Here is a 111,391-nt window from a genome sequence, read left to right on the forward strand (position 1 = left end):
ACGGCCTGCGCCGGTTCGCCGGCCTCCGCCGCCGCGGCCGGCGCGGCGGCGGGACCGGGGAGGGGCGGGCCTGTCGGCGGTGGAGCCGACGGGAGGGCGGGCGGAGGGACCGCCGGGAGGGCCGGCGGAAGGTCCGGCGGGTCCAGCGGCGCCGGGGGCGACGCCGGCGCCGCGTCCGGCAGACCCGGGACGGCCGCGACAGCCGCCGACCCGTGTCCGGTGCGGACCAGGAGTGTTCTGCGGGACTTCACCGCAACGTTTCGAGTACCCAAGAGAATCGTTTCGCCTCCGGCCGGCCTGCGCCACCACCTGGCTTGTCTCTGCTGACGCCTAGGCAGCGTGGCACGCCCGAACTGCTCATCCGACAAGTCGCGCGAATCCCGGACACCCGCCCCCCGGACGCGCTACTCTCGCTCGATCTACGGGCACCCTGGGTGGCGCGACCACCACCCAGGGCAACCCTTCCCTGCTCAGAGCTGCCGCAGCAGCACCCCCGGCTGCTCGACGCAGTCGGCGACGAACCGCAGGAATCCACCCGCCGTCCCGCCGTCGCAGACCCGGTGGTCGAAGGTGAACGACAGCTGGGTCACCTCGCGCACCGCCAACTCCCCCTGGTGGACCCAGGGTTTGGCGACGATCCGGCCGACGCCGAGCATCGCCGCCTCCGGGTGGTTGAGGATCGGGGTGGAGCCGTCCACCCCGAAGACCCCGTAGTTGTTCAACGTGAACGTGCCGCCGGACAGTTCGGCCGGGGCCGCCGTCCCGGCCCGCGCCGAATCCGTCAACCTGCCCAGCTCGGAGCCGAGTTGCTCGGTCGTGAGCCGCTGGGCATCCCGCACCACGGGCACGACCAGCCCGCGGTCGCCCTGCGCGGCGAAGCCCAGGTGCACGGCCTGGTGCCGGATGATGCCCGAACCGTCCTCGGTCACGCTGGAGTTGAGCTCGGGGAAGCGCTCCAGCGCGACCGTGCAGATCCGGGCGAGCAGCGCCAGCACGCTCACCTTCGGCCCCGGCGTGGCGTTCAACTGCCGCCTCAGTGCCATCAGTTCGGTCGCATCGGCATCCACCCAGCAGGTCGCCGCGGGAATCTCCCGGTGGCTGCGGCTGAGTTTCTCGGCCACCGCCTTCCGCAGACCGCGCAGCGGGACGACCCCTTCACCGGACGCCGGCGACACCACCGGAGCCGCCGACCGGCCGGCCGCCGGGAGCACCGCCGGAGCCGCCACCTTCGCCGCGACCGCCCGTTCGACGTCCGCACGCATGATCAGACCGTCCGGCCCACTGCCGCCGACCGTCGACAGGTCGACGCCCTGCTCCCGGGCCAGCCGCCGCACCAGCGGCGAGATGACCGGCGGCACTCCGGGGCCCGCCGTCACGACCGCCACCGGCGCGAGCACCGGCACCACCGCCGACGCCGCCACCGGCACGGGCACGGGCACCGGCACGGCCTGAGCAACCGGGCCGGCCACGGGCCCGACCGGCGGGCCGCCCCCGCCGACCCGGCGCCGCCGGCCGGCCCGCGCCGGCTCCGCGACCCCGTACCCGACCAGCGGCCGCTCCACCTCGGCGGCGAGCTCCGCCCCGGCCGCCGCCGGTACCGCCGCGAGCGGCCGTACGCCCTCGCCCGGCGACACCGCGACCGTGACCAGCGGCGCGCCGACCGCCACCTCCTCGCCCGGCTCGCCGAACAGCGAGGTGACCACCCCGCCGTACGGGCAGGGCACCTCGACCACCGCCTTCGCGGTCTCCACCTCCACCACCGGCTGGTCGACCGCGATCACCTCTCCGACCTCGACCAGCCAGCGCACCACCTCCGCCCCGGTGAGTCCCTCACCGAGGTCGGGCAGGGTGAACTCCCGTACGACGGGCATCATCCTCAGTCCTCCCACTGCAGCCGGGCGACCGCGTCCAGGATCCGGTCCACCCCGGGCAGGTGGTGGTGCTCCAGCATCGGCGGCGGGTACGGGACGTCGAAGCCGGTGACCCGCAGCACCGGTGCGGCCAGGTGGTGGAAGCAGCGCTCGGTGACCCGGGCGGCGATCTCCGCGCCCGTCCCGCCGAAGCCGCCGGCCTCGTGCACCACCACGGCCCGGCCGATCGAGCGCACCACCCGGCAGACCGTCTCGTCGTCGAACGGCACCAGGGTGCGCAGGTCGAGCACCGCGAGGTCCCGGCCCTCGGACCTCGCCACCTCGGCCGCCTCCAGGCAGACCGGCAGCGAGGGCCCGTAGGTGATCAGCACGGCGGAGGTCCCGGTGCGCCGCAGGACGGCCCGCCCGAGCGGCTCGACCGGAGCGGCCGGGTCGAACCCGTCCTTCCCCCAGTACATCCGCTTGGGTTCCAGGAAGACCACCGGGTCGTCCGACGCGATCGACGCCCGCAGCAGCCCGTACGCGTCGGCCACGGTCGCCGGGGTGACCACGTGCAGCCCCGGGGTCGCGGCGTAGTACGCCTCGGAGGCGTCGCTGTGGTGCTCGACGCCTCCGATGCCGCCGCCGAACGGGATCCGGACGGTGATCGGCAGCGGCAGGCGGCCGGCGGTGCGGTTGCGCATCTTGGCGACGTGCGAGAACAGCTGCTCCAGCGCCGGGTAGGCGAAGGCGTCGAACTGCATCTCGACCACCGGGCGCAGCCCGTACATGGCCATGCCGACGGCGGTGCCGAGGATGCCCGCCTCGGCCAGCGGGGTGTCCAGGCACCGGTCCCGGCCGAACTCGGCGGCCAGCCCGTCGGTGATCCGGAAGACGCCGCCGAGCGCGCCGACGTCCTCGCCGAGCACGTGGACGGCCGGGTCCTCGCGCATGGCGTCGCGCAGCGCGGAGTTGAGCGCCTGCGCCATGCTCGCGGTGCGGACGCCGGTGGTGCGGTCGGGGACACCGGCGGGTCGCCGCGCCGCGGCGCCGCCCAGGGTGGGGGTGGACGACAGGTGGGAGGTCATCAGTGCTGCACCTCGGCCTCGGCGGCCAGCTCCTCGGCCAGCTGCGCCGCCTGCTCGCGCAGTTGCGGGGTCGGCTCGGCGTAGACGTGGGTGAACAGGGACATCGGGTCCAGTTCCGGGTCGGTGTGGAACTCGGCGCGCATCCGGGCCGCCAGCGTCTCCGCCTCCTCGGCCGCCTGCTGCACCAGGGCGTCGTCCAGCACCCCGAGCTCCCGCAGGGAGCGCTCCATCAGCAGGATCGGGTCGTGCTCCCGCCAGGCGGCGACCTCGGCCTCGTTCCGGTACCGGGTGGCGTCGTCGGCGTTGGTGTGCGCCTCGACCCGGTAGGTGAGCGCCTCGACCAGGGTCGGTCCGCCGCCGGTGCGGGCCCGCTCGACCGCCTCGGAGAGCACGCCGTACACGGCCGGTGCGTCGTTGCCGTCGACCAGCCGGCCGGGCATCCCGTAGCCGACGGCCTTGTGGGCCAGGCTCGGGGCGGCGGACTGGGCGCTGAGCGGCACGGAGATCGCGTAGCCGTTGTTCTGGACCAGGAAGACCACCGGGGCCTGCAGCACGGCGGCGAAGTTGAGCGCCTCGTGGAAGTCGCCCTCGCTGGTGCCGCCGTCGCCGAGCAGCGCCAGCGCGACCACCGGGTCGCCGCTCAGCCGTGCGGCGTGCGCCAGCCCGACGGCGTGCGGGGCCTGGGTGGCGAGCGGCGTGCAGAGCGGTGCGGTGCGGCCGGCCCGCGGGTCGTAGCCGGTGTGGGCGTTGCCGCGCAGCAGGGTGAGCGCCTCCAGCGGATCGATGCCGCGGGAGACCACCGCGAGGGTGTCCCGGTAGCTGGGGAACAGCCAGTCCTGCTCGCCGAGCGCCAGCGCGGCGGCGACCTGGCAGGCCTCCTGGCCGGTGGAGGCCGGGTAGACGGCCAGCCGGCCCTGTTTGGTGAGGGTGGTGGCCTGCTGGTTGTAGCGGCGGCCGACCACCAGGCGGCGGTACAGCTCGCGGAGCAGCGCGGGGTCGTGCTTCTCCAGCGCGGGCGTTCCGAGCACGCGGACGGGAGAGGGGTCCGGGAGGAGCGGGGCCGGGTCGGTGCGGGGGGCGGTGGCCCCGGGCAGCCAGCCGGGCAACGCCGTGTGGTGTCTGTGGTCGAGAACGGTCATCTCGGGGCACCTCCAGGGGTGGCGGGGGCTCCCTACCGATTGTTCGGTCGTCTGTTCATCTTGACCAGAAGCGTGACAAGGTGGTGGACAATCGGCCCGGGTGGCGGTCGACTGGTGGCAGTGCGTCCAATCATTGAGGGTGGGGGGTCATGTCGGCTGAACAGACGTCCAGACTCGACCGGGTCGACCGGGCGATCCTGCGGCTGCTGCAGCAGGACGGTCGCGCCTCGATCCGCTCGGTGGCCGAGCGGGTGCACGTGTCCCGGGCCAATGCGTACGCCCGGATCTCCAGGATGGTCGAGGACGGCGTCATTCGCGGCTTCACGGCCCGCGTCGACCACGAACGCGCAGGTCAGGGCGCGTCCGCGTACATCACCCTGAAAATCGTGCAGAACTCCTGGCGCACGGTCCGCGAGCAGCTGCTGGCGCTTCCGGGGGTCGCGCACATCGCCCTGGTCGGCGGCGACTTCGACGTGCTGCTGCTGGTCCACACCGACGACAACCACGCCCTGCGGGAGCTGGTGCTCAACCGCATCCAGTCCATCCCGCAGGTGCTCGGCACCCGCACCATGCTGGTCTTCGAGGAGACCGACCAGGTACCGCCGCTCTGACCGGCGCCCCCGGCCACGGGCGGGGAGGTGCCCCCGGCCCCCGGGCCGGAGGTGCCGTACGGCTCAGCCGCGGGCGCGCAGGCCGTCGAAGGCCAGGTGGACGACCACGTCCGCGACCCCGTCGGCTCCCTTGAGGCCGGGCCGGTACCACTCCACGATCGAGTTGATCATGCCGAACAGCAGCCGGGTGGCCAGCCGCGGCTCGACGTCCGCCCGCAGCGCGCCGTCCGCGACGGCGGCCCTCAGCAGCTCGGCCACCTGGTGGTCGAACTCCCGGCGACGCTCCAGCGCCCACTGCTCGGTGGCCGTGTTGCCGCGCACCCGGAGCAGCAGGGTGACGTACGGCAGCTCCTCCAGCAGCACCTCGGCGGTCCGCCGCACCACGTGCTCCAGGCGCTCGACCGCCGGCCCCTCCACCGCGGCCGGCTCCGCCAGGATCGCGGACAGCCCGTCCAGCGCCCGCCCGACCGCCAGCCGGAGCAGCTCCTCCTTGCCCCGCACGTGGTGGTAGATCGACGACTTGGAGATGCCGGCCGCACGCGACAGATCCTCCATCGACGTGCCGTCGTAGCCGCGCTCGTTGAAGACGTCGACGGTCACCGCGAGCAGGGACTCCACGGTGTAGGCGGTGCGCGTGGTGTGATCGGCCATCCCCCGAGTATCCCCGCCCGGCCCGTCCCGGGTGCGCCCGGGTGGCCTGGTCCACACCAAAGGACAGGACCACGCCCTAGACTCGGCGGACGATCCGTCCACGGCCGAGCAGGGTGGGGTCCAGTCTGATGAGCGCAATACCGGCGGTCGCCTCCGATGTGCCTGAGCAGCGCAGCGACGAGTCGGTGACCGAGCCCGGCACCGACTGGCGCGAGCGCGCCCGCGAGCTGGTCCTCCGCTTCGGCCCGGCCGTCTGGTGCTACGCCGTCCTGAAGCTGGTCGGCTTCACCGTCTTCATGAAGCTGCTCTCCTTCTCCGGGGACTACCTGGAGAAGCACGCCCGGTTCGGCGGGGGCGCCAACCCCTGGGACGTGCTGGCCAGCTGGGACGGCTGGTGGTACCAGCAGGTCGCCCAGTTCGGCTACCACCCGGCGCTGGTGGCCGTCCCGAACGGCACGCCGGGGTTCACCGTCGAGCAGAACTCGGCCGCGTTCTTCCCGCTCTACCCGGGGCTGATGCGGCTGATCTCGGACGGCACCGGCCTCGGCCTGTACGGCGCCGGGATGCTGGTCTCGGTGGTGGCGTCACTGTTCGCGGCGGCCGGCATCTACGCGGTGGTCGACAAGCTCGCCGGGCCGCGGGCCGGTGTGATCGCGGCCGGGCTCTGGGCGATCGCCCCGGGCTCGGGCGCCGAGTGGGCGCTCTACTCGGACTCCCTGTTCATCGCGCTGGCCGCCTGGTCCTGCTACTGCGTGATGACCAAGCAGTGGATCGCCGCCGGCGTGCTCACCCTGATCGCCGGCCTCAACCGGCCGACCTCGGCGGCACTGATCGGCGCGGTCGGCCTGGCCGCGCTGGTCGAGCTGTACCGGCGGGACAGCGGCGTGCTGCGCCCGCTGGCCGCGATGCTGCTGGCCCCGATCGGGCTGCTCGGCTACGTCGGCTGGGTCGGCTGGCGGATGGGCGACTGGGGCGGCTACTTCACGCTCCAGCGGGACGCCTGGCTGCACTACTTCGACTGGGGCCAGGGCACCTGGAACGCCGTCCGCGGGGTGCTGCTCGGCCGCAACGACTACCCGTTCGCCTACCACACGGCCGACATGCTGGCGACGCTGATCGTGCTCTCGCTGCCCGCGCTGATCGTGCTGCTGGTGCGGCTCCGCCCGCCGCTGGTGCTGACCGCGTACACCCTGGCCACCATCGTCTCGGTGCTCGGCAGCCTGGGCATCTTCGGCAACACCTCGCGCTACCTGCTGCCGGCCTTCCCGCTGCTCATCGCGTTCGCCGTGGCGATGCGGAAGCTGAGCTGGCCGGTGCTGGCCGGGCTGCTCGGTACCGGCGCGATCGCCTCCGGCTGGTACGGCGGGTACGTGATCTTCGAGCTGGGCATCCCGTAGGCCGGCCCGCAGCACCCGGGCGGTCCCCGACCGTCCGACCTCCGGCCGAGAGGGCGCGTCCGCTCCGGACGCGCCCCCTCGCGTTTCCGCACCCGGTTCCGCCCACCCCCTTGAGCCGACCGATCGTTCGGTTACTCTGTGACGTGTCCCGTCCTCCCCTCTGAGGAGCGCACACGATGTCCGCAGCGGTCACCCACCCCGTCGTCACCGAGCTCGTCGAACGCCACCAGGCCACCCTGGACGCCGCACTCGCCGCCGCCGCGAAGCGCGACTACTGGTCGCCCTACCCCGAGTTCCCGAAGGCCTACGGCGAGAGCGCCGCCGCGGACGGCAAGGCCGCCTTCGAGGCGCTGCTCAACCGGCCGTTCGAGCTGCCCGGCCACCCCGCCGACGGCGACCTGGTCGGCGGCGAGGCCTCCCCGTACGGCGTCGAGCTGGGCATCGGCTACCCGCACGCCGAGCCCGACGCGCTGATCGCCGCACTGAGCGCGGCCCGCCCGGCCTGGGCCGCCGCCGGCCCGCGCGCCCGGGCCGCCGTCTGCCTGGAGATCCTGGCCCGGATCAACGCCCGCTCGCACGAGTTCGCCAACGCCGTGATGCACACCACCGGCCAGGCGTACGCCATGGCCTTCCAGGCCGGCGGCCCGCACGCCCAGGACCGCGGTCTGGAGGCGGTCGCCTACGCGTACGCCGAGCAGACCCGGCTGCCGGAGAGCGCCGGCTGGACCAAGCCGCAGGGCAAGCGCGACCCGCTGGTGATGACCAAGGAGTTCACCGTCGTCCCGCGCGGTCTGGCGCTGCTGATCGGCTGCAACACCTTCCCCACCTGGAACGGCTACCCCGGCCTCTTCGCCTCCCTCGCCACCGGCAACCCGGTGCTGGTCAAGCCGCACCCGCGCGCCGTCCTCCCGCTGGCCCTGACCGTCAGGACCGCCCGCGAGGTCCTCACCGAGGCCGGCTTCGACGCCGGTCTGGTCTGCCTGGCCGTCGAGCACGAGGGCGGCACGATCGCCCAGACGCTCGCCGTCCGCCCCGAGATCAAGCTGATCGACTACACCGGCTCCACGGCCTTCGGCGACTGGCTGGAGGAGCACGCCCGGCAGGCCGAGGTCTACACGGAGAAGGCCGGCGTGAACACCGTGGTCGTCGACTCCACCGACGACTACAAGGGGATGCTGGGCAACCTGGCGTTCTCCCTCTCGCTCTACAGCGGCCAGATGTGCACCACCCCGCAGAACCTGCTGATCCCCCGGACCGGCATCGGGACCGACCAGGGGGCCAAGTCCTACGACGAGGTGGTCGCCGACCTCGCCGCCGCCATCGAGGGCCTGCTCTCCGACGACGCCCGCGCCGCCGCCGTCCTCGGCGCCGTGGTCAACCCCGCCGTGCTCCGGCGCACGGTGGCCGCGGCCGGCGGCGAGTACGGCGAGCTCGCACTCGCCCCGCGCGTGGTCGAGTCGCCGGAGTTCCCCGGCGCCACCGTCCGCACCCCGGCGCTGGTCAAGCTCGACGCCGACAAGCCGGACGACCGGACGGTCTTCCGCACCGAGTGCTTCGGCCCGGTCTCGTTCGCCGTCGCCGTCGAGAACACCGCCGCCGCCGTCGAGTTGCTCCGCGACACGGTCCGCACCCAGGGCGCGATGACCGCGGCCGGCTACACCACCTCGCCCGAGGTCGAGGCCGCCCTGGTCGAGGCCGCGCTCGACTCCGGCGTCTCGCTCTCGCTCAACCTCACCGGCGGTGTGTACGCCAACCAGACCGCCGCCTTCTCCGACCTGCACGGCACCGGCGCCAACCCGGCCGCCAACTCCGCCTACTGCGACGGCGCGTTCGTCGCCAAGCGGTTCCGCACGGTGGAGATCCGCCGCCACAGCTGACCGCGACCTCGCCCGCCACCGGCCCGCTCCGGTCCCGACGTTCGGGGCGGAGCGGGCCGGTACCGACGTGGGCCGGGCCCGGGCGCGGTGGGCGCCGCCCCCGGGCCCCTGACGTCTCCGGGGCCCGGAGAATTCACAGCTCCGCCCCGGGACCGCGATGATGGAGGTCGGAAGCGCGCCGAACGCGGCGTCCAACCTCTGTCCGATCACCGGGAGCTGACACATGACCGAGAAGCAGACCGTCACCGACGTCCTGATCGTCGGCGCCGGACCGACCGGCCTGCTGTTGGCCGGGGACCTCGCCACCGCCGGGATCAAGGTCACCGTGCTGGAGAGGCGCAGCACCGAGTCCAACCTCACCCGGGCGTTCGCCGTGCACGCCCGGACCCTCGAACTCCTCGACGCCCGCGGCCTCGCCGACGACCTCATCGCCACGGGCCGTCCGCTCACCTCGCTGAAGATCTTCAACAAGTTCCGGGTCGACCTCGGCGAACTCCCCAGCCGCTTCCCGTTCGTCCTGATCACCCCGCAGTACCGGACCGAACAGCTGCTGCACGACCGGGCGGTCAAGGCCGGCGCGACCGTCCTGCGCGGGGCCGAGGTGGTCGGCCTGCGCCAGGACGCCGAGGGCGTGACCGTCGAGACGCTGGAGAACGGCGCCGTCACCACCCACCGGGCCCGCTACGCGGTCGGCGCCGACGGCGTCCACTCCACCGTCCGCGACCTGCTCGGCATCCCCTTCCCCGGCGAGTCCGTGGTCAACTCCGTCCTGCTGGCGGACGTCCGGCTGGAACGCGAGCCCGACGAGGCGGTCACCGTCGGCGCGAACGAGCACGGCTTCGCCTTCCTGGTGCCGTTCGGCGACGGCTGGTACCGGATCATCGCCTGGGACCGCACCGAGGAGCACCCCGACGGCACCCCGCCGTCACTCGACCGGATCGCCGCCGTCGCCCTCGGCGCGTTCGGCGAGGACTACGGCCTGCACGACGCCCGCTGGAGCTCCACCTTCCACAGCGACGAACGGCAGGTCCCCAACTACCGCTCCGGGCGGGTCTTCCTCGCCGGTGACGCGGCCCACTGCCACTCGCCGGCCGGCGGCCAGGGCATGAACACCGGGATCCAGGACGCCGCCAACCTCTCCTGGAAGCTCGCCGCCGCCGTCCGGGGCCAGGCCACCGACGCGCTGCTCGACACCTACCAGACCGAGCGGCACCCGGTCGGCAAGGCGGTGCTGCGCACGTCCGGTGCGCTGATCAGGCTCGCCCTCGCCCAGTCCGCCGCCACCCGGGCCCTGCGCGGCGCGCTGGCCTCGCTCGCCGACCACCTCGACGTGGTCGCGGAGCGCGGCGCCCGCACCGTCTCCGGCATCGGCATCGCCTACCCGGCGCCCAAGGACGCCCACCCGCTGGTCGGCAAGCGCGTCCCGGACCTGCGCCTGACCGGTCTCGAACCGCCGCGCGAGGGTGGTCCGGCCGCCCCGGACCGGCTCTACGAGGCGCTCCGGGCGGGGAAGTTCGTGCTGGTCAGCAACGACGAGCTGTCCGTCGCCGAGCCGTGGGCGGACCGGGTCATCACCGCCGCCCCGGCCGACCCGCACGGCAAGCTGCGCGACACCGTCCTGCTGATCCGACCGGACGGCTACACCGCCTGGGCCTCCGTCGACCCGGGCCTCGGCGAGCTCCGCGCCGCCCTCACCGACTGGCTCGGCACCCCGGCCGGCTGACCCGGCCCGGAGGCGGGCGCCGGGTCGGCCGGCACCCGCCTCCGCCGTCCGGCCCCGCCCTTGTTCCGCCCCTGTCCCGCACTGCCGCGGACGGGCACTGCCGCGGACGGGCGGCGCCTTCGCCTACTGGTGCACCTTCTCGTAGTGCCGCGCCGCCTTCGCCCGGTTCCCGCACACCGCCATCCGGCACCAGCGCCGCCGGCCGTTCTGCGAGGTGTCGAAGAAGTGCAGGATGCACGCCTCGTGGGCGCACTTCTTGACCCGCTGCGGCCCCTGGCCGAGCAGCACCAGGAAGTCGTCGACCGCGAGCCAGGCCGCCAGCCACTCCGGCGCGTCCACCTCGACCCGGTCCCGCGCCCCCGTCGCCGAGGCCTCCCGCCGGACCCGGCCGTGCCGCAGCACCGCGTCCAGTCCGGCCAGGGCCACCGGCCCCACGGCGCCGCCCCCGTCCAGGTCCCGGACCGCCGCCGCCAGCGCCTCCCGCGCCTCCCGGACGGCCGCCAGCCCGGCCCCGTCGGCCGCACAACGCCCGGCCAGCCCGGCCGAGGAGAGCCAGATCGCGTAGCCGTCCGGTTCGCCGAGCAGGTCGTTGACCGGGGTCCCGGCCCACCGGGTGTTCAGCAGGTCGAGCGCCAGCGGCTCACCGAGCAGCGGTCGCGGGTCCCGCGGGTCTGCTGTCCGCTCCGTCATCGGCACTCCCTCGCTCTCGCCCGGTCCACGAGTCTACGTCGGGGCGGTCCGTCGGGGCGGTCCGTCGGGGCAGTCCGTCGGGGCCCGCCCTCGCCGCTCCGCCGGGACCCGTTCCCGTGCCCCGGACCGGCCCCGACCGAACGGACCGGAAGGTCTGTTTCCGCTCCGTTCCGCGATCGTCAACCCTCCGCTCGCCCGCTCGTGACCACTGTCATACGCAGGACTGATGACGTAGCCTCTCGACCGTGCATAGGGTTCCCCACAGCTCGGCGAGGCCGTTGACGGCGCACTCCCGCGCCGATCCGGCTCTGCCGCACCCGCTCGGTGGGGAGAGTAACCGCATGGCCTCACAGAACCCCCAGGACGCACGGCTGAGACAGGTCGGGCCACGCCCCGACGTGCCCGCCGCCGTGCCCCCTCAGCCTGCCCTCCAACCGCCCGCCACCGCGTCCGCCGGACGCCCGAGCCCGACCGGCGGTTTCGCCGACACCCTGCACCTCGCGATCGAGGCCAGCGGCCTCAGCCTCGACCGGATCCGGGCGGCCCTCGCCCAACGCGGCGTCAGGGTCAGCGTCACGACGCTCAGTTACTGGCGGCGCGGTCGCAGCCAGCCCGAGCGGGCCAGCTCGCTGCGCGCGGTGCACCTGCTGGAGGAACTGCTCGGCCTCCCGCACTCCACGCTCTCCTCGCTGCTCGGCCCGCCCCGCCCGCGCGGGCGCTGGGCCGCCAACGCCAACGCCAGCCACCTGCGGCTGGAGGACGTCTGGCCGGGGGAGCAGGAGATCGCCGACGTCTTCGCCGAACTGGACGCGCCGCCGGCCGGCGAGCTGGAGCGGCTGTCGATCCACGACTCGTACTACGTGGACGCCGACCGGCGCGGCAACCTGCTGAGGATGCGGCAGGTGGTCCGGGCGACGGTGGCCGGCGTGACCCGCTGCCTGGTCGTGCACAAGGCCGACGAGGAGGCCACCGGCTGTCCGGAGATCACCGGGGTCCGGCACGGCCGGCTCGGCCGGGTCCGGCGACGCCCCGACGCCGGCCTGATCGTCGGCGAGCTGATGCTGGACCGGCCGCTGGGGCTCGGCGACAGCACCGTCTTCGAGTACGAGGTGGAGATCCCGTCCGGCGGCGCCGAGACGCTGGAGTACAGCCGCCGCTTCGCCACCCCGGTGCGCGAGTACGTGCTCCAGGTGCACTTCGACCCGACGCGGGTCCCGGCCCACTGCGAGCGGTACGACCGCGACCCCGGGGCGGACGTCGACCGCCGCCGCGAGCAGCTCTGGATCGGCGCGTCGGCCAGCGCCCACGTGCTCGCCCCCGACCAGCAGCCGGGCCACATCGGCATCCGCTGGGAGTGGGAGTAGCCCCTCCGCCGCCCGGCGCCGGCTCTCCGCTCCACCCCTTCCCACCCCTGTCATGAACGAGCCACGCCCCTCCCGCCTAACCCTTTCATGCAGCAGTAACGGTTGACGATCCCCTACCTAACCACTACCGTCGTCAGTAACGGTTAGCCAGTCGCGCCCTCCGGGGCGCTCTGACCACGGGAGTGACCAGGCATGTCCGGCACCATCAGCAGCACCCTGCAGACCGGCCACGTGGGTCTGAACGTCACCGACCTCGACCGCTCGACCGCCTTCTACCGGCGGCTGCTCGGCCTGGAGCTGCTCAAGGAGGGCACCGGCCCCGAGCAGCGCTTCGCCTTCCTCGGCCGCGACGGCCGCCCGGTGCTCACCCTCTGGCAGCAGAGCGCGGGCACCTTCGCCACCGCCGCCCCCGGCCTGCACCACCTCTCCTTCCAGGTCGACTCGCTGGACGAGGTCCGTGCCGCCGAGGCGCTGCTGCGCGAACTGGGCGCCTCCTTCGCCTACGACGGCGTCGTCCCGCACGGCGAGGGCGCGGCCTCCGGAGGGATCTTCTTCACCGACCCGGACGGCATCCGGCTGGAGATCTACACCCCCCAGGGCGTCGACGGGACCGGCGCCGAGGCTCCCGCCGGGTCCGCCCCGACCTGCGGCTTCTTCTAGGACTCGACCGAACGGGCACCGGGAGGCACACCATGACCACGGACACGCCCTACCACCCCGGCGAACGGGCCGCCCAGGCACGGGCCGGCCGGCTGGACCGGGCCGACCACTCCGGACGCGCCGTGGGCAGCACCGTCCCGGCCGTGGCCGCCCGGTTCCTGACCGAGCGGCGGATGCTGGTGGTCGGCGCCGCCGACGCCGACGGCCGCCTCTGGGCCACCCAGCTCAGCGGCGCCCCGGGGTTCCTCCGGGCCGCCGACGAGCGGACCCTGACGGTGGCCGCCCGGCCGTCCGGAGACGACCCGCTGGCGGGTGCCCTGGCCGGCCCGGCCGAGGTCGGCACCGTCGCACTGGACCCGGCCGCCCGGCGCCGGATGCGGCTGAACGGCCGCTCCGTGCCGGACGGCCGGGGCGGCCTGGTGATCACCGCCGACCAGGTCTACGCCAACTGCCCGAAGTACATCCAGCGCCGCAGCCCGGTGGACCGCCCGGAGGCCGGCGCCCCTCGCAGGGTGGCCGGCGGCCCCGCCCTCAGCACCGCCCAGCAGCTGACGGCGGCCACCGCGGACACCTTCTTCGTCGCCACCGCCGGACCGGACGGCCGGGTCGACGCCTCGCACCGGGGCGGCAACCCGGGCTTCCTCAGGGTGCTCGGACCGGACCGGCTGCGCTGGCCCGACTACGCGGGCAACAGCATGTTCATGACCCTGGGCAACCTGGAGCTCGACCCGCGCGCCGGACTGCTGATCCCGGACTGGGAGACCGGCGGGGCGCTGCTGGTCACCGGCGAGGCGCGGACCGACTGGTCCGACCCCGCCGGGGCCGGTCTGCCGGGTGCCGAGCGGGTGATCGACCTGACCGTCACCGACGTCCTCGAACTGGCCGACGCCACCCCGCTGACCTGGACCGATCCCGAGTACTCACCGGCGAACCCGCGATCTGCGGGCTGACCCGCCGACGGCTGACCTCCCGCCAGGTCGGCACCGTCACTACCGCCTCCCGCGCACCCGCGCCACGCCCGGGCCGCCGAACGGTCGTCACCCGACCGGCGCAGTCCACCGCGCCGACCAGGTGCCCGATTTGGGACTTTGGTCCCGATAACACGCGCTGTCGCCCTGGGAAGGACCGTCCTGTCACGCCGTCAGCGGTGACCAGTCCGACCAGGAGAAAGAGGCGGAGCATGACCCTCACCGACCGACCGATCCCGTTGCTGGAGTTCGACGAGATCGAGCCCGACGCGGACTGCATATGCGGGGGCTGCAGCGCCCGCCGCCGCGCCCGACTGCACGCCGCACCGGTGCACGAGGGCGGCCACGCCGCAGCCCGCAGCGTCCGCCGCCGGGCCGCCGTGCTGATGGCCGCCGTCGGGACGGCCCTCGGCGGCGGCGCGGCCGGCGCCGCCGCGGCACCGGCCCCGACGCCCACCCCCGGCGGCTCCGCCACCGCCCAGCCGAAGACCCCGCAGGGCGAGGTCAGCGGCCTCTACGGCGACTCCCCGTCCGCCCGCGGGCTCTCCGCCCCGCGCGCCGCCCAGCCGGTCACCCGGGCGCAGATCATCGAACGGGCGCAGCGCTGGGTCGACCAGAAGGTCCCGTACAGCATGAGCCGGTACTGGTCGGACGGCTACCGCCAGGACTGCTCCGGCTTCGTCTCGATGGCCTGGGGCCTGGGCAGCAGCCAGACCACCTGGACGCTGCCGAACGTCGCCGAGCGGATCGCCAAGGCGGACCTCCAGCCGGGCGACGTCCTGATCTACAACAACCCCGCCAATCCGCAGGCCGGCTCGCACGTGACGGTCTTCGGCGGCTGGACCGACTCCACCCGCACCCGCTACCTGGCGTACGAGCAGACCTCGCCGGGCACCACCAAGCGGTCCACGCCGTACGCCTACTGGAACAACTCCGGCTCGTACGTCCCGTACCGCTACAAGGCGCTCTCCCCCGGCGGCGACGGCGGCGGAACGAACGGCGGAACGAGCGGCGGCGGCAGCAGCGACGGCTCCTCCTCGACCGCCTTCCCGGGTGCCGACAAGTTCGGCCCCGGCGCGGACAACGCGTACGTCACCAGGCTCGGCCAGATGCTGGTGCAGCGCGGCGGCGCCCGGTTCTACGGCACGGGCCCCGGGCCGCGCTGGAGCGAGTCGGACCGGCGGGCCACCGAGGCCTTCCAGCTCGCCCAGGGCTGGCGCGGCGCCGAGGCCGACGGCATCCCCGGCAAGGACACCTGGGACTACCTGGTCAACGCCAAGGGCCGGAACATCGACGGCGGCGCCCCGCTCCCGCCGCCGCCGGTCGGCCCCGGCACCGGCGCCGGAGCGCCGCCCTTCCCCGGTCGGGCCGCGTTCGGGCCGGGCGCCGCCAACGACAACGTCCGGCGGCTCGGCGAGCAACTGGTCCGCAAGGGATTCGGCCGCCACTACACGCAGGGCCCGGGCCCGCGCTGGACGGAGTCCGACCGGCGAAACGTCCAGGCCTTCCAGGAGTCCCTGGGCTGGCGCGGCGCCGAGGCCGACGGCTACCCCGGCCCGGACACCTGGAAGCGGCTCTTCTCCTAGGGACCGCCCGACCGGGGACCGCCCCGGGAGCCGTCCGACCGGGAGCCGTCCGACCGGGGGCCGACCGGCCCCCGGGGGGCCCGGCTCACACCGCGCGTCCGTCCGGCAGGGGAACACCGGGCGGGCGCCCCGACATCCAGTGGAAGAGCCCCATCGCCACGCTGGTCGCCAGGTTGAAGCTGGAGACCCCGGGCCGCATCGGCACCGCGACCAGCCGGTCGGCCCGCGCCTTCAGCCCCGCCGAGACACCGTGCCGCTCGGTGCCGAAGGCGAGCACCGCGTCGTCCGGGAAGGCCGTCTCCCGGATGTCCGCACCCTCCGGGTCCAGCACGTACAGCGGGCCCGCGGGCAGGTCCGGGAGCGTCAGCCGCTCGACGGCGGTGGCGAAGTGCAGGCCCGCGCTGCCCCGGAGCACGCCCGGGTGCCAGGGGTCGAGGTCCCCGGTGGTCACCACCCCGGCCGCGCCGAAGCCGGCCGCCAGCCGGATCACCGCGCCGACGTTGCCCAGGTTGCGCGGGTCCTCCAGCAGCACGACCGGTGCCGTCCGCGGCCGGCGGTCCAGCGCGGCGCGGTTCGCCTCGACGGTCGGCCGGGCGGCCAGCGCGATCACGCCGGTCGGGTGGAGCCGGGGCGCGAGCCCCCGCAGCGTCTTCTCCGGCAGCTCGGCGGCCAGCCCGTCCAGCGCGGGGGAGACGTCCGGGGCCAGCTCGGCGGCGAGGGCCAGCAGCGCGGCCCGGTCGGCGGTCAGCACCTGCCGGACGGCGCCCCCGAACCGCAGTGCGTGCTTCAACGGGTGGAACCCGTCCAGCAGCACCGTTCCCGGTTCCTCGGCGCCGGCCCGCCAGGCGCGCAGCAGTTCTTCGTCGTTCACGCCGCTCACTCTGCCGGACCGGGCTCGCCCGGTCGTCCCGCGGCGGCGATCACCTGGTCGAAGGTGAGCGGCCCACCGGCCTCCGCACCGGCCTCCGCACCGGCCTTCCCACCGGACTCCTCCGCGGACTCCTCGACGGCCGCGCCCGGCCGCAGCCCGGCCAGCGCCAGGTCCAGGTGCCGGTGGACCAGCGCGCCCCCGGCGTCGAGCACGGCCAGACCGCCCGGCAGCGGCCGGGAGACCCGGACGCAGAGCAGCACCAGGTCACCCATCCCGATATCCGTGCGCAGCTGCCCCGCCTCCTGGGCCGCGCGCAGCAGCTCCTCGACCGCCGCGACCGCGCCGGTCCGGGCGGCGACCAGCTCCTCGTCCACGACCAGGCGTTCCAGCAGCACCACGATCGCCGCCCCCATCCGCAGGTCGGCGGCGGCGTGCACGAAGCGGCGCAGCGCGCGGTACGGGTCGGCCTCGGCCTCGCGGGCCCGGTCGGCCGCCTCGGCGAGCCGGGTGAGCAGATCGGTGACCAGGGCCCTGACCAGTGCCTCCCGGTCGGGGAAGCGCCGGTAGAGCGTCCCCGGGCCGACGCCGGCCCGGCGCACGACCGCGTCCAGCGGAGCGTCCGGGCCCCGTTCCAGGAAGACCTCGCAGGCGGCCTCCAGGATCCTGCGCCGACTGCGTTCCGCGTCCGCTCTCATCACCAGCCCCTTAACCGGAGAGATTCTCTCCCCCTATGCTACCGTCCTGACAGGCGGAGAAAATCTCTCCGCTTAAGCGGGGCACCCTTCCGAGGAGCGACGCCATGACGACCACCTCATCGCCGGCCATCCACACCGACATCGACGGCACCGGGCACGACCGCGCGGCCGTCCTCGCCTGGGAGCTGGACCGCGCCCGGGCCGCTCTGCGGCTGCTCAAGCAGCGCCTCGGCGACGACCGCACCCGCGAACTGCTCGCCCCCGACACCGCCGCGGCCGACGCCGCGATGGCCGGCTGGCTGCACGCCTCCGGCGGGCGGTGGCGCGCGGCCGTCACCGAACTGACCGCCACCGGCATCGACGCCGCGACCTTCCTCGCCTGGTGGCAGGGCCGGCTGCACGCCCCCGACCGGGCCGCCCTGCTGGCCGCCAACCCCGAGCACTACCTCGCCGACTCGGCCGACGGGACGGTCGAGATCATCGAGACGGTCGGCGACGGACCGCTCCGCTTCGTCCTCCGCTTCCGCCCCACCCCGGCGACCCCGGCGTACCCGGTCCGGATCGGCGGCACCGGCCACCTGGCGGACGGCTCCGAGGTGCTGCGGGTGATGCACGAGTTCGCCGACTCCCCGCAGGGCCTGCGGATCCGGCTCACCGTGGAGTTCCCGGCCGCGGCCCCGACCGGGTTGTCGACCGGCCACCAGTGGCACTTCGCCTGCGAGTTCGCCAACTGGCTGGAGGCCGCCGCGGCGGCCTGACCGGCGGGTCCACCCCCCGGACCTCGTCGGACCAGGGCCGGGCCCGCCTAGCGACCCGACGGCTCCGGTTCGCGCTGCGCGGTCGCGGTCGCCGTCCCGCCGCCGCGCAGCGCCCGCTCCAGGTCCTTCAGCGCCTGGAGCAGCAACCTGGTCCCGGTCCGCAGCACGTCCCGCTGCACCTCGCCGGGCGACCCGGCGAGCCGCTGCTCCAGCCGCTCCTGTGCCTCCCGGACGGCGTCGAACTCCACCGGCTGCCCGGTCAGCAGGGCGCCCGCCGCCAGCGCCGTGGCCAGCTGCAGCTCCTCCGCGAACTCCGCCGCCCCCGGCACCGGATCGGCGTCGGCCGCGGGCAGGTGCGCCTCCAGCAGCACCGCGACCCGCCCGAGGTGGCCGACCGCCGCCCGGGCCCGGTCCAGCTGGCGACGGCTCACCCCGGGCAGTCCGGAGGCGTGCCGCCCCGGCTCGGCGTCGGCCCGCTGCATCGCCTGGAGCAGCTCGGAGCGCGCCTCCCGGGAGTCCAGCAGTGCCGCGCGGACGGCCCGTCCGCGCGGCGCCGCCGGACGCTCGTAGACCGCGATCACCTCGGCCGCGTACCGTCCGGCGGCGGCCAGCCACTCGGCCAGCCGCTCACCGAGCCGGGCGGTCTGCCAGGTCGGGAAGAGCGCGTAGACCAGCAGGGCGACCGACCCGCCGAGCAGGGTCAGCCCGACCCGCTCGACGGCCGTCGTCAGCGGGTTCCCGGCCTGCAGCCCGAGCAGGAACACCACGTACGAGGAGATGCAGACCGTGATGACCGCGTAGCCGGTGCGCAGGGTGAGGTAGGCGCCGCCGATGCTGAGCACCGCGAGGACGGCCAGCACCCACTCGCCGGGGCGCGCGAGCTGCACCACCAGCGTGGAGACGGCCACCCCGACCATGGTCCCGGCCAGCCGGGCGACCCCCCGGCTGTAGGTCTGCGCGAAGTCCGGCCGCATCACCATCGCGGCCGTCATCGGCGCCCAGTAGCCGTGTTCGAAGCCGACCAGCCGGGCCAGCAGGTAGGCGACGGTCACCACCCCGGCCAGCCGGACGGCGTGCTGGAAGACCGCCGAGCGCGGCTGGAACTGCCGCCGCACCGCGCGCAGCGCCGTGGGCAGCATCCGGACCAGCGGCGGCTTGCGCAGCGCCCCGCCGGCCTGCACCACGGGGGTGTCGATGGTGTCCTCGGCGCCCCGGTCCAGCGTGTCGGAGGCCTTGCGGAGCAGCCCGGCCAGTCGGCGGGCGGAGCGCCGGGCGGCGCCGCGCAGTTCCGGCCCCTCGGTCCGGGCGGCGAGGGTGAGCGCGGGCGCCGAACGCGGGAGCTGGAGCGGGTCCCCGGTGCGGATCGCCCGGGCCAGCGCGTCCATCGCCTCGGCGGCGGCGGCCAGCACCTCGCGGGCCCGGTCGCGCTCCGGCCCCTCCTCGGGGGCGCCGACCTTGGGGTCGGCGATCGCCGCCAGGGTCGGCCGGACCCGTTCGGCGATCCCGCGCAGGCCGCGCAGTTCGGGCGGCCGGTTCCGGTCCTGCCAGGGGGTGAGCGCGGCGGCGTGCCGGGCGGTCATGAACGGTTCCGGGTCGACGTGCGCGGTCGGGTCCTGGCGCAGCCGGCGGGCGTAGTCGGCGAGTTCGGCGTAGGTGTCGGCGAGCGCCTCCCGCTGGACGGTCCAGCTGCCGATCGGCCAGACGGTGATGACCAGCGCCTGGGCGACGCCGCCCAGCGCGCAGACCAGCCCGTGTCCGAGCGCGGTGAGCGGGCTGACCGGCAGCTGGACCACGATCAGCATCACCGAGACGGTGTTGGCGGCGACCACCCCGGCGGTCGGCCCGATCGCCCAGGCCAGTCCGGCGCCGAAGGCCCAGACCGCCAGCAGCACCGGGAACGCCCCGGGCACCCCGGCCGCCAGGTAGCCGAGGAAGGTGCTGACGCCGAGTCCGATCCCGGCGGCGACGGCGAGCGTGGCCCGGGGCCGGAAGCTGCGCTGGAAGGTGGCGGTCCCGGCGATGAACGCGCCCATCGCGGCCGAGGTGGCCAGCTCCGGCCCGCCCAGGGCCAGGGTGGGGAAGAGCACCGCCGCCACCGCGACCGCGCCGCGCAGCGCCCGCTTGGGGTCGGTGAGCGCCCGGTCGACGGTCAGTCCGGTCCGCGCGGTGTCTCGAAGGGCGGCGAACCAGGACATAGCGGTCAGCTTAGGGGAGTGGCGCCCTTCTCCCCGCCAGGGACCCGGCCCACGCGGCGGACCGTCCGGCCCACCCGTCGACCGGCCCACCGCAACGCCGCCGTCGGCAGGAAGACCGCGTCCGCCGCGATCATCGCCAGCGAGAACACCGGGAGCCCGAGCAGCACCGCGATCCCCACGTGCTCGGCCATCATCACCACCAGCAGCGTGTTCTTGACCCGCCGGCTGACCAGCGTGAACGGGAACGCGACCTGGAGCAGGACCGTCCCGTAGGTGATCAGGAAGACCGGCAGCAGCGCCGACCCGACCAGCCCGGACAGCCCCGGCCACGGCGTGAAGTAGTCCAGGTGGAGCGGGTAGTAGAGCGCGGTGCCGTCCTGCCAGCGCGAGCCCTGCACCTTGTACCAGCCCGCGGTGGCGTAGATCAGCACCACCTCGACGGCGATCACCAGCATCGCGCAGTTGTGCACCATGGTCGCCAGCGCGTCCAGCACCGCCCGCGTCTCGCCGTCCGGCGCCAGCCGCCCGGCCAGCCACCAGAGCCCGGCCACCGCCCAGAGCGCCCAGAACACCGGCCCCCATCCGACGTACGGGAACGTCGCGGTCGTCCAGGCCAGGCTCTCCCCGGAGAAGCCGCCCAGCCCGCAGACCAGCAGGACGGCGCCGAGCACCGCCCAGAGCGCCACCCCGGTCCGCCCGGACCCCGCCCGCCGGGCGTCCAGCGACCAGACCTCCGCGCAGCGGGTGAAGACCAGGTAGACCGCCATCAGGTGGACGACGTTGTCGCCCCCGTCGCCGAGGAAGACGTTGCGGTTCTGCAGCGAGAGCACGGTGACCAGGAACAGCACCGTGCTCGCCCTGGTCCGCCAGCCCAGCAGCACCGCCAGCGCGGCCAGCACCGCCAGGTGGTAGACCAGCTCGAACCAGAGCCGCCCGCCGAACCAGGGCAGCACCGTCAGCGCCCCGTTGTCGGCCAGCAGCCGCTCCGCCAGCTCCGTTGACCAGGGCGAGGTGTCGCCGTACAGCAGCCGCCGGTTGGGCCACTCGCGGAGCAGGTACACCATCCAGACCAGCCCGAAGCCGATCCGCACCGTCGCCGCCTGGTACGGCCCGAGCACCCGTCCGGTGAACACCGCGAACGCCCGGGCCGCGAGCCGGACCGGCCCCGGCGGGCGCGCCGCGGGTTCGGCCTCCGGCGGCGAACCGGGCTGGCGGGGGATCCCGTCGAGCAGCCGCTCCCCGGCCTCGGCCGGAGTGACCTCGTTCACCCGAGCCCCCGGACGTCCTCGTCGCCCACCGGCCACCAGGGCAGCTCCCGGACCTTCGGCGCGGGCGGCGGCGCCTCGTCGCTCCACTCCGGCGGCGGGACGGTCGTCGTGGTCACCCGCAGTTCGACCTCCAGCACCGGCCGCCCGTCGACGCTCCGGCCGATCCGCTGCAGCACGATCCGCTTCAGGTACTCCTCGGCCAGCCGGCCGCGCGGATTGACGAGCGACTCGTCCTGGGCGTTGTGCGAGCCGTCGTAGAAGTCCCAGGCGCGGCGGAGCATGTTCTGGTCGGCGTGGCTGGGCGCCGGGTTGCCCCGGATCGCCGCGAGGTCCCGGGCGGTCAGCCCGACCCAGTCGTGGGTCCGGACGCCGCCGTCCTCCGCCGCCGTCCGCGCCCGGGCGTCCACGGTGACGTTCTGCTGCAACGGGTTGGGGGCGAACAGCTTCCAGTTCTGTTCGAACTCCGGGTAGACCAGGCCGTCGACCTGGTCCCGGTACCGCTGGGACAGCGAGTTGGCCGGTGCCACGTGCAGGAAGACCGCGCCGAGGAAGAGCCCGGTGGCGGCGGTCAGCACCACGGCGGCCGTCCCGAGCACGGCCCGCGCGGGCGCCGACCAGGCCCGGTGGACGGGCGGCGGGTCCGTGCTCTCGGCGCTCTCGGCCATGAACTCCCCCGGGGAAGGGTGGGGCCGGCACCGCGCCGGCCCGGTCGCGCGCCCATCCTGCCCTACTCCCCCGAACGGCGGGCCCGTCCGGACCACCGGAATCCGCGGGGGACCCCCGGGTCGCCCGCTACAGGACGAAGGCCTGCTGCCCGCCGCTGCTCACCATCGGACGGCCCGCGCCGTCCCAGGCGTACATGCCGCCGTCGACGTTCACCGCGTCCCGGCCGTTCTGCACCAGGTACTGGACGACCTGCGCGGAGCGCCCGCCGACCCGGCAGAGCACGTACAGCTTCCCGTCCGGAAGCTCACCGATCCGCGCCACGACCTCGCCGATCGGGATGTGCAGCGCACCGTCCACGTGCCCGGCGTCCCACTCGTCCTGCTCACGGACATCCAGCAGGGCGGCGTCGGCGGGGACGCCGGCGGCGTCGATGGTGGGGATCTGCGCGAACATCGTCTGGTTCTCCTGGGCGTCGGGATCGGCTCCGCCATTGTCCCCCACCGTCGCCGGGGCGCCGAGCAGCCGCTCCAGCTCGGCCTGCTGGGCGGCGGCCTTGGCCAGCAGCTGCTCGGCCAGCTCCTCCAGCAGCCGGTCCGGATCCTGCGGGGCGAGCGCCAGCAGCTCTCCCATCGCGGTCCGCTCCAGCCGCACCTGCTCGGCGGCGAGCCCGCCGATCCGGCCGGTCAGCCACTCCAGGCGGAGGCGCAGCCAGCCGAGCCGGTCGGGGGAGTCGACGGCCGGAGCCGCCTCGGGGGCGGTGGACCACTCGGCGGCCAGCGTCTCCAGCGCACCGGTGTCACCGAACGCGTACGCCTCGTTGACCCGGATCAGGAAGGCGGCCCGGAGCTCCTGCTCGGCCGGGTCGGTGGTGAGGTCCGGGTGGGCCCGGCGGACCAGCTCCCGGTAGACCCGCTGGGCGTCCCGACCGGGCCGGACCCGGGCCGGTGCGGCCGGCGGCGGCGGGGCGTCCTCCTGTTCCCGCACGGTGTCGAACAGCGCGTCCAGGTCGGGGAGTTCGTCCACCCTCCGGCGCGCCTCGGCGGCCTGCCTGAGGTCCTCCGGAAGACCGGTGCGGGCGGCCAGGGCCTCGGCGACCAGCGCGTCCAGCTCGTCCAGCCGGGCGTACAGCGGACCGAGCAGCTGGTGGTGGATCAGCGCGAAGTTGTCGATCTCGACCCGCAGGGTCTGCACGTCGACGTCCATGGTCAGCCAGGCGAGTTCGGCGGCGGCGACCCGCTCCTCCAGCTCCTGCTGCTCCGGATCCGTCCAGCGGACGGGGCTCTGCGCGGTCACTTCTCGCCTCTGTCTCGTCCTGGGTGGTTCCGTCCCGTCCTGCGACCCTACCCCCCGCGTGCGGTGCACCGGCGGGGTGGACGGGGAGTGCGGACCGGCGCACGCCACGTGACACGCAACTGATACCGAGGAATCTCCCCGTTTCGCTATCGAGTCCCGGCCCGTCCGTGCTTCGCTGGTATCCGCACAGCATGCCTTCCTCCGGAGAATCGGCCGTCTCCAGGCGTGGCGGCCAGGCGGGAGCAGACCCAATCCATGGTGGACGAGCCCAACTCCACATCGCGTCCGGCGGGTACCGAAACGGGGCCCGGAACCGCACCGGGTGACCAGCCGTCAGGGGTGGTCGCCCTGGTGCGGCTCGCCCTCGTGCTGGTCGACCGGAGCGGCCGGATCACCCAGTGGAGCCGGGCGGCCGAGGAACTGTTCGGACACCGCGCGGAGGTCGTCCACGACCGCCCCGCCACCGGCCTGCTGCCCGCCGCCGAACCGCGCAGCGTCCCCGCTCCGGCCGGGGCCGGGATCCCGCCGGCCCGCCGCCGGGACGCCTTCGACACCCTCGCCGAGCTGACCGCCACCGGGACCGCCTGGGCCGGGCAGCTGCCCGTGGTCGACCGCGAGGGGCGGCTGCGCGACGTGCTCTGGTGGGCCTACCCCGTGGACGGGCCCGTCGGCGGACTGCTGGCGCTGGCCGCCGACGCCCGCCCGCTGCGCTCGGCCGGCCCCCGGCTGGCGCTCGGCGAGCGGCTGCTGCCGTTCGCCGCCGCCCCCGGCGCCCGCGGCGGCTTCCACCGGATCTCCGCCGCGCTGACCGCCCCCGGCCGGCCCGTCCCCGCACCCTTCGCCGCGCTGCTGCCCGGTTCGGCCGAGCGCCGCGGGCCGCTGCTGGTCGCGCTGTCCCGGGGCGGCCTGCCGGCCCTGCGGCCCGACCCGACCAGCGTGCTGCCGGTCCGGCCCGCCGACCCGGCGGCCGGCACCGCCCACGCCGCCGCCGGGATCGGTCGGCGCTATCCGACCGCGCAACAGCGGGCCACCCGGCTCGGCCCGCCGCCGCAGCCCGAGCAGCCCGCACCCGGCCGCCGCCCGGCCGGCCCGCTGCCCGGCCAGCGCGAGGCCGCCCCGACCACCGCCGCCCCGACCACCGCCGGCGCCACCGCCGCCTCGCAGGCCGGAGCGGGCCAGACCGCCACCTCCCAGACCGGAGCGCCCCAGGCCGGCACCGCCGCGCCCGCCGCACCGGCCACCGTCCCGGCCCCGCCGAGAGGAACCACCGCCATCGAGCAGACCGCTGTCGGGTCGTCCGCCGTCGAGTCGTCCGCCCCCGGGCGCCGGCTCCACCCGGGCGAGCCCACCGCACCACCCACCGCACCCGTCCCGGTCCCCGGAGCCGTACCCGTGACCACCCCCGCGGCCCCGACCGGCCGGTTCGGCGCGTTCCTCACCAACGGCCAGGCGGGCGAGCAGCTGGCCCTGCTCAACGAGGTCGGCGGCAAGGTCGGTACCACCCTCGACCTCGGCTTCACCGCCCACGAGCTCTGCCAGGTCCTCGTCCCCCGGGTCGCCGACTTCGCCTGCGTCGACCTGGTCGACGGCCTGATCTCCGACTCCGAGCTGCCGGCCGCCCGCCCCGACGACGACACGATGCTCCGCCGGGTCGCCCTGGCCTGCAACGAGTCCGTCGGCGAGTGGGACCACGTGCTCGCCGAGGGCGCGCTGGTGGCCATGCCCCGCCGCACGCCGCCCGGCATGGCCCTCCAGCTCAACCAGCCGGTCCTGGTCCCGGTGGTCACCCGGGACGTCGCGGTCGACTACGCCGCCGCGCTCGGCGGCCCCAGGCTCGCCTCCGTGGTCTCCGGCCGCTCCATGCTGGTGGTGCCGCTCTCCGCCCGGGGCACCGTGCTCGGCATCCTCAAGCTGCTCCGGCTGCCCGACCGCGACCCCTTCGACGAGGGCGACGCCGCCACCCTCAAGGAGCTGGCCGCCCGGGCCGCGCTCTCGCTGGACAACGCCCGGCTGCACCGGGCCGAGTCGCGGGTCGCCACCACCCTGCAGCGGTCGATGATCCCGACCCGCCCGCCGCAGATCCCCGGCGTCCAGATCGCCCACCGCTACCTGCCCGGCGACTCCCGCGCCGAGGTCGGCGGCGACTGGTTCGACGCGATCCAGCTGCCCGGCAGCCGGGTCGCCCTGGTGGTCGGCGACGTGATGGGCCACGGCCTGCACTCGGCCGCCGCGATGGGCCGCTTCCGCACCGCGATGCAGACCCTGGCCGCCCTCGACCTGCCGCCCGGACAGCTCCTGCGCCACCTGGACAACCTGGCCCACAAGCTCGGCGACGACCATCTCGCCACCTGCCTGTACGCGGTCTACGACCCCATCAACCGGACCTGCGAGCTGGCCAGCGCCGGCCACGTCCCGCCGGTCCTGGTCCACCCGGACGGCACCGGCGAGCTGCTGGAGATCCCGGCCGGCGCCCCGATCGGCGTCGGCGGCGTGCCGTTCGTCGCCAAGACCATCGACGTCTCGGACGGGTCGATGCTGGTGCTGTGCACCGACGGCCTGGTCGAGGTCCGGGGCGGCGACATAGGGGCCGGGCTGGCCGCGCTCTGCGGCAACCTGATCGACCCCCGGCAGAGCCCCGAGCAGGCGTGCGACGTGGTGCTGGACCGGCTCCACTCGGACGACCGGAAGGACGACGTCGCCCTGTTGGTCGCCCGGTTCGACGGGGTGGCCCCGAGCGAGGTCGCCACCTGGGACCTCACCGTCGACCAGCGCGAGGTCCGCCGGGCCCGCGCCCTGGTCCGCGAGCAGCTGGCCGGCTGGCACCTGGGGGCGCTCAGCGACACCACCGAACTCCTGGTCAGCGAGCTGGTGACCAACGCCGTCCGGGTGGCCCGGGACCGCGTCCAGCTCCAGCTGATCCGGGTGGACAAGCTGCTGGTCGAGGTCAGCGACGACAACCACAACCTGCCCTCGCTGGAGCCCGCCGAACAGCTCGGCGAGACCGGCCGCGGACTGACCCTGGTCACCAAGCTCGCCGAACGCTGGGGCACCGCCCGCAAGGCGGTCGGCAAGGTCGTCTGGTTCGAACTGCCCCTGCCCCCGCCGCCGCACTAGCGTCGCCCGGACCGCTCGGCACGGTGCCCCCCGGTCGCGGGCACCGTGCCCGTCCGTCCGCCGGCCCGTGCCCGTCCGGACCCGGTGCCCGGGTCCGGGCTACGGCACGGCCCGGACCGGCGCCCGGCGCCTGGCCTCGTTGGCGACCTCGATCGAGGCCGCCGCGGCCACCACGGCCGCCGCCCCGACCCCGGCCAGCACCCGCGGCCAGAAGTCCCCGAACACCTCCACCGAGACGGCGATCAGCAGCGCCGCTATCACCGCGACCACGTGCTCCAGACCGGCCAGGTTCGGCAGCACGACCGCCTCCCCGACCATCAGTGCCACCACCAGACCGGCGGTGAACCAGGCCCGGCTGCGGAAGGCGATGCAGATCGCCAGCGCCACCACGGCCGCCGACGGACCGGTGTCCCGCACGTGCGCGACCCACTTCGGGAAGCCGAAGACGTGCTCCGGTCCGATCGCCACCCCGACCCGGGCGAACAGCGTCCCGGCCAGGGTGCAGGTGTAGGCCACCACCAGGGTCAGCCGCCGGCCGAGCACGATCTCGGCGATGCCGAAGACGAGGAAGACCTGGGCCAGCGCCCCCCAGACCGGCAGGTCCAGGGCCGGCACGTACAGCGACAGCGGAGTGCGCAGCAGCGAGACCTCCAGCGGCAGCGCGGCCTTCACCACCCCGATCTGGGTGACGAACCGCTCCCCGCCCGGCAGGTGCTGGACGATGCTGAACAGCAGGATCAGGCAGGTCGCCGCGGTGGCCAGCGGGACGGCTGCGAACTTCTTCCGCACCACCCGTTCCCGGACGATCCCGAACAGCGTTCCCCACTCGGCGACAGCGGCCTCTCTGGCAATTGCCACCGGCCCCTTTCGCACGCCCCCCGCGTGGGCCATCTGATTCACTACCGTCTCCATATCCCCGAAGCCGGGAACGTTTCCCCGGCTACCCCCACATTAGAAGCCGGTTAAGGAATCCACATCGGCATCAATGTGGACCGAGGTCATCCTCAGGGGGGAGAGCTCACCCCGAAATCCCCCCATCCGGACGTCCGGCTCCCTCCGCCCCCCGGCGGAGGGACTACCCCTTCCCGTCCTTCGCCGCCACCGGCACCCGGGGCTCCGCGACGGCGGTTCCCGTGTGTCGACGACGGAACAGGGCGGGCAGACTCGGCGCGGTGATGAAGCCCTCGGCCCGGGCACTGGCGATGCCGATCCGCGGAATCTCGCTGCTCTTCTCGAACAGCAGATAACGCGGCTCCCAGATCGGCCGGTACTTGGCGTTCGCGCGGTACAGGGATTCGATCTGCCACCAGCGCGAGAAGAAGCCCAGAACGGAGCGCCAGAGCCGCAGCACCGGACCGGCGCCGAGCTTCGAACCGCGCTCGAAAACGGAACGGAACATCGCGAAGTTCAGCGAGACCCGGGCCAGATTCACCTCGCCCGCGCGCTGCAGGAGTTCGATCACCATGAACTCCATCAGACCGTTCTCGGTGTCCCGGGCCCGCCGCATCAGGTCCAGCGAGAGCCCGTCCGCACCCCACGGCACGAAGCTCAGCAGCGCCTTCAGCTCACCGTCGCCGTCGTGGCACTCCAGCATCACGCAGCGGCCGTCGCCCGGGTCGCCCAGCCGGCCCAGCGCCATCGAGAAACCGCGCTCGGTCGCGCCGTCCCGCCACTGGTCGGCCTTGGCGACCAGCTCGGCCATCTCCGACTCGGGGATCTCCTCGTGCCGGCGGATCCGCACCGTGTACCCGGCCCGCTTGACCCGGTTGTAGGCCTGCCGCACCACCCGCATCGCCCGGCCGTCGAGCGAGAACTCGTCCAGCTCGACGATCGCCTCGTCGCCCAGCTCCAGCGCGTCGAGGCCGTGCCGGGCATAGATCACGCCGGCCTCCTCGGAGGCGCCCATCACGGCGGGCGCCCAGGCGTGCTCACGGGCCTCGGACAGCCAGGCGTCGATCGCCCCCGGCCAGGCCTCGGGGTCGCCGATCGGGTCGCCGGAGGCCAGCGAGACACCACCGACCACCCGGTAGGTGACCGCCGCCTTGCCGCTCGGCGAGAACACCACGGCCTTGTCCCGGCGGAGTGCGAAGTAGCCCAGCGAGTCCCGGTCGCCCTGCCGGTCCAGCAGCCCGCGCAGGCGCTCCTCGTCCTCGGCGGTCAGCAGCTCCTTGTTGCGGGGGCTGCGGAAGGCGACGTAGAGCACCAGCAGGAAGAGCAGCGCGCCCATCGCGTTGATGACCGCGTTCACCCAGGTCGGGGCGTCGATCACGGAACGCAGGTGCTCGGACGGCGTGACGGTGACCATCCGGCCGACCGAGTAGCGGAACGTGTCCCAGAAGCCGGCGCCGTCGAGGTCGTTGGTCAGGGCGACCAGCGCGGCCCCGACCACCCCGCCGAAGCCCAGGCCGGCCACGAAGGTGGCCGCCGCCGTCTTCGGGTTGGAGCGGTCCCCCTTGGAGGTGAACTCCTTCCGGCCGATCACCAGGGCCAGCACGAACAGGCAGGTCAGCACGGTGGAGACGTAGTTCAGCGGGTGCTCGTTGAAGCCCTCGCCGGGCAGCGACATGGCGGCCAGGTAGAGCAGTGCGAACACGCCGGCGAGCGCGATGTTGAAGATCCACGCGGCCCGCTTGCGCCGCCGCATCGCGATCGCGAGGAAGGCCGACAGCACCGCGCTGCTCAGGCCCGCCGTCATCAGGTACGGGGTGAAGTACTCACCCTCGTTGTGCGTCTCGACCTGGTCCCGGAAGGGCACCAGCAGCACGGTGACCAGGTTCAGCAGGGCGAGCAGCCGCAGGTACCAGACGGTCGCCGCGGCGGCCCGGGGGCGCCAGCGCTCCAGGAGGCCGGGCCGGGACCCGGCGGAGGACGTGGACGGCTCCGGCTTCAGAGTGGACGACACAGCTCAATTCCAAACGATCAGATGGTGGGGCGCATCCGCACACGGCCCGAGGTCGGGCACTCCGTACAGGCCCGACGACCCGACCGACCGCTCGCCTCGGCCGGCAGACCGATGGAGCGGCAGCCAACTCCATGGTTCCCCACCCCGGGAGAGAATCGCGTGAACCAGGTAGGCGATTCACACCCCCGCCGAACGGCGGGGGTTCACGACCGGCCGAACCGCGGTCCCGCCCGCTCAGGCCCTACCCTCGAATCCAGTCATGCGGACCGGCCCGGCCCCGTCCGCCGAACCGAGGAGGGACCCATCACCACCACCCGCGTGCTGATCGTGGACGACGAGATCCTGGTGAGGTCCGGACTCGGGCTGATCGTCGGGTCCGCCGCCGACCTGGAGGTGGTCGGCGACTGCTCCGGCGGACAGGCCGAGGAGTACGTCCGCCGGCTGCGCCCGCACGTGGTGCTGCTCGACATCCGGATGCCCGACATGGACGGCATCTCGGTGCTCCGCCGGGTGCGCGCGCTGCCCGACCCGCCGGCCGTGGCGATGCTCACCACCTTCGACACCGACGAGTACATCGGCACCGCGCTGCGGGCCGGCGCGTCCGGCTTCCTGCTCAAGGACACCGCCCCGGAGCAGCTGGTGCACGCCGTCCGGGTGCTCGCGGCCGGTGGCAACATCCTCTCCCCGACCGTGACCCGGACGGTGATCGGCGGCTACGTCGACGGCGGCGGCCCGGACGCCGAGGCGGCGACCCTGGCCCGCACCCTGACCGGCCGCGAGCTGGACGTGCTGGCGCTCCTCGGCGAGGGCCTGTCCAACGCCGAGATCGCCGACCGGCTCTTCCTCGGTACCGGCACCGTGAAGGACCACATCAGCGCGATCCTCGGCAAGCTCAGCGCCGCCAACCGGGTCCAGGCCGCCGTCATCGCCCACCGGGCCGGGCTGGTGCGGCCCAGGCCGAGCGACGGGGCATGAGCGACCTCTCCCCCGGCAGACGGCTCCCGGCGGGGTTCACCGCCCCCTGGCTGATGCTCCTGCTGCCGGCGCTCTACTCCCTGGTCGACGCCGCCCTGGTGGCCCGGGGCGCCCCGCTCTGGCAGACCCTGCTCTCCGTGCTGGCCGCCGTCGCGCTGCTCTGGCGGCGGCGCTTCCCGGTCACCGTCCTGCTGCTGGTCATGCCCGGCAGCTACCTCGACGACATCTGGCTCGCCCCGATCACGGCCGTCTACACGGTGGCGGCCGAGCGCCCCAGCCCCCGGGTGGTGGTGCCCTGCGCCACCCTGTTCGCCCTGGTCGAGTTCTTCCACTGGCCGGTCTACGAGCAGACCTTCGCCCTCAGCCGGGACACCGCGCTGTACGCGATCCAGTCCGTGATGCTGGCGGCCGGACCGGCCGCCACCGGCCTGCTCTCGCGGACCAGGCGCGAGCTCGCGGCCCGGCTGGACGAGCTGACCCGGGGCCAGGCGCGGGAGAGCCGGCTGCTCGCCGAGCGGGTGCTGAGCGACGAGCGCGGCCGGCTGGCCCGGGAGATGCACGACGTCGTCTCGCACCAGGTCAGCCTGATCAGCATCCAGGCCGGCGCGCTCCAGGTCTCGACCCCCGACCCGGCCGCGGTGACCACGGCCCGCACCATCCGGGAGCTCTCCGTCCGGACCCTGGAGGAACTGCGCCAGATGGTCGGGGTGCTGCGGGCCGGCGGCCCGCGGATGGACACCCCGCTGGCTCCGCAGCCCCGCCTGGCCGACCTCCCCCGGCTGATCGAGGAGAGCGGGCTCGCCGCCGACGCCGAGCTGACCCCCGGCGACCGCCCCTGGCCCGAGGCGGTCGAGCGGGCCGCCTACCGCACCGTCCAGGAGGCGCTCACCAACATCACCAAGTACGCCCCGGAGGCCGCGGTGCACGTACGGGTCAAGGCCCGGGGACGCAGGCTGCGGGTGGAGGTCCGCAACGAGGCCCCGCCGGTCCCGCCCGTCCAGACGCTGCCGGGCGGCGGCCACGGCCTGGTCGGCCTGCGCGAGCGCGCCCAGCTGCTCGGCGGCTCGCTCGCCGCCGGACCCACCACGGACGGCGGTTTCGAGGTCCGGGCCGAGCTCCCGGCCAGCCGGAACTGACCCCCGGAACTGACCCCGGGACGCGCCTCGGAACGGGCCTCCTCCGGCTCCCTCCGGAGGCGGGGGCACCCCCGGAGAACGAGAAAACCCCGCAGGTCCGAAGACCTGCGGGGTTTCACTGTGCGCGAGGGGGGAGTTGAACCCCCACGCCCTTTCGGGCACTGGAACCTGAATCCAGCGCGTCTGCCTATTCCGCCACCCGCGCATGGGTGTCTGTCGTGGTTGCCGGCCGATCAGCCGAGCTGCTCGGTACCATGTGGCCCTTGCGTCTCTTCGATCCGGCCCCCTTGCGGGTGCCCCTTCCGACGTGGAAAACAGTAGCACGACCAGCGGGTCACCTCCGAATCCGTTCCCCGCAGAGGCCGGGCGCATCCGAACGGATGCCCGGCGAACAGGCGGACGAGGGATGGCGGGCCCGTCGAACGGGTAGCCCTGGCATGCTGCCGCCCGAATGCGTCACCCTGTGTGTCCGAGCCCACCCCCGGGCACCACGTGGTCCGGGAACCGTACGGATGGCCCCGGCGTGGATACGATCAGTACGGAAGTACCGCAAGTAGGCGCGACCGGCTCCCCGGAATCCGGTCGGCAGGCAGGCGAACGAACCCTGGAAGGGGGTGCCCCATGGGAGTGCTGAAGAAGTTCGAGCAGCGACTCGAGGGTCTCGTCAACGGCACCTTCGCCAAGGTGTTCAAGTCCGAGGTCCAGCCCGTGGAGATCGCCGGAGCGCTGCAGCGCGAGTGCGACAACAACGCGAGCATCTGGAACCGCGAGCGCACCGTCGTGCCCAACGACTTCATCGTCGAGCTGAGCCCGCACGACTTCGAGCGGCTGAGCCCCTACTCCGGGCAGCTGGGCACCGAGCTGTCCGGCATGGTCCGCGAGTACGCCGAGGCCCAGCGGTACAGCTTCATGGGCCCGCTCCAGGTGAACCTGGAGAAGGCGGACGACCTCGACACCGGCCTGTACCGGGTGCGCAGCCGCACCCTGGCGGCCGAGGAGTCCCCGCCGCCCCCGCAACAGCAGCAACAGGCGCCCGCGCAGCCCACCCAGCCCGGCTACGGGCGGCCGCCGGCCGCCCCGGCTCCCGGCGCACCGTGGCAGCAGCAGCAGGGCACCGCCCCGTACAGCCCGCCCCCGCCGCCCGCCGCTCCCCCCGCCGCGCCCCCCGGTGCCCCCGGCGGCGGCAACGTGCGCCCGTTCCCGGGCGCCGGCCACGGCACGTCGGTGCGCCGCTGGATCGAGGTGAACGGCGCCCGGCACCAGATCACCGGGAACGCGTGCGTGCTCGGCCGCTCGACCGAGGCCGACGTGCGCATCGACGACCCCGGAGTCTCCCGCAAGCACGCCGAGATCCGGCCCGGTACCCCCTCGATGGTGCTCGACCTGGGTTCCACCAACGGCATCGTGGTGGACGGACAGCACACCCAGCGCGCTACGCTCCGCGACGGCTCTCGAATCGTCGTGGGCTCCACCACCATCGTCTACCGACAGGTCGAAGGGTAGTGTCCGATTTGTTCGCGCGCTTCGCTCACTCACGGGCGGGCCGGCCATGTCAGAACTGACCCTCACGGTCATGCGGCTCGGCTTCCTCGCCGTCCTGTGGCTGTTCGTCATCGTGGCGGTCCAGGTGATCCGCAGCGACCTGTTCGGGACGAGGGTGAACCCCCGTGCGTCCCGCCGGGGCGCCGCCGCGGCCGCGGCCGGCACCGCGACCCCGGCGCCGGGACGCGGGGCGCAGGCCCAGCCCTCCGGCGGTCCGCAGACCCAGGGCGGCGGGCGCCGTCGCGGCGCACCCACCCAGCTCGTCGTGGTCCAGGGCTCGCTGGCCGGGACCACCGTCGCGCTCCAGGGCCAGACCATCACCCTGGGCCGGGCTCATGACTCCACCATCGTGCTGGACGACGACTACGCGTCCTCCCGGCATGCCAGGATCTATCCCGACCAGACTGGGCAGTGGACGGTCGAGGATCTAGGCTCCACCAACGGCACCTATCTGGACCGTCAGCGCCTGACCGCGCCGACCCCGCTCCAGCCTGGCATGCCGATCCGTATCGGCAGGACCGTCATCGAACTGCGGAAGTAGTAGCGCATGAGGGACAGCATCCCGTCCATGACCCAGAGGGGGGCACAGGTCGCATGACCCTGGTGCTGCGCTTCGCCGCCGGCTCCCACAAGGGACTGATCCGGGAGGGGAACGAGGACTCCGGCTATGCCGGCCCGCGGCTGCTGGCCGTGGCCGACGGCATGGGCGGTGCGGCGGCCGGTGAGGTCGCGTCCTCCGAAGTGCTCGGCTCGATCGTCCGGCTGGACGAGGACGTGCCGGGCGCCGATCTGCTGACCCTCCTCGGCGATGCGGTCCAGGGCGCCAACGACCGGCTTCGCCAGATGGTCGAGGAGGACCCGCAGCTCGAAGGCATGGGCTGCACCCTCACCGCGATGCTCTGGACCGGCCAGCGGATGGGCCTCGTCCACGTCGGCGACTCCCGCGCCTACCTGCTGCGCGACGGCGCACTGGTGCAGATCACCCAGGACCACACCTGGGTGCAGCGGCTGGTCGACGAGGGCCGGATCACCCCGGAGGAGGCCGAGACCCACCCGCAGCGCTCACTGCTGATGCGGGCGCTGGACGGCCGCGGCCAGGTCGAGCCCGACCTCTCGATCCGCGAGGTCCGGGCCGGCGACCGCTACCTGATCTGCTCCGACGGCCTCTCCGGCCCGGTCAGCCACCAGACCCTCCAGGACACCCTCGGCAGCTACTACTCGCCCGAGCAGACCGTGCAGGAGCTGATCCAGCTCGCCCTGCGCGGCGGCGGTCCGGACAACATCACCTGCATCGTCGCGGACGTCCTCGACGTCGGCGCCACGGACACCCTGAGCGGCCAGTTCAGCGACGTCCCCGTGGTGGTCGGCGCGGTCGCCGAGACCCCGCCGTCCTCGGCCGCCGCCGACCGGTCGATCCGCGACACCCCGGCCGGCCGTGCCGCCGGGCTCGGCCGCGGCCCGCAGGGCGCGTTCGGCCCGGCCGCGGGCTACGACCCCGGCCACCCGGGCGACGGCCAGGGCGGCTTCGGCCCGGCCGAGGGCTACCCCGAGGGGTACCCGGAGGGCTACGCCGGCGAACCCGCGGCGTACGGCGCCGAGGACTTCGACGAGGAGCCCCGCCCGAAGCGGAAGAACCGGGCGCTGGCGTTCTCGCTGGTCGGCCTGGTCACGCTGGGCCTGCTCGGCGCGGGCGGCTTCTTCGGCTACCAGTGGACCCAGAGCCAGTACTACGTCGGCGCCGACGGCGACCACGTCGCGGTCTACCAGGGCGTCCACCAGAGCCTGGCCGGACTGAACCTCTCCTCGGTGCACACCCCGTACAAGGACATCGAACTCAAGTTCCTGCCGCAGGACCAGCGCACCCACGTCGCCAACACCATCTCGGCGAGCAGTCTCGGCGACGCCGGCGACAAGGTGAAGAAGCTGGGCGAGCAGGCCGCGCTCTGCCGCAAGGTCGCCGACGCCCGGACCGCCGCGGCCAACACCGTCCCCGGGACGGTACCCGCGCTCCCCGGGACGGCCCCGACCGTCCCCGCCTCGGCGGCCGGCGGACCCGCCGGGACGACGCTGCAGGCCGGGTTCGTGACCGCCACCGCGCCGCCCAGCCCGTCCACCACCCGGGCCCCGGCGGCGGGCGTGCCCTCGCCCACCCCGACCCAGAGCTCTCCGGCCCCCGCCACGCCGTCCGCGGCCGCGCCCAGCCAGAGCGCCGCCGCACCGGCCGCACCGCAGAACGACCTGCCCGGCCTGAGCGACGAGGAGCGGCAGCGGGCCGACTCCTGCCCGAAGCCGTGACGGCCGCGACCCGACATAGGCCCGCCCCGCGCGGGCCCGCCGGCCGGCAGGGAGCGGCCACCACGTGAGCGAGCAGACCACCGAGAGGCGTTCCCGGGCGAACGCCCCCGCCGGTCCCCGGGTGTCCCCCGGGCCCGGGGCCGGGGGAGAGGCGGGAGCATGAGCACCTTCGACCTGAGCAACGACGCGAACAACCGGTCCGACGGACGCCGGGCCGGCGGTGTCCCCGCCGACCGCGCGTCCTCGCGGCGCCGCGGCAACACCACCATCTCGCCGCAGGGCACGCCGAACCGCCGCAACACCGAGCTGGCCCTGCTGGCCTTCGCGGTGCTGCTGCCGGTCCTGGCCTACGCCAACGTGGGCCTGGCGATGGACGACGCGCTGCCCACCGGCATGCTCGGCTACGGCCTCGGCATGGGGGCCCTCGCGCTGATCGCGCACCTGCTGATGCGGAAGTTCGCCCCCTACGCGGACCCGCTGATGCTGCCCATCGCCACCCTGCTCAACGGGCTCGGCGTGGTGATGATCTGGCGGCTCGACAAGGCCGGACCGCTGCTGCACAAGAACTTCGCGGCGGCCCCCAACCAGCTGATGTGGTCGGGGCTCGGGGTCGCGTTCTTCATCGTGGTGATGGTCTTCCTGAAGGACCACCGGGTCCTCCAGCGCTACACCTACATCTCGATGGTGGTGGCCCTGGTGCTGCTCGCCGCGCCGGCCTTCTTCCCGGCGCGCCAGGAGGACTTCGGGGCCAAGATCTGGATCCGGATGGGCGCCTTCTCGATCCAGCCCGGCGAGTTCGCCAAGATCATCCTGACCGTCTTCTTCGCCGGCTACCTGATGGTCAAGCGGGACGCCCTGGCCCTGGCCAGCCGCCGCTTCATGGGCCTCTACCTGCCGCGCGGCCGCGACCTCGGTCCGATCATCGTGATCTGGCTCCTCAGCCTGCTGATCCTGATCTTCGAGAACGACCTCGGCTCGTCCTTCCTGTACTTCGGCCTCTTCGTGGTGATGCTCTACGTCGCCACCGAACGGACCAGCTGGATCATCTTCGGCCTCCTGATGTCGGTCAGCGGCGCGGTCCTGGTGGCCTCCACCACCAGCCACGTGAAGACCCGCATCGACGCCTGGCTCGACCCGATGGCCGCCTTCTCGCCGAACCACCCGCCCGGCGCCACCGAGCAGATCGGCCAGTCGCTGATGGCGCTCGGCTCGGGCGGGGTGACCGGCTCCGGCCTCGGGCAGGGTCGGTCCTGGCTGATCGACTTCGCCGCCAAGAGCGACTTCATCCTCGGCTCCTTCGGCGAGGAGCTGGGCCTCACCGGCATGATGGCGATCTTCATGCTCTACGCCCTGCTGATCCAGCGCGGCCTGCGCACCGCCGTCGCCACCCGCGACCCGTTCGGCAAGCTCTTCGCCGTCGGCCTCTCCTCGGCCATGGCGCTCCAGGTCTTCGTGGTGGCCGGCGGCGTCACCGGGCTGATCCCGCTGACCGGTATGACCATGCCGTTCCTCGCCCAGGGCGGGTCCTCGGTGGTCGCCAACTGGGCCCTGGTCGCGATCCTGCTGAAGATCAGCGACAGCGCCCGCCGCCCGGGCGTGGAACCCGCTCCCGCCAGCGAGCTCCAGGGGGGAGCAGCCTCGTGAACAAGCCGATCCGCCGGGTCTCGATCTTCTGTCTCGTCCTGATCCTGGCCCTCATGGTGCGCACCAACTGGGTGCAGGGCGTCCAGGCCGACGCCTGGGCCACCAACAAGAACAACAAGCGCCAGGTCTACGACCGGTACGCCCACCCGCGCGGCAACATCATCGTCGACGGCCAGCCGGTCACCCAGTCCGCCTTCGTCAACGGCCTGCGCTACAAGTACAAGCGGTCCTGGGTCGACGGCCCGATGTACGCGCCGGTCACCGGCTACTCCTCGCAGGCCTTCGGGGCCAGCCAGCTGGAGCAGCTGGAGGACGGCGTGCTCTCCGGCAACGACGACCGGCTCTTCTTCCGCAACACCCTGGACATGCTGACCGGGGAGCCGAAGAAGGGCGGTGACGTCGTCACCACCATCAACGCCAAGGCGCAGAAGGCCGCCTTCGAGGGGCTCGGCAACAAGAAGGGCGCGGTCGTCGCGCTCGACCCGCGCACGGGCGCGATCCTGGCCCTGGTCTCCACGCCGTCGTACGACCCCGGTGTCTTCGCCGGCAACGAGTCCGCCGACTCCAAGGCGTGGACGGACCTCAACGCCGACCCGAACAAGCCGATGCTCAACCGGGCGCTGCGCGAGACCTACCCGCCGGGCTCGACCTTCAAGCTGGTCACCGCGGCGGCGGCGTTCGAGAACGGCCTCTACCAGAACATCGACGACGCCACCAAGACGCCGAACCCGTACGTCCTGCCCGGCACCAAGACCGAGCTGAAGAACGAGTCCGACAAGGAGCAGTGCGAGAACGCCACGCTCAAGTCCGGCATGGACCAGTCCTGCAACACGGTCTACGGCAAGATCGGCGCGGACCTGGGCAAGGACAAGATGCGGGCGCAGGCCGAGAAGTTCGGCTTCAACAGCACCGTGGACACCCCCGTCCGTTCCGAGAAGAGCGTCTTCCCGACCGACTCGACCCCGGACGGCACCGCGCTCGACTCCATCGGCCAGCACGACACCCGGGCCACGCCCCTGCAGATCGCCATGGTGACGGCGGCGATCGCCAACAACGGCTCGCTGATGCAGCCCTACCTGGTCGACCAGGAGCGCTCGGCCTCGCTGACCACCATCTCCAAGCACACCGAGAAGCAGTTCTCGCAGCCGATCAGCCCGGCCACCGCGCAGAAGCTGCAGGAGATGATGGTCTCGGTGGTCGAGAACGGCACCGGCAGGAACGCCCGGATCCCCGACCTGACGGTCGGCGGCAAGACCGGCACCGCCCAGCACGGCGAGGACAACGCGGGTCTGCCGTTCGCCTGGTTCACCTCCTACGCCAAGGCGGCCGACGGCCGCTCGGTCGCGGTCGCGGTGGTGGTCGAGGACGGCTCCAACAACCGTGACGGCATCAGCGGCGGCCGGCTGGCCGCGCCGATCGCCAAGTCGGTGATGCAGGCGACGCTCGGGAAGTAGCCGGCCGGTCCGGCCGGTCGTGCCCGGCCGACCGGGTCCGCTGGGCCCGCCTGATCCACCGCTTCCGCCCGTTCCGGGAGGCCCCCGGGGCGGGCGCGGACGGCTTCCGCGGGTGAGTGAAATGTCACGATCGGCACCCCTGTCCGGGTACCGGTCTGATATCGGCCTGCGGTCGACTCGGGTCCGGCGCGGTGCGACCGGTAGCGTATCCGCAGCAGCGGGTGTACCCGTTGCCGCCCGCGAGACGCCGCACGGTCCTGAACGCAGAACCACCCGGGGCCCGGGCGGCGTCACAGGGAGCGTGCGGGGACACCTACGTCAGAACCTCACCGGCGGGTGAGGGAGAGGGTCGGAACTATGGAAGAGCCTCGTCGCCTAGGCGGCAGGTACGAGCTCGGCGGCGTCCTGGGACGCGGCGGCATGGCCGAGGTGTACCTCGGCCATGACACCCGGCTCGGCCGCTCCGTCGCAGTGAAGACGCTCCGGGCCGACATGGCCCGGGATCCGTCGTTCCAGGCCCGCTTCCGTCGTGAGGCACAGTCCGCGGCGTCACTCAACCACCCCGCCATCGTCGCCGTCTACGACACCGGCGAGGACTACATCGACGGGATCTCCATCCCGTACATCGTGATGGAGTACGTCGAGGGGTCCACGCTGCGGGAGCTGCTGCACTCCGGGCGCCGGCTGCTGCCGGAGCGCGCGCTGGAGATGACCATCGGCATCCTGCAGGCCCTGGAGTACTCGCACCGGGCCGGCATCGTGCACCGCGACATCAAGCCCGCCAACGTCATGCTGACCCGGCAGGGCAACGTCAAGGTCATGGACTTCGGCATCGCCCGCGCGATGGGCGACGCCGGCATGACGATGACGCAGACCTCGGCCGTCATCGGCACCGCCCAGTACCTCTCCCCGGAGCAGGCCAAGGGCGAGCAGGTGGACGCCAGGTCCGACCTCTACTCCACCGGCTGCCTGCTCTACGAGCTGCTGACCGTCCGCCCGCCGTTCGTCGGCGACTCCCCCGTGGCGGTCGCCTACCAGCACGTCCGGGAGGAGGCTCAGCCGCCGTCCGTCTTCGACCCCGAGGTCCGCCCCGAGGTCGACGCGATCGTGCTCAAGGCGCTCGCCAAGGACCGCGACTACCGCTACCAGAGCGCCGACGAGATGCGCGACGACATCGAGCGCTTCCTCGACGGCCTGCCGGTGGCCGCCGCCCAGCAGGCCGCCGCCTACGGCATGGGCGCCGCCGGGTACGGCTACGACCAGAACGGCTACCCGCAGCACGACCCGTACGGCCAGACCAACATGCTGCCGCAGCACGCCGCCGGCGGGCCGACCACGGTGCTGCCGCAGGCCTCCCCGGCCGGCTACCCGCAGCCCCAGGGCCCCGGCTACGACGACGGGTACGGCCAGACCTACGCCGGCGCCCAGGGCGGCGGCAACGACGGCTACGACGACGGGTACGGCCGCAGCGGCCGGCGCGGCGGGGAGCCGCCGAAGAAGAGCAACACCTCCTGGATCGTGCTGGCGGTCGCCGCCGTCCTGGTCCTGGTGGGCACCTTCTTCGTCGCGCAGGCGATGTTCGGCAACTCGAAGGGCGACACCCCGAAGGAGGCGCCGAAGGTCGCGGTGCCGAACCTGGTCGGCAAGAGCCTGGCGGAGGCCAAGACGCTCGCCGCCCAGGCCGGTCCCAAGCTGGTGGTCACCGAGGGCGAGAAGGTCGCCTGCCCGGACGCCGCGGTGAAGAAGGACCAGGTCTGCACCCAGAACCCGGCGGTCGGCGGCCAGCTCGCGGAGGCCGGCACGATCACCGTGCAGCTCTCCTCCGGCCCGGCCAAGGCCGCCGTGCCGGCCGTGACCGGCAAGACCAAGGAACAGGCCGTCAAGGCGCTGGCCGACGCCGGGTTCACCAACGTCACCTCCGAGTACAAGGACGACGAGAACGCTCCGCTGGAGCAGGTCACCGGCCAGGACCCGCCCCCCAACGCGGGTGCCGACCCGACCGCCCCGATCAAGCTCACCGTCTCGCAGGGCAAGGCGAAGGTCGCCGTGCCCAACGTGGTCGGCCAGCCCAAGGAGGCCGCGCAGGCCACCCTGGAGAGCGCCGGCTTCCAGGTCGACGCCTCGAAGACCACCACGACCAACGACCCGAGCAAGGTCAACACCGTGGCCTCGCAGACGCCGACGGCCAACAGCAAGGTCGCGGCGGCCTCGAAGATCCAGCTGACCGTCTTCAAGGCGCCGGACAAGGTCACCGTCCCGCCGCTGACGAACGTCGTCCTCAGGGACGCCATCAAGCAGCTGGAGACCGCGGGCCTGAAGTACACCATCGTGTTCGGTCCGGCGGACCCGGCCTCGCTGGTCACCAGTTCCACCCCGCAGGCCGGGACCCAGGTGGACCCGCAGACCTCGATCGGGCTGATGACCAAGGCGGCGGATCCGCCCAAAGGGGGCGACACCCCCACCATCCCCGGGATCCCCGGTATCCCCACGCCCTCCAACACCAAAGGGGGACCCAACAACTAAGCCCTGGTTCCCCTGGTTCTGAGCACGTCGGAACCGGGTCGGCCGGCCGAGTTGTTTCCGGGAGCACCTGAACGCCCGAGCGCTTGAATGCCCGAGCGCTTGAACGCCCGAGGGCCCGTCGACGGAGTGTCGACGGGCCCTCGGGCGTTTCCGGGCGCCGGGCGCGCGCCGGGCGCCCCGCCGCTGCGGCGCGGCCTCAGGAGTGCCGCAGCTCCGGCGGCGGGGTGCGCTTGGCGTCCATGTCGTCCACCCGCACCAGGCTCCCCCAGACCGCCATCCGGTAGCGCGAGGTGTAGACCGGCGTGCAGGTGGTCAGCGTGATGTACCGGCCGGGCCCGGCGTAGCCGGAGCCCTTCGGTACGGGCGCGACGATGCCGGTGTCGAACTTGGACGTCTCCGGCAGGGTGTTGTCGACCCGGTAGACGTACCACTTGTCCCGTGTCTCGACGACGACCGCGGCGCCCTTGCCCACGGCGTCCAGGTCGTGGAACTTCGCGCCGTGGCCGTCCCGGTGCGCCGCCAGCGTGAAGTTGCCGGTGGCGTCCCAGGGCATCGCCGAGCGGTACGGCTGCTCGTACACCCCGGCGACGCCCTCGGACAGGGTGTCGGGGTCGGTGCCCATCCGGATCAGCACCTGGTAGTCCCGGCCCATCGCGGGGACGTGCAGGAAGCCGATCCCGTCGCCCGCCGCGTAGGACGGTCCGGCTCCCGGTGTGCCGGCCGGTGCCGGAGCGCCGGAGGCGCCGGGGGTGCCCGGGGCGCTCGACGGGGGAGTGGCCGGGCCGGCCGCCCAGGACTCGCGCAGCTGGTCGGAGGCCACGGCGGCGGAACGGTCCGCCAGCACGTCGGTCCACCAGAGCGAGTAGGAGACGAAGAGGCCGAGCACCAGCCCCAGGGTGATCAGCAGCTCGCCGAAGACCCCGAGCACGGCCAGCGCCCGTCCACGACGCCGCCGGCCGGCCGGGCCGCGCCCGGGCCCGTCCCCGTGCGCGGGTGCGGGTTCGGGCGGCGGGAAGGCCTCCTCGGCCACCACCTCGGTCCCCTGGGTCACGTCTCTCCCCTTCCCGGGCCGCCCTCGGGCCGCCCCGGGGCCGTCGTCAGCCCGCCGTGAGGGCGGCCGGCTTGCCCTGGCTGCGCGGCCGTTCGTCGATCATCTTGCCAAAGACGATCAGCCGGTACTTCGAGCTGAACTCCGGCGTGCAGGTGGTCAGCGTGATGTAGCGGCCGGCCTGGCCGTAGCCGGCGCCGTTCGGGACCGGCTTGATCACGCTCACGTTGGACGGCGGGGTCTCCGGGATGCCCCCGGTGACCTCGTACGTGAAGTAGGCGGTCGCGGTCTCCACCACGATCTTGTCGCCCTTGCCGAGCTGGTTGATCCGCCGGAACGGCTCGCCGTGGGTGTTGCGGTGCGCGGCCAGCGCGAAGTTGCCCGCCTTGTCGGCCGGCATGCCGGTGCCGGTGTAGTGGCCCACCAGTCCCTTGTCCAGGACGGAGCCCTTGGCGGTGCCCTCGGCGATCGGGAACTTCTGGCCCAGCTTCGGCATGTGGATGATCGCGAAGCCCTTGCCGGGCTCGAAGGTCTCCGGCTTGGCCGGGTCGGGGGCCGGCTGGCCCGGCGCGGCCGGGGCCGGCTGACCGGCGTCGAACTGCTCCTCCAGCTGGTTGCGGGCGCCGTCGGCGGCCGCGTCGGCCTGCACGTTGGTCCACCAGAGCTGGTAGGAGACGAAGAGCAGCATCACCAGGCCGAGGGTGATGCAGAACTCGCCGAGGAAGCGGGCGGCGACCACCGCCGGCGACTCCTTGGTCCGGCCCGCGGCGCCCCGGCCGGCCGCCCGGCGGCGCCCGTTGCCCGGGCGCACGGACGTCCGGCCCTGCGCGGCGCGGCGGCGCTCGGCCCGGCCGCCGCCGGCCGGCGGACCGTCCGCGCCGGCCACCGCGGCCATGGTGACCGTCTCGGCCGCCGCGAGCGTCTCGAAGGGGCTCCCGGGGGCCTCCTGGGCGTCCGGACGCGGCCCGAGCGCCTCCTGGGCCGGCGCGGCCTGCTCGTAGACGCCCCAGCCGTCCTCGGCTCCGCTCGGCGCCGGGTGGCCGCCCTGGACCGGGTCCTGACCGTGGTTCCGCCCCTGCCCCTGCTGCGCGGGCACGTGCCCGCCCTGCTGGAGCTGCTGGGCCCGGTACGGGTCGTACTGCTGGTACTGGCCGTTCTGCGGGTACTGGCCGTTCTGCGGGTACGGCTCAGCGCCGTACGGCCCCTGCTCGTACGGCGTCTGCCCGGCCTGCTCGTACGGCGTCTGCCCGGCCTGCTGGTACGGCGCCTGCGGGTACGGGGTCCGGGCGTACTGCCCCTGGGCCTGCTGTCCCTGGACGTACTGCTCCTGGGGGTACTGCCCCTGGGGCTCCTGCGGGTACTGCTCCTGCGGGTACTGCTCCGGAGGGTACGGCTGCCGGTACGGGTCGTGCGGGTACGGGCCGGCGCCCGGGTCCGCGGCGCCGCCCTGCGGGTCCGCGTCCGGCTGGTAGCGCCCCTCCGGACGCACCGCGGTCACGCCGCTCAGCCCCGGCCGATCACCGGGGCGAGCCCGGCCGAACGGTCCACGGCCAGCGGGTCGCCGCACTCGGCAAGCCAGTTGGCGAGCATCCGGTGACCGCCCTCGGTGAGCACCGACTCGGGGTGGAACTGCACGCCCTCGACCGCCAGCTCGCGGTGGCGCAGGCCCATGATCACGCCGCTCTCGGTGCGTGCGGTGACCACCAGCTCGTCCGGCACGGTGGCGGGTTCGACCGCCAGCGAGTGGTACCGGGTCGCGATGAGCGGCGAGGGCAGTCCCGCGAACACCCCGCCGTCCTCGTGCTCGACCGGCGAGGTCTTGCCGTGCAGCAGCTCGGGTGCCCGGTCGACCACCGCTCCGTACGCCACCGCGATCGACTGCAGGCCCAGGCAGACGCCGAACACCGGCAGCCCGATCCGCGCGCAGTGGTGCACCATCTCGATGCAGACGCCGGCCTCCTCCGGGGAGCCCGGGCCGGGGGAGAGCAGCACCCCGTCGAATCCGGTGTCGCCCTCGCGGCGGACCGCGTGCCCGACCGTCACCTCGTCGTTGCGGACCACCTCGCAGGTGGCGCCGAGCTGGTAGAGGTACTGGACCAGGTTGAAGACGAAGCTGTCGTAGTTGTCGACGACCAGGATGCGGGGCGGGGCCGGCTGGGTGGTCATGCGCGCGTTCTCCGTGGGGTGCGGGGACTGGGGACGAGGGGCGGTTCCGCCGGGGTCAGCCGACGGCGCCGTCGTCGCCCCCGTCCACTGTGACGTCTCCGAAGGGGAGGAGCGGTTCCGCCCACGGGAAGACGTACGTGAAGAGGAGGTAGACCACTCCCAGCACGAGGAGGAGCGAGATGACGGCCTTGACCGGGGAGGGCCCCGGGAGGTGTCGCCAGATCCAGCCGTACATGGTGCTCCCTCGACGTATCAGACTGGGGACAAGAGTAGACCTGCCCTACTGCTGCCCGGTCGCCGAGCGGAGGTCCGCCGTCCCCGTGAAGCCGGGCAGGGCGAGGTCCCCGCTCTCCTGGACCTTCCAGCCCAGCCCGTAGGCCTGGACGTACTTCAGGTAGTTGCGGATCGTCGGGTCCGACTCGACCGCCCCGCGCAGCGCGTCCGTCCTCCCGACCGCCCTCACCACGTAGGGCGGTGAGTAGACCCGGCCCTGGAGCAGCAGGGTGTTGCCGACGCAGCGGACGGCGCTGGTGGAGATCAGCCGCTGGTCCATCACCTGGACGCCCTCGGCGCCGCCCCGCCAGAGCGCGTTGACCACGGCCTGGATGTCCTGCTGGTGGATCACCAGGTCGTTGACGCCCGGCTCCGGCACCCCGGGGATGCGCGCGGTCGCGTTCGGCGGGGCGTCGTTGAGGGTGACGGTGAGGCCCGGGCCCTGGAGCGGGTCCAGCGCGGCGGCCTGTTCCAGGGCGGTCAGCCGGGCGGCGTCGGCCGGGCTGCGGCCCTGCTGGTCGGTGAGCTGCCGGGCCCGCTCCTGGAGGTCGGCGAGCTGGGCCTGGGACTGCTGGTTCTGGGCGCTGCGCTGCCGTATCACGTCGGAGAGGCTGAGCAACGAGTTGTCGGTCCGCAGATCGGTGCCGCGGGCGGTCTGCGCGCTGATGTAGAAGAGCAGCCCGGCGAGCGCGAAGACGGCGCAGGTCAGGGCACGTCCGACAATTCGGGTGCCGGCGGACCCGGTACGGGGCGGCCGAGGGGGAATCGACAAATTAGGCACCGTACCCTTATCTCCTTCAGACCCGCCGAGCCACTACGCTAACGGACGCCGGTGGCATGTGCGGGGTCGCTCCCCTTAACGTTCTCCCCAAACGCCACCGCCGGCCGCCTCGCCCCCGCTGAACCCCTGCGCGGTCACAGCGCATCGACAGGAGAGCTCCTCGTGCCGAAGTCTCGACTCCGCAAGAAGTCCGACTACACCCCGCCGACCACGGTCACGGTGAAGATCAGTTCGGGCCGCGGCTGGGTTGCACCCCTGATGCTGGCGTTGTTCCTGATCGGCCTGGTCTGGATCGTCACCTACTACGTGACGAGCGGCAGCTGGCCGGTGGAGAGCTGGCGGAACTGGAACATCCTGGTGGGCTTCGGCTTCATCGCGGCGGGGTTCGGCGTCTCCACCCAGTGGAAGTGACGCCGGGGCTCCACCCCTGAGCGCATTCCGCCGCCCCGGGACCGTCGGGTCCCCGGGGCGGCTTCGCGGTGCCCGGATTGCCGGACATGTACGAAACCTGTAGAGGTTTCTCCCGACATGTCCCATCGGTTATCCCGCTTATCGCGTTTATCCACATGGTTATCCACACTGGGGAAAAGTCACACGGGCCTGTGGATAACTCGCGCCGGGGGCGCTTTCCACACCCTCGCGCGCCCCTCCCCCGAATGCCGGATACGCACAGCAGGACACGCGTAGAACAGTCGTCCGCACCCGGGCCTCAGCACCGCCTGTGCACAGCCACCCACCCGCTGTGGACAACCGTGCGGAGGCGTCACCCGCCGTAGCTGGCCGTACCCACCAGAACCATCAGCAGGACCAGCCCGGCCACCCCCGCCACCGTCAGCCCCTGCACCGCCGCCCGGTTGGCGCGCGGGGCGTACATCAGGCCCGCCGCGGTCAGCGTCCCCGCGACCAGACCGCCGAGGTGCGCCCGCCAGTCGATCCCGGGCACCGAGAAGGTGACGATCAGGTTGAACACCAGCAGCGCGGCCACCGGGCCGAGCGGCGCCCGGACCTTGCGGTACATCACCAGGGTCGCGCCGAGCAGGCCGAAGATCGCGCCCGAGGCGCCCAGCGACTTCATCCCGTCGCCGTCCAGCAGGAACGCGAACGCACTGCCGGCCAGTCCCGAGAGCAGGTAGAGCGTCAGGAAGCGGAGCCGTCCCAGCGCCGACTCCAGCGCGGGGCCCATCACCCAGAGCATCAGCATGTTGGTGGCGATGTGCCAGGGCGCGGTGTGCAGGAAGACCGCGGTCAGCAGCCGGTACCACTGCTCCGGTCCCTCGGCGACGCCGTACGGGAAACCGGTGTAGCGCGGGTCGAAGCTGACCAGCATGAGGTCGTCGGCCAGCCAGGGCTTGAGGACGTAGGCGGCCAGCACGAAGACCGCCAGGTTGACGCCGATCAGCACCTTGGTGACCAGGGCGCCGTCCCCGGCCGGCTGCCCGCCGAACCGGGTGGTCGCCCGGCGGACCTGGCGACCGCCCTCGCTGACGCACTCCGGGCAGTGGAAGCCGACCGACGCGTTCACCATGCACTGCGGGCAGATCGGCCGACCGCAGCGGGAGCAGCCGATGCCGGTCTCCTGCTCGGGGTGCCGGTAGCAGCGGGACAGCCCGCTCGCACCGCCCGGCCCGGGGGCCCGGTCGGTCGGCTGCCTCGGCTCGTCCGGGAGCATCGGTTTTCCCCTTCCGCCACGACCTGCCACGACCTGCTGCGACGTACCTCGCCCTGCCGCGACGACGCGAACGCGGTCCCGGCGAACGCCGCCGGAACGGCCAGCCTACTGCGGCCATACCCCCCGCCCCACGGCCCCACCCTCCCCCGCGCCCGCGGCTCGCCGCCCTTCCCGGGCCCGGAGCCGGCCCTGCGTCCGGCCCCGGCGCCGCCCCCCGGCCCCGCGCCCGCGCCCGCGCGCCCGCCGGGCACGCCGCGCGTACGGCCCACTCCGGAGTGCCACCGGCCGGATCAGGATGCATGATCAGCATTCAGGTGGATATGTGCATAAAAGACGCCACCAGGAGGAGAGACTCGTGACCCGTTTGGACTCAGCTCGTGAGACGGCCGGCAACCTCGCGGACAGCGCCAAGCAGCGCCTGGGCCCCACCCTGGACGCACTGGGCCCGAAGGCCTCCCAGGCCGCCCACAGCGCGCGCGTCCAGTATGACCGGCGCATCGCCCCGCAGATCGGTCACGCCTTCGCCAGCCTGCCGCCGGAGGCCCAGCAGAACACCCTCAAGGCCTTCCACCGGGCCCAGGAGGCCGCCCTGGCCGCCCGCCTGGCCGCCACCAAGGCCGCGGACCAGGCACGCACCACGGTCGGCACCAAGGTCGTCCAGGCGGTCGAGGAGGCCCGCGCCACCGTCACCCCGGTCGCACAGGAGGCACAGACCCGCAGCGCCGCCGCACTGACCGCCCTGCACGGCAACGTCACCTCGGCCGAGATCGGCGACCTCGCGGCCCGGAACCGCAGGAAGGCCCACCGCAGCGGCTGGGCCACCGGTCTGGCGGTCGCGGGCGCCCTGGCGATCGGCAGCGGCATCGTGGCCTGGCAGTGGTGGCGGCACCACAGCAACCCGGAGTGGCTGGTCGAACCGGCGAGCGGGACGTCACCGGCCCCCGCACGGTCCGGCGGCGCCCACGCCTCGGGCAGCGGCCCCACCGACGCGGTGAACGGCTCCAGGGCCGACGCCGCGGGGCCGGGAACCGGCGGCGGGCCCGAGGCCGGCGGCGTCTCCCCCGAGCCGGGCCCACCGGTCGGCCGACCCGACAGCTCCGTGCCGTCCAACGGCTCCGCCACCGGGTCCGGACCGGACCACGGCCACGACGACGACCGCCCCAAGCCGCACGACCCCCGGAAACCGCACTGAGAACGCAGATCGGCCGCTGACCCGGATTCAGGTCGGCGGCCGATCTGCTGCCCGCACGCGGTGGGCGACTGTGGAGCTTAGGAGACTCGAACTATTATTTTGCGAGACTGTGACCTGCGACGATGCGCCAGAGCCGGGCAAATGGGCCACTTTCGATGTCGTTCGATGTCTCTGAATGTCGCTCGATGCCGGTCCGTGCTGTCATGACAGCACAGATGATCATGGAGCTCTAGACGCAGAACCGCCCCCGCAGGGAACCTGCGGGGGCGGCCCGGTCGTCACGGTCCGTCATCTGGACGGGCGGGCCAGCCTCGCGCTGGGCCCCCATGTCGACCGGCATCGCCGAGTGCCTGCCCGCCTGGGGGCACTCGGAGTTTCGGGCCAGCCCTTGTCGCCGAGCCGCCCGCCCCGGCTGTCGTCGATCACTGGGCTTGGCCGCATGGTGCCGACGCATCTACACCCGGTCACAGTTGCGCTTCGCTCAGAGGTGGCCGTCGCTGCGGCCTGGCGGCTGTTCTGGGACGGGTAGACCCCGGCCGGCACGGGCAGCGTGCCGGCCGGGGATGGGACTACTCCGAGGGTGGCGGCGGCGGGGGCGGGGTCTTCGGGGCGGCGGGCGGCGCTTTCGGCCCGCCGATCCCGCCAGATCCTCCCGACGGGTCCTTCTGTGGCGTCATCTCGGTCTCCTCGGTCTCGTCCGGCTGGTCCGGATCCTCGGGCACCGCCGGGAGGACTCCCGGCGGGGGCATGGTGGGGTGACGGAGCGTCCGGCTGGGGCCTCGACTGCTGCCGCCGCCTCGTCGTACGCCCCACCGGCCCTGCCGGCCGGGCGGGATGATGCCGCTCACGGTGAGCTCCTCTTCTCTGCCGGCCGGGCGGCCGGGCGTCCATCCTGGCGCCCCGCCCGGGCCCGGTGGGGCCGATCAGTCGATGTCGGCGTCCGGGTCGTCGCGGTCCCGGATGCGCAGGCCGCGCGCCTCTCGGATGGCTTTGTTCTGGCGGTGTCGCGATGCGTCCTCGTCGCCGTCCTCGGTTGAGTAGCGGGCCAGCTCGGCCTGTGCGGCGGCATCGGCGGCGCGCTCGGGGGCGGCCGGGGGCGGGGTGGTACGGCGGAAGCGCACGTGTCCTCGATGGTGGCTAGCGGTGGAAGGTGGAGATGATCAGCAGGGTGGCGAGGCCGTCACGTGTCCGGGTGATCGGCGGTCGGCGGCGGGCAGTGCAGGACGAGCGAGGTGAAGGCGGTGAGGTCCGCCAGCCACGGGCCCCGGACCCACGCCCGGCACACCGGGCAGATCCCCAGCTCATCCTGAGGCTCGGTCTCGGGCGGGGGCCCGCCCACGAGGCTCACCGGGAGGTGCTGGCGGTACGACGGACGTGCTGCTGCGGGCGCTCGCGGTCCTGCTGGGCCTCACGCCGACGGCGGCTCTGCACGACCATCTCCTCGACGCTGCGGACAGCGGCGTCCCAGGCGGGCCCGGCCGGCGTCGGCCACGCCCCGATCACTGGTGCGCCACCAGGCTGGCGGCGTGCCGCGGGCACGAGGGGCAGGTGACGACGGCGTAGGTGAGGCCGTCGTCGTTGACGTGTCCGCAGGGGGTGAACGGCCCGGTGGTGCTGCCGCATCCGACGCACTCGCGGCCGTCGCGCTGGCCCTGGCTGAGCAGTGCCTCGGTGGAGCGGGGGGCGACGACGCGGACGGAGTCGCCGAGGGCCCCGGACGCGGCGGACATGATGTGCTGTCGACGCTCGGTGTCCTGGGGGGTGTGGCGGGTCGGGGGTGCCGTGTGGTGGGGGGTGGCCATCAGCTCTCCTCGATCGGTGTAGGTGTCCCGATACTCAGAGTGTCGGCGCGCGAGGGGCCCCGAACTATCACTCTTTGGTGATAGTTCGGGGCCCCTGTGTGATCGTCAGATTCCTACCCAGTGCGCGAGGTTGGACAGGCTGCCCGGCGTCGACCGGTGCGCGGAGACCAGCCCAGTGACGGTCTCTCGCACCATGGGGTGGTACCGCATCTGCTGCGGCGCCAGCTCCCGCGCCGTCTGCAGCGTGCGGAGAGACGCCTCCGGGCGCCCTATCCACAGCTGGGCCCGGGCGACCTCCGCCAGGTGCGCGGACGCCCGCGACACCGCCCAGCCCTCAGGGATCGCCACCCCCTGCGCGGCCTGCACGGCCTCCGCGTACTGGCACTGCTCGGACAGGACCGCGACCTCGTGGACCGATACGTTCGTCGGACCGAAGCTGAGCCAGTGCACCTTGCCGGCCTCACCCGTCGACTCGGCCAGCCGCCGTGCCTCCGAGATGTGGCTGGCCGCCGTGTCACGGTCTCCCGACCGAGCAGCCAGCACGGCCGCGCCGAGGTGCAGTTGGCCCGTCGTCACATCGCGGACGCGGTCGGCGTCGGCCTCGGCCAGGGTCGACATGCCGACGGTCACCAGCCGCTGGCCCATGCGGTATGCACCGGCGCGCAGGTAGACCAGGCTCCGCAGGTACTGCCGGACCCCGGCGAGGATCGGGTCCGACGCGCGGTCGGCGGCCCACGCCATCCGGTCCAGGGCAACAACGCACAGGTCCGGGAATCCGAGTTTCGACGTGACGTCGTAGGCGGTGCGGTACGTGCTCGCCAGGACCCGCCACGCCTCATCGGAGGGCGCCGCGTGCGCGGCGGTCGTCACCTCCTCGATCAGCGCGGGCAGCGCGCGGGCGGCATCCCGCAGCCGGGTGTCCCGCACGAGCGCGCACAGCCGGTCGGCCTCCGCCGCGAGGGCGGTGACGGACCGGGGCGTGATCTCCGGGTCGGCACCCAGGTCGTAGCAGTCGAGAGCCTCCCGGATCGGGTGGATCAGGCCGTCCAGCTCGTCAGCCTGCAGCTCGGCGAGGTACGGCTGGCCGGTGAGATCAATCGTCTGGACCGAGAGGGCGCGCGCGACCGCGGCGATCACAGCCGGCGTGCTGGGTTTCGCGCCCTGCTCGACTTTGGCGATCATGCTGTACGAGATGCTGGCGCGCGCGGCCAACTCTCTCTGGGTGAGGCGGCGCAACTTCCTGTACCGGGCGATGCGTTCCCCGGTGTGCTCAGAGGTGTGCGGGGGCATACTGGTCTCCGTTCCGTGGCAGCCTCTGCGGACGATACCCGCTGTAGGTGGCGGGGATGTCAACGGCGGCGGGTCCCTGGTAGGGGCCCGCCGCCGTTGACCTGCCGCCCCAGCAGTGACCGCACACGACGAAGCGCGCCACCCTCCCGGGGCGGTTCTGCACCCACGAGCGCGGTCCGATGGGACGGTCTGGAAGGTCGTGTTTCCTCTTCTTCCTCAACCGCCCGCGCGAGGCACCCTGACAGGTATGGTCCCCTTCACCACATCACTGTCCCTGGGGGGATCATGCGCACCCGTACCGCCACAGCCGTGCTCACAGCCGGCCTACTCGCCGGGCTGACGGCCTGCTCCAGCACCGCGAGCACCGACGCGAAGATCACCGTTCCGGCCGCTGCGCCGACGCAGCCGACCTCGTCGGCGCCCAGCACGGCTGCGCCGGAGCCTGCCGCGTCCCAGGCGCCTGCCCCGGCCGGGACGACGGCCGCCGCGCCGACCGGTTCGGGCGGGCTCCCGCCAACGCCCGACACGATCACCCAGACGCGGTACATCGCGGCGCTTACCGCGATCGACCCGGAGATCGTAGATGGCAAGCCCGACAGGGCAGTCAGCCGCGGCCGAAGCCAGTGCAGCTCAGTGGCGCAGTACCCGAGGGACCAGACGAAGCTCGTAGAGCTGACGGGCAAGCGTTTTACCAGCGCCGGGCACCCGGAGGGCTTCGGGGACGTGAAGAGTACGGCAATCCTGGCCGCCGTCCGGGCGCACATCTGCCCCAACTTCTGATCAGCCCGCCGGCGTCCTGGGGGTAGCCGCTTCAGTGGTGACCGCACACGTTGAAGCGCCCCGCCCTCCAAGGAGAGCGGGGCGCTTCGTTGCCCGCGTAGGCGGGTCCGAGCCATCCCCGCCAGGGCGGGGCCGAGGTGGAACAACCCCGCACAGGCGGGGAGCAGAGGTGTTGCGGCAGCTGGCAAGCTGACCACGCTTGGAGCACCCCCGCAGGCGCGGGGAGCAGGATCATCCCCGGGATAGTCCGCGGGTCATCCCCGCGTAGGGCGAGGAGCAGGTCCAACGGCGGTAACAGTAGCGGTCGTTGGGGGGTTCGCGCGAGTCCGCCACTCGATCGGGTGATGTGGCGCCATGTCTCTTGCAGACTTCGACATAGCTATGTCAAAGTTGTGAATGTCAGGCAGTCACCACCGCACCGACGGAGGAGCCCATGCCCACCGAAATCGCCAGCCTCAACACCGGCCGCGCCCTCCCCTGCTACGACCTCCTCGACGAGATCACCGACGCCACCGGCACGAGCCGGAGCGACGCCCACGCCGCCATCCACGCCCTCCTCGCCGACATCGTCGGCATCGACGGCGAGGACGCCGTCATCCTCAGTCAACGCCCCCAGCGCCCCGACCTGGTCCAGAGCAACCCCCACGACCTCGACATCGACCACTGGGTCACCATCACCGACGACGCCGCGCAGACCATCCGCGCGGTCCTCACGGCTGGCACCGACGAGACCGAATGACCAGCACACCGGACGCCCCCGAACTCTGGACCGCCGCCCAGGTCGCCGCCCACCTCGGCATCGCCCCCAGCGGAGTCGCGACAGCCCTACGGCGCCTCGGAATCAGCCCGGCGGAGTACACCCGGCTGAACGGGCGCGGACAGCCCCGCGCGCAGTACCGGGCCGCTGTCGTCCGTGCCGCCGCCGCCCGCCGCCCCGGCCAGGGTGCCCGCACCGACCTGAGCTGACGACGAAGCGCCCCCGCCCTCCCGAAGGAGGACGGGGGCGCGGTGCTTCACGGTCGGATGATCGCCAGCGCAGTGACCAGAGCAGTCAGAATCCCCGAGGCGATGCCGACGACCGCCGCCACCACCTGCACCCGCCGCCGGTCCGACTGCCGGACCTCCTCGGCGGCGGCCCGGGCCCGCTCGGCGTCGACGATGCGCCGCTCGTGGTCCGTAAGGGTGGCGCCGTGCTCGGCAAGGGTTTGCCCCGTGTGGCGGTCGGACTGCTGAAGCAGCCGCAAGGTCCCGTTGATTTCTGCCAGGCCAGTGTTCAACTCGCCCCGGATCTCCGCCAGATTGACCGCCATAGTCGTGAGAGGGTCCGGGGCCGGGCTGGTCACTCGCGGCTCGCCGGGTCACGGCGGGTCGACAGCAGGGACGCGGTCCCGGGGCGGCCGACGAACCGCGCGCACCACGACTTCGCCGCGGCCAGTGCCGGTATCAGGACCGGCACCCACCACCCGGGCAGCCCGTTCATCTGCACGATGGCGTAGGCGAGGCCGGCCTCGCCCGCGGTCGCTCCGGTGCGCTCGGCCAGGTCCAACCACTGGTTCGTGGACATGTTGATCTCCTCGATCAGTCGGTGACGATGAAGTGGCGGCGGGCGCCCAGGCGTTCCAGGCTGGCGCGGCCGGGGATGCCGTCCGCCGCGGTCCCGGTGTAGCCGAGGTGGCGCTGGTAGGCGGCGTACGCGGCGACGGTGCGGGTGCCGAACGATCCGTCGGCCCAGCGCTGTTCGAGGAACCCCTCGTCCGCCAGCGCCTGTTCGACGACCAGGACCTCGGCCCCGTACGTCTGGTGGCCCTGCGCTGCGCCGGGGTCGGTGCGCGCGGCGGCGACGATGTGGGCGAGGGAGACGGTCTGCGGGCCGGGCAGGTGGCCGAGCAGGAGTCGCAGGGTCACGATGCCGGGGACGCCGTCCGCGGCGTCGCCGGTGTACCCGAGGCTCTGCTGGTACGCCTGGTAGTTGAGGGTGTCCGGGTCTCTCCAGCCCTGGTCGGGGCCGACCTGGTAGTGCCGGCCGAAGCCCTGGCGGACGAGGGCTTCGCCGACCTCCTGGACGTGCGGGCCGTACGCGCCGTAGCCGTACTCCAGGCCGCCGATGGTGGCGCGGTAGCGGGCGGGGGTCTGCTCGGCGGGCTGCTCGGGCGCCGGCGGCGGGGTGGTGCCGGTCGCGGCCGCGATGATGCCGGGCATCACGACGTCGTGGAACTGCTGGAGCCGGCGGGGGCCGGGGCAGATGGTGCCGCCGTCCGACCACTCGGGGAACATCCGGTGCACTCCGAACCCGGGCGCGTCCCAGGCCGGGCAGACGCGCAGGGGGATGCCGTGCCGCTGGTGAAGCCAGACCCCGAGGGCGATGAGGGCGGCGATCTGGGCGTCGGTCCACGGGTCGCTCGCGGTCTCGTCGCTCGCCGTCTCGATGCTCACGGCGCCGGTGCCGTCGGCGCGGCGGTTCGCGTGCATGTTGGCGTCGGCGCGGGTCTCGGTGCCGACGAACTGACCGACCGAGCCGTCGTAGCCGACCCCGAAGTGCGACTCCAGGCGGGTGGAGTCCCGCCAGTACTCGTACATCCGCCGCGGCGTCCACGGTGCCGCGACGCTGTGGAAGAGCGCCTGCGTCGGCGTGATCGCCGGCTGATCGTCCGACTCGGGTTGGAGCTCCATCTTCTCGGCGGCCTCGTACCAGGCCATGGGTGCCTCCTGGGCATGGGAGAGCCCCCGGCCGGTCGGCACGGGGGCGAGGGACATCGGGTGTGCGGGGGTCAGTCAGCTGCGGCGGCGGACCTCCATCGACGACCCGGCGAGGACACGGGTCTCGGTGGCATCGGGCGCGTTCTGGGCCCACATCAGGGTGAGGTCGCCGTCCGCGGCGGCGGCGAGGGTTCCCTCGATCCGGACCCAGGTGTTGAACGCGCTGCTGATGCCGAAAGCGAGGAAGGTGTCACCGCCGCCGCCCGGTGCGGCGGCGCGCATCGGGAAGAAGTCGACGACGCCGCTGGTGCCGCTGGTGAGGGCGCCAGGGTGGGCGCCCGTGCCGCCGAAGTGGCACACGCTGCCGGCGGGGAAGTCGAAGGCGACCCGGATGTCGGCGTCCGAGGATCCGGACCCGATGAACAGTTGGGCGAGGAAGGTGTAGGCGCTGCCGCCCAGGACGGGGCTGGTGAGGTGGTCGTCGGCCTGGAGCGTGGTGGATGACGCGATGGGCTCGTCGCTGGGTTTGCTGGTCCAGTCGGGTTGGCCGCTGCGGAGCCGTCCGGCGGTGATGCGCTGGCCGGCCTGCCAGGCCGGGTACGTGGTCATGGTCCCCCTACAGGGCGAGGATGGCGGGATCCCCCAACCGCACCCGGGCCTCGGCCGCGAGCGTCTTGACGACGCCGTTGACGGATCGGGTGACGGTGGCGGTCTGCGGGCTGGTGGTCCCGGACATCGCGGTGACGGTGACCCGCTCGCCGTCGATGTCGAGGTCGTACGGGAGCTCGGCCGGGTCGGTCGTCCACACGGGCCCGGCGGTGGTGGCGATCGACAGGCTGGTCGCGGTCTCGTCGGCGTCGGCGTCGAGATAGCTGCCGGTGGTGTCCGCGCGGCCGACGACCAGGTCGTCCAGCGTCGCGACCGCCCAGGGGCCGGCCGGGGTGCAGGCGAACTGCAACATCCAACCGGGGCCCGGGCCGATGAGCTCGGTGGCCCCCTGGACGATGAGGTCGACCTCGCCGGGCCCGTCGGTGAGCGGCAGGCCGGTGAGGCGGATGAGGTCTCCGATGTCCACGGCCGTGGCTGCGGCGATCAGGTGGGGCGCGGCGGCGAGGTCGACGCGGACCACCGGGTAGCGGGCCGCGTCCCAGGTGCCGAGGTGCAGCCTCCACGCCGCGGCGTCGGCCAGCTGGGAGTCACGGTAGAGGTTGAGCTCGGGGGTGTCCGGGTAGCGGCCGACGCCGGCGGGCGGGGGCAGGACGGACAGGGGCCCGGTGGTCGCCGTCGCGCGGGCCGCGGACCCGCCGCGGCGGGTGACGGTGATGTCGTTGCGGACGGCCTGGTCGTCGTCGGTGGGTTCCAGCGGCGCGGCGACGCCGGGCGCGGTGTAGTCGAGGACGAGGGCCGGGGGCTGGTTGTAGCTGAGGTACGCCGGCCGGTAGTGCAGGGCCACGGTGTCCCTGCTCTCGGTCAGGTAGCCGAGGTCGACGTCGGCTACCTCCTCCAGCAGGTCGAGCAGCGGCGCCGCCTGCTGGGGTCCGAGGGCGACCTGGTCGTCGACCCGGCCGACGACGGTGGCCGGCACGCCCTCCTCCCGGCACAGCCGCGTGATCCGCTGCGTCGGCCGGTCGCCCTCGTAGCCGTGGTCGGCGCCGGCGTACCGGTCCGGGGCGGTGGCGGGCATGACGCTCAGGTGCCCGAGCTGCATGTCGCCCAGGACCGCCTCGAACTGGGTGTCGACGGCCGTCGGTCGGCCGATGTCGCCGGTGTGGGAGCCGCTCAGGAACCCCCCGTCGCTCGCCCCGATCTGGAACCACGTCAGGGTCCACTCGGTGTCGCCGCCGACCTGCCGGACCTCCAGCCGCAGGCGGGCCCACCCACCCGCGGCGGCGCCCGGCACGTCGCCGGTGTTGACGACGATCGTGCCGTCCGCGTCGGTGCCGTAGACCACCATGAATCCGGCGTCGACGCTGATCGTCCACAGGACGACGTGGCCGGTGCTGGCGATCCGCAGGAGGTCCGGGTAGGTACCGGCCGCGGCCAGTGCGGGCAGGTAGTAGACCATCTCGATCCGCCACCCGTCGTCGAGGGCGGCGGACTGGGGGATCGGCCCGATCAGGGTGGCATCGGCGGACACCCGTGGGAGAGGCAGGGATCCGGTGGGCCCGTCGTCGGCGGCGAAGGCGAGGCCGCGCGCGCGTAGCGGCTGGACGCCGGGCAGCGGGGAGTACGCCTGTGTGGAGCCGCGGGCGTCCTCCAGCGGCCAGTACGCCACGGCGTCTGAGGTGGCGAGGGAGCGGCGCAGGGTCGAGGAGAGGGGGTCGGTGCCCTGGCCGAGTCGGCGTTTGATGCCGGCGGCCTCGACCGGTACCCAGGCCAGCTGGCCGGAGAGGTCCCGGCGTGGTGGCCACGACGAGATCTCGCCGGCGAACCTGGTCCACCGCGTGGCGGGGATGGTGGCGTCGCCGTAGAGGGTCCAGGTCCGGCCGGCCGCGTCGACGAACGAGCTGGTGCCGGGGGCCTGGGCGGTGAAGTTGGGCGAGGCCACCAGGGTGCCGCCGATCCCCGCGCGGACCTCTGCGCCGTGGACGCGGCCGACCAGCCCGGCGAGGGTCTGCGTCAGGTTGTCGCCGAGGACGAGGGGGGCGGTGGAGGCGTAGATGCTGGTGGTGCCGGACCCGGTGATCGGGTCGCCGTGCTGGGTCCAGGGGCCGGCCAGCGTCGGCGCGGTCCAGAACGTGACGGTGTGTCCGCCCGCGCCGTCGTCGACGTCGAGGTCGGCGCGGACGGCGACCCGGCCGGACGCCGGGACCGGCACGGCCACGGGCGCGGTGCGCTCGATGACGGCCACCCCGTCGACGGACCACCGCAGCGCCGGGCGGCCCTCGGTGAGGCTCAACTGCCACGATCGCTGGTTGGCCGGAAAGTTGTATTTCGCGGCGAGCTCGATCCACCCGGCGTTGTACACGGTGCAGTCGATCCGCACGTCCAGGTCACCGGTGATGTCGAGGGCGGCCGTGTCGGGGGTGCTGGCCCCGCTCCCCGGGCCGGGCACGTCGAGGTAGGTCGGCGGCGTGCCCAGCTCGGGGCTGGTGACGGAGAGCCGGAGTGGGGTGTTGCGCCCGATGAGCCCGTAGTAGGGGCCCGCAGGGTTGCGCGGCGAGTAGCGGCCGCTGCGGTTGTCGAGGGCGATCACGCACGTGGACGGGTCGATGCGGGCCCCCTCGTCGGACCGGCCGCGGGTGATCTCGATCGGGTCGATCCTGCGGACGTCCGCGGTGACGTCCGTCCACACGCCGCCGAGCTGGAGCTCGGCCTGGATGTCGGGCACCGGGCCTCCTCTCTCATCGGCCGAGGGCGCGCTGGACGCTGCCGCCGGCGGTGGTGCGGACCATGTGCTGAAGGAGCCGCTTGAACATTCCGTCGGCGCCGGTGACGTCGAGGACGACGCGGGCGGGGCCGCTGTCGCCGCCGGAGCGAACGGTGCCGGCGACGGAGGCGAGCATCGCGTCGAGGTGGGACAGCGGCATGACGGCCTCGTCCTCGCGGCCCTCGCCGACCAGGGCGAGCATGCCGCCCGGGGTGGAGGGCACGATGCCGCCGGCCGCGAGCATCGGGATGTCCGGAATCGACCAGCTCTTGCCGCCGACGCCGGGCACCCACGGCGGGATTGAGAAGGAGAACCCGCCGACCGTCGAGTTCCAGAACCGGGCAACCGAGTTGAACCCCGCCTTGAACGGGGAGGCGATCTTGTCTCCGATGCCGGAGAACCAGCCGGTAACCTTGCCCGGCAGGTCGCCCAAGGCGTCGAACCAGCCGGACACCATGCTGATCCCGGACTTGACGGTGCCGGACACCCAGGCGATCGCCGTGGAGAACGCGGCCTTGATCGTGTCCCAGTGTTTGATGATCAGCCCGGGGCCGGTCCAGTTCATGAACAGGTTGAGGAGCAGGTCCCAGCCCGCTTTCAGAAGGTTCCACGTCCAACTCCAGGCGGCCGTCAGCCCGTCCATCGCCCCCTCCCACAGGGTCTGGAACCACGTCGTCTTGGTGGCGATCACCACGATCGCGGCGACCAGCGCCACGATCCCGAGCACGATCCACGTCATGGGGTTGGCCAGCAGCGCGCTGTTCAGGACCCACTGGACCGCGGCCCAGATGGCCAGCGCGGCGACCAGCGCCAAGACCACGGGGGTCACGGCGTTGATCAGGTCCGGGTTGTCCTTGAGGAACCCGGATACCCAGCCGAGGGCCGGCGCGAGGGTCTGCCCCAGGGTGGTGGACAGGGTCCGCATCACCGAGTCCCACTGCTGCGCGGGTGAGGCGGCCATGTTGTCCGTGATCTTTTTGGCCGCGCCAGCCGCGTCCTCCAGGCCCCCGGCCGCGGCCGCGGCCCCGGCGTCGAGGGTGAGCAGGTTGTTGCCCATGTCCTCACCTGGGCCGCCGAAGAGCGCGGCTTGGGCCGCCGTGCGGGTGGTCTGGTCTTCGACTTCCTTGAGGGCCTGGGTGACCTGGTCGAATGCCTGGGTTCCGTGCCCGGTGTTGATGAGCTTCTGGATCTCCAGGACGTCCAGGCCCAACCCCTTGAGGGGTTCCTTGACGGCGTCGGTGTCGGCCAGCCGCAGGCTGAATTCTTTGAGGGCGTCGCCGAGCTTGTCCAGCTCGAACCCGGGCTGCTGTGCGGCCTGGCTCAGGATGCCGAACATGGCGGGCCCGTCGAACCCGAGCTGCTTGAAGAACTCGCCGTACTCCGACGTCAACGCCGGTAGCTCCTCGCGCAGTTGGGGGCCCATCTTCTGCGCGGCGGCGGCGAGGAGGTCGAATCCCTCCTCGCCGTTCTTGACCAGGCCGAGCTTGATCATGTTGCCGACGGCGTGGGTGGATTCACCGACGTCGTACTCGAACGTTTTGGCGAGGCCCAGCGCGGACTTGGTCATCTGGTCGATCTGGGCGTCGGTGGCGTCGCCGAGGACGTCGACGCCGTTGCGGACTGCGACGAGGGCGCCTTGGACCTCCTCCAGCGACCCGCCGAACCCGTCGCTGAAGACCTCGCCGGCCTGTGTGGCCGCCTTCGCCGCGTACTCCGGGGTGAGGCCGAGCTGGTTCTGGAGGTCGGTGGTGGCTGAGGAGATGTCCATGGCGGAGCCGAGCGCCATGGCGAACGCGCCGCCGACGGCGAGGCCGGCGCCGGCGGCCGCGATGCCACCGAGCGCCGACTCGACGCCGCCTGCGGCACGCTGGGCGTCCTGTGTCAGACCGGGGGCGTCCAGGGACACCGCCACCTGTAGCTCCTCCAGGGTGGCCATCAGCCCTCCCCTCGGGTGTGGTCGGTGCCACCCAGGGCGGCGTTCGCGGCCCGGACGACGGTGAGCATCTCTTGCCAGGTCTGCCGGGTCTTACCGGCCCAGCGCGGGATGAAGTCCTTCGGTTCGCGCTTCCGCTTGGACGCCGAGTTGTGGACGACGGCGGCGAGGACGCCATGCAGGACGTCGCCGCGCTCGGCCCCGATCGGGCCGGTGAGACGCTCGTAAGCGATCCAGTCGGTGAGCTCGGCCGAGCTGATCCGGTCGAGGAGCTCGGCCACCGTGCAGCCGAGGGCGAGGGCTAGTCGGTGGTAGAAGAGCCGCTCGGGGCGGCCCCGGAGTTTCCCCGGGCCTCCTCCGCCGCGTTGGCGCCGAGCCGGGACAGACGGCGCGCGACGTCGACCAGCCGGTCGAGGGCCGCCGACGCCTTGGCGTTCAGGTCCTTGATGTCGCTCTCGTCGAACATCAGCTCGCCAGCCTCGTCGACCACGCAGCGCACGAGGAGCCGGGCCCGCTGGTCGGTCAGGCCGGGACGCTGGACCCGGGTCCCGTTCGGGCCGGCAACCATCTGCGCCTGCTCCCAGGACTCCCGCTCGGCGCCGGTCAGACCCCGCACGCGCACGGTGCCGCCCCACTCCGGGACGTCGACGTCCTCGACCTTGATGTCGGATGCCTGCTTGATCTGGGCCTTGCTCAGCAGCGCCATGGCGCTCCTCCTCGATACAGATGGGGTGGTGGATGGGGGTTCAGCCAAGGGTGGGCTTGCCGGAGACCTTCCAGCCCAGCGTGGCCGTCAGCTTGTCGTCGAACGGGGCGGACGACTCCAGGCCGGTGAGGATCGCCTCGAACGTCCAGGTGGTGGTCTCCGGGTCGGGGAACACGAGCTGGTAGTCGCGCGGGTCCTTGTCCTCGAAGTCGGCGGCGAGGATGTCGTGGACGGACGGGTCGTAGTTGACGTCGGCGGACACCTCGCCGCCGTCCTTGAGGCCGCCGATGAAGGTCCGCCAACCGAACGGGCTGCCGTGGGTGGTGGACTCGTAGGTCTCGCGTGACAGCGACGGGCCGCCGACCTGGGTGATCTCGCCGATCTCGGTGAAGTTCTGGGGCGACCCGCCGTCGCCCCGCTTGAGCTTGGTGCCGAATCCGTCGATGGCGGACACGGGTACCTCCTGGTGGTCGGATCAGCCGGTGGGCTGCTCGGTCTTGATGCGGTAGCGGTGGACCAGGTGCCGGATGTCGCCGGGGGGTTCCGGGTCGGTGAGGGTCTGGCCCATCTCGTAGTGCGTGCTGACGTGGTCCAGGCCGTCGATGGCGAGCGGCTGGTGGTCGAGCACGGCCATCACCCGGGCGCCGACCGCCTGGCCCTGGTGGTGGCCGCGGTACTGCGACCAGATGTGCAGGGTCAGGACGGTCTGCCGGCCGAACCCTCCGAGGCGGTTGTCCGGTGTCTCGATGGCCTCGCCGATCACGACGTACGGGTACGCGGTGCCCTCGGGGACGTAGTCGTAGACGCCGCTCGCCAGGGCGAGCAGCTGCTCGTCCGCGGTGAGCGCGGCGTAGACGGCGGCCTGGACCGGGCCCATCGGGGCCGTGGCGCTCACTCTCCGAGGGCCTGGTTCAGCTCGGCGATCAGCCGGTCGCGGATCCGGTTGCGTTCGCCCTCGATCGCCGGGCCGAGCGCGGGACGGGCCGGAATCGACTTGGTGCCGAACTCCTGGAACGCGGCGTAGAAGGAGTCGCGCTCGAACCAACCCACCTCGGCCTTCAGCCCGTCGTTGGTGTAGCGGATGTCGAGGGTGCGCTGGAGCTTCCCGGTGTCCTTGCGGACGTTGAGGAGGGTCTCGCGCTGCACGTCGATCGCGCTCTCGCGGACGACGCGTCGCATCACGGTCTGGATCTCGTCCGGCATCTCCCGCAGCCGCTCCACCAGACGCTCCAGTCCGTGGACCTGGACGGTGAGCCCGCTGCGGGCGCCCCCTCCGGCGGGCGGGCGGCGGCCGCGGGCCATCAGGTCCCCAGCTCGAACACCCCGACGGTCACCGTGGTGACGGCGTCGTAGGTGATGGCCGCGCGTCCGGCGGTACCGGCGAACACCCGGGCGAGGGGAATCATCGAGAGCTTCCCGGCGGGGACGACGACGGTCGCGTCCGCGACGCCCAGGCCGACGACGGTGCCCGGGGTGGCGATCGTCACGGTGTGGGGGGAGGCATCGCCGTTCTTCACGACGAGGAACCGGCCCGGGCCGGTCGGCGCGGTGTCGCCGCCGGCCGCCGCGGCGACGAGGTTGTCGGTCAGGGAGACACCGCCGGCGATCGGCGCGACGGTGACGGGGAGAGCGGCCATCAGGGGTGCCCTTCGGTCTGGGTGAGCTCGGCCTCCGCGCGCCGGTAGTTCGGCAAGGACGGGCCGGTGACGTGGTGGACGAGCAGGTGCTGGCCGTCGCCGCGCAGCTCGTCGAGGCGGGCGACGGCAGCGTCGGGCTCCAGGTAGACGGTGTGGGTGTGACGGGATCCGGACTGGGCGGCGAGGGCGCGGTCTGCGGCCGACGGCTGGTCGACCTTCGCGCGGACCTCGCCGACCCGGGTGCGGACGGTGTGCTGGCCCCCGAGGCCGTCCGGTACGGCAGTCGGACGCCAGACCTCCAGCACGCGGTTCAGGTGGTGCCGGACGCCGATCATGTGCGGGCCAGGTAGGCGCCCAGGGTCCGCCGGTCGGCCGCGGTCAGCACCATGCCGGCGTCCTCGGGTGAGGCGTAGATGACGGAGTGGTCGCCGAGCGTTTCCTGAGAGAGGACGCCGGGCGTCAGCATCGCGGCCTTGGCCAGGCGCAGCGCGATGCCGCGTACGCCGCGGGGGATGGGGGCGTGGCCGGCGGTGTAGGTGATGTCGACGGCGCGGGGGCCGCGGGGCCAGCAGGTGGCGGCGCGGTAGAGGAGGCCGGCGGCGGACCAGGTGTAGCCGGTGGGGCCGTGGGTGAGGGTGGTGCCGTCCTCGGTGAGGGTGACGGCGGTGACGGCGGTGACGGGCCAGCGCGGCAGGATCAGGGTCCGGCCGCCGTCGGCGTCGAGGAGGACGGTGTCGGTGCCGAGTTCCAGGGCCTGGCCGGTCTCCGCCTCGATGGCGCCGGCGGCGAGGTCGAGGAGGAGGTCGGCCTGGGCCTCCTCGTCCGCCGTGAACGGGGTGCCGTTCGGGCGGACGAGGAGGCGGAGCTCCTCGGCGGTGGCGTACGGCACGGCCTAGCTCCCGCCGGTCTCGGCGGTCTTGATTGCGGCGAGGATGTCGGCCCGTTTCGTGGCGCCGCCGAGGTCGAGGTCGTTCTCGGCGGCGTAGGCGAGCAGCTGCTCGACGGTCGCCTTCTCCAGCGGTGAGGACGCGGCCGGCGGGGGCGGCGGCGTCTTCGCGGCCTTCGGCGGGACGTCGTTGAGGAGGGCGTAGCCGCCCTCGACGAGTTCCTGGGCGCGGGCTCGGGCGACGTCGCCGGGGACGTCGTAGGTCTTGCCCTGGTCCAGGACTCCCTCCGGTGAGGCGGAGAGGGTGAGCATGGTGATCGTGGCCACGGGTGCTCCCTACGGCTTCACGCGGGGCTTGCCGCGTACGACGGTGGCGGAGTAGACGGCGCCGGTGGTGGTGCCGGTCACGGTGGTGATGATGCGCAGGTACCGCTTGATCCCGAGGTAGCCGATCTTGTAGATCTGGGAGGCGGTCGGGGCGCTGGAGACGACGGGTTCGGCGCCGGACAGGTAGGCGTCCGGTACGGCGGTGTAGCCGGAGCCGGAGGCGTCCGACTCCTGGATCTCGAAGGTGTGGCTCCCGTCGGTCCAGGTGCCGGCGTTGATCAGGACGGCGGCGGCGTCGTAGTTGGCGAGGTCCACGCCGGTGCCGTTGGCGCTGGCGGTGCGGGCGGCGGGGGCCAGGCTGACCGCGGGGTCGAGGTGGCTGACGAGGTCGGTCCTCATCTGGGGTCTCCCTGCTCAGAGTTGGGGGCGGTCAGGCGGTCTTGAGGCGGATGAATGCCTCGGGCTTGACCGGCATGCCGTCGGTCTCCAGGCGGCCGATGAAGCCGATCTTGTTGGTCTCGGCGTAGAGCTCGACCAGGCGCTGGACCTCCAGGGCGAGGGCGTCGGCGATCCAGTAGTAGGAGAAGTCGCCGAGCATGCCGACGTACTGGCCGGTGGTGAAGGTGTTCGGAACGAACTCGTTGACCAGGTAGGGCAGGTCGAGGATGGTGTCCGGGCGGTCGGCGGAGAGGCCGGCCTGCCAGATGTAGTTGCCGACGCCGGCGCCGCCGCTGTCGTCCCTCAGCTTGCGGATCAGCTTGATCCCGTCGCGGTGGAACAGCCACTGCGCCTTCTTGTGGTAGGCGCTCTTCAGCGCGTACTTGGCGTCGATGAGGCCGTCGCCGGTGAATCCGGTGGCGGCGCCGGTGGAGACGTCGCGTGAGGTGGGGATCCCGTCCGCGCTGGCGGTGAACAGGCCGAGGGGCTTCTTGTTGCCGTCGCCGGTCATGTATCCCTTCTCGGCGGACACGGCGAACTTCTGCGCGAGTCGCTCGCGGACGAGGGCCTCGGGGCTGATGGTCGCGCGGCGCATCAGGGTGCGCGAGATCAGTGCGCGCTTCGCCAGAGGGTTCGGGCGCAGCTCGCGCTTGCCGAACCTGAGGCTGTCGTCCTGGGATCCGGTGGCGACCTCGGACGTCCACTCGGCGTCGCCGAGGTCGGTGTCCAGGGTCGGCACGCCCAGGGATTCGGCCTGGGTGATCTGCTGGACGGTGGCCAGGCGGCGGATGTCGACGGCGTCGTCGATGCTCTGGATGAGCTGGGCGACGAACTGCTGTGGGGCGACGAGGAATCCGCCCTCGGGGTCGGAGCCCATGACCAGGGCGCGTGCCTGTTCGGGGGTCAGGGAGGCGCGGCCGCCGGACAGGTAGCCGCGGAACGCGGCCTCCTGCTGCTCGGCCTGGGGCGCGCGGGTGCCGGTGTGGCCGTCCTCGGCGTCGCGTTCGGCGGCGGTGCGGTCGTCCTCGCGCAGGCGCTCGGCGCGGGTGATGGTGCCGTCGACCTGGTCGCGTTCGTCGAGGAGGCGGTCGAAGGACTGCTCCTCCTCGCCGGTCATGGGGCGGCCGGCGGTGCGGGCGGAGTCCATGATGGCCTGGGCCTGGGCGCCGAGTGCGGTGCGGCGCTGCCGGAGGTCCCGGATGCTGTCGGGCATGCTTCGCTTCTTTCTCGCGGGGGGTGGTGCCGGGTGGGGTGGGTCAGAGCCGCAGGCGGGCGCGGCGCATGGGGTCGTCGGCGGCCTGCTCGGTGGCCGCGCTCTCGTCGGCGGCGGCGTCCATGAGCGCGGTGAGCGCGTCGACGGCGGCCTGGACCAGGGTCTTGTTCTTCGCGGACAGGACCTTGCCGGCGCGCAGGCCGCCGAGGGCACGGGCGAGGGCGCGGCCGTCGGCGTCCTGGACGGCGTCGGGGTCCATCGGCAGCGGGACGACGCTGGTCTCGAACAGCTCCCAGCGGGCCGGTACCCCGTCGGTGCCGATGTCGTGGGCGTCGAACCCGACGCTCACCGCGTTCAGGAACCCGCCCCGGATCTTGCGTTCGACGGTGACGGCGAACGGGTCCTCGGGGTCGAAGACCAGATCCCCGAGGAGGCGGTTGTCGGCCGGCCGGGCGTTCTCCACACGGCCGATCGGCAGGCTGTCGCGGCCCCAGTAGGAGTGCCCGTAGCCGAGCACCGGGTTGGCCCGGTAGCGCTCCAGGTCGAGGCCGGCCATCCGCAGGTCCAGGCCGTCCGCCTTGCGGCCCTCGGTGGCCAGGACGAACGGCACCGGGCCGTCGGCGGGGGCGTCGGCGGCGCGCAGCGCGTAGCCGCGCAGGTAGACGCGCGTCATGGTCGGTCCTCTCAGTCGGGGTCCATCTGGCAGTCGCACCCCGGGTGGAGGGGCGGGTGGTGGAGGTCGCGGTGGACGGGGAGTTTCGGCGCGTCGTCGTCCTCGCCGGCGACGGTGCTGCCGGCGGCCGCGAACGGCTCGCTGATCTCGGTGGTGCGGCCGTCCATGCGTTCGCAGAACGGGCAGTCGCTGGAGCCGCTGGTGCTCCAGACCAGGCGCTCGACGCCGTGCTCGCGCCACACCTCGCGGGCCGCCGCGTTCGGCAACTGGGAGGTCTGCCACTTCGATAGCTGCCCGGGCCTCTCGGCGGCCCATTTGGCGAGGCGGGCGGCGACCTCGGCCGCCGGGTCGGGCGGCGTCCCCTCGACGGCCTTGCGGAGCTGACCGATCGAGGAGGATGCGCGGTAGGCGGCGTGGCCGGCGGTGTAGGCGCGCACCCAGGTGCCGAGGTCGACCGGTCCGTCGCCGTCGACTTCCTTCGCGGCCTCCTCGGCGATGTCCTCGGCCAGGGCGGAGAAGATCGGCAGCCAGGCGGCCATGGTGGCCTCGGTGATCTCGCCCTCGTACAGGGCGCGGATCGCGGCCAGGAAGGCGAGTACCGACCGTGCCCGGCCGGGCGCCGAGCGGTCGCCGTCCTCGTCGGGGGCGGGCAGGTGCTCGGCGGCCAGAGCACTGACGCGTTCAGTCTCCAGCTCGACGAGTGCGGCGTCCGCGGCCTCGATCCTCGGGGCGTACGCCGCGGCGATCCGCTGGCGGGCGGTGGCCGACCGGGCGGTGCGCGCGCGGCGGCCGGCGGCCCGCCCGGGTGCGGCGGCCGGGTCGGCGGGCACCATGTTGAGCGGCACGAGGTAGGAGTCCCCGCCCGGGATCGGGTTCTCGTTCTCCTTCTCCCGGACGTCGTTCGCGGACAGCCATCCCCACTGCCGGCCGACCGCGTACGCCTGGTACCGGGCGACGGTGTCACCGCGGAGCAGGGCGTCGACCAGGTGCTCGGCGAAGTACCTCGCCCGTTCCTCGCGGGTGAGGAGCTGGGTGTAGATCGCCTGTTCCCAGCGCGAAAGCCACGTGCGCAGCGCGGAGGCGACGTAGTCGATCTGCTGCTGTTCGATGTTGCTGAAAGTAGCGCGCTCAAGATCGTTGATCTTGTGCGAGGGGAGCCTCAACCACCTTGCCATCTCGGTGACTTGAAGCTTGCGAGTCTCAAGGAACTGGGCGGAGTCGTTGGGCATGCCGACGCTCGTCCACTGCACGCCCTCCTCCAGGATGGCGACCCGGTGCGCGTTGTCGATGGTCCGGTGGATGGCCTCCCAGTCGGCGGCCATCCGGGCCCGGGCCTCCGGTGACAGGACGCCCGGGTGGGAGAGGGCGCCGCCCGGTGCCGACCCGTTGCTGAAGACCTTGCTGCCGTGGGCCTCGGTGGCCAGGCCCAGGCCGATGGCGTTGGCGGCGTACTCGACGATCGGGTACCCGCGCACCCCGTCGAACCCGAGGCCGGGGACATGCAGTACCTCGTCCTGCATGAGGGTCGCCTCGATCCCGTTGACCGGGTCGCGGTACTGGAACACCCGCTCGAACCGGCCGCCGGTCATGCGCCTGCACTTGATCCGCAGGCGGTCCGGCCGTAGCGGCCAGATCTCCTCGATGGCGCCGGTGCGGGGGTGGGTGACGAGTTGGGCGACGCCGTCGCCCCAGGTGATGGCGTGTCCCTGGAGGGTCTCGCGCAGCTGCTGGGAGGACATCATCGGGTTCGCCTGGTGGCGGAGCACCTCGTAGAGGGAGTGCCCGCGGGCGCGGGCCTTGCCGCGGGGCAGGCGCTCGTAGAGGTGCAGGGGCAGGCTGCCGACGTCCTCGGCGATGACCCGGACGCCCGCGAAGAAACCGGAGTAGTGGAGGGCGGTTTCGGGGGTGACGCGGACGCCGGCGGTACTGGCGCCGCCGGAGAACCAGTCCTCGACCCAGCGTTCCGGGGTGGCGAGCGAGGACGAGCGGGCGGCCCAGGCGCGGGCGGCGGAGCGAATCAGTCCCATGGTCAGCTCTCCCCCTTCCGGTCGGCGGCGCGGTCGGCACGGCCCGCCCGGATGCCGCCGACGAGGCCGGCCGCCAAGAGCAGGACACCGGCGGCGACGCCGAGCCAAGGGTCGATCAGGGCCAGGCCGGCGCCGATCATCACGACACCGAGCAGGGCGAACAGGTCCCACCGGTCCACGTCCATCAGCCCTCCTTTCAGATCAGCCCGACATGCCTCGGGTCTCGTACACGGACGGGGCGGGCATGCCGCGCAGCGCGCCGTCCAGGGCGAAGAGGACGGCGGGGATGCCGTCGATGCGGCGGCCGGTCTTGGACCGGTCCGGCTTGACCGGGCGCATCCGGTCCGGGTCGTCCCGCGGCCGTTTGCACTCGACGACGTCGGCCATCCACCGGGCGACCGGGTTGCCGAAGTGGACGAGCTCGTTCGCCTTCAGGCGGCGTTCCAGCTCGGCCATGGGCGGCGTCATCCGCAGGTAGGTGGTGTCGGACTCCACCATCCGCAGCCGGGTGCGTTTGACGATCTCCTGCCGGACCGGCTCCCCGCTCCACTTGTCGTAGGTGATGTCGACGATGCCGTAGCGGCGGTGGTCGGCCTCGATGTCGTCGTAGATCCGGTCGTAGTCGATGGTGTCGCCCTCGGTGGTGGTGACCCACCCGTCGTCGCACCACTCGCCGAACAGGCCGCCGGTGTGCTCGTCGAGAACGGGCACGACGGACTCGGGGATCCAGAACCGCCAGGAGACCTCACCGCCGGGGAAGACCAGCGCGAAGGCGGTCATGTCCAGCTTGGAGGAGAGGTCGAGGCCCGCCCAACAGCGCTGTCCGGCGAGGAGCTCGGCGATCCAGTCCGGGCCCGGCGCGGGCCCGGCCTCGCCCACGCGAGAGTTCCAGAGGTCCATGTGGATCCACCGCGAGGTCAGGCTCACGCGCTGATTGAGGCGGAACTGCCGAAACCCGTTCTCTACGGAGGGCTTGAGCTTGGCCTCGGCGGCGTCCTGGCGCAGGGCGGCCAGGCTCAGGAAGCTGCCGAGTGCGGGGTTGGCCCAGTACCAGTTGGCCTCGTCCCAGGGGTCGAGGGAGACGGGCAGGTCCGGCCGGCCGGGGAACAGCCGGTGCAGCCGGTCCAGCTCGTCCTGGGTGCGGGGGGTCTTGCGGACGAACACGAAGTGGTGCGGCGCCCGGGTGGGGTCTTCGAGGACGCGGTCGGCCTCGTCGATGAACTCCGAGCCGAAGCTGGCGCCGTCCTTCGTCTCGGTCGTGATGGCCAGCAGCAGAGGCTGCGTGCGCGCGCCGGTCGCCGTCGACATCGCCTCCCACAGCGAGCCGTCCGGCTGCGAGAGAACCTCGTCCAGGCAGAACGCGTGCGGGGAGTGGCCGAGTTCGACGTCGGCGTCGCTCGGGATGACCTCGTAGTGGGAGCCGGTCTGCTCGTCGACCAGGCGGCGGGCGTTCCTGATGTGCTGGAGCCGCCGGGCCAGGACCGGTGACTTGCGAACCATCTTGACGCACGGCTCGAACACCTTCGCCGCCTGGCGGGTGTTGGCGGCGGCGCCGTAGACCTCGGCCGACTCCTCGCCGTCGCCGACGAGGAGGTACAGCAGGATCCCCGACAGGAGCGCGCTCTTGCCGTTCTTCCTCGCCATGACCAGGCTCGCGCGGGTGTAGCGGCGCACGTACCGGCCCCACTGGGCCGACCAGTGCACTTCTCCGAACAACGGCCGAACGATCTCCCACTCCTGCCACGGCGCCAGCACGAACCTCGTGTTGGCGAGGGCGCCGGCGGGGTGGACGAGCAGCTCGGCAAAGAAAGCAACGACGCGGTCGGCGCGCGGCTCGCAGTAGTGGGTGCCGCGCTTGCCGCAGGTCTTGCCGTCGAGGGTGTAGCCGCACACCCCGCCCTTGCGCGAGGCCGGACGCCAGCGCCGGTTGGGGTCGGGGCGCAGCGTGCGGCGGCGCGGTCGGGCAGAGGTCGGGCGCCTGGTCGTTGCGGTGGCGGGGCGGGTGGTGGTTGCGGCCATCACCCCTCCCGTCCCGGGCCGGTCAGGAGAGGAGTCGTTCCGGTCCGAGTCCCTGTCCGGTGCCGCCGAGTGACAGGCCGCTGCGGGCGGACGGGGTGAGGCCGAACTCCTGCGCGTAGGCGCGGACCGTCTGGGCAGTGTCGCGGACGACTTGGAGGGCGGGGTTCTTCACCGCAGCGTCCCGTCGCCCCTTGATCAGGACGCCGCCAGCGGCGACGAGGCGGGACGCGTGGCGGTATTGCACCAGGGCATCACAGAGGATCGCGAAGGTGTCCGCGTCCCAGGCGGTGAGCACGCCCTGCTGTTCGAGGTCCGGGGCCAGGCGGTTCCAGACTTCGCGGGCCTCATCGGTGAGCCACTCGGGCGCGGCGATGTCCTGCTGGGATGGTGCTGGCTCGCCGGTGTTGATGCGGTCCTTGCGGTCCCCGTGGAGGATCCGCAGCGCTGTTGGCTTCTGGGCCGGGCCTCGACTGCCCATCGACGGTGCCCCCGTTCTGCGAGATGAGGTGGAGCCCCAGGGTCGGTATCGAACCGCCTCCTCCCGCCAGGGTGGCGGGCGTGCTTCCTCTACACCACTGGGGCAAGTCCTAGTCCGGCCGGGCGCCGCGGTACATCCGGGCGCCGGCCGCGTCGATAGCTGAGTACGGCAGGGGTTCGACGGCGAGACGGTCCCGCCAGGTCGGGTCGACGAAGGCGAGGTAGCGGAGTTGGAACCCGGGGAGGATGGTGCCGCCGACCTCCCGCACGTATGACTCGAAGGAATAGGCACCGTCGGTCACTTCGAAGAAGGACCGGCCGCCTGCCTCGGGCCGCGGTGCTTCCGGCGCGGTGGCGAGTGAGAGCCGGTGGACCACGCTGCCGTCCGGCATGCGGGCGAGGCTGTCGGAACGCTTGATCCCCGTAAGGATGAAGCCGGCCGCGCGGTAGATCGTTCCGTCGCCGCACTGGGTGGCGTCGGAGTAGGAGAGCACCCACTTCACGCGCGGTGCGTGGCGGCGGATGAGTCGCAGGCTCACCGCGATGGCACGCGATTCGCTGTGCGGCGGGAGGGCCTCGGTGAACGCCATGCGGTTGAGCTCCAGCATGCCGTCCCACGGGGTGCCGCGGACCAGGCCGAGGGCCTTGGACTTGTCCAGGGGCGGCCCGAACTGCATGGCTCCCTCCAGGTTGTTGTGGAGAAAGACGCCGATATGCAGCTGGCTGTTGTTCACCACCTTGCCGGAGTAGTGCACGCGGCGAACGAGGTCGACTGCATCAGCTCGGGGGATCGGGCGCAGGACCAGATCCTTGGCCCTGGCCGTCACAGTGTCGTCCTGATGTATGCCTCGCACACCACGGCGAGAGCCGCTGAGGCCCGGTTGCCGGTGTCGGTGTCGACCGTGGGCCGGGCGGCGGCGAGCGCGCGGTCGATCAGGTCGGCCTGTTCGTCGGTGAGGACGAACGTCCTGCTGCGGAACTTGGCGCCGCCGGTCGGGACCTTGTCGAAGGCCTCGTCCCACTCGCCGCCGGCCGGGAGGGCGACGGATGCGAGGAGTGCGTCAAGTTCTGTCGGAGTCCACCCGGTGCCCGACAGGCCGTCGGGGGTCACATGGAGTTCACCGAGTAGGTCGGTCAGCAGGGTGCTGTCGTAGCCGGCCTTGTCGCCGGCGCGGTTGTCCATGAGGAGGATGCGACGAGCCTTGTCGTTGTCGATGTCGAGCCAGATGACGGGGACGGTAGCCAGGCCCTCCTCCCGGGCCGCGCGGATGCGGTGGCTGCCGGCGATGACGTGGCCGGTAGAGCGCTGGGCGATGACGGCGCCGTACCAGCCGTGTGTGGCGATGCTCCCTCGGATGGTGTCGAGGTCGCCGAGGTGGGGGTTGTCAGGGTGGGGGGTGAGGCGGTCGAGGTCGACCTCGGGGTCGTAGGACTGCTCGGGGCTCGTCACGGTGAGTCTCCAATGACAGAAGTCGGGAAACCTGTCAGCGAGAGAGCCGGTTCCCCCCCGCGTTCGGAGGGGCCCCGGCCCAGCGATCCGAGGCCCCCTCCCCCGGTGACCGACGGTCACAGGGGAAGCGAACGGGACGCTCGGTCAGTAGGCCGGGCCGGGGTGGGCCGCCCAGCCGCCAGGCTGGTGCTCGGCCGTCTGGCTGGAGTGGCATGCCTTGCACAGGCCGCGCCCGTGCTGCGGGTCGTCCGGGTCCAGGCCGCGCTCCACCAGCTCGCGACGGGACAGCGGGTAGTGGTCGGCCTCGTTGGCCGGCGCCGTCTTGCACAGCACGCACCGCGGGTCACGGCGCAGCACGGCGGCGCGGAAGCGGACGCGGTGCTGGGTGCCGTAGCCCTGGGCGGTGGAGGAGGGGCGGTGTATCCGGGGGGTGGCCTGGGTGCAGGGGGGGCACTTGCCCGTGCGGGTGCCTGGTACGGCGTCGCCGGGGCACCCGGGGGTGGTGCAGCGGCGGGGGGGTCTGGTCGGCGACACGAGTCACTTCCCGAAGATGGTGGCGTCGGGGTCGGCGTAGGTGCCGGCCTGGTACCGGGCGGGCGGCTCGGTGGCGTAGGGGATGACCAGGGTGGCCTCGGCCGCCTGGTCCTTCCCCTGAACGATGATGCGGCCCCTCGTGTCGCGTACGTGCACGGTGACGAGGACACCCTCGGTCGCATCGAGGGCGACCCCCTTGACGAGGATCGGGTCCAGGCCGAGGGCCCGCACCGCGGCCAACTTCTGTGCGTGGGTGATCGAGGACGGGAACGTCACGGGTCACCGTCCCTCGGTGCTGCGGGTCCGGGCGCAGCGGCAGGTGGTCGGCTTGGCCGGGGTGGTGTCAAGGGTGGCGAAGGTGGGCACGCCGCCGACCGCGTTGAGGAGGTTGGGCACCACGATGGTGAGTCCGACGGTGTGGACAAGTGCCTTGCCCGTGGCCAGGACCAGCTCGTCGGCGAGGCGGTCCGGAAGGCCGGCGGCGAGCAGCTCGGTGCGGAAGGTCCCAAGGACGGTGGCGGTCGAGGTGGTGACGGACGGCCGGGGCCCGGGGACGATGTGGGCGAGACCGCGGGGGGTGGGGCTGGTTGTCACGGTGTCTCCAGTGCGGTGATGCGGGTTTCGGCGCTGTTCATGCGGGGTTCGAGGCCGAACGTCCCGCCGACCCGGTTGGCGAGGTCGGTCATGATCGAGTTGAACCCTGAGACGGCGGTCTCCAGTGCGACGGTGCGGGCGGCGAGGGCGTCGTGGTTGGCCTGGGTGCCCCAACCGGCCGGGCCCTGTGCGCCGGTGGCTCCCGTTGCTCCGGTCGGCCCGGTGGCTCCGGTCGCACCCTGGGCGCCTTGGGCGCCGGTGGCTCCCGTCGGTCCCTGCGGGCCGGTCGGGCCGGTGTCGCCCTGGACTCCCTGCGGGCCGGCTACGCCCTGCGGTCCGGCCGGACCAGTCTCGCCGGTGGGGCCGCGCTGGCCCTCGGGTCCCTGCGGGCCGGTGGCGCCGGTCGGGCCGGGCGGTCCGGTGATGACGACGTACTCGCCGGCGGCCGGGGCGGTCGGGGCGATGTCGGCGAGGTCGACCAGGGGTGTGGCGGCGGGGAGGCTGATCGGGTAGGCGCGCGGTCGGGCGCCGATCGGGGCCTCGGTGAGGGTGTAGGTCCAGCCGGTCGGGGTGCAGTCGGCGGCGTCGGTGGCGAGGACGGTGATCGACCACTCACCGTCGGCGTCGGGTATGACGCTGTCGGCGCCCAGGATGATCACGCCGTGCTGGGCGCTGGTGATGCGCAGCGGTGCGGGGGTGAGGATGACCCGGCCGCGGGAGCGGGCGCCGGCTGGGCTGGTGAGGCGGCCGTGCAGGGTGACGGTCTGGAGTCCCGGGGGGAGTGGCACTGTTCACCTCCCGGCGCTGGTGTTGCGGACGTGCTGGGCGGCGGCGTCAAGGAAGTCGGCGAGCAGGGACCGGAGGTCAACCTTCTCGCCCGACTGCGCTTCGATGACGCCCAACTCGACCTCGGTGTCGCCGATCCGCAGGTACACGGGTAGGTCGATGGTGGCGCTTACGATCGGGGCGGCCAGGCCCAGGTGCCCGGGTCGGTGCCCTCGACACGGCTGGTCGCCCAGTGTGCGTCGACGCCGTCGAGGTGGATCTGCAGGTTGCACATGGGCAGGGAGCGGGCGGTGGCGCCGGGCCAGACGCGGATGATCGTGGCGGGGTAGACGTCGCCGGCGGCCGCGCGGTTGCCGAGGGTGTCGACGTCGATGCGGTCGCGGACGGCGCGGCCGGCGCGGCGACGGTTGACGGTGTCTGCGTCGCTTTGGGTGAGCGTGTAGTGGACGATCCGGCCTGCGGTGGGCAGCTGCACGCGGTGCCTCCTGGGCATGACGAAGGGCCCCGCGGCGGCTGCCGTGGGGCCCTTCGTGGTGGTCCGTGTTCACCCGGATTCGGACACACGGGTGGTGCGGTGATCGTGACACGCCTCTGACCTGGGGTCAAGCGGACTTCTGTGGGCGGGGTGCGTACGCCTCGACGAGGGCGATGGTGTCCTCGGTGCGGTACCACGGGTAGCGCTGGCTGCCGCCGGCTCTGCGGAGGCGTCCGTGCCGTACCCAGTTGCGCACGACGTCGGGGGGCACGCCGAGTGCGCCGAGCTGGGCGGTGGTGATGAGGCCGGGCGGGGGGACGCGGTCGCGCGGGTGCGTCATGCGTCCCCACCCCCGCCGGCGGCGGGGCGGGTGCGGCGGGTGCGGCAGATCTGGGTGATGCGCGACGGGTCGAGGTCGACGGCCTGGGCGACGAGGTCACGGTCGACGTCACCGGCGCGCAGCCGGCGGATGAGGTGGTTGCGCTCACCCTCGGCGTCGCGCAGCTCGGCGGCGCGGACGGCGGCGCGGGTGGCGGCGCGGGTGGCGTGGGTGAGCGCTGTCACCCCGAGGGGTGAGTTGTCGTCGGGCAGCGGTGCCCAGTCGGCCAGTTCCTTGGTTGCGGTCTCGACGTGGTAGTCGGCGTCGGCTGGGTCGCGGCGGGTGCGCAGGGTCCAGCCCAGGCCGACGATGGCAGGTCCGGGCTGGGAAGTGAGAGGTGTCACCAGGTGGCGGCGGCCGTCGGGGAGCCGGGTCACCGGGCCCGTGGCGTAGGCGCGGTGGCTGGTGGCGGCGCTCACCTGGTGGGGGGTGGGGGCGTCGCTGATCTCCAGGACCAGGGTCTCTGTGCCGTCGGGGGCCGTCGAGGCGTGCCAGATGGTGGCGTGCCCGTGGACGGTCCACGGGCCGGCTGCCCCGGTGAGGGTGGCGGTGTACACCCCGCCGATGATGAGGCTGGTCACGGTGATGGTTCTCCGAGTGGTGACGCTCACCCGGTGAGGGTGAGCGGTGTCATCTGGGGTCAGAGGCCGAGCGCGGCGTAGGCGCGGTCGTGCTGGGCGCGGGTGAGCGCGTCGTCGAGGTGACGGCCGGCGAGGCACGTCGGGCGGCCGCACGCCGGGGCGACGTTGCCGACGGGCTTCCTGCCGTAGTGCTGCTCGAACGCGTACCGGTGGGCGAGGTGAGTACGGCGGGCCCAGCTGAGCAGGAGTCGGCCGTCTGCGGAGACGGGCCCGGTCCACTCCAGGTGGCCGCCGTCCGGGCGGGTGAGCGCGGCGAACTTGGCGTCGATGGTCGGGTACGTGGTGCGCGGGGTGCGGGTGATGCGGCGGTCGGCGGTGTCGCGCTGGTGCTCGGGGGCGACACAGCCGCGCACGCCGCAGCCGGCCTTCGCGTGGCCGGTGGGGGCCTGGCCGTACTGGATGCGGTAGGCGACGCGGTGGGCGCTGTAGGCGGTACCGGAGTGCCGCATGACCGGGCAGCCGCGGGTGGTGGTCTCGCCGGTCCACTCCAGGTGGCCGCCGTCGGTCGGGCGGGTGTGGGTGCGCCACTTCTCGGCGACGGTGAGCGGCTGCGGGGCGCCGCCGGGCAGGGCCTGGATGCCGGCATCGGCGCGCATCCGGCGCACCGTGGCGCGGTCGAGCCCGAGCTCCGTGGCGATCGAGCCGGTTGAGCGGCCGGCGGCGGCGAGGTCGCGGACACGTGGTTCGAGGTGGGCGCGGGATATCGGCACGGGGGGCGTCCTCTCGGGTCAGGCGGCGGTGTTGGTGGCGTGGGCGGCCTCGATCGTGCGGCGCAGTGGGAGCCACTGGAGCGGGCCCCACGCTGCGCCGCACCGGGCGCAGCGCACGACCTTTCCGGCGTGGGGGAGTTCGAGGCGGCCGCCGCACGGGTCGTCTCCGGCGCGGGCGGCGGGGTGGTGGCCGAGCGGGGTGGGGGGAGGTCCGGTGGGGGCGGTGTGGTGGGTGGCGGTGCGGTGGAGGCGGGCGATGTCGTGGGCGAGGTCTCCGGCCCGGGCCCAGTCCAGGCGGATGAAGGGGAGGTGGCGGTGGAGGGCGGTGACGGCGCGGCGCAGCCGGCCGGGCAGGTCGCCCCAGGGGTCGGCCGTGCTCTCGCCCGTGTCCGTGGCGAGCAGTCGGCGCCATGTCTCCAGGGTGGTGATGATGCCGCCGGGGCCGAGGAGGTCGAGGACGGTTTCGACGACGGGGAGCGGTGGGTGGGCGGCGGCGGTGTGCCGGGTGCCGAGGCGGTCGGGCGTCTGCGTGGAGGGGGCCAGACAGCCGTTGAGGTCGGCAACGAGCTGCGGGAGGTCGAGCAGTTGTTCACCAAGGCGGGCGGTGCAGGGGTCGCAGAGCCGTCCGGGGGTGTCGTGGTGGGTGCAGGCGAGGCAGCGGGCCACGGGGTTCTCCTGGTGGGGCTGGCCGCCCGGGTGGGGCGGCTGGCGGGGCGGGTCAGCGGGCGACGACCTGCCAGCCGGACGGCAGGTCGTGGCCGGGCCGGTCGGGGTCGGGCGTGAAACCGGGCTGGTAGCGCAGGAGGTAGCCGCCGGGAGGTCGGACGGCGGCGCCGTGGATGACGGGGCCAGCGTCGATCTCGGTGACGAAGGCGCCGCCGAGCTGGTCGGCGATGGTGGCGAGGGGCATGAGGCCCCAGTCCTCCAGGTGCTGGATGGCGTCGGCGAGGGCCTGCCAGAGGGCGCGTTCGGTGGCGTCGGGGCTGGCTTCGGCGGCCTCGGCGAGCAGCTGTTCGCGGGCGGTGGTCACGGAAAACTTCCCGACGGCCTCGATTTCGCCCGGCTTCATCGCTGCGGACAGGCGGTTTACTGCGGCGTCGAGCATCACGCCGTAGCTCACGATCCGGCCGGTGACCGAGTCGTGGTGGATGGAGTCGACCGTGCCGAGGCTGCCGGCGGGGATGTCGGGCTGCTCGGGTGTCGAGTCGTCGGAGTGGAGGTGGATGAGGGTGCGGACACGGTCGCCGAGGGCGTGCTGGCGGTCAGTCATGGGGTCTCCAGAGGGGTCATGGCGGGTGTGTGCGGTCGTGCGCGCGGCGTCAGCTGGTCGGGGTGCGGTCGGCCTGGTCGTGCTCCCAGAGGGTGAGAAGGACGGAGCGCTCATCGGGGGACAGGTGGCGGGCCGCGCGGCGGACGAGGTGGTCGAGGCGGTGGCGTTCGGTGCTGGTGAGGGTGAGCGGTGCGGCGGTTCCCGGGGTGAGTGCCCGGTGACCGGGCCGGCGCTGCGGCTCGGCGGTGAGTGGGGCCTCGACCGCGCGGCGCAGCAGGGTCGCGGCGTCGGCGTCCCACTCGGCCTGGGTGGGCCGGGGGCGAGGGATGTGTGCGGTGCGGGCCCGGTGGGCGCGGCGGCGCAGGACGGCGATGCCGGCGAGGGATGCCGGTGCGCAGATGGCGAGGACGGCCCACGGCGTGATGGTGATCATCCGAGGACGGACCGGGCGAGGTTGGCCGCAGCCTCGGTGACCGCGCTGTCGGGGGCCTCGGAGCGGAGGAGGGTGGCGAGGGCGTCCAGCAGTCGGGCGAGGGCGGTGCCGGTCGGCGGTGTCATGAAGAGCGGCGCGCCCAGAGCGGCGGCGGTGTCGACGTGCTGTGCTGCGACGTCGAGGAGGTCGAGGAGGTCGGCGGGGACGGGGGCGGGCGCCACGTCGGCGGGGGCCGCAACGGCGGCGGCCGCGGCCCAGGCGCGCTGGATCCGGGCGCCGAGGTCCTGCCACTCGGGCATCGGGCGGCCGTCCCAGGTACGGCTGCCGGTGTGGACGCGGTACGCCTCGTAGGCGGCGCGGGCGATGCTCTGCACGGTGTGTCCTCTCTGGTTCAGCGGGCGGTGGTGTGTGGCGGTGGATGGCCCCGGAGCCGGTCAGGCCGTCCGCATGGTGATCTGCCAGCCGGTGTGGGTCGGGGCGACCTTGGCGACCTGGATCAGCGGCCGGCACGGCCACGGGACGGGGCCGCCGTGGGTGTAGCTGCAGGAGGCACAGCAGGGGGAACCCCACGGGTCGGTGGGGACGGTGGAGGGGGTGTGCTCGCGAACGGCCGTGTCGAAGTCGGTGGCGGTGGGGGTGGCGGTGGCGGTGGTCTGCACGGTGTGTCCTCTCGGTGGTGGTGGGTCAGGCGGTCCAGGCGATGCCGTGCTCGGCAGCCCAGGCCTGGTCTGCGGCGCCCTCGCGGGCCCGCCGCCGGGCGGCGAGCTGCTCGCGCAGCTCGCGGCCGGTGCTGGTGTCCGGCTCGGGCCCGGGGACGGCGGCCGCAGCCGCGCACAGAGCACACGGGACGGCCACGGTCGGGTGGTCGGGGCACCGGGGCCGCGCCGGCCGGGCGGCGGCCGGCGCCGGATCGGGGTCCGGCCGGGGCGCCGGAACGGGCCGGGGCCCGCGCTGCGCCCGGCGTCGGTCGGCGGCGACGTCGCGGGCGTGCTCGGTGCGCAGCTCGCAGGTGCGGCATGCGCGGCCGTCGACGGCGTCCCGGCCGTCCTCGCAGTGCGGCAGGTCGCAGCCGCGCCGGACCAGGCCGATCTCGGCGAGCCATCCGGAGGGCCGGCGGACGTCGGCCGGGGAGATCCGGGCGTAGCGGCGTACGAGCCGGGCGGCCACGCGGGCGACGTCGCCGTCGGCGTCCCGGATCGCCTGCCCCACAGCCCGGGCGGCCTGCCGCTGCTCCCAGCGGCTCATCCGGTGAACCAGCGTCGGGATATGGGCGAGAACGTGGTAGATCGGCTCGGTAACGGTCAAGGGGGGAAGGGAAGTTGGGGGTTCCGGCGTAGCCGACGGGCGGGCGGGACGATCGGCGGCCGGCCAGGTGCTCGCGGGCACGCCCGTGTCGCGCGGTACGGCGGGATCGGCTACGCCGGAGCCGCAACCGCCCACGGCGGCAGGCCTATTGGAAAGATCTTGTTGTAGTGATCTTGCTTGTCCGGTCGATCCGGCAGGGGTGGTGACGGCCGGATCGGCAGGGGTGGTGACGGCCAATCCGGCAGGGGTCGCGATGAGGTCGGCGGGGTCGAACAGGCCGAGCTGGCCGTCGATCTCGGCGTGCGGAACGGGAGCCGGCGGGGCGCAGCGGCGGGCCTTGGTCTGGCGGAGCGGGATGTCGAGGGCGAGCTGGGTGGGTATGCCGGGGATCGGGGCGGGGTGGACGGTGTAGCGGGCGGCGCGGCCGGTGGTGTCGGTGCGGGTGATCCAGCCGGCGGCGGTGAGCTCCGCGACGGCGGCGCGGGCGGCACCCTGGCCGATGCCCGCCAGGGTGGCTATCAGCGCGATGCTGGTGGGCGAGTCGAGGTGCTCGCGGACGGCCAGGACCGCGTAGGTGCCGAAGAGCGCACCGGGGAGCCGGTTGCGGGCGTAGGAGCTGACGCACACCCACAGGACGTCTTCGTCCGGGTCGGGCAGGACCAGGACGCGCGCGGAGGTGCCGCCGGGGCGGCGGACCGCGCGGACAAGGCCGGCTCGCTCGGCGGCGCGCAGGCCTGCGCCGACGGTGTCGGGGTGCAGGTCGAGGCCGCCGGCGAGCGTGCGGTCGGCTGCCCAGCAGTACCCGTAACGGCCGCGGGCGTAGTCGCCGACGGTGGTCACGGCACGAAGGTGATCGCCGGTCAGCACTGCGACCCACGGCAGCGGGAAGCGGGTGACGAACGGGGAGGGGTGCGCCGGGGTCTGCCCGGTGCCGGTGGTCGGATCGGGCTGGACAGCGGCGGCGGCGGGCCGCGGCATGGTGCTCCAGGTGGGTCCGGGGGTGGCGCTCGGGGGGCGCGGGACGGTGCCGCCGCGCCCCCCGAGCCGTACGGGGCGGCCGGTCTACGGCTGCGGGGCGAGGCCGGCCGCGGTGAGTCCGGCGACCAGGTCGTCGACCAGGTCCGCCGGGACGTCGCCGTCCCGGCCGCGGAGCGCGTTCGCGACGGCGGCGCGCACCCGGGCCTCGGCCGTGGTCGGGTCGTCGAACAGCGCGTCCTGACGGGGGTCTCTACGGGACGGGTTGCCGGCGCCGTCGAGGTAGTACACGGCGGCGGGGGTCTCCCCCTTCGGGGCCGTGAGGACAGTGCTCATTGCGACGCTGAGCGGTCCGCCCTCGACGTGTCCGCGCGGGGGCTCGACGACGACCAGCAGGGTGAGCTTGCCCTTCTTGCCGTGTCGGGCGACCGCTCCGAACAGTTGGTGCAGCTCGGTTGACGCGGCCTCGTGGACGCGGCCGCCCATGTGGTCGATCAGCACGTCGGCGAAGGGGCGGGGGGCAGGGTCGGGGTGGATTTCACCGGTGTCGAGGTCGAGACGGGCGTCGAGCATCAGGGAGCCTCTCGGGGGACGGCGGGCGGAGGGGGCAGACGGCGCGGTGCGCGGCCACGCCGATCTGGACGAGTCGGATGACGGCGGCCTCGCCGAACGCGGCGTCGGTGTGACCGCAGCGGCACAGGTAGTCGGCGCTGGGCGGGATGTACGGCCCGTAGTAGGGCCGGGGGCCGGACCCGAGCACGACGTGCAGCCCGGGGGAGGTCCGGCCGGTTGCCGTGGTCGGGTCCGCAGTCACAGCCGGGCCCGGACCGGTCTGGGCCCGGGGCCGGCGGGCGGCGCGGGGTAGGCCAGCGGGCGGCCGGCCGGGCGGGGCTCGGCCTTCGACCGGGCGGCGCGGGAGTCCTGCTGGGCCTCGTGGACCAGCTGCTCGACCCACGCCGCGACCAGACACAGAGCGGCGATGATGCACAGGGCGAGGAGTAAGCGGCTCACAGGGCACCACCCAGGGCACCGGCCGGGCGCAGCTCGGCGAGGGCGACGCCGTAGGTGGCGCAGCTGCCGGAGCACCACCAGCGGCCCGGTTCGCGGGAGCCGGTGATCCGGGTGTAGACCCATCCGTCCGGGGTCGCGCTGGTGACGGCGCCGACCTCACCGCATGCCTCGGTGGGGCACGCCCGGCCGACGGGCCGGGCGGGGATGTCCGGCCGGGACCCGGTCAGGCCCTTGTTCCACTCGTGCGCGGACCGCGGCGCCGACGCCGCCGCGCGGGCACGCTGGTCAGCGTTGTAGGCGGCCCGGCACCCGCACGGGTCACCGTCGGGGATCGGGATCTGGCGGTTGCGGTGCTGGCGCCACCCCTTGACGGTGCCGTGCTCGGTCGGGGCCCGACGGGAGCTCATTCGACATCACCGACCGTCAACCGGACCCTGACCGGGGTGATGTAGTACTCGGTGTTCGCGCCGTCCGCGCGCAGGTACGTCACGCCGTCCGGCTCGTCGTCCAACCGGTCCCAGACCATCACGGCCTCGGGCTGACCCTGCATCGCGGCCAGCACACACACGGCCTCGGCGACGTCGCGGGAGGCGTAGAGACCGATCAACTCGGTCTCCCAATCGGCCCGGTAGACGGTCGCGGGCCGGGTACGCAGGAGGCCGGCGGCGGCCAGCGCGTGGGTGACCGCGGCGGGCGTCGGGTCCTGCCCGAACATCGCCCGCACGACCAGCTCGGCGGCGTGGATGATGTGCTCGTCGGTGGTCACGCGGTCACCTCGGCAGACGCCTGCACCGGCACCCGGGAGCTGGTGTTCAACAAGACCGGAATCCCGTCGACCGTGCACCTCGCGGTGAGGTAGACGAACGCGCTGGTTGTCCTCGACGTCACCTCGGCGCCCAGCTGCGCCGCCCACGCCGTCAGCGCGTCGGCGTCCTCCCACGCGTAGATCTCGACCGTCGGCATGTCCTGCCACTGGTACGACTCCACAGTGATGCGGGTTGGGGCCGGCGTCAGCGAGGGCACGAGTCTGCCCACGAGAGCGTGGGCGGCGGCGAGTCGGGCGTGAGGGTCGGTGGATTCGTCCACCGTCACCGGGGCCGGGACCGCGCGCAGCTCCTCGACCTGGTTGTCAGCGTCTCGGAGCTCCCTGTCCAGGATCAGGACCTCGGTCACCAGCTCACGCAGGACCGGGACCACCTGCCGCAGGAGACGCTGCATCAGCGTCCGGGTGCGCAGAGACCACGTCATGGCCCGGGGGATCAGGGTGTCGAGGTCGCCCTCGTAGATCGCGGCGAGTCGCTCGGTCGTCGGGGCGCCGGCGTCGCGCGCCGAGGAGAGGATCTCGGTGGCGCGCTCGAAGGTCATGGGCCTGGTCACACCGACACCGCCGTCCGGGCCGACGCGGTGTAGGGGACGTGGGCGAAGATGGTCACGCTGTCGTCGCCGTGGGCAATCACCAGCGTGTACTCCAGGCCGCCGGGCCGGCGGGCCGAGGAGACGACGGCGGTCGGGATCGCCCGGATCCAGGCGTGCAGGGCGACCAGAGCGTCCGGGCCGTCGAACCGGCCGCTGATCGTTCCGTCGGGCTCGACCGTCCACGTCGGGGCCGGCGCGGCCGTCGCCGCCGCGGCCTCGGTGAGCCGCTGCCCGACCCGGAAGGCCGCATACTGCGCCCTCGGGTCGCTCAGCCGGTTGTTGCTACGCTTCATGGGGTCCTACTTCCGGTGTGAGAGCTGGGTAGGGCCGGGCCGCATCCCTGGAGTCCAAGCCGGGGGGCGGCCCGTTGCGTTTCAGCGACCGGGCGATGCCTGGACGCGGATGTACTGGCGGATCTGGCCAGAGACACCGTCTGGGAGCTGACGGGAGACTCGGACGACGGTCAGGGCCGGGCTGTCGCGCAGCGCGGCGAGTGCAGCCGCCGCGATATCGGCTGTGCCTGTGATCCGGACGGTGGTACTCGTCGCCGCTGGGGGAGTAGGGGCGGTCACGGTGGATCAGGCCATAGCTCGGCCACGGGCGCCGAGCGGGACGAGGGTCGCCCAATCGCGCCGAGTGGTGCCGGGCAGCTCGGCGACCGGGCTCACGGAGAAGAGCGCCCGGATCGCGGTGACGTGCTCCGGGAAAAACCTGACCTGCCGGCCGTACTTCTCGTGAGGCAGCGTCCGGATGCGACGCCGCAGCCAGCCTTCGGTGACGCCGAGGAGCTCAGCCAGGCCGGCATAGGTGAGGTAGGGGCTGGGAGAGGGGACTACGGGGGAGGGGGAGGACATGGGCACTCCTGACACGCTCGATGTCGCTCGATGTCGCTCGATGCCGCTCAGTGCATCTCTGATCGCAAACGCGAGCATAGGTGATGCCGAACGCGATTGCGAGCACTTCGACCGCCCTTGCGTGCAGACCGGCCCCTTAAGCCCCCACTAAGGGATGCCTAACCCGCCGCCATTGTCCTGATCTCGACCATGCATCCCGGGGGTACCCGCTGTTACGTTGTTCGCGAACGCGAGCACTCTGCGCGCTCGCGAGTACCCCTCGGGCCGACACGAGGGGGAAGCCCACGAAGGAGTGCGCCATGCCAGGCCCCGGCCCCGGCTCGACACAGGAGGACCCCACACGGGGCGCCCTGTCCATCCTCGTCCGAGCAGCTCTTGACCGACCGGGGATGTCCGCCCGCCGGCTCGCCGCGGAATCTGTCGACCCCGAAACCGGCCAGAAGCCGGGCCCCACATGGCTGGGCGAGCTCGCGCGGGGCGAAGTCTCCCGCGCGCCGGAACCTCACGTCCTGCGCGCCATTGCGGCGGGGACCGGCCTGCCCCTCGTGGAGGTCCAGGCGGCCGCGGCCGCCCAGTTCCTCGGGTACGTGGCCACGGAGCTGACGGACCTGCCAGATGACGTGCGCGCGATTGTCATGCTCGTTGCAGAAGCAGACCCGAGCGAATTGCCTCGCGCGAGGGCCGTTCTAGAGGCCCTGATTGCCCATAGAACCGGAAAATCTCGGTCAAATGAAGTTTAAATCCGAACATCGCCGATACGGAGCGGGCACCTCCTGTTGCTGAGCGATATTCGGGTGTACGTTCGACCCGGCCTCGCGATGATGACGTCGACCCAATGGCGGGTCGCCGAGAGTGGGGGTTGGTGTGCGGACTCGTGTCACCCGTGAACTAGCGCTGCTGGACGACGGCCTGCCGCTCTTGTTCACGGTTATCGTCGACGAACTGGTCATCGTCGGCGATTCACGGCGCTTCTCGGACGTTCAGCTGTCTGAGGCGTGCGGGCAGATCCGAGCGTGGGTGGAGGAGAACGAGCTCACCGCTGAGGGTGCGTTCGAGCTGCTGGCGCCCTTCGGTCAGCAGCTGGTGACGTGCGGCAGCGGGGACCTCCCGCCGGTAGATCACTCCTCGGTGTGATCACGACGAAAACGGGCCCCCGGGAAACCGGGGGCCCGTCGTCGTTCAGGCCATGACGGTGGCCGGTGCGGCCTTCAGCGCGGCGCGGACATCGGCAGGTACCTCGGGCGCCAGCGCGGCCTCCATGGCATAGGAAACTGCGGCGATCAGGTCGTCGTCCAGGATCGCCAGCAGGTGACCGTACCGGTCCACCGTGGTCTGGATCGACTCGTGTCCCAGACGGCCAGCGATCGCCGGCAGCGGGACGTTGCGCGCGATGAGCCACGCGGCGTGGGTGTGCCTGAGGTCGTGAATCCTCGGGCGCTTCGTGAGGCCGTCGGCGGCCGCGGCCTCGATGGCCGGCAGCCAGCGCAGCCGCCGGAACGATGCCGGGTACCAGGCCCCGCCCTCGGGCGCAGTGAACAGGAGATCCTCTTCACCCTTCCCGCGGGCAGCCCGGTTGAGGATCGACACGAGCAGCGGGGTGAGCACGATGGTGCGCCGGCTCTTCTTGCTCTTCGGCGACCCCGTCGTGCGGGACCCCTCCTCGTTGTACTTCCAGGTGCGGCTGATCCGCAGGGCCGGGCGGCCGCCGATTCGGACGATGTCCCGCTTCTGGAGCGCGGTTACCTCGCCCCACCTCGCCCCGGTACCGAGCAGAATTTGAACCAGGTCCACGGCGTCCGGGGCGAGGTACCTGATCAGTAGGCCGGCCTCCCAGTGCTCCAGGAACGTCATCTCCTCAGAGTCGCCGTCGTCCGCCCGGGGCAGCTTCGTTTCCAGACACGGATTCGCGCTACGCAGTGGCGCCTTCCCGGATGCGGCGGCCTGGAGGATGGCGGACAGGAGGCCGTGGTGGTCCCGCGCGGTCTTGGCGGAGTACTTGCGGCGCTTCCGGCCTGGGGGGTCGTGGGGGGCCGGGCGGCCAGCCGAGATGTCGTTGAACCAGAGCTTGACCGCATCGCCGGTGATCGACTTCTCGCCGTCGGACACGGTGAGGCCCTTGAACCAGGGGATCATGACCTGATCGATCATCCGGCGATACTTCCTCTTCGTGTCCCCCTGCACGGCTGTGAGAAGGCTCACGTAGGCCGGCGCGTAGTTCTCGAAGAGGTTCGCCGGGTCGACCTCGACGGGCGCTTCCTCCTCCTCGACGAACCCCTTACCGCGGACCCACCCGGGCGGCCAAGTCTCGCCGTACCCCTGCACGAGGTCCCGGAAGCGTTCGGCGCTCTCGTGGTCTCCGAACCGTTCGGACTCCTGCTTGCCCGTTCGGGCCCCGCCGTCACGCCACGTCACGGTGTACGTGACTCCACCAGTGGCTTTCTGACGCTCACGTATGGATGCCATGTGCTGACACTACGCCCGGCTGTGTTGACGTTGGTGTTGACGCGCTTTGAACATGAAGACGCCCCCTGACCCGTTTTCCCAGGTCAGGGGGCGAATGTGAACTGTGGAGCTTAGGAGACTCGAACTCCTGACATCTGCCTTGCAAAGGCAGCGCTCTACCAACTGAGCTAAAGCCCCGGGGCGGCATCGTGCGCACCGCCGGGCACTAGCGTACCCGGTCCCGGCGCGAATCCCACGCCCTGTCCCGGCACTCCTGCCGTACGGGTGGGGAAAGATCCGGTCGGTCCGGCCGCAGGGCCGGACCGACCGGACCGGGAGGCGCCGTGCGACGCCCCCGAAGATCGTCGATCGTCAGATCGTCGGCGTCCTCAGCGACCGGCCGGGACCGGGTCGGTGGCCTCGGTCCACAGGTCCTGCTCGGCGCGGTCCGCCTGGACCTGACGGTAGACAAAGAAGCCGCCGAGGGCGACCAGGGCGACCAGGAGAAGCTTCTTCACCGCGGGACCTCGTCCTTCTTGCGTTGGCGGACTCAGTAGCCGTGCACCGACCGGGTTCGATCGGGCCGACGAGTCCATGATTCCTTACGAGCACGAAAGGGCGGTCGGGTTGGCAGACTGCCCTTGCGGCCGATGATACACACCGGTGTCCCAATCGTGACCAGCCACCGCTGCTCCAACCGACCCGTCCGGTCGGAGGATTGACGCCACACCTCCTGTCGTACGGTCGGCCCGGCCCCGAACCCCCGCAGAGCCCCCCTGGAGCCCCCTCGAAGCCGTCACGGTTCCTGCCCACGGGAGGGGGGCACCACGACCGCCACACCGGCCGCCAGATCCACCCTGGTCCGGGGCGGCGCACCCTCGCCCTCCTCGTCGCGCAGCATCAGCGAGCTCTGCCGTTCGTCCAGCTGGTGCTGCTTGCCGGCCGCGAACTGCGCGTGCAGCTGCTCGAAGCCGGTCGCCGAGATCTGCCCCTCGCGACCCGTCCCCCGCCAGGGCACCAGACGCGACTTCCGCGCCTTCAGCGCCAACTGGTCGACGAAGGCCAGCGCCACCAGGGCGCAGACCAGGCCGGGGATGCTCATCGCCCAGAACACCGCCATCACGCCACCGTCTCTCCACCGGGTGCCGCCCGCCGACGGGCGGTCCTCACCCGTACAACCCCCGGACGGCGCCCACGGTTCCACCTCCGGAGCACGAGAACGCCGAAGGGCCCGGAGCGATGCTCCGGGCCCTTCGCGGTGGTGGGGCTAACAGGACTTGAACCTGTGGCCTCTTCCTTATCAGGGAAGCGCTCTAACCGTCTGAGCTATAGCCCCTTGCCGCACTGAAAGATTAGCGGACCGATCGCCGATCCCCCAAATCCGATTCACCCGGGGCAGCGGCAGGGGTTCCCGGGACGGGCTGGTGGGGGGCGGTACCGGAGGAGCGCAGCCACTCCTCGCGGGTGGCCGCCAGGCCGGCCGAACCGCCGGCGGTCGTGCGGACGGCGAGGACCTGGTTGACGCCGATCCGGTTCTCCTCGAAGGCCAGCGCGGAGGCCGCCATGTACAACCGCCAGACCCGCGCCCGGCCCCGGCCGACCAGCCGGACCGCCTCCGTCCAGTGCGCCTCCAGGTTGGCCACCCACTCACGCAGGGTCAGCCCGTAGTGCTCGCGCAGCGACTCGACGTCGCGCACCTCGAAGCCGGCCTCCTCCAGCAGGGAGACCGTGGGACCGACCGGGGAGAGCTCGCCGTCGGGGAAGACGTAGCGGTCGATGAACGGGCTCGGACGGTACGGCTCGCCGGGGACGTCGGGGCGGCGGGCGATCTGGTGGTTGAGGAGCCGGCCGCCGGGCACCAGCAGCCGGTAGAGGCCCTCGGCGTAGGCACGGTACTGCGCGGCGCCGACGTGCTCGGCCATCCCGACGCTGGAGATCGCGTCGAACGGGCCGTCCGGGATCTCCCGGTAGTCCTGGAGACGGATCTCCACCCGGTCGGCCAGACCGGCCTCCTCGACCCGCTGCCGGGCCAGCGCGACCTGTTCGGCGGAGATGGAGACGCCGACGGCCGTCACGCCGTAGTGCCGGGCCGCGTGCAGCACCAGCGAGCCCCAGCCGGAGCCGACGTCCAGCAGCCGCATCCCCGGCCGCAGGCCGAGCTTGCGGCAGATGAGGTCCAGCTTCGCCTCCTGGGCCGCCTCCAGGCTCCTGGCGGCGGGCTCCCAGTACGCGCAGGAGTACACCAGCGACGGGCCCAGGACCAGCGCGTAGAAGTCGTTGCCGACGTCGTAGTGGTGGCTGATCGACGCCCGGTCCCGGCTCCGGCTGTGCAGCCGTCCCGCCGGGCGGGCCTCCTCCGGCGGCGGCACGGGGCGGGGCCCCAGCGCGCCGGCCCGCAACAGGGCGCCCGCCGCCCGGCGGCCCTTGACGCCCACGACCTCGGCCGGGCCGAACCGCAGCCGGCGGATCTCGGGGCGCTCGACGAAGTGGGCGACGTCGCGCAGCACCTCGTAGAGGTCGGTGCCGGGGGCGACCTCCAGGTCCCCCGAGACGTAGGCGCGGACCAGGCCCAGTTCGCCGGGCTGCCAGAGCAGGTGGCGCAGCGCCCGGCGGTTGCGCAGGACCAGCGTGGGCGCCCCCGGCGGCCCCGCGACGCTGCCGTCCCATGCCTGGATCCGCAGCGGTACCGAGACCCCGAGCAGCCCGTCCAGGGCCTCGACCAGTCGCCGTGCGAGCTCCGCCATCGTGCGCCTCCGTCCTGCCGTACCTGCGCAGCCGTACCGGACCCGGCCGGTGGGACCGGGGAGGCCTGTGGCGGTCGGAACTCGGAACGAGCGCGTCCAGCTAAGCCCACCGCGACGGAGGCCGATTCGGACGGCACGCCGCGGGGACCGGCTGTCACCCGGATGCCGACGGGCCCCGCAGGCTGCAACAGCCTGCGGGGCCCGTTCATTTCCGTCCGCGGACGAAGATCCGTCCGTGCGGCGGCAGCTGACCCGGGATCACTCCCGGAGGGTCAGTCCTCCTCGGCGAGGGTCAGCTCGATGCCGCCGGTGAAGCCGGCCGCCGCGTTGTAGATGAACGCGGAGAGCGTGGACAGCGCGGTCAGCAGCACCACGTCGACCACGGCGATCAGCGAGGTGAAGGTCATCACCTTGCCGAAGCCGACGTAGTCCATCAGGTTCAGGCCGCCGCCGTTGTTCTCCGAGGCCGTGATGTCCTTCAGGGTCTTGGCCAGCGAGTCGAAGACGCCGAGCGAGTCCAGCGTCATCCACAGCACGGCCGCGGCCACGATGATGATGATCCCGACCGCCAGCGACAGCAGGAAGCTGACCTTCATCACCGACCACGGGTCGGCCTTGGTCACGCGCAACCGGGCCTTCCTGGTCCGGCCGCCCAGGCCGCCGACCGGCGCCGCCGCCGGAGCGGCGGGTCGGCGGGGGCCCGCGGCGGGCGTCCCGCCGGGCGGCGTGTTGCCGCCGCCGACCCGGGTACCCCGGGGCGGGGTCGGCTGCCCCTTGGCGTAGGTGGTCGGCTGCGAGAACCCCGACCCTCCCGCCGGAGCGCCCGGCGGGGGCGGCGGGGCCTGCTGGCCGCCGTAGGTCGCCCCGCCCTGTCCCGCCGCGCCGACCGGGGGCATCAGCGAGGTGGACGCGGAGGGGTGTTCGGCCGGCGGCTGCGGCACCCCGTAGCCCCCGCCGCCCTGTGCTGCGCCCGGACGGCCGCCGGTGGCTCCTCCCGCAGCACCCGTGGCTCCACTCACTGGTCCTCCCGCACTTCCCACCAGGGCGGCGACACCGCCCTGCGTCGTCACTCGTCATCCAGCGCCCGGCGGGATTGCCCGGTACTGGTCGGCCGGCCGGTCCCCACGCGCCGTCTCACGGGCGCGTCGGTACCGGCCGACACGGTACGAGGTCAGGCCTCGGCGGTCTCCCCGCCCGGCGCCGTCTCCGTACCTTCGGCCACCTCGGTGGACTCGATGGCCGCCACCTCGTCCTCCGCCGACTCATCGTCCTCGGCCTCCGCTTCCGCGTTGCGGGCCATGCCCACCACCGCGTCGCGCTTTCCGAGGTTGATCAGTTGGACGCCCATGGTGTCACGTCCGGTTTCACGAACCTCGGAAACCCTTGTGCGGATCACTCCACCGGACAGTGTGATCGCCATGATCTCGTCGCTCTCGTCGACGACCAGCGCGCCGACCAGCGAGCCCCGGCCCTCGACGATCTTCGCCGCCTTGGTGCCGTAGCCGCCACGTCCCTGGACACGGTACTCGTCCACGCCCGTCCGCTTGGCGTACCCGCCGTCGGTGGCGGTGAAGACGTACGTCCCCGGCCGGACCACGTTCATCGAGAGCAGTTCGTCGTCCTCGCGGAAGGCCATGCCCTTGACGCCGGACGTGGCGCGCCCGGTGGACCGGAGCGCGTCGTCGGTCGCGGTGAACCGGATCGACTGGGCCTTCTTGGAGACCAGCAGCAGGTCGTCCTCGGCGGAGACCAGCTCGGCGCCGATCAGCTCGTCGTCCCGGCCCTCCTCGTCCTGCCGCAGGTTGATCGCGATCAGGCCGCCGGAGCGGGGGGAGTCGTAGTCCTTCAGCAGCGTCTTCTTCACCAGGCCGGCCCGGGTGGCGAGGACCAGGTACGGCTTGTCCTCGTAGGTCCGGACGGCCATCACCTGGGCGATCTGCTCGTCCGGCTGGAAGGCCAGCAGGTTGGCCACGTGCTGGCCGCGGGCGTCGCGCCCGGCGTCCGGCAGCTCGTAGCCCTTGGCGCGGTAGACCCGGCCCTTGTTGGTGAAGAACAGGATCCAGTTGTGGGTCGTCGTCACGAAGAAGTGGTCGACGAGGTCGTCCTGCTTCAGCTGGGCACCGCGGACGCCCTTGCCGCCGCGCTTCTGCGAGCGGTAGAGGTCGGAGCGGGTCCGCTTGACGTAGCCGCCACGGGTGATCGTGACGACGATGTCCTCCTCGGCGATGAGGTCCTCGATGGAGAGGTCGCCGTCGGACGGGATGAGGGTCGAACGCCGCTCGTCGCCGTACTTCTCGACGATCGCGGTGAGCTCCTCCGAGATGATCTCGCGCTGACGGGTCGGCGAGGCCAGGATCGCGTTGTACTCGTCGATCTTGCGCTGCAGCTCGTCGTGCTCGTCCATGATCCGGCGGCGCTCCAGGGCGGCCAGCCGGCGGAGCTGCATCTCCAGGATCGCGTTGGCCTGGAGCTCGTCGATGTCGAGCAGGGCCATCAGACCGCTGCGGGCGGCGTCGGCGCTCTCCGAGGCGCGGATGAGCGCGATCACCTCGTCGATCATGTCCAGGGCCTTGAGCAGGGCGCGCAGGATGTGCGCGCGCTCCTCGGCCTTGCGCAGCCGGAAGGTGGTGCGCCGGACGATGACCTCGACCTGGTGGTTGACCCAGTGCCGGATGAAGGCGTCGAGCGAGAGCGTGCGCGGCACGCCGTCGACCAGGGCCAGCATGTTGGCGCCGAAGTTGGTCTGCAGGTCGGTGTGCTTGTAGAGGTTGTTCAGCACGACCTTGGCGACGGCGTCGCGCTTGAGCACGACCACCAGGCGCTGACCGGTGCGCGAGGAGGACTCGTCGCGGACGTCGGCGATGCCGGCGACCCTGCCGTCCTTGACCAGGTCGGCGATCTTCAGGGCGAGGTTGTCCGGGTTGACCTGGTAGGGCAGCTCGGTGATCACCAGGCACTGGCGGCCCTGGATCTCCTCGACCTCGACCACGGCGCGCATGGTGATCGAGCCGCGACCGGTGCGGTGCGCCTCCTCGATCCCGCGGCGGCCGACGATCAGGGCACCGGTCGGGAAGTCCGGGCCCTTGATCCGCTCCATCAGCGCTTCCAGCAGCTCCTCGTTGGAAGCCTCCGGGTGCTCCAGCGCCCAGAGTGCGCCGGAGGCCACCTCGCGCAGGTTGTGCGGCGGGATGTTGGTGGCCATGCCGACCGCGATGCCGGTGGCACCGTTGACCAGCAGGTTGGGGATGCGCGCGGGCAGGACGGTCGGCTCCTGCGAGCGGCCGTCGTAGTTGGAGGCGAAGTCGACGGTCTCCTCGTCGATGTCGCGCATCATCTCCATGGCCAGCGGCATCATCTTGCACTCGGTGTAGCGCATGGCCGCGGCCGGGTCGTTGCCCGGGGAGCCGAAGTTGCCGTTGCCGTCCACCAGCGGCATCCGCAGCGACCACGGCTGGGCCAGGCGGACCACGGTGTCGTAGATCGAGGTGTCGCCGTGCGGGTGGTAGTTGCCCATGACGTCGCCGACGACGCGGGCGCACTTGTAGTAGCCCTTCTCGGGGCGGTACCCGCCGTCGTACATCGCGTAGAGCACGCGGCGGTGCACCGGCTTGAGGCCGTCGCGCACCTCGGGCAGCGCTCGGCTCACGATGACGCTCATCGCGTAGTCGAGGTACGAGCGCTGCATCTCGGTCTCGAGCTCGACCGGCTCGATCCGCAGGGTGATCGCGGAGGCGACCTCGGGGGTCTCGGGCTGCTCGCCTTCGGGACGGTTGTCGTCGACCACTGGTGGTCAGTTTCCTTTCACGCGGACTGGATGTGTGCGGGGCCTGGGTGCAGGCGTCACACGTCCAGGAAGCGGACGTCCTTGGCGTTGCGCTGGATGAAGGAGCGGCGGGCCTCGACGTCCTCGCCCATCAGGACGGAGAACAGCTCGTCGGCGCGGGCGGCGTCCTCCAGGGTGACCTGGAGGAGCAGGCGGTGGGCCTGGTCCATGGTGGTGATCCGGAGCTCCTCGGCGTTCATCTCGCCGAGACCCTTGAACCGCTGGATCGCGTCGTCCTTCGGCAGGCGGCGGCCGGCGGCCACGCCCGCCGCGATCACGGCGTCGCGCTCGCGGTCGGAGTAGACGTACTCGAAGTCGTCCTTGCCCCACTTGATCTTGTACAGCGGGGGCATCGCCAGGTACACGTAGCCGGACTCGACCAGCGGCCGCATGAAGCGGAACAGCAGGGTGAGCAGCAGCGTCCGGATGTGCTGCCCGTCGACGTCGGCGTCGGCCATCAGAACGATCTTGTGGTACCGGAGCTTGGACTCGTCGTAGTCCTCCTGGATGCCGCAGCCGAAGGCCGAGATCAGCGCCTGGACCTCGGTGTTCTGCAGCACCTTGTCGATCCGGGCCTTCTCGACGTTCAGGATCTTGCCGCGGATCGGCAGGATGGCCTGGATCCGCGGGTCGCGGCCCTGCTTGGCCGAGCCGCCGGCGGAGTCACCCTCGACGATGAAGATCTCGCACTCGGACGGGTCCTTGGACTGGCAGTCGCTCAGCTTGCCGGGCAGCGAGGCGGACTCCAGCAGGCCCTTGCGGCGCGTGAGGTCGCGCGCCTTGCGGGCGGCGACGCGCGCGGTGGCGGCCTGGATGGACTTGCGGATGATGTCCGAAGCCTCGTTGGGGTTGCGGTCCAGCCAGTCGTTGAGGTGCTCGTGGACCACCTTCTGGACGAAGGTCTTCGCCTCGGTGTTGCCCAGCTTGTCCTTGGTCTGGCCCTCGAACTGCGGCTCGCCGAGCTTGACCGAGATGATCGCGGTCAGGCCCTCGCGGATGTCCTCGCCGGAGAGGTTGTCGTCCTTCTCCCGGAGCAGCTTCTTGTCCCGCGCGTAGCGGTTGACCAGACCGGTCAGCGCCGCGCGGAAGCCCTCCTCGTGGGTGCCGCCGCCGTGGGTGTGGATGGTGTTGGCGAAGGAGTAGACCCCCTCGGTGTACGAGGAGTTCCACTGCATGGCGATCTCCACCGAGATCGTCTTGTCCTTGTCCTCCGCCTCGAAGTCGATCACCGAGGGGTGGATCACGTCGCCCTTGCGGGAGTTGAGGTGGGCGACGAAGTCGGCGATGCCGCCGTCGTACTTGTAGGTGACGGAGAGCGGCTTGCCCTCCTCGTCGACGTGCTCGGGGCGCTCGTCGGTGAGCGAGATGGTCAGGCCCTTGTTGAGGAACGCCATCTCCTGGAAGCGCCGGGAGAGCGTCTCGAAGGAGTAGACCGTGGTCTCGAAGATGTCCGGGTCGGCCCAGAAGGTGACCGTCGTGCCGGTCCGGTCGGTGGCCTCGCCCTTGACCAGCGCCGCGGTCGGGGCGCCCATCTTGTAGTCCTGGGTCCAGCGGTGGCCGTCCCGGTCGATCTCCACCGCGAGCCGGGTGGAGAGCGCGTTCACCACGGAGACGCCGACGCCGTGCAGACCGCCGGAGACCGCGTAGCCGCCGCCGCCGAACTTGCCGCCCGCGTGCAGGACGGTGAGCACGACCTCGACGGCCGGCTTCTCCTGCCCGGGGACGATGTCCACCGGGATACCCCGGCCGTTGTCGACCACCCGGACCGCGCCGTCGGCGAGGAGCATGACGTCGATGGTGTCCGCGTACCCGGCCATCGCCTCGTCGACGGAGTTGTCCACGACCTCCTGCACCAGGTGGTGCAGGCCGCGCTCACCGGTCGAGCCGATGTACATGCCGGGACGCTTGCGGACGGCGTCGAGGCCCTCCAGCACCTGGATGTTGCTGCCGGTGTAGGAAGCCTGGTCGGTCTGGTCTGGGGTCTGGCTGGGGTTGCCGGAATCGGCCACGAAGCGCCCTCTCTGGCACAGCTCGGGCCGCATCCCCACCCCGTGCGGGCGGGCGTGCGACCACGGCGTTTCGACTCGGTTGCCACTAGCAACAGTGTTTGGCTCTCAGTCTACCGGTACGACTGACAGAGATGGGCGTTTGGCAGCCTCTGAGGGCAGATACGCCGCCCTGAATCCCCTCTGCACATGTCCCGATACTCGCCCCGGGGGCTGAGAGCGCCTGGAAGGGCCGTCAGGGGTTCCGGAAGATCCGAGTCCGCTCGGCCCCGGGCCGGCCGGGGTCAGCCCCAGGTGTCGCCCGGCCCCTTGCTGCCCGGAGCGCGCAGCCGGCCGTAACCGCGGACCGGGGCGGCCGGACCCAGCACCTTGATGGTCCGGACCGTGCCGTGACCCAGCTCGTGATTCAGACGGGCCACCAACTGCCTTGCCAACCAGCGGAGTTGGGTCGCCCATGCGGTGGAGTCGCACTGCACGGTGAGAACCGCGGCCTCGTCGTCGTAGGACGTGGGGGTGCAGTGCGCGGCGATGTCCGGGCCGACGATCTGCGGCCACCGGCCCATCACGCCGCCGACGGCCGCCGAGGACTCCCAGCCGCGCTCGGTCAGCAGCCGGTTCAGCGCCGCCCCCAGCGGCACCGGGTCACGGCCGTCCGAGCGGGCCCCGCTGCGCAGACCGTGCCGCTTCGCCTCGCGCTTCTCGCGGACCTGCTCGCCGCGCTGGCGGGCCTGCGCCCGGGCCGCCCGCAGCGCCGACCGGGCCAGATCGGCGCCGGTCAGCTCGGCGCCGCCCTGCTGCGGGGAGTCCTGCGCCGGCTCGCTCACGGCGATCTCCTATCCCCAGCCTGTGGACAACGGTCGGCCGTCCAGCGTACGGGAGCGGGAGGGGTCCTCGGGGCGCCCCCGACCGCTGCGGGTGGGGGGATCGGGTGGGGAAACGGTGCCGGAGCTCAGCCGGTGACGCGCTGGACCGCTCCGTCGGCGACCGAGAACCGGACCCCGGCCAGCGCCTTCGGCACGTCCTCGGCGACGGCGGCGGTGACGAGCACCTGCTCGCCGCCGGCCACCAGTTCGGCCAGCCGGTCGCGGCGGGAGGCGTCCAGCTCGGCGAAGACGTCGTCCAGGACGAGCACGGGCTCACCGCCGTCGGCGCGCAGCAGTTCGTACGAGGCCAGCCGGAGCGCCAGCGCGAACGACCAGGACTCGCCGTGGCTGGCGTAGCCCTTGGCGGGCAGCGGACCGAGTCTGAGCACCAGCTCGTCGCGGTGCGGGCCGACCAGGGTGATCCCCCGCTCGACCTCCTGCTTGCGGACCGTCCGCAGGGCCTGGAGCAGCTGTTCCTCGGCCTGCTCGCGGCTGCCGGGCAGTTCGCCCTCGAAGGAGCTGCGGTACTCCAGGACCGTCTCGCCGCCACCCGGTGCCAGCTGCCCGTAGGCGGCCGTGACCAGCGGCTGGAGGGCGGCCACCAGCTGGATCCGGAAGGCGGTCAGCTCGGCGCCGGACCGGGCCAGGTGACCGTCCCAGACCTCCAGGGTGGAGAGGTCGGCGCCCTTGCCGCCGCCGGCCCGGCGGGCCATCGCGGCGGTCTTCAGCAGGGCGTTGCGTTGCTTGAGCACCCGCTCGTAGTCCTGCCGGACGCCGGCCAGCCGGGGAGCGCGGGCGGTCAGCAGCTCGTCCAGGAACCGCCGTCGCTCGCCGGGGTCGCCCTTCACCAGCGCGAGGTCCTCGGGGGCGAAGAGCACGGTGCGCAGCAGGCCCAGCACGTCGCGCGGCCGGACGTTGTCCGAGCGGTTGATCCGGGCCCGGTTGGCCTTGCCGGGGGTGATCTCCAGCTCGACCAGGGTGGTGCGGGTGCCGGCGACCACGGAGGCGCGCACCACCGCCCGCTCGGCGCCCAGCCTGATCAGCGGGGCGTCGGTGGCCACGCGGTGGCTGCCGAGGGTGGCGAGGTAGCCGACCGCCTCGACCAGGTTGGTCTTGCCCTGGCCGTTGGGACCCACGAACGCCGTCACGCCCGGGTCGAGGGAGACCTCGGCCCGGGCGTAGGAACGGAAGTCGGCGAGCGACAGATGCGCGACGTGCATGGCTGTGGACTGCGCTCGCCTTCTGTGGAGAACCCGGTGGGACCACCCGGGTGGGGACTGCGGGACTACTTGGACTCCACCGCGTGGCCGCCGAACTGGTTGCGCAGCGCGGCGATCATCTTCATCTGCGGCGAGTCGTCCTGGCGGGAGGCGAAGCGGGCGAACAGCGACGCGGTGATGGCCGGCAGCGGCACGGCGTGGTCGATCGCCGCCTCGACGGTCCAGCGGCCCTCGCCGGAGTCGGCGGCCCAGCCCTTGAGCTTGGCCAGGTGCTCGTCGTCGTCGAGGGCGCGGACGGCCAGGTCCAGCAGCCAGGAGCGGATCACGGTGCCCTCCTGCCAGCTGCGGAAGACCTCGCGGACGTCGGTGACCTCGGGGGCCGCCTCCAGCAGCTCCCAGCCCTCGGCGAAGGCCTGCATCATCGCGTACTCGATGCCGTTGTGGACCATCTTGGCGAAGTGGCCGGCGCCGACCGCACCCGCGTGCACGGAGCCGAAGTCGCCCTCGGGCTTGAGCGCGTCGAAGACGGGCTGAACCTTCGCGACGTGCTCGGCCTGGCCGCCGTACATCAGCGCGTAGCCGTTCTCCAGGCCCCAGACGCCGCCGGAGACGCCGCAGTCGACGAAGCCGATCTCCTTGGCGGCGAGCGCCTCGGCGTGCTTGACGTCGTCGGTCCAGCGGGAGTTCCCGCCGTCCACCACCACGTCGCCGGGGGAGAGCAGCTCGGCCAGCTCGTCCACGGTGGCCTGGGTCGCGGCACCCGCCGGGACCATGACCCAGACGACGCGCGGGGCCTGGAGCTTGGAGACCAGCTCCTGAAGGCTCTCGACGTCGGAGATGTCGGGGTTGCGGTCGTAGCCGATGACGGTGTGGCCGGCGCGGCGGATCCGCTCGCGCATGTTGCCGCCCATCTTGCCGAGACCGATGAGGCCGAGCTCCATGACCTAATCCTTACCTGTGGTGACGTCCCTGCGGGCGGCGCCGTTGCCGCGCCTCCCCGAGCCTACGTGCTGAAGCGCAGAGGCCTCCCCGCGGTCGGGCCGACCGGGGGAGACTTCCACAGGTTTGTTCACAGGGCTGTGGGTGACGGCCCCGCGCCCGCCGGCGTCAGCCGGAGAGGCGGACCGGCATGATCAGGTACTGGTAGGCCTCGTCCGCCTCGGCGTCCACCGAGGCCTTGCCGCTGAGCAGCGCGGGCTTGGTCGGGGTGGTGAAGCTCAGCTGGGCGTAGGCGGAGTCGATGGCCTTGAGGCCCTCCTCCAGGTAGCCCGGGTTGAAGGCGATCGAGATGGCGTCGCCCTCCAGGGAGGCGTCGATCCGCTCGGTGGCCTGCGCGTCGTCGCCCGAGCCGGCCTCCAGCGTGAGCACGCCCTCCTCGAAGTTCAGCCGGACCGGGGTGTTGCGCTCGGCGACCAGCGAGACGCGCTTGAGCGCCTCAAGGAAGGGCTGCGTCTGGATCGCCGCGATCGCGTTGAACTCGGTCGGGAAGAGGCTGCGGTACTTCGGGAACTCGCCTTCCAGCAGGCGGGTCGTGGTCCGCCGGCCGGCACCCTCGAAGCCGATCAGACCCTCGCCGGCGCCGCCGGAGGAGAGGGCGATCGAGACGGTGTCGCCGCTGCCCAGGGACTTGGCGATGTCCTGCAGGGTCTTCGCCGGCACCAGGGCGACCGCGGAGATGTCGGACTGCTCGGGCTTCCACAGCAGCTCGCGGACGGCGAAGCGGTAGCGGTCGGTGGCGGCCAGGGTGATCCGGTCGCCCTCGATCTCGACCCGCACACCGGTGAGCACCGGCAGGGTGTCGTCGCGGCCCGCGGCCACGGCGGCCTGGCTGACCGCGGAGGCGAAGACGTCGCCGGAGACGGTGCCGGTCGCGGTCGGCATCTGGGGCAGGGCGGGGTACTCGTCCACCGGGAGGGTGGGGAGGGTGAACCGCGAGCTGCCGCAGACCACGCTGACCCGCTGGCCGTCGGTGGAGAACTCCACGGGCCTGTTGGGCAGGTTCCGCGAGATGTCGTTCAGCAGCCGGCCGGAGACCAGCACGGTGCCGGCCTCCTCGATGTCGGCCTCCAGCCCGACCCGGGCCGAGACCTCGTAGTCGAAGCCGGACAGGGCCAGGCTGCCGTCCTGTGCCGTCAGCAGCAGGCCCGCCAGCACCGGCACCGGCGGCCGTGCCGGGAGGCTGCGGGCCGCCCAGGCCACCGCCTCCGCGAGGACGTCACGCTCCACCCGGAACTTCACCGGTAACCGCCTCCTGGATCGAGCGCTCCCGCTCGCACGTCTGGTTCTTCTGATCTTGGTCTTCGGTCCGCCTGGCCGCCGAGCTCTGCCGCTCCGTGTCCAGTCGCCGAGGACAGTCTGACGTACTCCACCGACAGACGGGGCAGACGGGCGGAAGCAAGTCGAACGGATGTCGGTGAGCGGTTGTCCACAGATTTCGGCCCCACCCACTTTTGAGCTCATCGAACGGTCTATAGGTGTAGTGGTAGTAGTAGGGCCTGTGGAAACCGTGGATAACCCTGTTTGCGCAGGTCAGACCAGGTTTTTTGTCCACAGGGGGTGTGGACCGGGCCTGTGGACGAGCAGGCCCCGCTGTGGACGGCGGAGCGTTACCCACAGGGCACGCTGAGTATCCACAGGTTATCCCCAGCTCCGTCCCCAGATCCGGGCCCGGTTATCCACGGGCCCCGGTCAACATTTCGTGACGCCTTTCACACCTGGGCGTGAACGGCTGCGGAAGGTTGTCGAACTGTGGACACGCCTGTGGACAACCTGGGGATAACCGGGGCTCTCCTGGGGACAACCGGTGGACAACCCGGATGGCCTACTGACGGGCCGACAATTGTCCACAGGCTGTGGACAACGGTTGTGCACAAGTCCACAGGCACCTGACCTGCGCGGAAGAGCGTAGCGGCGGCGGGCCTGTGGAGGAATTCTGGATAACTCACGGCTCCCGGGCCTGTGGACGACGGGAACCCGGTCCGGCCTGTGGATTCCGGCCCTGCGCGCCCGGGGTGTTCGAATCCCTGGTCAGATGTTCGGCGCGGGCTGTGGACTGGCGGTGCATCCGTCGCAGGACATGCCTGCCCCGTCGGAGGCCCGCGCACACCTCGAACATGCCGAAAGGGCGTCAGGATCGCTCCTGACGCCCTTTTCCGGCCACCTGCGGCCGTCGCTGCCACCTGACGGCCCGCCCCGGCGGACGGGCCCGTGCGGCGGCTCCGGCTAGCTCTTGATGCGGTTGGTGAGTTCGGTGACCTGGTTGTAGATCGAGCGCCGCTCGGCCATCAGCGACCGGATCTTGCGGTCGGCGTGCATCACCGTGGTGTGGTCGCGACCGCCGAACTGCGCGCCGATCTTCGGCAGCGAGAGGTCGGTGAGCTCCCGGCACAGGTACATCGCGATCTGACGGGCCGTCACCAGTACGCGGCTGCGGGAGGATCCGCAGAGGTCGTCCACACCCAGCCCGAAGTAGGCGGCGGTCTGCTGCATGATGACCTGCGCGGTGATCTCCGGCCCCGCGTCCTCGTCGCCGCCCGGGATCAGGTCCTTGAGGACGATGCCGGCCAGCTCCAGGTCGACCGGCGCCCGGTTGAGGTTGGCGAAGGCGGTGACCCGGATCAGCGCGCCCTCCAACTCCCGGATGTTCCGGGTGATCCGGGACGCGATGAACTCCAACACGTCTGCGGGGGCGTTCAGTTGCTCCTGGATCGCCTTCTTGCGCAGGATCGCGATGCGGGTCTCCAGCTCCGGCGGGGTGACGTCGGTGATCAGCCCCCACTCGAAGCGGTTGCGGAGCCGGTCCTCCAGCGTGGTCAGCAACTTGGGCGGCCGGTCGGAGGAGAGGACGATCTGCTTGTTGGCGTTGTGCAGGGTGTTGAAGGTGTGGAAGAACTCCTCCTGCGTGGACTCCTTGCTCGCCAGGAACTGCACGTCGTCCACGAGCAGGATGTCCATGTCCCGGTACCGCTTGCGGAAGGTGTCCGCCTTGCCGTCCCGGATCGAGTTGATGAACTCGTTGGTGAACTCCTCCGAGGACACGTAGCGCACCCGGGTGCCCGGGAAGAGGCTGCGGGAGTAGTGCCCGATGGCGTGCAGCAGGTGGGTCTTGCCCAGTCCGGACTCGCCGTAGATGAAGAGCGGGTTGTACGCCTTGGCCGGAGCCTCGGCGACGGCCACCGCGGCCGCGTGCGCGAACCGGTTGCTCGCGCCGATGACGAAGGTGTCGAAGAGGTACTTGGGGTTCAGCCGGGCGGCCGGCTCGTCCTTGCGGGAGCCGCCTGCCGGGGGACCGCCGGGCGGGGCCGGCACCCCGGGCACCGCCTGGCGGTCGGTGGCGCGCTCGGCGCCCCGGTCGGCGCCGCGGTCGGTCGGGGCCTTCTCCGCCGAGCGTCCGCCGGGCGGCCGGCCCGTGGGGGCGCGGCGGCCGGAGCCGGTCCGCGGGTGCTCGCCGGGGCCGGGGCCGTACGCGCCGCCGAACAGGTCGCCCTGCGTGGTCGAGGGCGGCCCGGGCACGGCGGGGCGGGCCGAGGGGCGCTGGGACTCCGCCTGGCGGTAGTCGTCCCGGTAGTCCTCGCGGTACTCCGGGGACGGCTCGGGGTAGCCGGAGCGCCCCTGGTCCTCGTCCCAGTCCTGCTGCCGGGACGGCACGCCGTACCCGCCCCCGGCCCCGCCGCCGTACGAGGGCGCCGGGTGCTCGGGGTAGCCGCCGCCGTACTGGTCGTGGCCGTACTGGTCCCGGCCGTGGTCCGACTCGTAGGGGCGCTCGTACGCGGGCCGTCCGTAGTCGGCGCCGCCGGTCTGCGGGGGGTACGGCTCGGAGGCCGGCGGCTCGGCCGGCACGGGGAAGGGGGCCACGGCGTTGGCGTCGACCATCACGGCGATCCGGACCGGACGGCTGAGCTCGCGGCTGAGGGCCTCGGTCAGCTGCGGGAGCAGCCGACCCTCCAGCACCTGCTTGGCCCGCTCGTTGGGGGTCGCCAGCAGGGCGGTGTCGTGCATCATCCACATCGGTTGGGTGCGCTGCACCCACTGCTTGTCCATCTCCCCGACGTCCGGGTCGCCGACCAGCCGCTCGACGACCCTTGCCCAGACAGGGACGAGGTCGCTGTTGACATCAGCCACTGGTGCACGCTTTCTCGGTTCCCCGCGGCTCCAGCAGGGGTGGTGGATCAAGGATCTGTGGATCGTGGTCCGTTACCGAAGAACAAACCAGACAAGTCCTGCAACGGTAGTCAGCGAACAGAGCCGGATCAAGTCGTTGTCCACAGGCTGTGGGCAAAGGGCGGGGCGGACGCCCCGGGAGGGGCGCGGACAAGCGGCTGGTTTGACCCTCGTGCCCCGTCCCGCGTACCGTAACCAGGTCGAGTTGTCGATGGCCGCTGCCGCATGTCCGCGGGTCCACCCGCTCCATAAGGCGCGCAGCACGGGCGCCGTGGATTGCCCAGAACCCCAGCCGAACTGGGGTGATGGGCCGGATTTCCGAATCAGGGGAGATCACGCGGACGCACGGTGACGGCCAAGCGATCTACCCGTCATCCTACGATTCACCTCAGGAGCCCCCGAGTGAGCAAGCGCACCTTCCAGCCGAACAACCGTCGTCGCGCCAAGACCCACGGCTTCCGGCTGCGTATGCGTACCCGCGCCGGCCGCGCCATCCTGGCTGCCCGCCGTGGCAAGGGCCGCACCAGCCTGTCCGCCTGATCCGCACCAGAGTCTGTTGTGCTGCCCTCCGAGAATCGGCTGCGGCGGCGCCAGGACTTCGCGACCGCAGTCAAACGCGGTCGCCGGGCCGGTAGGCCCCTACTGGTCGTCCATCTCGCCAGAGAGGACGCCCAGGGGGGCCGGACCGACCGGGCCAGCGACTCCCACCCGCACGTCGCCGAGGGGACCCCTTCGGCGCGTGCGGGTTTCGTCGTGAGCAAGGCCGTTGGCCCGGCGGTCATCCGCAACCTGGTCAAGCGCCGGCTGCGCCACCTTGTGCGTGATCGTCTGTCCCGGCTGCCCGCCGGTAGCCTGATAGTGGTGCGTGCGCTGCCCCAAGCCGCGTCCGCCTCGTACCAGGAGCTCGAACGCGACCTGGACGCGGCGCTCAAACGGCTGCTCAAGGCCGAGCACGCCGTTGCGGCGCCGACGGGAGCAGGGCGATGAAGTACCTGCTGATGGGTTTGATCAGGGTCTACCAGTGGACCATCAGCCCACTGCTCGGTCCGGTCTGCCGCTACTACCCCTCCTGCTCGCACTACGGCTACGAGGCCGTGAAGGTGCACGGGGCGGTGAAGGGCGGCGGCCTGACCGCGTGGCGCATCCTGCGTTGCAATCCGTGGACGCCCGGTGGGGTCGACCATGTTCCGCCGCGCAGGCACCCGGTATGGCACCGCCGGTTGCGCGACCTGCTGAAGAGCCGGTCCGCCGCAGACCAGCCGGTGATCATGCCCCCCGCCGGTCCGGACCCAGAGGGCCCGGCGACCATTGGCCCCGTGGGGCCAATCCCAATGTCCAAGGAGCCTGACCGGTGACCTTCTCCTTCCTCAACCCCCTGTACACAGCGGTGTCCTGGATCATCGTCCAGTTCCACTCGCTGTACAGCCACGTTTTCGATCCGAACGGTGGCTGGGCCTGGGGTCTGGCCATCGCCTCGATGGTGGTCGTCATCCGGATCTGCCTGATCCCTCTCTTCGTGAAGCAGATCAAGGCGACCCGGGCCATGCAGGCGATCCAGCCGAAGATGAAGGCCATCCAGGAGCGGTACAAGAACGACCGCCAGCGCCAGTCCGAAGAGATGATGAAGCTGTACAAGGAGGCGGGTACCAACCCGTTCTCCAGCTGCCTTCCCATCCTCGTGCAGGCGCCGTTCTTCACCGCGCTCTACGGCGTGCTCGCCAAGGTCGCCGACGGCAAGCCGATCGGCGTCATCGACGGCACGCTGCTCGACAGCGCCCAGCAGGCCCACATCTTCGGTGCCCCGCTCTCGGCCACCTTCGTGGGCAGCCCCGAGGTCAGCGTCAAGATCGTCGTCGCAGTGATGATCATCCTGATGTCGCTGTCGCAGTTCGTCACCCAGCGCCAGCTGATGACGAAGAACATGGACCTCACGGTCAAGACGCCGTTCATGCAGCAGCAGAAGATGCTGATGTACGTCTTCCCGATCATGTTCGCCGTGATGGGCATCAACTTCCCCGTCGGTGTGCTCGTCTACTGGCTGACCACCAACGTCTGGTCGATGGGCCAGCAGCTGATCGTCATCCGGAACAACCCGACGCCGGGCAGCAAGGCCTGGGACGAGCGCCAGGACCGCCTCAAGAAGGCGGGCCGGCTGAACCCGGACGGCTCGGTCATCACCGGTCCGCTGTGGGGCCTCCTGCCGGCCAAGAAGTCCGCCGCGACCGCCGACGCCGTGGTCGAGGAGTCGGTGCAGGTACGCCGCCAGCAGCCGCGGAAGCAGACCAAGTCGCAGCGCCAGCACGGTGCCCCGACGACCAGCCTCACCAAGGACGCCCCCGCGGAGACGCCGGCGCAGGAGCCCTCGGACGCCGCCCCGGCGGACACGCCGCCGGCCGCTGCCAAGCAGACCGCGGCCCGGCCCGCCGGCGCCAGGTCGGGCCCCGCCCGGCAGCAGCCGAAGCGCGGCGGCGGCGGGCAGCGGCCGAAGAAGAAGTCCTGACCCGTCCGGCCCCGGCCTGTTCCAGCGGCCCCCCGAACCTCGTTACCGGCCCACCACCCGGGCCCATCTCCGAAGGAGTCCATCAGTGACGGAAGGCACCACCTCCGCCGTCGAGGCCGAGGCCGTCGCCAGCACCGACGAGAACGTCGTCGCCCGGCTGGAGCAGGAGGGCGACATCGCGGCGGACTACCTGGAGGGTCTGCTCGACATCGCCGACCTCGACGGTGACATCGACATGGACGTCGAGGGCGATCGCGCCCTGGTCTCCATCGTCGGCGAAGGCAACGACCGTTCCCTGCAGCGTCTGGTCGGCCAGGACGGCGAGGTGCTGGAGGCACTGCAGGAGCTGACCCGGTTGGCCGTCCACCGGGAGACCGGCGAGCGCAGCCGCCTGATGCTGGACATTGCCGGGTTCCGGGCCCGCAAGCGCGAGGAACTGGCCGAGCTCGGGGCCAAGGCCGCGGAGCAGGTGAAGGGCTCGGGGGAGCAGGTCAAGCTGCGCCCCATGACGCCGTTCGAGCGCAAGGTCGTCCACGACGCGGTCGCCGCGGCAGGTCTGCGCAGCGAGTCCGAGGGCGAGGAGCCCCAGCGGTGCGTGGTCGTGCTGCCGGTCTGACCGGCAGGTCGACGACCGGCCGCCTCGGCGGCCGGCACGCTTCAGAGGACTCGACCCCGTCCGCCGTGCGCGGACGGGGTCGTCGTCCCTTCGCGGGGCGTTGGCCCGGCGGAAGATGTTTCACGTGAAACGGTGTGCGGAGAGCGGGTCGGTGGATCCGGGGAGCGGAGAGGTCGAGATGGACACGGAGAGCGCGGCTGCCGGCGGGCCGGAGACGGGTGCCGGAGTGCCGGGTGCCGAGGGCACGGCCGCCGGGGATCGTCCGGCCCCCGCGGCGCCGCCCGCGCCGCCGGCCGTGGCCCGGGAGGTCTTCGGCGAGCGGTACGACGCCGCGGTCCGCTACACCGAGCTGCTGGCCAGTGCGGGCGTCACCCGTGGGCTGATCGGCCCGCGGGAGGTGCCCCGGCTCTGGGACCGCCACGTACTGAACTGCGCCGTCCTCGCCGAGCTGCTGCCGGGCGGGACGACGCTCTGCGACGTCGGCTCCGGCGCCGGCCTGCCGGGCATCCCGGTGGCGCTCGCCCGTCCGGACGTCTCGGTGACGCTGCTGGAGCCGCTGCTGCGCCGGACCACCTTCCTGGAGGAGGTCGTCCGCGAGCTGGGCCTGGAGAACGTCACGGTGCTGCGCGGCAGGGCCGAGGAGATGGTCGGCAAGCTCGCGGTGGACGTGGTGACCGCCCGGGCGGTCGCTCCGCTGGAGCGGCTGGCGGGCTGGGGCCTGCCGCTGCTCCGCCCGCACGGCCAGATGCTGGCGCTCAAGGGCGACAGCGCCGAGCAGGAGCTGGCGGACTCGCGGGCCGGCCTGGCCAAGCTGGGCGCGGTCGAGTGGTCGGTGATCTCGGTCGGTGAGGGCACCCTGGAGACCTCGACCCGGGTGGTCCAGGTCAAGGCGGGGGAGAGCCCCGGTGGCGTGCGGGCGGCGACCCGTCGGGCCAAGGCGGCGGCCAGGGCCGGCCGTGCCGGCGCCGGTGCGGCGCGTACCGGTGAGCGGCCCCGGGGCGGTCGGCGCCGGGGCCGCTGACCCCGGAGTGACGCTCGACACGGGCGGGTGGCCACCGGCCGCCCGCCCGTTCGGCTTCCCGGTGACGACCGGGCGGCCGACAGGAGACTGCCGGAACACCGGAGTGTCGCACCGTCAGAAATCCGACATTGCGGGCATGGTGTTTCACGTGAAACGTCGCTCTCTCCTCTCGGGAATCCTCTCTCGCAGCCGGGCGGCGACTGTTGCCGCTCCGGTTTCACGTGAAACACTGACCCCCATGCAGGACTCGGAGACCATCGACCAGATCGATGACACGCCCATCGCGCGTGCTGCCCAGGCTGCGGTCCAGGCCATCGGCCGGGCGGGGGAGGGTCTGCCCAGGCCCGCCGCGACCCGGGTGATGGTGGTGGCCAACCAGAAGGGCGGGGTCGGCAAGACCACGACCACGGTCAACCTCGCCGCCGCACTGGCCATGCACGGCCTGCGCGTCCTGGTCGTCGACCTCGACCCGCAGGGCAACGCCTCCACCGCGCTCGGCATCGACCACCACGCCGAGGTGCCGTCGATCTACGACGTCCTGGTGGAGGGCAAGCCGCTGGCCGACGTGGTGCAGCCGGTGGTCGACGTGGAGGGGCTGTTCTGCGTCCCCGCCACCATCGACCTCGCCGGTGCGGAGATCGAGCTGGTCTCGCTGGTGGCCCGCGAGAGCCGGCTCCAGCGCGCCATCGCCGCGTACGAGCAGCCGCTGGACTACATCCTGATCGACTGCCCGCCCTCGCTGGGCCTGCTGACGGTCAACGCCATGGTGGCCGGCCAGGAGGTGCTGATCCCGATCCAGTGCGAGTACTACGCGCTGGAGGGCCTCGGTCAGCTGCTGCGCAACGTCGAGCTGGTCCGGGCGCACCTCAACCCGGTGCTGCACGTCTCCACCATCCTGCTCACCATGTACGACGCCCGGACCAGGCTGGCCGCCCAGGTGGCCGAGGAGGTCCGGACGCACTTCCCGCAGGAGGTGCTGCACACCGCCATCCCGCGCTCGGTCCGTGTCTCGGAGGCGCCCAGCTACGGTCAGACGGTGCTCACCTACGATCCGGGCTCCACCGGCGCGCTCTCCTACCTGGAGGCGGCCCGGGAGCTCGCGCTGCGGGCGGTGTCCGCAGCGGGCAACGGCTCGTTGGTGGGGCAGCAGCGGGACCGCGAGCAGCACACCCGACCGGGGCAGGATGCCCCGATGGCACAGCACGGCACGACGGAGGGCAATCGGTGAGTGGTCGCAGGGGTCTGGGACGAGGGCTTGAGGCGCTGATCCGCACCGCCGCGCCGGCGGACGGTGGGGCGGCGCAGCCCGGGGCGATCCCGCCCGCACCGGCCCCGGTGGCGGCCCCCGGGGCCGCCGCGCCGGCCGCGGTGCCGGTCCTGCCGACCAGCCGTGGCACGGTGGCGGCCAAGGCGGCGGTGGAGAGCCGGCGCGAGCTGGCCGACGGGGAGCGCGCCGACGCCGCTGCCGGGCCGGCCCAGCCGGTCGGCGCCTACTTCGCCGAGCTGCCGCTGGACGCGATCACCCGCAACCCGCGCCAGCCGCGCGAGGTCTTCGACGAGGACAAGCTGGCCGAGCTGATCACCTCCATCAAGGAGGTGGGCCTGCTCCAGCCGGTCGTGGTGCGGCAGGTGTCGCCCGAGCGCTTCGAGCTCATCATGGGCGAGCGGCGCTGGCGGGCCTCCCGGGAGGCCGGGCTGGAGCTGATCCCGGCGATCGTCCGGGCCACCGAGGACGACAAGCTGCTGCTGGACGCGCTGCTGGAGAACCTCCACCGGGCGGAGCTGAACGCGCTGGAGGAGGCCGCGGCCTACGACCAGCTGCTGCGGGACTTCTCCTGCACCCACGACGAGCTGGCGGACCGGATCGGTCGCTCGCGCTCGCACGTCTCCAACACGCTGCGGCTGCTGAAGCTCTCGCCGGGAGTCCAGCGGAGGGTGGCGGCCGGGACGCTGACGGCCGGGCACGCCCGCGCGCTGCTCGGCGTGGCGGACCCCGAGCAGCAGGAGGAGCTGGCCAGGCGGATCATCGCGGAGGGGCTCTCGGTGCGGACCACCGAGGAACTCGTCGTGCTGATGAGCGGGCAGGAGCCGAGGCCCAAGCGCTCGGCCGGGCCCAAGGCGGGCAAGCTGCTCTCACCGGCCTTCAACGACCTGGCGAGCCGGCTCTCCGACCGGTTCGACACCCGGGTCAAGGTCGAGGTCTCGCAGCGCGGTGGCAAGCTGGGCAAGGGCAAGGTCGTCCTGGAGTTCGGCTCGGTGGAGGACCTGAACCGGATCCTGGACAGCCTGGCACCGGGCGAGGACGGCTTGCGACTCTCGCAGGGCTGAGCCGCACCGAAGCGGCACACGATGGGTGCATGGTTCACGTGAGCGCTGTTTCACGTGAAACATGCACCCATCGGCGTTCGGGGGAATGCTCGACTGTGGAGTGGACGAGGAGGTGCGGGGCATGGGACGCCGGATCGTTCCGCTGACACTGGACAACCTCGGGGACCTGCCGACGACCTGCCGGTCCTGCGTGTTCTGGGAGCTGGACCCGGTCAGTGGGCGGGCGGCGGTCGAGTCCGGCAAGCCGGAGCTGGAGAAGGAGGGGTGGATCTCCGCCGTCCTGCTGGAGTGGGGCTCCTGCGGCCGGATCGTCTACGTGGACGACCAGCCCGCCGGGTTCGTGCTCTACGCCCCGCCCGCCTACGTCCCGCGCTCGCAGTCCTTCCCGACCAGCCCGGTCTCCTCGGACGCCGTCCAGCTGATGGTCAGCCGTGTGCTGCCGGGCTACCAGCGGCAGGGAATCGGGCGGGTGCTGGTGCAGACGGTGGCCAAGGACCTGCTGGGGCGGGGGTTCCGGGCGATCGAGGCGTTCGGCGCGGTGGGGCGGCAGCCGGTCAGCTGCGTGCTGCCGGCCGAGCACCTGCTGGCGGTGGGCTTCAAGACCGTCCGGCCGCACTTCCGGTACCCGCGGCTGCGGCTGGAGGCGCGGGCCACGCTCTCCTGGCGGGGGGACGTCGAGGGCGCGCTGGAGCGGCTGCTGGGCGGGCGGAAGGAGCCTGCGCTTCGGCCGTTCTGAGCGGCACGGCGACGCGCCGGTACGGCGGCCCGGAGGCGTCTCTCGTGCGGGAGCGGGCGGACGGCGCAGGGACACGACGAGGGCGGGGCTCCCCTCCGTGGGGGAACCCCGCCCTCGTGGCGTCCGGTGGAGCGGGACCTAGATGAGGCCGTCCAGCTCCCGCAGCAGCGCGGCCTTCGGACGGGCACCGGTGATCTGCTTCACCGGCTCGCCGCCCTTGTAGAGGATCAGGGTCGGGATCGAGATGACGCCGTACTGTGCGGCGGTCTCCTGGTTGGCGTCGACATCGAGCTTGGCGATGGTCAGCTTGTCGGCGTTCTCTGCGGCGATCTCGTCGAGGATCGGGGCGACCTGGCGGCACGGGCCGCACCAGGTGGCCCAGAAGTCGACCAGGACGGGCTTGTCGCTGTCCAGGACATCGGCCTTGAACGTCGCGTCGGTGACGGTGGTGGTGGCGCCGGCCACGGGAACTCCTCGGGATCGAACGGAGGGGGCTGCTGCCAGGAGAACAACGGGCGGGCCCGTTCTGTTTCCTGCCTGGCCTGAGCTGGGCTTCTGGAAGCGGGGGTGTTTCACGTGAAACACCCCCGCGAGGGCTGTTCGGTGTGCGGGGCTCAGACCGCGACGGCGGCGGCCTGGGTCTCCAGGTCGGCCAGCGACGCCAGGTAGCGCTCGGCGTCCAGCGCGGCGGAGCAGCCGGTGCCGGAGGCGGTGATCGCCTGGCGGTAGGTGTGGTCGACGACGTCGCCGGCCGCGAAGACGCCCGGGACGTTGGTCCGGGTGGAGGGGGCGTCGACCTTGAGGTAGCCCTCGGCGTCGAGCTCCAGCTGGCCCTTGAAGAGGTCGGTGCGCGGGTCGTGGCCGATCGCGATGAAGAGGCCGGTGACCGGCAGCTCCCGGGTCTCGCCGGTGGTGGTGTCGCGCAGGGTGACGCCGGTCAGCTTCGGGTCGCCGTGGATGGACTCGACCGCGCTGTCCCACTCGAAGCTGATCTTCTCGTCGGCGAAGGCGCGCTCCTGCATCGCCTTGGAGGCGCGCAGGCTGTCGCGGCGGTGGATGACCTTCACGCTGCGGGCGAAGCGGGAGAGGAAGGTCGCCTCCTCCAGCGCGGTGTCGCCGCCGCCGACCACCGCGATGTCCTGGTCGCGGAAGAAGAAGCCGTCACAGGTGGCGCACCAGGACACGCCGCGCCCGGAGAGCTTGTCCTCGTTCGGCAGACCGAGCTTGCGGTGCTGGGAACCGGTGGTGACGATCACGGCGCGGGCCTTGTGGACGTTGCCCTCGGAGTCGGTGACGGTCTTGACGTCGCCGGTGAGGTCGACCGAGACGATGTCGTCCGGGATCAGCTCGGCGCCGAACCGCTCGGCCTGCGCCCGCATGTTGTCCATCAGCTCGGGGCCCATGATGCCGTCCCGGAAGCCGGGGAAGTTCTCGACCTCGGTGGTGTTCATCAGGGCACCACCGGCGGTGACGGCGCCCTCGAAGACCAGGGGCTTGAGGGCAGCCCGGGCCGTGTAGAGCGCAGCCGTGTAGCCGGCCGGGCCGGAACCGATGATGATCACGTTACGGACGTCGCTCACTGCATCTCCTGGTTCGCATCGCGACCCGCGTTTGCTGCGGGGAGGGCGGTCCTGCTCCGCCGCCCGGGACAACGACTGACCAGTGTCTCGCATTCCCAGGCGGATCAGTACCAGCCGCCCGCACTGTGGGAGTGTCGGACGGGCCGGAGCGTGGATCGCACGGGAACCACCGGTCAGCGGGAGGGAACCACGCGGTGCAGCAGGACCGGACCGCATCCGGGTGCGCGGAGGTACACGTCGACCTGGTCCGTCCGGCCGGGCAGTCCGTAGACGAGGACCTCGGCGGGCGTGCCCCCGTAGCTGCCCAGGTCGGTCGCCAGCAGCGGGCCGGTGGCGGGGGCCGGGCAGGTCGGGGTGGAGCGTCCGCCGCCGGTCAGGCCCTGGGTGTCGGCGGGCGGTACGGCGGTCGCGCCGGAGGCTTCGGGCGGCCGTGACGGCTTGACGGGAGTGCCGGGCGTGTCGGGCGTGTCGGCGGGCGGTGCGGCGGTCCCGGTGCCGCTGCCTCGGCCGGCGAGCAGCAGTTGGACCTGTGCGGCGAGCAGTTCGTCGCGGTAGGCCGTCCCGCCGCCCTGGTCCGGGTCGGCGCCCCCGGTGTCCTCCTTGGTGCCCGGGACGGCGGGGCTGCCGGGGAGGACGTGGCCGGCGGCGGGGCTGCCGGCCGAGACCGTGCTGGTGTCCTGGAGCTTCCGGTCGGCCCCGGCGGTCAGGGCCAGGAAGGTGCCGCCGAGGCCGACCGCGAGCAGGGCGGCGGCCGAGCCGAGCAGCAGGGCGGCGCGCCGGCGCCGGGTGCGGGGACGTCCGGGGCCGGTGGTCGCGCCCGGGCGCCCGGCCGGCGCCCTGGAGGGGGTCTCGGCCGGTGTTCCCGGGGTCGGGGTGGCGTGGGCAGGCCGGGGCGCCGCGGTGTCCTTCCCGGGGCCCCGGAGGGCGTTCCCGGGGGTGCGGTGGGCAGCCGCCGACTCGTCCCGGGCGGCTGCGGACTCGTCCTGCTCGGCCGCGGCCGCGGCGAGGGCGGCGTCGATCCGGGCGGCGACGTCGGCGGGCACGGGCGGGGCTTCGGCCGCGCCGAGCAGCGTCCGCACCTCGGCCAGTGCGTCGGCGGTCTCCCGGCACTCGGCGCAGTCGGCCAGGTGCCGGCGGAGCGCCCCGGCCGCGTCGGCGGGCTCGACCAGTCCCTCGGCGA

117 protein-coding genes and 4 tRNA genes (1 of these 121 cut by a window edge) are annotated in these 111,391 nt (G+C 72.8%); 33 read left to right on the forward strand and 88 right to left on the reverse strand.

The window, feature by feature from the left end; all coding sequences use genetic code 11:
• Nucleotides 1-470 precede the first annotated feature (470 nt).
• From ABZY91_RS01255 to pdhA, 3 genes are all read right to left on the reverse strand, one after another.
• Nucleotides 471-1,871 (reverse strand): dihydrolipoamide acetyltransferase family protein, encoded by a 1,401-nt coding sequence (locus tag ABZY91_RS01255; RefSeq protein ID WP_355399107.1) that lies wholly within the window; start codon nt 1,869-1,871, stop codon nt 471-473.
• A 5-nt stretch (nt 1,872-1,876) separates the two neighbouring features.
• Complete coding sequence (locus tag ABZY91_RS01260; RefSeq protein WP_329884996.1) at nt 1,877-2,839, reverse strand: alpha-ketoacid dehydrogenase subunit beta; 963 nt, start codon at nt 2,837-2,839, stop codon at nt 1,877-1,879.
• Between the two features lie 98 nt (nt 2,840-2,937).
• The gene (pdhA, locus tag ABZY91_RS01265; protein WP_329884761.1) at nt 2,938-4,077 is read right to left on the reverse strand and encodes a pyruvate dehydrogenase (acetyl-transferring) E1 component subunit alpha; all 1,140 of its coding nucleotides are present in this window, start codon (nt 4,075-4,077) and stop codon (nt 2,938-2,940) included.
• A 149-nt stretch (nt 4,078-4,226) separates the two neighbouring features.
• Here pdhA and ABZY91_RS01270 point away from each other — a divergent pair, with 149 nt between their 5' ends.
• Nucleotides 4,227-4,688, forward strand: a complete 462-nt coding sequence (locus tag ABZY91_RS01270) for an Lrp/AsnC family transcriptional regulator (RefSeq protein ID WP_329884762.1) — start codon at nt 4,227-4,229, stop codon at nt 4,686-4,688.
• 63 nt (nt 4,689-4,751) lie between these two features.
• On the opposite strand, the gene ABZY91_RS01275 is transcribed toward ABZY91_RS01270, so the two are convergent.
• Entirely contained in the window at nt 4,752-5,339 is a 588-nt protein-coding gene (locus ABZY91_RS01275) for a TetR/AcrR family transcriptional regulator (protein WP_329884763.1), read from the reverse strand.
• A 128-nt stretch (nt 5,340-5,467) separates the two neighbouring features.
• Between ABZY91_RS01275 and ABZY91_RS01280 the strand changes: the two genes are divergently transcribed.
• The 3 genes from ABZY91_RS01280 to ABZY91_RS01290 all read left to right on the forward strand — a co-directional run bounded on the left by ABZY91_RS01280 (nt 5,468) and on the right by ABZY91_RS01290 (nt 10,336).
• Entirely contained in the window at nt 5,468-6,736 is a 1,269-nt protein-coding gene (locus ABZY91_RS01280) for a hypothetical protein (protein ID WP_355398928.1), read from the forward strand.
• 176 nt (nt 6,737-6,912) lie between these two features.
• On the forward strand, nt 6,913-8,613 hold the full coding sequence (gene paaN, locus ABZY91_RS01285) for a phenylacetic acid degradation protein PaaN (protein WP_355398930.1): 1,701 nt from the start codon (nt 6,913-6,915) through the stop codon (nt 8,611-8,613).
• 223 nt (nt 8,614-8,836) lie between these two features.
• Nucleotides 8,837-10,336, forward strand: a complete 1,500-nt coding sequence (locus tag ABZY91_RS01290) for an FAD-dependent monooxygenase (RefSeq protein WP_355398932.1) — start codon at nt 8,837-8,839, stop codon at nt 10,334-10,336.
• Between the two features lie 123 nt (nt 10,337-10,459).
• On the opposite strand, the gene ABZY91_RS01295 is transcribed toward ABZY91_RS01290, so the two are convergent.
• Nucleotides 10,460-11,026: a CGNR zinc finger domain-containing protein gene (locus tag ABZY91_RS01295; RefSeq protein WP_329884767.1), complete on the reverse strand. Its 567-nt coding sequence runs from the start codon at nt 11,024-11,026 to the stop codon at nt 10,460-10,462.
• A gap of 341 nt (nt 11,027-11,367) precedes the next feature.
• Here ABZY91_RS01295 and ABZY91_RS01300 point away from each other — a divergent pair, with 341 nt between their 5' ends.
• From ABZY91_RS01300 to ABZY91_RS01315, 4 genes are all read left to right on the forward strand, one after another.
• On the forward strand, nt 11,368-12,390 hold the full coding sequence (locus ABZY91_RS01300) for a hypothetical protein (protein ID WP_329884768.1): 1,023 nt from the start codon (nt 11,368-11,370) through the stop codon (nt 12,388-12,390).
• 192 nt (nt 12,391-12,582) lie between these two features.
• The gene (locus tag ABZY91_RS01305; protein WP_355398935.1) at nt 12,583-13,050 is read left to right on the forward strand and encodes a VOC family protein; all 468 of its coding nucleotides are present in this window, start codon (nt 12,583-12,585) and stop codon (nt 13,048-13,050) included.
• Between the two features lie 32 nt (nt 13,051-13,082).
• Nucleotides 13,083-14,000, forward strand: a complete 918-nt coding sequence (locus ABZY91_RS01310; protein ID WP_355398937.1) for a pyridoxamine 5'-phosphate oxidase family protein — start codon at nt 13,083-13,085, stop codon at nt 13,998-14,000.
• A 230-nt stretch (nt 14,001-14,230) separates the two neighbouring features.
• Nucleotides 14,231-15,604, forward strand: a complete 1,374-nt coding sequence (locus ABZY91_RS01315) for a peptidoglycan-binding protein (RefSeq protein WP_355398939.1) — start codon at nt 14,231-14,233, stop codon at nt 15,602-15,604.
• Nucleotides 15,605-15,689: 85 nt separating this feature from the next.
• Here the strand turns inward: ABZY91_RS01315 and ABZY91_RS01320 are convergent, their stop codons facing one another.
• Nucleotides 15,690-16,475, reverse strand: a complete 786-nt coding sequence (locus ABZY91_RS01320; protein WP_329884772.1) for a TrmH family RNA methyltransferase — start codon at nt 16,473-16,475, stop codon at nt 15,690-15,692.
• Between the two features lie 5 nt (nt 16,476-16,480).
• A complete protein-coding gene (locus tag ABZY91_RS01325) occupies nt 16,481-17,170 on the reverse strand; it encodes a helix-turn-helix domain-containing protein (RefSeq protein ID WP_355398940.1) in 690 nt (229 codons plus the stop codon).
• Between the two features lie 104 nt (nt 17,171-17,274).
• Between ABZY91_RS01325 and ABZY91_RS01330 the strand changes: the two genes are divergently transcribed.
• Nucleotides 17,275-17,928, forward strand: coding sequence for a hypothetical protein (locus tag ABZY91_RS01330; protein WP_355398942.1), 654 nt, complete (start codon nt 17,275-17,277; stop codon nt 17,926-17,928).
• A 47-nt stretch (nt 17,929-17,975) separates the two neighbouring features.
• Here ABZY91_RS01330 and ABZY91_RS01335 read toward each other — a convergent pair whose 3' ends face one another.
• The 4 genes from ABZY91_RS01335 to ABZY91_RS01350 form a co-directional block, all read right to left on the reverse strand.
• Nucleotides 17,976-20,123: an FUSC family protein gene (locus ABZY91_RS01335; RefSeq protein WP_329949622.1), complete on the reverse strand. Its 2,148-nt coding sequence runs from the start codon at nt 20,121-20,123 to the stop codon at nt 17,976-17,978.
• 5 nt (nt 20,124-20,128) lie between these two features.
• Entirely contained in the window at nt 20,129-21,391 is a 1,263-nt protein-coding gene (locus ABZY91_RS01340; protein ID WP_355398944.1) for an HTTM domain-containing protein, read from the reverse strand.
• The gene (locus tag ABZY91_RS01345) at nt 21,388-22,056 is read right to left on the reverse strand and encodes a DUF5819 family protein (RefSeq protein ID WP_329884777.1); all 669 of its coding nucleotides are present in this window, start codon (nt 22,054-22,056) and stop codon (nt 21,388-21,390) included. The genes ABZY91_RS01340 and ABZY91_RS01345 overlap by 4 nt, the downstream gene beginning before the upstream one ends.
• Before the next feature lie 127 nt (nt 22,057-22,183).
• Entirely contained in the window at nt 22,184-23,350 is a 1,167-nt protein-coding gene (locus ABZY91_RS01350; protein ID WP_355398946.1) for a rhodanese-like domain-containing protein, read from the reverse strand.
• A gap of 255 nt (nt 23,351-23,605) precedes the next feature.
• Between ABZY91_RS01350 and ABZY91_RS01355 the strand changes: the two genes are divergently transcribed.
• Nucleotides 23,606-26,464: a SpoIIE family protein phosphatase gene (locus tag ABZY91_RS01355; RefSeq protein WP_355398948.1), complete on the forward strand. Its 2,859-nt coding sequence runs from the start codon at nt 23,606-23,608 to the stop codon at nt 26,462-26,464.
• 99 nt (nt 26,465-26,563) lie between these two features.
• Here ABZY91_RS01355 and ABZY91_RS01360 read toward each other — a convergent pair whose 3' ends face one another.
• Both ABZY91_RS01360 and ABZY91_RS01365 read right to left on the reverse strand, forming a co-directional pair.
• Nucleotides 26,564-27,322 carry a hypothetical protein gene (locus tag ABZY91_RS01360; protein ID WP_329884780.1) on the reverse strand — a complete coding sequence of 253 codons (759 nt, stop codon included), beginning with the start codon at nt 27,320-27,322 and terminating at the stop codon, nt 26,564-26,566.
• Between the two features lie 217 nt (nt 27,323-27,539).
• Nucleotides 27,540-29,306 carry a phosphatidylglycerol lysyltransferase domain-containing protein gene (locus ABZY91_RS01365; protein ID WP_355399109.1) on the reverse strand — a complete coding sequence of 589 codons (1,767 nt, stop codon included), beginning with the start codon at nt 29,304-29,306 and terminating at the stop codon, nt 27,540-27,542.
• A 381-nt stretch (nt 29,307-29,687) separates the two neighbouring features.
• Between ABZY91_RS01365 and ABZY91_RS01370 the strand changes: the two genes are divergently transcribed.
• Both ABZY91_RS01370 and ABZY91_RS01375 read left to right on the forward strand, forming a co-directional pair.
• Nucleotides 29,688-30,341 (forward strand): response regulator transcription factor, encoded by a 654-nt coding sequence (locus tag ABZY91_RS01370; RefSeq protein ID WP_329884998.1) that lies wholly within the window; start codon nt 29,688-29,690, stop codon nt 30,339-30,341.
• The gene (locus ABZY91_RS01375; RefSeq protein WP_355398950.1) at nt 30,338-31,477 is read left to right on the forward strand and encodes a histidine kinase; all 1,140 of its coding nucleotides are present in this window, start codon (nt 30,338-30,340) and stop codon (nt 31,475-31,477) included. The genes ABZY91_RS01370 and ABZY91_RS01375 overlap by 4 nt, the downstream gene beginning before the upstream one ends.
• 121 nt (nt 31,478-31,598) lie before the next feature.
• Here the strand turns inward: ABZY91_RS01375 and ABZY91_RS01380 are convergent.
• Nucleotides 31,599-31,682, reverse strand: a tRNA-Leu gene (locus ABZY91_RS01380).
• A gap of 416 nt (nt 31,683-32,098) precedes the next feature.
• On the opposite strand from ABZY91_RS01380, the gene ABZY91_RS01385 reads away from it, so the two are divergent.
• The 6 genes from ABZY91_RS01385 to pknB all read left to right on the forward strand — a co-directional run bounded on the left by ABZY91_RS01385 (nt 32,099) and on the right by pknB (nt 40,935).
• Nucleotides 32,099-32,980 carry a DUF3662 and FHA domain-containing protein gene (locus ABZY91_RS01385; RefSeq protein ID WP_329949615.1) on the forward strand — a complete coding sequence of 294 codons (882 nt, stop codon included), beginning with the start codon at nt 32,099-32,101 and terminating at the stop codon, nt 32,978-32,980.
• A gap of 46 nt (nt 32,981-33,026) precedes the next feature.
• Nucleotides 33,027-33,560 (forward strand): FHA domain-containing protein, encoded by a 534-nt coding sequence (locus ABZY91_RS01390; RefSeq protein WP_329949614.1) that lies wholly within the window; start codon nt 33,027-33,029, stop codon nt 33,558-33,560.
• A 53-nt stretch (nt 33,561-33,613) separates the two neighbouring features.
• Nucleotides 33,614-35,314, forward strand: coding sequence for a protein phosphatase 2C domain-containing protein (locus ABZY91_RS01395; RefSeq protein ID WP_329949613.1), 1,701 nt, complete (start codon nt 33,614-33,616; stop codon nt 35,312-35,314).
• A gap of 159 nt (nt 35,315-35,473) precedes the next feature.
• Nucleotides 35,474-36,958, forward strand: coding sequence for an FtsW/RodA/SpoVE family cell cycle protein (locus ABZY91_RS01400; RefSeq protein WP_329884785.1), 1,485 nt, complete (start codon nt 35,474-35,476; stop codon nt 36,956-36,958).
• Nucleotides 36,955-38,412 (forward strand): penicillin-binding transpeptidase domain-containing protein, encoded by a 1,458-nt coding sequence (locus ABZY91_RS01405; RefSeq protein WP_329949612.1) that lies wholly within the window; start codon nt 36,955-36,957, stop codon nt 38,410-38,412. The genes ABZY91_RS01400 and ABZY91_RS01405 overlap by 4 nt, the downstream gene beginning before the upstream one ends.
• A 357-nt stretch (nt 38,413-38,769) precedes the next feature.
• The gene (pknB, locus tag ABZY91_RS01410; RefSeq protein ID WP_329949611.1) at nt 38,770-40,935 is read left to right on the forward strand and encodes a Stk1 family PASTA domain-containing Ser/Thr kinase; all 2,166 of its coding nucleotides are present in this window, start codon (nt 38,770-38,772) and stop codon (nt 40,933-40,935) included.
• Nucleotides 40,936-41,131: 196 nt separating this feature from the next.
• On the opposite strand, the gene ABZY91_RS01415 is transcribed toward pknB, so the two are convergent.
• From ABZY91_RS01415 to ABZY91_RS01435, 5 genes are all read right to left on the reverse strand, one after another.
• On the reverse strand, nt 41,132-41,869 hold the full coding sequence (locus ABZY91_RS01415) for a class E sortase (protein WP_355399111.1): 738 nt from the start codon (nt 41,867-41,869) through the stop codon (nt 41,132-41,134).
• Nucleotides 41,870-42,032: 163 nt separating this feature from the next.
• Nucleotides 42,033-43,481 (reverse strand): class E sortase, encoded by a 1,449-nt coding sequence (locus ABZY91_RS01420; RefSeq protein WP_355398954.1) that lies wholly within the window; start codon nt 43,479-43,481, stop codon nt 42,033-42,035.
• A gap of 5 nt (nt 43,482-43,486) precedes the next feature.
• Entirely contained in the window at nt 43,487-44,149 is a 663-nt protein-coding gene (locus ABZY91_RS01425) for an aminodeoxychorismate/anthranilate synthase component II (RefSeq protein WP_329884789.1), read from the reverse strand.
• 55 nt (nt 44,150-44,204) lie between these two features.
• The gene (locus ABZY91_RS01430; RefSeq protein WP_329884790.1) at nt 44,205-44,384 is read right to left on the reverse strand and encodes a hypothetical protein; all 180 of its coding nucleotides are present in this window, start codon (nt 44,382-44,384) and stop codon (nt 44,205-44,207) included.
• Nucleotides 44,385-44,429: 45 nt separating this feature from the next.
• Complete coding sequence (locus ABZY91_RS01435) at nt 44,430-45,188, reverse strand: DUF881 domain-containing protein (RefSeq protein WP_329885000.1); 759 nt, start codon at nt 45,186-45,188, stop codon at nt 44,430-44,432.
• 177 nt (nt 45,189-45,365) lie between these two features.
• Here ABZY91_RS01435 and crgA point away from each other — a divergent pair, with 177 nt between their 5' ends.
• Nucleotides 45,366-45,614 (forward strand): cell division protein CrgA, encoded by a 249-nt coding sequence (crgA, locus tag ABZY91_RS01440; RefSeq protein ID WP_329884791.1) that lies wholly within the window; start codon nt 45,366-45,368, stop codon nt 45,612-45,614.
• 352 nt (nt 45,615-45,966) lie between these two features.
• Here the strand turns inward: crgA and ABZY91_RS01445 are convergent, their stop codons facing one another.
• Complete coding sequence (locus tag ABZY91_RS01445) at nt 45,967-46,872, reverse strand: rhomboid family intramembrane serine protease (RefSeq protein ID WP_355398956.1); 906 nt, start codon at nt 46,870-46,872, stop codon at nt 45,967-45,969.
• Nucleotides 46,873-47,167: 295 nt separating this feature from the next.
• Here ABZY91_RS01445 and ABZY91_RS01450 point away from each other — a divergent pair, with 295 nt between their 5' ends.
• Nucleotides 47,168-48,064 (forward strand): DUF5324 family protein, encoded by an 897-nt coding sequence (locus tag ABZY91_RS01450; RefSeq protein WP_355398958.1) that lies wholly within the window; start codon nt 47,168-47,170, stop codon nt 48,062-48,064.
• A gap of 923 nt (nt 48,065-48,987) precedes the next feature.
• Here ABZY91_RS01450 and ABZY91_RS01455 read toward each other — a convergent pair.
• From ABZY91_RS01455 to ABZY91_RS01470, 4 genes are all read right to left on the reverse strand, one after another.
• The gene (locus tag ABZY91_RS01455; protein ID WP_355398960.1) at nt 48,988-49,185 is read right to left on the reverse strand and encodes a hypothetical protein; all 198 of its coding nucleotides are present in this window, start codon (nt 49,183-49,185) and stop codon (nt 48,988-48,990) included.
• Between the two features lie 223 nt (nt 49,186-49,408).
• Nucleotides 49,409-49,567: a hypothetical protein gene (locus ABZY91_RS01460; RefSeq protein WP_355398962.1), complete on the reverse strand. Its 159-nt coding sequence runs from the start codon at nt 49,565-49,567 to the stop codon at nt 49,409-49,411.
• On the reverse strand, nt 49,564-49,866 hold the full coding sequence (locus tag ABZY91_RS01465) for a hypothetical protein (RefSeq protein WP_355398964.1): 303 nt from the start codon (nt 49,864-49,866) through the stop codon (nt 49,564-49,566). The genes ABZY91_RS01460 and ABZY91_RS01465 overlap by 4 nt, the downstream gene beginning before the upstream one ends.
• A 105-nt stretch (nt 49,867-49,971) precedes the next feature.
• A complete protein-coding gene (locus ABZY91_RS01470; protein WP_355398966.1) occupies nt 49,972-51,156 on the reverse strand; it encodes a helix-turn-helix transcriptional regulator in 1,185 nt (394 codons plus the stop codon).
• Nucleotides 51,157-51,441: 285 nt separating this feature from the next.
• Here ABZY91_RS01470 and ABZY91_RS01475 point away from each other — a divergent pair, with 285 nt between their 5' ends.
• The 3 genes from ABZY91_RS01475 (at nt 51,442) to ABZY91_RS01485 (ending at nt 52,902) form a co-directional block, all read left to right on the forward strand.
• The gene (locus tag ABZY91_RS01475; RefSeq protein ID WP_355398968.1) at nt 51,442-51,936 is read left to right on the forward strand and encodes a hypothetical protein; all 495 of its coding nucleotides are present in this window, start codon (nt 51,442-51,444) and stop codon (nt 51,934-51,936) included.
• A gap of 433 nt (nt 51,937-52,369) precedes the next feature.
• The gene (locus ABZY91_RS01480; RefSeq protein WP_355398970.1) at nt 52,370-52,675 is read left to right on the forward strand and encodes a hypothetical protein; all 306 of its coding nucleotides are present in this window, start codon (nt 52,370-52,372) and stop codon (nt 52,673-52,675) included.
• Nucleotides 52,672-52,902 (forward strand): hypothetical protein, encoded by a 231-nt coding sequence (locus tag ABZY91_RS01485; RefSeq protein ID WP_355398972.1) that lies wholly within the window; start codon nt 52,672-52,674, stop codon nt 52,900-52,902. The genes ABZY91_RS01480 and ABZY91_RS01485 overlap by 4 nt, the downstream gene beginning before the upstream one ends.
• 47 nt (nt 52,903-52,949) lie before the next feature.
• Here ABZY91_RS01485 and ABZY91_RS01490 read toward each other — a convergent pair whose 3' ends face one another.
• The 47 genes from ABZY91_RS01490 to ABZY91_RS01720 all read right to left on the reverse strand — a co-directional run bounded on the left by ABZY91_RS01490 (nt 52,950) and on the right by ABZY91_RS01720 (nt 83,172).
• Nucleotides 52,950-53,246 (reverse strand): hypothetical protein, encoded by a 297-nt coding sequence (locus ABZY91_RS01490; RefSeq protein WP_355398974.1) that lies wholly within the window; start codon nt 53,244-53,246, stop codon nt 52,950-52,952.
• Nucleotides 53,247-53,275: 29 nt separating this feature from the next.
• Nucleotides 53,276-53,500 (reverse strand): hypothetical protein, encoded by a 225-nt coding sequence (locus ABZY91_RS01495; RefSeq protein WP_355398976.1) that lies wholly within the window; start codon nt 53,498-53,500, stop codon nt 53,276-53,278.
• Between the two features lie 14 nt (nt 53,501-53,514).
• Complete coding sequence (locus ABZY91_RS01500) at nt 53,515-54,633, reverse strand: peptidoglycan-binding protein (RefSeq protein WP_355398978.1); 1,119 nt, start codon at nt 54,631-54,633, stop codon at nt 53,515-53,517.
• 75 nt (nt 54,634-54,708) lie between these two features.
• Entirely contained in the window at nt 54,709-55,242 is a 534-nt protein-coding gene (locus tag ABZY91_RS01505; RefSeq protein WP_355398980.1) for a hypothetical protein, read from the reverse strand.
• A 7-nt stretch (nt 55,243-55,249) separates the two neighbouring features.
• Nucleotides 55,250-57,964, reverse strand: a complete 2,715-nt coding sequence (locus ABZY91_RS01510; protein WP_355398982.1) for a hypothetical protein — start codon at nt 57,962-57,964, stop codon at nt 55,250-55,252.
• Nucleotides 57,965-57,977: 13 nt separating this feature from the next.
• Nucleotides 57,978-59,939, reverse strand: a complete 1,962-nt coding sequence (locus tag ABZY91_RS01515; RefSeq protein WP_355398984.1) for a hypothetical protein — start codon at nt 59,937-59,939, stop codon at nt 57,978-57,980.
• Nucleotides 59,939-60,217 carry a hypothetical protein gene (locus ABZY91_RS01520; protein WP_355398986.1) on the reverse strand — a complete coding sequence of 93 codons (279 nt, stop codon included), beginning with the start codon at nt 60,215-60,217 and terminating at the stop codon, nt 59,939-59,941. The genes ABZY91_RS01515 and ABZY91_RS01520 overlap by 1 nt, the downstream gene beginning before the upstream one ends.
• 20 nt (nt 60,218-60,237) lie before the next feature.
• Nucleotides 60,238-60,642 carry a hypothetical protein gene (locus ABZY91_RS01525; RefSeq protein WP_355398988.1) on the reverse strand — a complete coding sequence of 135 codons (405 nt, stop codon included), beginning with the start codon at nt 60,640-60,642 and terminating at the stop codon, nt 60,238-60,240.
• A 40-nt stretch (nt 60,643-60,682) separates the two neighbouring features.
• Nucleotides 60,683-61,096 carry a phage tail tube protein gene (locus tag ABZY91_RS01530; protein WP_355398990.1) on the reverse strand — a complete coding sequence of 138 codons (414 nt, stop codon included), beginning with the start codon at nt 61,094-61,096 and terminating at the stop codon, nt 60,683-60,685.
• Between the two features lie 21 nt (nt 61,097-61,117).
• Nucleotides 61,118-61,537: a DUF3168 domain-containing protein gene (locus ABZY91_RS01535; protein WP_355398992.1), complete on the reverse strand. Its 420-nt coding sequence runs from the start codon at nt 61,535-61,537 to the stop codon at nt 61,118-61,120.
• Nucleotides 61,534-61,944, reverse strand: a complete 411-nt coding sequence (locus ABZY91_RS01540; protein WP_355398994.1) for an HK97-gp10 family putative phage morphogenesis protein — start codon at nt 61,942-61,944, stop codon at nt 61,534-61,536. Before ABZY91_RS01540 ends, ABZY91_RS01535 begins: the two co-directional genes overlap by 4 nt.
• On the reverse strand, nt 61,944-62,279 hold the full coding sequence (locus ABZY91_RS01545; protein WP_355398996.1) for a hypothetical protein: 336 nt from the start codon (nt 62,277-62,279) through the stop codon (nt 61,944-61,946). The genes ABZY91_RS01540 and ABZY91_RS01545 overlap by 1 nt, the downstream gene beginning before the upstream one ends.
• A complete protein-coding gene (locus ABZY91_RS01550) occupies nt 62,279-62,614 on the reverse strand; it encodes a head-tail adaptor protein (protein WP_355398998.1) in 336 nt (111 codons plus the stop codon). The genes ABZY91_RS01545 and ABZY91_RS01550 overlap by 1 nt, the downstream gene beginning before the upstream one ends.
• Nucleotides 62,611-63,168, reverse strand: coding sequence for a hypothetical protein (locus ABZY91_RS01555; RefSeq protein WP_355399000.1), 558 nt, complete (start codon nt 63,166-63,168; stop codon nt 62,611-62,613). The genes ABZY91_RS01550 and ABZY91_RS01555 overlap by 4 nt, the downstream gene beginning before the upstream one ends.
• A gap of 3 nt (nt 63,169-63,171) precedes the next feature.
• Complete coding sequence (locus tag ABZY91_RS01560; RefSeq protein ID WP_355399002.1) at nt 63,172-63,492, reverse strand: hypothetical protein; 321 nt, start codon at nt 63,490-63,492, stop codon at nt 63,172-63,174.
• Between the two features lie 9 nt (nt 63,493-63,501).
• Nucleotides 63,502-63,891, reverse strand: a complete 390-nt coding sequence (locus ABZY91_RS01565; protein ID WP_355399004.1) for a hypothetical protein — start codon at nt 63,889-63,891, stop codon at nt 63,502-63,504.
• Between the two features lie 31 nt (nt 63,892-63,922).
• Entirely contained in the window at nt 63,923-65,143 is a 1,221-nt protein-coding gene (locus tag ABZY91_RS01570) for a phage major capsid protein (protein ID WP_355399006.1), read from the reverse strand.
• A 43-nt stretch (nt 65,144-65,186) separates the two neighbouring features.
• Nucleotides 65,187-65,816, reverse strand: coding sequence for a hypothetical protein (locus ABZY91_RS01575; protein WP_355399008.1), 630 nt, complete (start codon nt 65,814-65,816; stop codon nt 65,187-65,189).
• An 11-nt stretch (nt 65,817-65,827) separates the two neighbouring features.
• The gene (locus ABZY91_RS01580) at nt 65,828-67,843 is read right to left on the reverse strand and encodes a phage portal protein (RefSeq protein ID WP_355399010.1); all 2,016 of its coding nucleotides are present in this window, start codon (nt 67,841-67,843) and stop codon (nt 65,828-65,830) included.
• Between the two features lie 2 nt (nt 67,844-67,845).
• Nucleotides 67,846-68,028, reverse strand: a complete 183-nt coding sequence (locus ABZY91_RS01585) for a hypothetical protein (protein ID WP_355399012.1) — start codon at nt 68,026-68,028, stop codon at nt 67,846-67,848.
• A gap of 16 nt (nt 68,029-68,044) precedes the next feature.
• Nucleotides 68,045-69,862, reverse strand: a complete 1,818-nt coding sequence (locus ABZY91_RS01590; protein WP_355399014.1) for a terminase TerL endonuclease subunit — start codon at nt 69,860-69,862, stop codon at nt 68,045-68,047.
• Between the two features lie 22 nt (nt 69,863-69,884).
• Nucleotides 69,885-70,340, reverse strand: coding sequence for a phage terminase small subunit P27 family (locus ABZY91_RS01595; protein WP_355399016.1), 456 nt, complete (start codon nt 70,338-70,340; stop codon nt 69,885-69,887).
• A gap of 29 nt (nt 70,341-70,369) precedes the next feature.
• A tRNA-Gly gene (locus ABZY91_RS01600) sits at nt 70,370-70,444 on the reverse strand.
• A gap of 5 nt (nt 70,445-70,449) precedes the next feature.
• Complete coding sequence (locus ABZY91_RS01605; RefSeq protein ID WP_355399018.1) at nt 70,450-71,166, reverse strand: hypothetical protein; 717 nt, start codon at nt 71,164-71,166, stop codon at nt 70,450-70,452.
• The gene (locus tag ABZY91_RS01610) at nt 71,163-71,789 is read right to left on the reverse strand and encodes a ParB/RepB/Spo0J family partition protein (RefSeq protein WP_355399020.1); all 627 of its coding nucleotides are present in this window, start codon (nt 71,787-71,789) and stop codon (nt 71,163-71,165) included. The genes ABZY91_RS01605 and ABZY91_RS01610 overlap by 4 nt, the downstream gene beginning before the upstream one ends.
• A 144-nt stretch (nt 71,790-71,933) precedes the next feature.
• Nucleotides 71,934-72,323 carry a holin gene (locus ABZY91_RS01615; protein ID WP_355399022.1) on the reverse strand — a complete coding sequence of 130 codons (390 nt, stop codon included), beginning with the start codon at nt 72,321-72,323 and terminating at the stop codon, nt 71,934-71,936.
• 3 nt (nt 72,324-72,326) lie between these two features.
• Complete coding sequence (locus ABZY91_RS01620) at nt 72,327-72,599, reverse strand: hypothetical protein (RefSeq protein WP_355399024.1); 273 nt, start codon at nt 72,597-72,599, stop codon at nt 72,327-72,329.
• A 3-nt stretch (nt 72,600-72,602) separates the two neighbouring features.
• A complete protein-coding gene (locus ABZY91_RS01625) occupies nt 72,603-72,917 on the reverse strand; it encodes a hypothetical protein (RefSeq protein ID WP_355399026.1) in 315 nt (104 codons plus the stop codon).
• A complete protein-coding gene (locus ABZY91_RS01630) occupies nt 72,914-73,705 on the reverse strand; it encodes a hypothetical protein (protein ID WP_355399028.1) in 792 nt (263 codons plus the stop codon). The genes ABZY91_RS01625 and ABZY91_RS01630 overlap by 4 nt, the downstream gene beginning before the upstream one ends.
• A 3-nt stretch (nt 73,706-73,708) precedes the next feature.
• Nucleotides 73,709-73,852 carry a hypothetical protein gene (locus tag ABZY91_RS01635; protein WP_355399030.1) on the reverse strand — a complete coding sequence of 48 codons (144 nt, stop codon included), beginning with the start codon at nt 73,850-73,852 and terminating at the stop codon, nt 73,709-73,711.
• Between the two features lie 20 nt (nt 73,853-73,872).
• Nucleotides 73,873-74,178 (reverse strand): hypothetical protein, encoded by a 306-nt coding sequence (locus ABZY91_RS01640; protein WP_355399032.1) that lies wholly within the window; start codon nt 74,176-74,178, stop codon nt 73,873-73,875.
• A gap of 127 nt (nt 74,179-74,305) precedes the next feature.
• Entirely contained in the window at nt 74,306-74,518 is a 213-nt protein-coding gene (locus ABZY91_RS01645) for a type IV toxin-antitoxin system AbiEi family antitoxin domain-containing protein (protein ID WP_355399034.1), read from the reverse strand.
• On the reverse strand, nt 74,515-75,168 hold the full coding sequence (locus ABZY91_RS01650; protein WP_355399036.1) for a hypothetical protein: 654 nt from the start codon (nt 75,166-75,168) through the stop codon (nt 74,515-74,517). The genes ABZY91_RS01645 and ABZY91_RS01650 overlap by 4 nt, the downstream gene beginning before the upstream one ends.
• A gap of 29 nt (nt 75,169-75,197) precedes the next feature.
• Nucleotides 75,198-75,908: a hypothetical protein gene (locus ABZY91_RS01655; protein WP_355399038.1), complete on the reverse strand. Its 711-nt coding sequence runs from the start codon at nt 75,906-75,908 to the stop codon at nt 75,198-75,200.
• 18 nt (nt 75,909-75,926) lie between these two features.
• Nucleotides 75,927-76,574, reverse strand: a complete 648-nt coding sequence (locus ABZY91_RS01660; protein WP_355399040.1) for a hypothetical protein — start codon at nt 76,572-76,574, stop codon at nt 75,927-75,929.
• Between the two features lie 52 nt (nt 76,575-76,626).
• Nucleotides 76,627-77,178 (reverse strand): hypothetical protein, encoded by a 552-nt coding sequence (locus ABZY91_RS01665; protein ID WP_355399042.1) that lies wholly within the window; start codon nt 77,176-77,178, stop codon nt 76,627-76,629.
• Between the two features lie 49 nt (nt 77,179-77,227).
• On the reverse strand, nt 77,228-77,611 hold the full coding sequence (locus ABZY91_RS01670; RefSeq protein WP_355399044.1) for a hypothetical protein: 384 nt from the start codon (nt 77,609-77,611) through the stop codon (nt 77,228-77,230).
• Nucleotides 77,608-77,985, reverse strand: coding sequence for a hypothetical protein (locus ABZY91_RS01675; RefSeq protein WP_355399046.1), 378 nt, complete (start codon nt 77,983-77,985; stop codon nt 77,608-77,610). Before ABZY91_RS01675 ends, ABZY91_RS01670 begins: the two co-directional genes overlap by 4 nt.
• Nucleotides 77,986-78,045: 60 nt before the next feature.
• Nucleotides 78,046-78,270 carry a hypothetical protein gene (locus tag ABZY91_RS01680; RefSeq protein ID WP_355399048.1) on the reverse strand — a complete coding sequence of 75 codons (225 nt, stop codon included), beginning with the start codon at nt 78,268-78,270 and terminating at the stop codon, nt 78,046-78,048.
• Nucleotides 78,271-78,295: 25 nt separating this feature from the next.
• Nucleotides 78,296-79,894 carry a hypothetical protein gene (locus ABZY91_RS01685; protein WP_355399050.1) on the reverse strand — a complete coding sequence of 533 codons (1,599 nt, stop codon included), beginning with the start codon at nt 79,892-79,894 and terminating at the stop codon, nt 78,296-78,298.
• Nucleotides 79,895-79,978: 84 nt separating this feature from the next.
• Complete coding sequence (locus ABZY91_RS01690; RefSeq protein WP_355399052.1) at nt 79,979-80,464, reverse strand: hypothetical protein; 486 nt, start codon at nt 80,462-80,464, stop codon at nt 79,979-79,981.
• 237 nt (nt 80,465-80,701) lie between these two features.
• Nucleotides 80,702-80,902, reverse strand: a complete 201-nt coding sequence (locus ABZY91_RS01695; RefSeq protein WP_355399054.1) for a hypothetical protein — start codon at nt 80,900-80,902, stop codon at nt 80,702-80,704.
• Complete coding sequence (locus tag ABZY91_RS01700) at nt 80,899-81,309, reverse strand: hypothetical protein (protein ID WP_355399056.1); 411 nt, start codon at nt 81,307-81,309, stop codon at nt 80,899-80,901. Before ABZY91_RS01700 ends, ABZY91_RS01695 begins: the two co-directional genes overlap by 4 nt.
• Nucleotides 81,306-81,668: a hypothetical protein gene (locus ABZY91_RS01705; protein ID WP_355399058.1), complete on the reverse strand. Its 363-nt coding sequence runs from the start codon at nt 81,666-81,668 to the stop codon at nt 81,306-81,308. The genes ABZY91_RS01700 and ABZY91_RS01705 overlap by 4 nt, the downstream gene beginning before the upstream one ends.
• Nucleotides 81,665-82,279, reverse strand: coding sequence for a hypothetical protein (locus ABZY91_RS01710; protein WP_355399060.1), 615 nt, complete (start codon nt 82,277-82,279; stop codon nt 81,665-81,667). Before ABZY91_RS01710 ends, ABZY91_RS01705 begins: the two co-directional genes overlap by 4 nt.
• Nucleotides 82,276-82,611, reverse strand: a complete 336-nt coding sequence (locus ABZY91_RS01715) for a hypothetical protein (protein ID WP_355399062.1) — start codon at nt 82,609-82,611, stop codon at nt 82,276-82,278. The genes ABZY91_RS01710 and ABZY91_RS01715 overlap by 4 nt, the downstream gene beginning before the upstream one ends.
• A 285-nt stretch (nt 82,612-82,896) precedes the next feature.
• The gene (locus ABZY91_RS01720; RefSeq protein ID WP_355399064.1) at nt 82,897-83,172 is read right to left on the reverse strand and encodes a DNA-binding protein; all 276 of its coding nucleotides are present in this window, start codon (nt 83,170-83,172) and stop codon (nt 82,897-82,899) included.
• A gap of 864 nt (nt 83,173-84,036) precedes the next feature.
• Between ABZY91_RS01720 and ABZY91_RS01725 the strand changes: the two genes are divergently transcribed.
• Nucleotides 84,037-84,306 carry a hypothetical protein gene (locus tag ABZY91_RS01725; protein ID WP_355399066.1) on the forward strand — a complete coding sequence of 90 codons (270 nt, stop codon included), beginning with the start codon at nt 84,037-84,039 and terminating at the stop codon, nt 84,304-84,306.
• A 45-nt stretch (nt 84,307-84,351) separates the two neighbouring features.
• On the opposite strand, the gene ABZY91_RS01730 is transcribed toward ABZY91_RS01725, so the two are convergent.
• The 14 genes from ABZY91_RS01730 to dnaA form a co-directional block, all read right to left on the reverse strand.
• On the reverse strand, nt 84,352-85,635 hold the full coding sequence (locus ABZY91_RS01730; protein WP_355399068.1) for a site-specific integrase: 1,284 nt from the start codon (nt 85,633-85,635) through the stop codon (nt 84,352-84,354).
• Between the two features lie 104 nt (nt 85,636-85,739).
• Nucleotides 85,740-85,812, reverse strand: a tRNA-Ala gene (locus tag ABZY91_RS01735).
• A gap of 191 nt (nt 85,813-86,003) precedes the next feature.
• Nucleotides 86,004-86,132, reverse strand: a complete 129-nt coding sequence (locus ABZY91_RS01740) for a DLW-39 family protein (RefSeq protein ID WP_014137031.1) — start codon at nt 86,130-86,132, stop codon at nt 86,004-86,006.
• A gap of 278 nt (nt 86,133-86,410) precedes the next feature.
• A complete protein-coding gene (locus ABZY91_RS01745; RefSeq protein WP_329884794.1) occupies nt 86,411-86,734 on the reverse strand; it encodes a DUF6191 domain-containing protein in 324 nt (107 codons plus the stop codon).
• Nucleotides 86,735-86,873: 139 nt separating this feature from the next.
• A tRNA-Ile gene (locus ABZY91_RS01750) sits at nt 86,874-86,950 on the reverse strand.
• A gap of 16 nt (nt 86,951-86,966) precedes the next feature.
• Entirely contained in the window at nt 86,967-88,358 is a 1,392-nt protein-coding gene (locus tag ABZY91_RS01755) for a cyclopropane-fatty-acyl-phospholipid synthase family protein (RefSeq protein WP_355399070.1), read from the reverse strand.
• Nucleotides 88,359-88,630: 272 nt separating this feature from the next.
• On the reverse strand, nt 88,631-89,377 hold the full coding sequence (locus tag ABZY91_RS01760) for a DUF3566 domain-containing protein (protein ID WP_329884796.1): 747 nt from the start codon (nt 89,375-89,377) through the stop codon (nt 88,631-88,633).
• Nucleotides 89,378-89,529: 152 nt separating this feature from the next.
• Nucleotides 89,530-92,142 (reverse strand): DNA gyrase subunit A, encoded by a 2,613-nt coding sequence (gyrA, locus tag ABZY91_RS01765; RefSeq protein ID WP_329884797.1) that lies wholly within the window; start codon nt 92,140-92,142, stop codon nt 89,530-89,532.
• A gap of 56 nt (nt 92,143-92,198) precedes the next feature.
• Nucleotides 92,199-94,223: a DNA topoisomerase (ATP-hydrolyzing) subunit B gene (gene gyrB / locus ABZY91_RS01770; RefSeq protein ID WP_329884798.1), complete on the reverse strand. Its 2,025-nt coding sequence runs from the start codon at nt 94,221-94,223 to the stop codon at nt 92,199-92,201.
• Nucleotides 94,224-94,471: 248 nt separating this feature from the next.
• The gene (locus ABZY91_RS01775) at nt 94,472-95,011 is read right to left on the reverse strand and encodes a DciA family protein (RefSeq protein WP_329884799.1); all 540 of its coding nucleotides are present in this window, start codon (nt 95,009-95,011) and stop codon (nt 94,472-94,474) included.
• A gap of 125 nt (nt 95,012-95,136) precedes the next feature.
• Nucleotides 95,137-96,270 (reverse strand): DNA replication/repair protein RecF, encoded by a 1,134-nt coding sequence (gene recF, locus ABZY91_RS01780; RefSeq protein WP_329884800.1) that lies wholly within the window; start codon nt 96,268-96,270, stop codon nt 95,137-95,139.
• 65 nt (nt 96,271-96,335) lie between these two features.
• The gene (gene gnd / locus ABZY91_RS01785) at nt 96,336-97,211 is read right to left on the reverse strand and encodes a phosphogluconate dehydrogenase (NAD(+)-dependent, decarboxylating) (protein WP_329949605.1); all 876 of its coding nucleotides are present in this window, start codon (nt 97,209-97,211) and stop codon (nt 96,336-96,338) included.
• Between the two features lie 166 nt (nt 97,212-97,377).
• Complete coding sequence (dnaN, locus tag ABZY91_RS01790) at nt 97,378-98,508, reverse strand: DNA polymerase III subunit beta (protein ID WP_329884802.1); 1,131 nt, start codon at nt 98,506-98,508, stop codon at nt 97,378-97,380.
• 984 nt (nt 98,509-99,492) lie between these two features.
• Nucleotides 99,493-101,391, reverse strand: coding sequence for a chromosomal replication initiator protein DnaA (gene dnaA, locus ABZY91_RS01795; RefSeq protein WP_355399074.1), 1,899 nt, complete (start codon nt 101,389-101,391; stop codon nt 99,493-99,495).
• A gap of 441 nt (nt 101,392-101,832) precedes the next feature.
• Between dnaA and rpmH the strand changes: the two genes are divergently transcribed.
• The 9 genes from rpmH to ABZY91_RS01840 all read left to right on the forward strand — a co-directional run bounded on the left by rpmH (nt 101,833) and on the right by ABZY91_RS01840 (nt 108,631).
• Nucleotides 101,833-101,970, forward strand: a complete 138-nt coding sequence (gene rpmH / locus ABZY91_RS01800) for a 50S ribosomal protein L34 (RefSeq protein ID WP_030392420.1) — start codon at nt 101,833-101,835, stop codon at nt 101,968-101,970.
• Nucleotides 101,971-101,988: 18 nt separating this feature from the next.
• Nucleotides 101,989-102,417 carry a ribonuclease P protein component gene (rnpA, locus tag ABZY91_RS01805; protein ID WP_329884804.1) on the forward strand — a complete coding sequence of 143 codons (429 nt, stop codon included), beginning with the start codon at nt 101,989-101,991 and terminating at the stop codon, nt 102,415-102,417.
• On the forward strand, nt 102,414-102,785 hold the full coding sequence (yidD, locus tag ABZY91_RS01810) for a membrane protein insertion efficiency factor YidD (RefSeq protein WP_329884805.1): 372 nt from the start codon (nt 102,414-102,416) through the stop codon (nt 102,783-102,785). Before rnpA ends, yidD begins: the two co-directional genes overlap by 4 nt.
• A complete protein-coding gene (yidC, locus tag ABZY91_RS01815; protein WP_329884806.1) occupies nt 102,782-103,930 on the forward strand; it encodes a membrane protein insertase YidC in 1,149 nt (382 codons plus the stop codon). Before yidD ends, yidC begins: the two co-directional genes overlap by 4 nt.
• Nucleotides 103,931-104,015: 85 nt before the next feature.
• Nucleotides 104,016-104,546, forward strand: a complete 531-nt coding sequence (locus ABZY91_RS01820; RefSeq protein ID WP_329884807.1) for a R3H domain-containing nucleic acid-binding protein — start codon at nt 104,016-104,018, stop codon at nt 104,544-104,546.
• Between the two features lie 178 nt (nt 104,547-104,724).
• Complete coding sequence (rsmG, locus tag ABZY91_RS01825) at nt 104,725-105,567, forward strand: 16S rRNA (guanine(527)-N(7))-methyltransferase RsmG (protein WP_355399078.1); 843 nt, start codon at nt 104,725-104,727, stop codon at nt 105,565-105,567.
• Nucleotides 105,568-105,805: 238 nt separating this feature from the next.
• The gene (locus tag ABZY91_RS01830) at nt 105,806-106,795 is read left to right on the forward strand and encodes a ParA family protein (RefSeq protein ID WP_329884809.1); all 990 of its coding nucleotides are present in this window, start codon (nt 105,806-105,808) and stop codon (nt 106,793-106,795) included.
• A complete protein-coding gene (locus tag ABZY91_RS01835) occupies nt 106,792-107,895 on the forward strand; it encodes a ParB/RepB/Spo0J family partition protein (RefSeq protein ID WP_329948388.1) in 1,104 nt (367 codons plus the stop codon). Before ABZY91_RS01830 ends, ABZY91_RS01835 begins: the two co-directional genes overlap by 4 nt.
• A gap of 121 nt (nt 107,896-108,016) precedes the next feature.
• Entirely contained in the window at nt 108,017-108,631 is a 615-nt protein-coding gene (locus tag ABZY91_RS01840; RefSeq protein WP_355399081.1) for a GNAT family N-acetyltransferase, read from the forward strand.
• Nucleotides 108,632-108,769: 138 nt separating this feature from the next.
• On the opposite strand, the gene trxA is transcribed toward ABZY91_RS01840, so the two are convergent.
• The 3 genes from trxA to ABZY91_RS01855 all read right to left on the reverse strand — a co-directional run.
• The gene (gene trxA / locus ABZY91_RS01845; RefSeq protein ID WP_329884812.1) at nt 108,770-109,096 is read right to left on the reverse strand and encodes a thioredoxin; all 327 of its coding nucleotides are present in this window, start codon (nt 109,094-109,096) and stop codon (nt 108,770-108,772) included.
• Nucleotides 109,097-109,245: 149 nt separating this feature from the next.
• The gene (gene trxB, locus ABZY91_RS01850; protein WP_329884813.1) at nt 109,246-110,211 is read right to left on the reverse strand and encodes a thioredoxin-disulfide reductase; all 966 of its coding nucleotides are present in this window, start codon (nt 110,209-110,211) and stop codon (nt 109,246-109,248) included.
• A 173-nt stretch (nt 110,212-110,384) separates the two neighbouring features.
• Nucleotides 110,385-111,391: the 3' portion of a zf-HC2 domain-containing protein gene (locus tag ABZY91_RS01855; protein ID WP_355399084.1), read on the reverse strand. Its footprint extends 76 nt past the window's final position; the window shows 1,007 of its 1,083 coding nt (coding positions 77-1,083); its start codon lies off the right edge, out of view — the gene reads right to left on this strand; the stop codon is at nt 110,385-110,387.

The sequence above is a fragment of the Kitasatospora sp. NPDC002965 genome, from assembly GCF_040611255.1.
GTDB lineage: Bacteria > Actinomycetota > Actinomycetes > Streptomycetales > Streptomycetaceae > Kitasatospora.

Bases quoted from the DNA above. Each gene is read 5' to 3' on its own strand.
- ABZY91_RS01255 (WP_355399107.1), bottom strand. From the start codon at position 1,871: ATGCCCGTCGTACGGGAGTTCACCCTGCCCGACCTCGGTGAGGGACTC.
- ABZY91_RS01260 (WP_329884996.1), bottom strand. From the start codon at position 2,839: ATGGCGCAGGCGCTCAACTCCGCGCTGCGCGACGCCATGCGCGAGGAC.
- pdhA (WP_329884761.1), bottom strand. From the start codon at position 4,077: ATGACCGTTCTCGACCACAGACACCACACGGCGTTGCCCGGCTGGCTG.
- ABZY91_RS01270 (WP_329884762.1), top strand. From the start codon at position 4,227: ATGTCGGCTGAACAGACGTCCAGACTCGACCGGGTCGACCGGGCGATC.
- ABZY91_RS01275 (WP_329884763.1), bottom strand. From the start codon at position 5,339: ATGGCCGATCACACCACGCGCACCGCCTACACCGTGGAGTCCCTGCTC.
- ABZY91_RS01280 (WP_355398928.1), top strand. From the start codon at position 5,468: ATGAGCGCAATACCGGCGGTCGCCTCCGATGTGCCTGAGCAGCGCAGC.
- paaN (WP_355398930.1), top strand. From the start codon at position 6,913: ATGTCCGCAGCGGTCACCCACCCCGTCGTCACCGAGCTCGTCGAACGC.
- ABZY91_RS01290 (WP_355398932.1), top strand. From the start codon at position 8,837: ATGACCGAGAAGCAGACCGTCACCGACGTCCTGATCGTCGGCGCCGGA.
- ABZY91_RS01295 (WP_329884767.1), bottom strand. From the start codon at position 11,026: ATGACGGAGCGGACAGCAGACCCGCGGGACCCGCGACCGCTGCTCGGT.
- ABZY91_RS01300 (WP_329884768.1), top strand. From the start codon at position 11,368: ATGGCCTCACAGAACCCCCAGGACGCACGGCTGAGACAGGTCGGGCCA.
- ABZY91_RS01305 (WP_355398935.1), top strand. From the start codon at position 12,583: ATGTCCGGCACCATCAGCAGCACCCTGCAGACCGGCCACGTGGGTCTG.
- ABZY91_RS01310 (WP_355398937.1), top strand. From the start codon at position 13,083: ATGACCACGGACACGCCCTACCACCCCGGCGAACGGGCCGCCCAGGCA.
- ABZY91_RS01315 (WP_355398939.1), top strand. From the start codon at position 14,231: ATGACCCTCACCGACCGACCGATCCCGTTGCTGGAGTTCGACGAGATC.
- ABZY91_RS01325 (WP_355398940.1), bottom strand. From the start codon at position 17,170: ATGAGAGCGGACGCGGAACGCAGTCGGCGCAGGATCCTGGAGGCCGCC.
- ABZY91_RS01330 (WP_355398942.1), top strand. From the start codon at position 17,275: ATGACGACCACCTCATCGCCGGCCATCCACACCGACATCGACGGCACC.
- ABZY91_RS01335 (WP_329949622.1), bottom strand. From the start codon at position 20,123: ATGTCCTGGTTCGCCGCCCTTCGAGACACCGCGCGGACCGGACTGACC.
- ABZY91_RS01345 (WP_329884777.1), bottom strand. From the start codon at position 22,056: ATGGCCGAGAGCGCCGAGAGCACGGACCCGCCGCCCGTCCACCGGGCC.
- ABZY91_RS01355 (WP_355398948.1), top strand. From the start codon at position 23,606: ATGGTGGACGAGCCCAACTCCACATCGCGTCCGGCGGGTACCGAAACG.
- ABZY91_RS01375 (WP_355398950.1), top strand. From the start codon at position 30,338: ATGAGCGACCTCTCCCCCGGCAGACGGCTCCCGGCGGGGTTCACCGCC.
- ABZY91_RS01385 (WP_329949615.1), top strand. From the start codon at position 32,099: ATGGGAGTGCTGAAGAAGTTCGAGCAGCGACTCGAGGGTCTCGTCAAC.
- ABZY91_RS01390 (WP_329949614.1), top strand. From the start codon at position 33,027: ATGTCAGAACTGACCCTCACGGTCATGCGGCTCGGCTTCCTCGCCGTC.
- ABZY91_RS01395 (WP_329949613.1), top strand. From the start codon at position 33,614: ATGACCCTGGTGCTGCGCTTCGCCGCCGGCTCCCACAAGGGACTGATC.
- ABZY91_RS01400 (WP_329884785.1), top strand. From the start codon at position 35,474: ATGAGCACCTTCGACCTGAGCAACGACGCGAACAACCGGTCCGACGGA.
- pknB (WP_329949611.1), top strand. From the start codon at position 38,770: ATGGAAGAGCCTCGTCGCCTAGGCGGCAGGTACGAGCTCGGCGGCGTC.
- ABZY91_RS01425 (WP_329884789.1), bottom strand. From the start codon at position 44,149: ATGACCACCCAGCCGGCCCCGCCCCGCATCCTGGTCGTCGACAACTAC.
- ABZY91_RS01430 (WP_329884790.1), bottom strand. From the start codon at position 44,384: ATGTACGGCTGGATCTGGCGACACCTCCCGGGGCCCTCCCCGGTCAAG.
- ABZY91_RS01445 (WP_355398956.1), bottom strand. From the start codon at position 46,872: ATGCTCCCGGACGAGCCGAGGCAGCCGACCGACCGGGCCCCCGGGCCG.
- ABZY91_RS01450 (WP_355398958.1), top strand. From the start codon at position 47,168: ATGCATGATCAGCATTCAGGTGGATATGTGCATAAAAGACGCCACCAG.
- ABZY91_RS01465 (WP_355398964.1), bottom strand. From the start codon at position 49,866: ATGGCCACCCCCCACCACACGGCACCCCCGACCCGCCACACCCCCCAG.
- ABZY91_RS01470 (WP_355398966.1), bottom strand. From the start codon at position 51,156: ATGCCCCCGCACACCTCTGAGCACACCGGGGAACGCATCGCCCGGTAC.
- ABZY91_RS01475 (WP_355398968.1), top strand. From the start codon at position 51,442: ATGCGCACCCGTACCGCCACAGCCGTGCTCACAGCCGGCCTACTCGCC.
- ABZY91_RS01480 (WP_355398970.1), top strand. From the start codon at position 52,370: ATGCCCACCGAAATCGCCAGCCTCAACACCGGCCGCGCCCTCCCCTGC.
- ABZY91_RS01485 (WP_355398972.1), top strand. From the start codon at position 52,672: ATGACCAGCACACCGGACGCCCCCGAACTCTGGACCGCCGCCCAGGTC.
- ABZY91_RS01490 (WP_355398974.1), bottom strand. From the start codon at position 53,246: ATGGCGGTCAATCTGGCGGAGATCCGGGGCGAGTTGAACACTGGCCTG.
- ABZY91_RS01495 (WP_355398976.1), bottom strand. From the start codon at position 53,500: ATGTCCACGAACCAGTGGTTGGACCTGGCCGAGCGCACCGGAGCGACC.
- ABZY91_RS01500 (WP_355398978.1), bottom strand. From the start codon at position 54,633: ATGGCCTGGTACGAGGCCGCCGAGAAGATGGAGCTCCAACCCGAGTCG.
- ABZY91_RS01505 (WP_355398980.1), bottom strand. From the start codon at position 55,242: ATGACCACGTACCCGGCCTGGCAGGCCGGCCAGCGCATCACCGCCGGA.
- ABZY91_RS01515 (WP_355398984.1), bottom strand. From the start codon at position 59,939: ATGGCCACCCTGGAGGAGCTACAGGTGGCGGTGTCCCTGGACGCCCCC.
- ABZY91_RS01525 (WP_355398988.1), bottom strand. From the start codon at position 60,642: ATGGCGCTGCTGAGCAAGGCCCAGATCAAGCAGGCATCCGACATCAAG.
- ABZY91_RS01540 (WP_355398994.1), bottom strand. From the start codon at position 61,944: ATGGCCCGCGGCCGCCGCCCGCCCGCCGGAGGGGGCGCCCGCAGCGGG.
- ABZY91_RS01545 (WP_355398996.1), bottom strand. From the start codon at position 62,279: ATGGCCGCTCTCCCCGTCACCGTCGCGCCGATCGCCGGCGGTGTCTCC.
- ABZY91_RS01550 (WP_355398998.1), bottom strand. From the start codon at position 62,614: ATGATCGGCGTCCGGCACCACCTGAACCGCGTGCTGGAGGTCTGGCGT.
- ABZY91_RS01565 (WP_355399004.1), bottom strand. From the start codon at position 63,891: ATGAGGACCGACCTCGTCAGCCACCTCGACCCCGCGGTCAGCCTGGCC.
- ABZY91_RS01570 (WP_355399006.1), bottom strand. From the start codon at position 65,143: ATGCCCGACAGCATCCGGGACCTCCGGCAGCGCCGCACCGCACTCGGC.
- ABZY91_RS01575 (WP_355399008.1), bottom strand. From the start codon at position 65,816: ATGACGCGCGTCTACCTGCGCGGCTACGCGCTGCGCGCCGCCGACGCC.
- ABZY91_RS01580 (WP_355399010.1), bottom strand. From the start codon at position 67,843: ATGGGACTGATTCGCTCCGCCGCCCGCGCCTGGGCCGCCCGCTCGTCC.
- ABZY91_RS01585 (WP_355399012.1), bottom strand. From the start codon at position 68,028: ATGGACGTGGACCGGTGGGACCTGTTCGCCCTGCTCGGTGTCGTGATG.
- ABZY91_RS01590 (WP_355399014.1), bottom strand. From the start codon at position 69,862: ATGGCCGCAACCACCACCCGCCCCGCCACCGCAACGACCAGGCGCCCG.
- ABZY91_RS01595 (WP_355399016.1), bottom strand. From the start codon at position 70,340: ATGGGCAGTCGAGGCCCGGCCCAGAAGCCAACAGCGCTGCGGATCCTC.
- ABZY91_RS01645 (WP_355399034.1), bottom strand. From the start codon at position 74,518: ATGACGCACCCGCGCGACCGCGTCCCCCCGCCCGGCCTCATCACCACC.
- ABZY91_RS01665 (WP_355399042.1), bottom strand. From the start codon at position 77,178: ATGACTGACCGCCAGCACGCCCTCGGCGACCGTGTCCGCACCCTCATC.
- ABZY91_RS01670 (WP_355399044.1), bottom strand. From the start codon at position 77,611: ATGATCACCATCACGCCGTGGGCCGTCCTCGCCATCTGCGCACCGGCA.
- ABZY91_RS01685 (WP_355399050.1), bottom strand. From the start codon at position 79,894: ATGCCGCGGCCCGCCGCCGCCGCTGTCCAGCCCGATCCGACCACCGGC.
- ABZY91_RS01690 (WP_355399052.1), bottom strand. From the start codon at position 80,464: ATGCTCGACGCCCGTCTCGACCTCGACACCGGTGAAATCCACCCCGAC.
- ABZY91_RS01700 (WP_355399056.1), bottom strand. From the start codon at position 81,309: ATGAGCTCCCGTCGGGCCCCGACCGAGCACGGCACCGTCAAGGGGTGG.
- ABZY91_RS01715 (WP_355399062.1), bottom strand. From the start codon at position 82,611: ATGAAGCGTAGCAACAACCGGCTGAGCGACCCGAGGGCGCAGTATGCG.
- ABZY91_RS01720 (WP_355399064.1), bottom strand. From the start codon at position 83,172: ATGTCCTCCCCCTCCCCCGTAGTCCCCTCTCCCAGCCCCTACCTCACC.
- ABZY91_RS01730 (WP_355399068.1), bottom strand. From the start codon at position 85,635: ATGGCATCCATACGTGAGCGTCAGAAAGCCACTGGTGGAGTCACGTAC.
- ABZY91_RS01745 (WP_329884794.1), bottom strand. From the start codon at position 86,734: ATGGCGGTGTTCTGGGCGATGAGCATCCCCGGCCTGGTCTGCGCCCTG.
- ABZY91_RS01755 (WP_355399070.1), bottom strand. From the start codon at position 88,358: ATGGCGGAGCTCGCACGGCGACTGGTCGAGGCCCTGGACGGGCTGCTC.
- gyrB (WP_329884798.1), bottom strand. From the start codon at position 94,223: ATGCGGCCCGAGCTGTGCCAGAGAGGGCGCTTCGTGGCCGATTCCGGC.
- recF (WP_329884800.1), bottom strand. From the start codon at position 96,270: ATGCACGTCGCGCATCTGTCGCTCGCCGACTTCCGTTCCTACGCCCGG.
- gnd (WP_329949605.1), bottom strand. From the start codon at position 97,211: ATGGAGCTCGGCCTCATCGGTCTCGGCAAGATGGGCGGCAACATGCGC.
- yidD (WP_329884805.1), top strand. From the start codon at position 102,414: ATGAAGTACCTGCTGATGGGTTTGATCAGGGTCTACCAGTGGACCATC.
- rsmG (WP_355399078.1), top strand. From the start codon at position 104,725: ATGGACACGGAGAGCGCGGCTGCCGGCGGGCCGGAGACGGGTGCCGGA.
- ABZY91_RS01830 (WP_329884809.1), top strand. From the start codon at position 105,806: ATGCAGGACTCGGAGACCATCGACCAGATCGATGACACGCCCATCGCG.
- ABZY91_RS01840 (WP_355399081.1), top strand. From the start codon at position 108,017: ATGGGACGCCGGATCGTTCCGCTGACACTGGACAACCTCGGGGACCTG.